Annotated in this window: 93 protein-coding genes and 1 pseudogene (2 of these 94 cut by a window edge); 58 read left to right on the top strand and 36 right to left on the bottom strand. The window is 75.7% G+C overall.

From position 1 onward, the window contains the following. Positions 1-380, top strand: the 3' portion of a protein-coding gene (locus AC3WT4_RS00515; protein WP_400111919.1) for a catalase family protein. Its footprint begins 301 nt before the window's first position; only the last 380 of its 681 coding nucleotides appear in the window; the start codon falls outside the window, past its left edge; it ends in the stop codon at positions 378-380. Between the two features lie 136 nt (positions 381-516). Here AC3WT4_RS00515 and AC3WT4_RS00520 read toward each other — a convergent pair whose 3' ends face one another. Continuing rightward, entirely contained in the window at positions 517-2,778 is a 2,262-nt protein-coding gene (locus AC3WT4_RS00520) for a YhgE/Pip domain-containing protein (RefSeq protein WP_108047771.1), read from the bottom strand. 413 nt (positions 2,779-3,191) lie between these two features. On the opposite strand from AC3WT4_RS00520, the gene AC3WT4_RS00525 reads away from it, so the two are divergent. Continuing rightward, complete coding sequence (locus AC3WT4_RS00525; RefSeq protein WP_492314398.1) at positions 3,192-6,236, top strand: esterase-like activity of phytase family protein; 3,045 nt, start codon at positions 3,192-3,194, stop codon at positions 6,234-6,236. A gap of 39 nt (positions 6,237-6,275) precedes the next feature. Here AC3WT4_RS00525 and AC3WT4_RS00530 read toward each other — a convergent pair whose 3' ends face one another. The 4 genes from AC3WT4_RS00530 to AC3WT4_RS00545 form a co-directional block, all read right to left on the bottom strand. Next, complete coding sequence (locus AC3WT4_RS00530) at positions 6,276-6,494, bottom strand: PspC domain-containing protein (protein ID WP_074803723.1); 219 nt, start codon at positions 6,492-6,494, stop codon at positions 6,276-6,278. A gap of 105 nt (positions 6,495-6,599) precedes the next feature. Further along, the gene (locus AC3WT4_RS00535; RefSeq protein WP_492314399.1) at positions 6,600-7,178 is read right to left on the bottom strand and encodes an O-acetyl-ADP-ribose deacetylase; all 579 of its coding nucleotides are present in this window, start codon (positions 7,176-7,178) and stop codon (positions 6,600-6,602) included. Between the two features lie 25 nt (positions 7,179-7,203). Beyond that, entirely contained in the window at positions 7,204-8,409 is a 1,206-nt protein-coding gene (locus tag AC3WT4_RS00540; RefSeq protein ID WP_074803719.1) for a beta-ketoacyl-[acyl-carrier-protein] synthase family protein, read from the bottom strand. A 242-nt stretch (positions 8,410-8,651) separates the two neighbouring features. Continuing rightward, complete coding sequence (locus tag AC3WT4_RS00545; protein ID WP_492314400.1) at positions 8,652-9,746, bottom strand: amidohydrolase family protein; 1,095 nt, start codon at positions 9,744-9,746, stop codon at positions 8,652-8,654. A 194-nt stretch (positions 9,747-9,940) separates the two neighbouring features. On the opposite strand from AC3WT4_RS00545, the gene AC3WT4_RS00550 reads away from it, so the two are divergent. The 6 genes from AC3WT4_RS00550 to AC3WT4_RS00575 all read left to right on the top strand — a co-directional run bounded on the left by AC3WT4_RS00550 (position 9,941) and on the right by AC3WT4_RS00575 (position 16,050). After that, positions 9,941-10,828, top strand: coding sequence for an SIS domain-containing protein (locus tag AC3WT4_RS00550; protein ID WP_492314401.1), 888 nt, complete (start codon positions 9,941-9,943; stop codon positions 10,826-10,828). 129 nt (positions 10,829-10,957) lie between these two features. Next, the gene (locus AC3WT4_RS00555) at positions 10,958-12,256 is read left to right on the top strand and encodes an ABC transporter substrate-binding protein (protein ID WP_492314402.1); all 1,299 of its coding nucleotides are present in this window, start codon (positions 10,958-10,960) and stop codon (positions 12,254-12,256) included. Further along, a complete protein-coding gene (locus AC3WT4_RS00560; RefSeq protein ID WP_492314403.1) occupies positions 12,253-13,173 on the top strand; it encodes a carbohydrate ABC transporter permease in 921 nt (306 codons plus the stop codon). Before AC3WT4_RS00555 ends, AC3WT4_RS00560 begins: the two co-directional genes overlap by 4 nt. Continuing rightward, positions 13,173-14,114, top strand: coding sequence for a carbohydrate ABC transporter permease (locus tag AC3WT4_RS00565; RefSeq protein WP_492314404.1), 942 nt, complete (start codon positions 13,173-13,175; stop codon positions 14,112-14,114). Before AC3WT4_RS00560 ends, AC3WT4_RS00565 begins: the two co-directional genes overlap by 1 nt. After that, the gene (locus AC3WT4_RS00570) at positions 14,111-15,118 is read left to right on the top strand and encodes a carbohydrate kinase family protein (protein WP_074803711.1); all 1,008 of its coding nucleotides are present in this window, start codon (positions 14,111-14,113) and stop codon (positions 15,116-15,118) included. The genes AC3WT4_RS00565 and AC3WT4_RS00570 overlap by 4 nt, the downstream gene beginning before the upstream one ends. Continuing rightward, positions 15,115-16,050, top strand: coding sequence for a 1-phosphofructokinase family hexose kinase (locus AC3WT4_RS00575; RefSeq protein WP_400111898.1), 936 nt, complete (start codon positions 15,115-15,117; stop codon positions 16,048-16,050). Before AC3WT4_RS00570 ends, AC3WT4_RS00575 begins: the two co-directional genes overlap by 4 nt. A gap of 12 nt (positions 16,051-16,062) precedes the next feature. Here AC3WT4_RS00575 and AC3WT4_RS00580 read toward each other — a convergent pair whose 3' ends face one another. After that, the gene (locus AC3WT4_RS00580; protein WP_400111896.1) at positions 16,063-16,920 is read right to left on the bottom strand and encodes a DeoR/GlpR family DNA-binding transcription regulator; all 858 of its coding nucleotides are present in this window, start codon (positions 16,918-16,920) and stop codon (positions 16,063-16,065) included. 142 nt (positions 16,921-17,062) lie between these two features. Here AC3WT4_RS00580 and AC3WT4_RS00585 point away from each other — a divergent pair, with 142 nt between their 5' ends. From AC3WT4_RS00585 to AC3WT4_RS00595, 3 genes are all read left to right on the top strand, one after another. Continuing rightward, positions 17,063-18,379, top strand: a complete 1,317-nt coding sequence (locus tag AC3WT4_RS00585) for an alpha-glucosidase/alpha-galactosidase (protein ID WP_492314405.1) — start codon at positions 17,063-17,065, stop codon at positions 18,377-18,379. Next, positions 18,376-19,224, top strand: a complete 849-nt coding sequence (locus AC3WT4_RS00590; protein ID WP_061269285.1) for a class II fructose-bisphosphate aldolase — start codon at positions 18,376-18,378, stop codon at positions 19,222-19,224. The genes AC3WT4_RS00585 and AC3WT4_RS00590 overlap by 4 nt, the downstream gene beginning before the upstream one ends. A gap of 82 nt (positions 19,225-19,306) precedes the next feature. Further along, positions 19,307-20,242, top strand: coding sequence for an endo alpha-1,4 polygalactosaminidase (locus AC3WT4_RS00595; protein ID WP_492314406.1), 936 nt, complete (start codon positions 19,307-19,309; stop codon positions 20,240-20,242). Between the two features lie 43 nt (positions 20,243-20,285). Here the strand turns inward: AC3WT4_RS00595 and hrpA are convergent, their stop codons facing one another. Then, positions 20,286-25,058: an ATP-dependent RNA helicase HrpA gene (gene hrpA / locus AC3WT4_RS00600; protein ID WP_492314407.1), complete on the bottom strand. Its 4,773-nt coding sequence runs from the start codon at positions 25,056-25,058 to the stop codon at positions 20,286-20,288. A gap of 172 nt (positions 25,059-25,230) precedes the next feature. Further along, positions 25,231-26,181: a helix-turn-helix transcriptional regulator gene (locus AC3WT4_RS00605; RefSeq protein ID WP_492314408.1), complete on the bottom strand. Its 951-nt coding sequence runs from the start codon at positions 26,179-26,181 to the stop codon at positions 25,231-25,233. 140 nt (positions 26,182-26,321) lie between these two features. Here AC3WT4_RS00605 and AC3WT4_RS00610 point away from each other — a divergent pair, with 140 nt between their 5' ends. Further along, a complete protein-coding gene (locus tag AC3WT4_RS00610; RefSeq protein ID WP_492314409.1) occupies positions 26,322-27,461 on the top strand; it encodes an epoxide hydrolase family protein in 1,140 nt (379 codons plus the stop codon). A 105-nt stretch (positions 27,462-27,566) separates the two neighbouring features. Then, entirely contained in the window at positions 27,567-28,454 is an 888-nt protein-coding gene (locus tag AC3WT4_RS00615) for a siderophore-interacting protein (RefSeq protein WP_492314410.1), read from the top strand. 15 nt (positions 28,455-28,469) lie between these two features. Here AC3WT4_RS00615 and AC3WT4_RS00620 read toward each other — a convergent pair whose 3' ends face one another. Next, the gene (locus AC3WT4_RS00620) at positions 28,470-28,862 is read right to left on the bottom strand and encodes a type II toxin-antitoxin system VapC family toxin (RefSeq protein ID WP_492314411.1); all 393 of its coding nucleotides are present in this window, start codon (positions 28,860-28,862) and stop codon (positions 28,470-28,472) included. Further along, positions 28,859-29,113: a type II toxin-antitoxin system Phd/YefM family antitoxin gene (locus AC3WT4_RS00625; protein ID WP_034651325.1), complete on the bottom strand. Its 255-nt coding sequence runs from the start codon at positions 29,111-29,113 to the stop codon at positions 28,859-28,861. Before AC3WT4_RS00625 ends, AC3WT4_RS00620 begins: the two co-directional genes overlap by 4 nt. A gap of 148 nt (positions 29,114-29,261) precedes the next feature. Between AC3WT4_RS00625 and AC3WT4_RS00630 the strand changes: the two genes are divergently transcribed. Beyond that, positions 29,262-30,317, top strand: a complete 1,056-nt coding sequence (locus AC3WT4_RS00630) for an NAD-dependent epimerase/dehydratase family protein (protein WP_492314412.1) — start codon at positions 29,262-29,264, stop codon at positions 30,315-30,317. Positions 30,318-30,341: 24 nt separating this feature from the next. Here AC3WT4_RS00630 and AC3WT4_RS00635 read toward each other — a convergent pair whose 3' ends face one another. From AC3WT4_RS00635 to AC3WT4_RS00670, 8 genes are all read right to left on the bottom strand, one after another. Next, positions 30,342-31,433 carry an LLM class flavin-dependent oxidoreductase gene (locus AC3WT4_RS00635; RefSeq protein ID WP_492314413.1) on the bottom strand — a complete coding sequence of 364 codons (1,092 nt, stop codon included), beginning with the start codon at positions 31,431-31,433 and terminating at the stop codon, positions 30,342-30,344. 194 nt (positions 31,434-31,627) lie between these two features. Further along, entirely contained in the window at positions 31,628-31,927 is a 300-nt protein-coding gene (locus AC3WT4_RS00640) for a hypothetical protein (protein WP_085387084.1), read from the bottom strand. A 170-nt stretch (positions 31,928-32,097) separates the two neighbouring features. Continuing rightward, complete coding sequence (locus AC3WT4_RS00645; RefSeq protein WP_492314414.1) at positions 32,098-33,756, bottom strand: bifunctional phosphatase PAP2/diacylglycerol kinase family protein; 1,659 nt, start codon at positions 33,754-33,756, stop codon at positions 32,098-32,100. 76 nt (positions 33,757-33,832) lie between these two features. Next, positions 33,833-34,333, bottom strand: a complete 501-nt coding sequence (locus AC3WT4_RS00650) for a hypothetical protein (protein WP_074803690.1) — start codon at positions 34,331-34,333, stop codon at positions 33,833-33,835. A gap of 134 nt (positions 34,334-34,467) precedes the next feature. Beyond that, a complete protein-coding gene (locus AC3WT4_RS00655; RefSeq protein WP_061267940.1) occupies positions 34,468-35,340 on the bottom strand; it encodes a metal ABC transporter permease in 873 nt (290 codons plus the stop codon). After that, the gene (locus tag AC3WT4_RS00660) at positions 35,337-36,101 is read right to left on the bottom strand and encodes a metal ABC transporter ATP-binding protein (protein WP_492314415.1); all 765 of its coding nucleotides are present in this window, start codon (positions 36,099-36,101) and stop codon (positions 35,337-35,339) included. The genes AC3WT4_RS00655 and AC3WT4_RS00660 overlap by 4 nt, the downstream gene beginning before the upstream one ends. Continuing rightward, positions 36,098-37,048 (bottom strand): metal ABC transporter substrate-binding protein, encoded by a 951-nt coding sequence (locus AC3WT4_RS00665; RefSeq protein WP_492314416.1) that lies wholly within the window; start codon positions 37,046-37,048, stop codon positions 36,098-36,100. The genes AC3WT4_RS00660 and AC3WT4_RS00665 overlap by 4 nt, the downstream gene beginning before the upstream one ends. Before the next feature lie 101 nt (positions 37,049-37,149). Further along, on the bottom strand, positions 37,150-37,941 hold the full coding sequence (locus AC3WT4_RS00670; RefSeq protein ID WP_074803684.1) for an IclR family transcriptional regulator: 792 nt from the start codon (positions 37,939-37,941) through the stop codon (positions 37,150-37,152). On the opposite strand from AC3WT4_RS00670, the pseudogene AC3WT4_RS00675 reads away from it, so the two are divergent. The 6 genes and pseudogenes from AC3WT4_RS00675 to hutI form a co-directional block, all read left to right on the top strand. Further along, positions 37,940-38,332: pseudogene (locus tag AC3WT4_RS00675) on the top strand (helix-turn-helix transcriptional regulator); the annotation flags it as partial. The gene AC3WT4_RS00670 and the pseudogene AC3WT4_RS00675 overlap by 2 nt on opposite strands. Before the next feature lie 238 nt (positions 38,333-38,570). After that, positions 38,571-38,981 (top strand): VOC family protein, encoded by a 411-nt coding sequence (locus AC3WT4_RS00680; RefSeq protein ID WP_031316030.1) that lies wholly within the window; start codon positions 38,571-38,573, stop codon positions 38,979-38,981. Between the two features lie 238 nt (positions 38,982-39,219). Continuing rightward, entirely contained in the window at positions 39,220-41,604 is a 2,385-nt protein-coding gene (locus AC3WT4_RS00685; RefSeq protein ID WP_492314417.1) for an ATP-binding cassette domain-containing protein, read from the top strand. 272 nt (positions 41,605-41,876) lie between these two features. Beyond that, positions 41,877-43,490: a histidine ammonia-lyase gene (gene hutH / locus AC3WT4_RS00690; protein ID WP_492314418.1), complete on the top strand. Its 1,614-nt coding sequence runs from the start codon at positions 41,877-41,879 to the stop codon at positions 43,488-43,490. Between the two features lie 31 nt (positions 43,491-43,521). Next, the gene (gene hutU / locus AC3WT4_RS00695) at positions 43,522-45,201 is read left to right on the top strand and encodes a urocanate hydratase (RefSeq protein ID WP_492314419.1); all 1,680 of its coding nucleotides are present in this window, start codon (positions 43,522-43,524) and stop codon (positions 45,199-45,201) included. Continuing rightward, positions 45,198-46,481: an imidazolonepropionase gene (gene hutI / locus AC3WT4_RS00700; RefSeq protein WP_492314420.1), complete on the top strand. Its 1,284-nt coding sequence runs from the start codon at positions 45,198-45,200 to the stop codon at positions 46,479-46,481. Before hutU ends, hutI begins: the two co-directional genes overlap by 4 nt. Positions 46,482-46,602: 121 nt before the next feature. Here hutI and AC3WT4_RS00705 read toward each other — a convergent pair whose 3' ends face one another. Both AC3WT4_RS00705 and AC3WT4_RS00710 read right to left on the bottom strand, forming a co-directional pair. Further along, a complete protein-coding gene (locus AC3WT4_RS00705; RefSeq protein ID WP_492314421.1) occupies positions 46,603-47,619 on the bottom strand; it encodes an arginase family protein in 1,017 nt (338 codons plus the stop codon). A 47-nt stretch (positions 47,620-47,666) separates the two neighbouring features. Further along, positions 47,667-48,566, bottom strand: coding sequence for a universal stress protein (locus tag AC3WT4_RS00710; protein WP_167405749.1), 900 nt, complete (start codon positions 48,564-48,566; stop codon positions 47,667-47,669). 212 nt (positions 48,567-48,778) lie between these two features. Here AC3WT4_RS00710 and AC3WT4_RS00715 point away from each other — a divergent pair, with 212 nt between their 5' ends. From AC3WT4_RS00715 to AC3WT4_RS00725, 3 genes are all read left to right on the top strand, one after another. Beyond that, entirely contained in the window at positions 48,779-49,507 is a 729-nt protein-coding gene (locus tag AC3WT4_RS00715) for a response regulator (protein WP_083384667.1), read from the top strand. 142 nt (positions 49,508-49,649) lie between these two features. Then, positions 49,650-50,123, top strand: a complete 474-nt coding sequence (locus tag AC3WT4_RS00720) for a pyridoxamine 5'-phosphate oxidase family protein (RefSeq protein WP_083384665.1) — start codon at positions 49,650-49,652, stop codon at positions 50,121-50,123. Positions 50,124-50,151: 28 nt separating this feature from the next. Then, a complete protein-coding gene (locus AC3WT4_RS00725) occupies positions 50,152-50,664 on the top strand; it encodes a GNAT family N-acetyltransferase (RefSeq protein ID WP_074803668.1) in 513 nt (170 codons plus the stop codon). A 32-nt stretch (positions 50,665-50,696) separates the two neighbouring features. Here AC3WT4_RS00725 and AC3WT4_RS00730 read toward each other — a convergent pair whose 3' ends face one another. Continuing rightward, positions 50,697-51,872, bottom strand: coding sequence for a GAF domain-containing sensor histidine kinase (locus AC3WT4_RS00730; RefSeq protein ID WP_257418880.1), 1,176 nt, complete (start codon positions 51,870-51,872; stop codon positions 50,697-50,699). Between the two features lie 199 nt (positions 51,873-52,071). Between AC3WT4_RS00730 and AC3WT4_RS00735 the strand changes: the two genes are divergently transcribed. Next, positions 52,072-52,875, top strand: coding sequence for a tetratricopeptide repeat protein (locus AC3WT4_RS00735; RefSeq protein ID WP_492314422.1), 804 nt, complete (start codon positions 52,072-52,074; stop codon positions 52,873-52,875). Between the two features lie 217 nt (positions 52,876-53,092). Here the strand turns inward: AC3WT4_RS00735 and AC3WT4_RS00740 are convergent, their stop codons facing one another. Continuing rightward, positions 53,093-53,665 carry a hypothetical protein gene (locus AC3WT4_RS00740; RefSeq protein ID WP_074803662.1) on the bottom strand — a complete coding sequence of 191 codons (573 nt, stop codon included), beginning with the start codon at positions 53,663-53,665 and terminating at the stop codon, positions 53,093-53,095. A gap of 175 nt (positions 53,666-53,840) precedes the next feature. Continuing rightward, positions 53,841-54,254: a hypothetical protein gene (locus tag AC3WT4_RS00745; RefSeq protein ID WP_492314423.1), complete on the bottom strand. Its 414-nt coding sequence runs from the start codon at positions 54,252-54,254 to the stop codon at positions 53,841-53,843. A gap of 302 nt (positions 54,255-54,556) precedes the next feature. Between AC3WT4_RS00745 and AC3WT4_RS00750 the strand changes: the two genes are divergently transcribed. From AC3WT4_RS00750 to AC3WT4_RS00780, 7 genes are all read left to right on the top strand, one after another. After that, complete coding sequence (locus AC3WT4_RS00750; RefSeq protein ID WP_492314424.1) at positions 54,557-56,653, top strand: D-alanyl-D-alanine carboxypeptidase family protein; 2,097 nt, start codon at positions 54,557-54,559, stop codon at positions 56,651-56,653. A 243-nt stretch (positions 56,654-56,896) separates the two neighbouring features. Beyond that, complete coding sequence (locus AC3WT4_RS00755) at positions 56,897-58,630, top strand: ABC-F family ATP-binding cassette domain-containing protein (RefSeq protein WP_492314425.1); 1,734 nt, start codon at positions 56,897-56,899, stop codon at positions 58,628-58,630. 107 nt (positions 58,631-58,737) lie between these two features. Next, complete coding sequence (locus AC3WT4_RS00760) at positions 58,738-59,271, top strand: DUF2087 domain-containing protein (RefSeq protein ID WP_400111851.1); 534 nt, start codon at positions 58,738-58,740, stop codon at positions 59,269-59,271. Positions 59,272-59,343: 72 nt separating this feature from the next. Beyond that, on the top strand, positions 59,344-59,877 hold the full coding sequence (locus tag AC3WT4_RS00765) for an aminoacyl-tRNA deacylase (RefSeq protein ID WP_074803655.1): 534 nt from the start codon (positions 59,344-59,346) through the stop codon (positions 59,875-59,877). Between the two features lie 358 nt (positions 59,878-60,235). Then, positions 60,236-60,610 carry an STAS domain-containing protein gene (locus AC3WT4_RS00770; protein ID WP_255437347.1) on the top strand — a complete coding sequence of 125 codons (375 nt, stop codon included), beginning with the start codon at positions 60,236-60,238 and terminating at the stop codon, positions 60,608-60,610. 66 nt (positions 60,611-60,676) lie between these two features. Next, entirely contained in the window at positions 60,677-61,951 is a 1,275-nt protein-coding gene (locus AC3WT4_RS00775; RefSeq protein WP_492314426.1) for an exonuclease SbcCD subunit D, read from the top strand. Continuing rightward, positions 61,951-65,202 (top strand): AAA family ATPase, encoded by a 3,252-nt coding sequence (locus AC3WT4_RS00780; protein ID WP_492314427.1) that lies wholly within the window; start codon positions 61,951-61,953, stop codon positions 65,200-65,202. Before AC3WT4_RS00775 ends, AC3WT4_RS00780 begins: the two co-directional genes overlap by 1 nt. Positions 65,203-65,219: 17 nt before the next feature. Here AC3WT4_RS00780 and AC3WT4_RS00785 read toward each other — a convergent pair whose 3' ends face one another. Beyond that, positions 65,220-66,029, bottom strand: a complete 810-nt coding sequence (locus tag AC3WT4_RS00785; protein ID WP_492314428.1) for a helix-turn-helix domain-containing protein — start codon at positions 66,027-66,029, stop codon at positions 65,220-65,222. Between the two features lie 84 nt (positions 66,030-66,113). On the opposite strand from AC3WT4_RS00785, the gene AC3WT4_RS00790 reads away from it, so the two are divergent. Continuing rightward, positions 66,114-66,548, top strand: coding sequence for a VOC family protein (locus AC3WT4_RS00790; protein WP_492314429.1), 435 nt, complete (start codon positions 66,114-66,116; stop codon positions 66,546-66,548). A gap of 188 nt (positions 66,549-66,736) precedes the next feature. Next, positions 66,737-66,901 carry a hypothetical protein gene (locus AC3WT4_RS00795; RefSeq protein ID WP_157446563.1) on the top strand — a complete coding sequence of 55 codons (165 nt, stop codon included), beginning with the start codon at positions 66,737-66,739 and terminating at the stop codon, positions 66,899-66,901. A 167-nt stretch (positions 66,902-67,068) separates the two neighbouring features. On the opposite strand, the gene AC3WT4_RS00800 is transcribed toward AC3WT4_RS00795, so the two are convergent. From AC3WT4_RS00800 to AC3WT4_RS00810, 3 genes are all read right to left on the bottom strand, one after another. Continuing rightward, positions 67,069-67,884 (bottom strand): uracil-DNA glycosylase, encoded by an 816-nt coding sequence (locus AC3WT4_RS00800; RefSeq protein ID WP_492314430.1) that lies wholly within the window; start codon positions 67,882-67,884, stop codon positions 67,069-67,071. Positions 67,885-68,011: 127 nt separating this feature from the next. Then, a complete protein-coding gene (locus tag AC3WT4_RS00805; protein ID WP_492314431.1) occupies positions 68,012-69,460 on the bottom strand; it encodes a multidrug effflux MFS transporter in 1,449 nt (482 codons plus the stop codon). Between the two features lie 78 nt (positions 69,461-69,538). After that, the gene (locus tag AC3WT4_RS00810) at positions 69,539-72,166 is read right to left on the bottom strand and encodes a tetratricopeptide repeat protein (RefSeq protein WP_492314432.1); all 2,628 of its coding nucleotides are present in this window, start codon (positions 72,164-72,166) and stop codon (positions 69,539-69,541) included. A 232-nt stretch (positions 72,167-72,398) separates the two neighbouring features. Here AC3WT4_RS00810 and AC3WT4_RS00815 point away from each other — a divergent pair, with 232 nt between their 5' ends. Together AC3WT4_RS00815 and AC3WT4_RS00820 are read left to right on the top strand one after the other, a co-directional pair. Then, the gene (locus AC3WT4_RS00815) at positions 72,399-73,172 is read left to right on the top strand and encodes a DUF1266 domain-containing protein (protein WP_492314433.1); all 774 of its coding nucleotides are present in this window, start codon (positions 72,399-72,401) and stop codon (positions 73,170-73,172) included. A 34-nt stretch (positions 73,173-73,206) separates the two neighbouring features. Further along, on the top strand, positions 73,207-73,347 hold the full coding sequence (locus AC3WT4_RS00820) for a hypothetical protein (RefSeq protein ID WP_253054616.1): 141 nt from the start codon (positions 73,207-73,209) through the stop codon (positions 73,345-73,347). 102 nt (positions 73,348-73,449) lie between these two features. Here the strand turns inward: AC3WT4_RS00820 and AC3WT4_RS00825 are convergent, their stop codons facing one another. Beyond that, the gene (locus AC3WT4_RS00825) at positions 73,450-74,235 is read right to left on the bottom strand and encodes an LLM class F420-dependent oxidoreductase (RefSeq protein WP_492314434.1); all 786 of its coding nucleotides are present in this window, start codon (positions 74,233-74,235) and stop codon (positions 73,450-73,452) included. A gap of 117 nt (positions 74,236-74,352) precedes the next feature. On the opposite strand from AC3WT4_RS00825, the gene AC3WT4_RS00830 reads away from it, so the two are divergent. The 6 genes from AC3WT4_RS00830 (at position 74,353) to AC3WT4_RS00855 (ending at position 80,858) form a co-directional block, all read left to right on the top strand. Beyond that, positions 74,353-75,042 carry an LmeA family phospholipid-binding protein gene (locus AC3WT4_RS00830; RefSeq protein WP_074803638.1) on the top strand — a complete coding sequence of 230 codons (690 nt, stop codon included), beginning with the start codon at positions 74,353-74,355 and terminating at the stop codon, positions 75,040-75,042. 33 nt (positions 75,043-75,075) lie between these two features. After that, entirely contained in the window at positions 75,076-76,236 is a 1,161-nt protein-coding gene (locus tag AC3WT4_RS00835; protein WP_492314435.1) for a DNA glycosylase AlkZ-like family protein, read from the top strand. 143 nt (positions 76,237-76,379) lie between these two features. Beyond that, positions 76,380-77,672 (top strand): FAD-binding protein, encoded by a 1,293-nt coding sequence (locus AC3WT4_RS00840; RefSeq protein ID WP_492314436.1) that lies wholly within the window; start codon positions 76,380-76,382, stop codon positions 77,670-77,672. Between the two features lie 268 nt (positions 77,673-77,940). Beyond that, positions 77,941-78,891: a transporter substrate-binding domain-containing protein gene (locus AC3WT4_RS00845; RefSeq protein ID WP_175009721.1), complete on the top strand. Its 951-nt coding sequence runs from the start codon at positions 77,941-77,943 to the stop codon at positions 78,889-78,891. A gap of 144 nt (positions 78,892-79,035) precedes the next feature. Next, on the top strand, positions 79,036-80,043 hold the full coding sequence (locus AC3WT4_RS00850; RefSeq protein WP_108051721.1) for an amino acid ABC transporter permease: 1,008 nt from the start codon (positions 79,036-79,038) through the stop codon (positions 80,041-80,043). Positions 80,044-80,093: 50 nt separating this feature from the next. After that, on the top strand, positions 80,094-80,858 hold the full coding sequence (locus tag AC3WT4_RS00855; RefSeq protein WP_074804284.1) for an amino acid ABC transporter ATP-binding protein: 765 nt from the start codon (positions 80,094-80,096) through the stop codon (positions 80,856-80,858). Between the two features lie 95 nt (positions 80,859-80,953). On the opposite strand, the gene AC3WT4_RS00860 is transcribed toward AC3WT4_RS00855, so the two are convergent. After that, positions 80,954-81,166, bottom strand: a complete 213-nt coding sequence (locus tag AC3WT4_RS00860) for a hypothetical protein (protein WP_128082896.1) — start codon at positions 81,164-81,166, stop codon at positions 80,954-80,956. 82 nt (positions 81,167-81,248) lie between these two features. Then, complete coding sequence (locus tag AC3WT4_RS00865) at positions 81,249-82,283, bottom strand: hypothetical protein (protein ID WP_492314437.1); 1,035 nt, start codon at positions 82,281-82,283, stop codon at positions 81,249-81,251. Positions 82,284-82,604: 321 nt separating this feature from the next. On the opposite strand from AC3WT4_RS00865, the gene AC3WT4_RS00870 reads away from it, so the two are divergent. Both AC3WT4_RS00870 and AC3WT4_RS00875 read left to right on the top strand, forming a co-directional pair. Then, complete coding sequence (locus AC3WT4_RS00870; protein WP_492314438.1) at positions 82,605-86,393, top strand: TM0106 family RecB-like putative nuclease; 3,789 nt, start codon at positions 82,605-82,607, stop codon at positions 86,391-86,393. 182 nt (positions 86,394-86,575) lie between these two features. Beyond that, positions 86,576-87,346, top strand: coding sequence for a hypothetical protein (locus AC3WT4_RS00875; RefSeq protein WP_400113299.1), 771 nt, complete (start codon positions 86,576-86,578; stop codon positions 87,344-87,346). A 211-nt stretch (positions 87,347-87,557) separates the two neighbouring features. Here the strand turns inward: AC3WT4_RS00875 and cspE are convergent, their stop codons facing one another. Further along, positions 87,558-87,761 (bottom strand): transcription antiterminator/RNA stability regulator CspE, encoded by a 204-nt coding sequence (cspE, locus tag AC3WT4_RS00880; protein ID WP_009861351.1) that lies wholly within the window; start codon positions 87,759-87,761, stop codon positions 87,558-87,560. 652 nt (positions 87,762-88,413) lie between these two features. On the opposite strand from cspE, the gene AC3WT4_RS00885 reads away from it, so the two are divergent. From AC3WT4_RS00885 to AC3WT4_RS00930, 10 genes are all read left to right on the top strand, one after another. After that, positions 88,414-89,667, top strand: a complete 1,254-nt coding sequence (locus tag AC3WT4_RS00885) for a branched-chain amino acid ABC transporter substrate-binding protein (RefSeq protein ID WP_108051345.1) — start codon at positions 88,414-88,416, stop codon at positions 89,665-89,667. 114 nt (positions 89,668-89,781) lie between these two features. Further along, positions 89,782-90,840, top strand: a complete 1,059-nt coding sequence (locus AC3WT4_RS00890) for a branched-chain amino acid ABC transporter permease (RefSeq protein ID WP_043657230.1) — start codon at positions 89,782-89,784, stop codon at positions 90,838-90,840. Next, complete coding sequence (locus AC3WT4_RS00895) at positions 90,837-92,228, top strand: branched-chain amino acid ABC transporter permease (protein WP_083384658.1); 1,392 nt, start codon at positions 90,837-90,839, stop codon at positions 92,226-92,228. The genes AC3WT4_RS00890 and AC3WT4_RS00895 overlap by 4 nt, the downstream gene beginning before the upstream one ends. Continuing rightward, on the top strand, positions 92,225-93,289 hold the full coding sequence (locus AC3WT4_RS00900) for an ABC transporter ATP-binding protein (protein WP_021483128.1): 1,065 nt from the start codon (positions 92,225-92,227) through the stop codon (positions 93,287-93,289). Before AC3WT4_RS00895 ends, AC3WT4_RS00900 begins: the two co-directional genes overlap by 4 nt. After that, on the top strand, positions 93,276-93,995 hold the full coding sequence (locus AC3WT4_RS00905; RefSeq protein ID WP_074803624.1) for an ABC transporter ATP-binding protein: 720 nt from the start codon (positions 93,276-93,278) through the stop codon (positions 93,993-93,995). The genes AC3WT4_RS00900 and AC3WT4_RS00905 overlap by 14 nt, the downstream gene beginning before the upstream one ends. Positions 93,996-94,056: 61 nt before the next feature. Then, positions 94,057-95,907, top strand: a complete 1,851-nt coding sequence (locus tag AC3WT4_RS00910; RefSeq protein ID WP_492314439.1) for a hypothetical protein — start codon at positions 94,057-94,059, stop codon at positions 95,905-95,907. A gap of 21 nt (positions 95,908-95,928) precedes the next feature. Continuing rightward, the gene (locus tag AC3WT4_RS00915; protein ID WP_492314440.1) at positions 95,929-97,647 is read left to right on the top strand and encodes an outer membrane protein assembly factor BamB family protein; all 1,719 of its coding nucleotides are present in this window, start codon (positions 95,929-95,931) and stop codon (positions 97,645-97,647) included. Positions 97,648-97,814: 167 nt separating this feature from the next. Beyond that, positions 97,815-99,251, top strand: a complete 1,437-nt coding sequence (locus AC3WT4_RS00920) for a DUF1254 domain-containing protein (protein ID WP_492314441.1) — start codon at positions 97,815-97,817, stop codon at positions 99,249-99,251. Between the two features lie 29 nt (positions 99,252-99,280). Next, positions 99,281-101,668, top strand: a complete 2,388-nt coding sequence (locus AC3WT4_RS00925) for a S9 family peptidase (protein WP_492314442.1) — start codon at positions 99,281-99,283, stop codon at positions 101,666-101,668. Positions 101,669-101,707: 39 nt separating this feature from the next. Continuing rightward, positions 101,708-102,670: a hypothetical protein gene (locus AC3WT4_RS00930; RefSeq protein ID WP_492314443.1), complete on the top strand. Its 963-nt coding sequence runs from the start codon at positions 101,708-101,710 to the stop codon at positions 102,668-102,670. A gap of 82 nt (positions 102,671-102,752) precedes the next feature. On the opposite strand, the gene AC3WT4_RS00935 is transcribed toward AC3WT4_RS00930, so the two are convergent. From AC3WT4_RS00935 to AC3WT4_RS00945, 3 genes are all read right to left on the bottom strand, one after another. Beyond that, positions 102,753-103,397 carry a zinc ribbon domain-containing protein gene (locus AC3WT4_RS00935; protein WP_492314444.1) on the bottom strand — a complete coding sequence of 215 codons (645 nt, stop codon included), beginning with the start codon at positions 103,395-103,397 and terminating at the stop codon, positions 102,753-102,755. A 141-nt stretch (positions 103,398-103,538) separates the two neighbouring features. Then, a complete protein-coding gene (locus tag AC3WT4_RS00940) occupies positions 103,539-104,462 on the bottom strand; it encodes a diacylglycerol kinase catalytic domain-containing protein (protein ID WP_492314445.1) in 924 nt (307 codons plus the stop codon). Positions 104,463-104,464: 2 nt separating this feature from the next. Next, positions 104,465-105,508, bottom strand: a complete 1,044-nt coding sequence (locus tag AC3WT4_RS00945; protein ID WP_492314446.1) for an SPFH domain-containing protein — start codon at positions 105,506-105,508, stop codon at positions 104,465-104,467. A gap of 97 nt (positions 105,509-105,605) precedes the next feature. Between AC3WT4_RS00945 and AC3WT4_RS00950 the strand changes: the two genes are divergently transcribed. From AC3WT4_RS00950 to AC3WT4_RS00965, 4 genes are all read left to right on the top strand, one after another. Further along, positions 105,606-106,439 (top strand): NUDIX hydrolase, encoded by an 834-nt coding sequence (locus AC3WT4_RS00950; RefSeq protein ID WP_492314447.1) that lies wholly within the window; start codon positions 105,606-105,608, stop codon positions 106,437-106,439. 113 nt (positions 106,440-106,552) lie between these two features. Continuing rightward, positions 106,553-108,259 carry a hypothetical protein gene (locus AC3WT4_RS00955; RefSeq protein ID WP_492314448.1) on the top strand — a complete coding sequence of 569 codons (1,707 nt, stop codon included), beginning with the start codon at positions 106,553-106,555 and terminating at the stop codon, positions 108,257-108,259. 201 nt (positions 108,260-108,460) lie between these two features. Further along, positions 108,461-109,738 carry an inorganic phosphate transporter gene (locus AC3WT4_RS00960; RefSeq protein WP_108047221.1) on the top strand — a complete coding sequence of 426 codons (1,278 nt, stop codon included), beginning with the start codon at positions 108,461-108,463 and terminating at the stop codon, positions 109,736-109,738. 23 nt (positions 109,739-109,761) lie between these two features. Beyond that, positions 109,762-110,040: a hypothetical protein gene (locus AC3WT4_RS00965; RefSeq protein WP_074803604.1), complete on the top strand. Its 279-nt coding sequence runs from the start codon at positions 109,762-109,764 to the stop codon at positions 110,038-110,040. A gap of 88 nt (positions 110,041-110,128) precedes the next feature. Here the strand turns inward: AC3WT4_RS00965 and AC3WT4_RS00970 are convergent, their stop codons facing one another. Then, entirely contained in the window at positions 110,129-111,181 is a 1,053-nt protein-coding gene (locus AC3WT4_RS00970; protein WP_492314449.1) for a LacI family DNA-binding transcriptional regulator, read from the bottom strand. A 17-nt stretch (positions 111,182-111,198) separates the two neighbouring features. Then, the gene (locus AC3WT4_RS00975) at positions 111,199-112,413 is read right to left on the bottom strand and encodes a glycoside hydrolase family 3 N-terminal domain-containing protein (RefSeq protein WP_400113286.1); all 1,215 of its coding nucleotides are present in this window, start codon (positions 112,411-112,413) and stop codon (positions 111,199-111,201) included. 201 nt (positions 112,414-112,614) lie between these two features. Between AC3WT4_RS00975 and AC3WT4_RS00980 the strand changes: the two genes are divergently transcribed. Beyond that, positions 112,615-115,343, top strand: the 5' portion of a protein-coding gene (locus AC3WT4_RS00980; RefSeq protein ID WP_492314450.1) for a DUF5979 domain-containing protein. The gene runs 874 nt beyond the window's last position; the window shows 2,729 of its 3,603 coding nt (coding positions 1-2,729); it begins with the start codon at positions 112,615-112,617; the stop codon falls past the right edge of the window.

Genomic DNA, 115,343 nt, shown 5'->3' on the forward strand with positions numbered 1-115,343 from the left:
GGAGCGGGCGGCTCACGCGCTTCCTCCTCGTGCCGCGCCGTGCGCTCCTGGGCGGGTGGCTGTCGACGCTCATGCCGCTGCGGTCGCCGCACGGTCCCTCCGTGCTCGCCCTGCGGCCGGACCACGACGCGACGCGGGTCGTCGGCACGCCGGTGCTCGAGGTGCTCGAGGCGACCCCGCTCGGCGTCTGGCACCGGTTCGGCGCGATCGAGCTGCACGGCCCCGAGACGGGTTCCCCGCACGACGGCGACGACCCCGAGGTCCGTTTCGACCCCACCGGTCACGCGCCGCACCACCTCGGCACGTACGGCTGGGAGGACGCGCTGCGCGCTCGCGGCTACGCGGCAGCGCGCCGCGGCGGCGGGCCCGGAACCCGGTAACGAGAGAGAAGGGCGGCGGCCCCGGAGTCCTGTCCACCGGGACCGCCGCCCGCGAGGGCGGCACCGTCGACGTGAGGCCGCCCCCGAGTCGGGGGCCGGGCGGCGAGAGCGCCGCCCGGCCGTGCGCGCCGGTCCGTCAGACCGCCGCGAGCCGACGGCGCAGCCCGAGCCCGACGCCCGCGACGCCCGCGAGCACGGACCCGCCGACCAGCGCCGACATGCCGAGCGACACCCGTCCGACGGGGCTGTTCTCGACGCTGTCCTTGAGCTCCGTCGTGCCGTCGGAGAGGGTGCCCGTGCCGTCCGCGAGCGCGGCCGCGCCGTCGGCGATGCGGGTGCTGCCGTCGTGCAGGTCGGACGCGCCGTCGGCGAGGGTCGTCGTGCCGGCGTGCAGCGTCGCGGAGCCCTCGGCCAGCGCCGCGTTGCCCGCGGCGAGGGTCGTCGCGCCCGTCGAGAGGGTCGTGAGCCCGTTCTGCAGGCGCAGCGTCCCGTCCTCCAGCCGCGTGGTCCCGGCGAACAGGTCGCCCGCGCCCGTGCGCAGCCGCACCGTGCCGGCGGAGAGGTCGCCCGCGCCCGTCGCGGCCTTCGCCGTCCCGGCCTTGAGGTCGGCGGCGCCGGACGCGAGCTCCGACGCGCCTGCGGCGAGCTCGGAGGTCTTGGTGGCGAGCTGGGCGTTGCCGCCCGCGACCCGGGAGGCGCCGTCGGCCAGGCGAGCCGTGCCCTCGGCGAGCGCTGCCGAGGCGGCGGCCGCGTCGGTGTTCCCGGCGGCGAGACGGGCGGCGCCGTCTGCCGACGCCGCGTTCCCGGCGGCCAGGGTCGTCGCGCCGCCCGACACCTTCGCGGCGCCGACGGCGAGGGCGCGGGTCGCCCCGGCGAGCGAGGCGTTGCCGGCCGAGACCGTGCTCGCACCGGCGGCGAGAGCGTCGGCCCCTCCGGAGAGCTGTGCCGTCCCGGCGGCGAGGCTCTGTGCCCCGCCGGAGACCGCGGCGGCGCCGGAGGCGAGCCCGGCCGCACCCTCCGCGAGCCGCGTCGCGCCCGCGTCCGCCTCCTGGGCGCCGGTGGACACCCGTGCGGCTCCGGTGCTGAGGTCCCGAAGACCCGCCTCGAGCCGGGCCGCGCCCGCCGCGGCGCCCGAGTCGCCCGCGAGCCCGTCGCGCAGGGCGGACGCGCCGGTGACGAGCCCTCCGGCCCCGGCGTCGACCCTCGCCGCGCCGTCGCGCACCGAGCCCGCGGCACCCGCGAGGGCGTCGAGCCTCGCCTTGAGAGCCGGGTCGTCGGTCGCCGCGGCCAGCCCCTGGAGCTGTGCCGCGAGGGAGTCCGCTCCCGCGTGGACCTGGTCGGCGCCCTCGGCCACCGAACGCGTCCCGTCGGCCAGGCGGACGGCGCCGTCGCGGGCCGTGGAGAGACCTGCGGCGAGTCCGGACGCGCCGTCCCGGAGCTGGGCGGACGCCGCCGCGACCTGCTGCGCGCCCGGCGCCAGGAGCGCCGTGCCGTTCCGCAGCGAGCCCGCTCCCGCGGACAGCTGCTCGGCGCCCGCCGCGACCGTCGCCGCGCCCGGTGCGAGCGAGCCGGCGCCCCGGGCGGTGGCGGCGACGCCGTCGCGCAGGGTCGAGGCGCCCGCCGAGACGCTGCTCGCCCCGCTCGCCAGGTCGCGCGCGCCGGACGCGGCGCCGGAGAGGCCCGTCGTGACCGTCGACGCGCCGTCCGCGACGGTGCTCGCCCCGACGGCGAGCCGCGCCGTGCCGTCGGCGAGGTCGGACGCGCCGGTGGCGAGCGCCGAGGTGCCGTCGGCGAGCAGCCCGGCACCCTGCGCGGCCGTCGTGTTCCCGGCGGAGAGCTCGGCAGCGCCGTCCTTCAGGGTGCCCGCACCCGTCGCGATCTGGGACGCGCCGTCGGCCGCCCGGGCGTTGCCCGCGGCGAGGCGTGCCGCCCCGGAGTCGAGGTCCTTGCTGCCCGCCGCGAGACGGGCCGCGCCGCTCGCCGCGTCGCCCGTCCCGGCGGCGAGGCGTGCCGCGCCGGCGTTCAGCTCGTCGGCACCGGCGGCGAGCTCGGTCGCGCCGCCGAGCGCGGTGGTGCCGCCCGTGGCGAGCTGGGTGGCGCCGTCGGACGCCTTCCGCGCACCGGCGGAGAGGTCGTTCGCACCCGCCTCGAGGTCGCCCGCGCCGTCGGCGAGACGCTGCGCGCCGGCCTGGGCCTCGGTCGTGCCGTCGGCGAGGGTCGCGGCGCCGGCGTCGAGCGCGGCGGCGCCGTCGTCGAGGCGGGTCGCGCCGTCGGCGACCTTGCCGTTGTACACGAGGAGGAACGCGACCAGGCCGGCGACCGCGAGGGCGAGCACGGCGAGCGCGACGGAGGTGAGGACCGTGTGCGTGCGCGACGGTCGGAGAGCGTGCTGCGTCATCTGTCGTCCTTCCTCACGCCCGGCGTCGTCGCGGGGCGTTCGGCACGAGGGGAGAGGTGCGGGAGAGGCGGGTACCGGTCTGCTCGGCGCGGGAGTGCGCCGGTGCGCCCACCACCGTTGGCGGGACGTGGAGTAGCAGGTAGATCCCCAGCGACGCTAGCAACGCCCCGGACACCACGGACAGCGAGTACTAGGTACTTTCGCCGTCACGATTCGGTCACGGGCCCGAAGTATCAGGTACTCCGCGCGCGAGTCCGTCGCTCGGAGCAACGGACGGCCGTCCGGGCCGTCGCAGACGAGCCCGCGCGCGCCCGCCGAGTGTTCACCCAGCGGTCATCCCACCGCCCGCGGCCCGTCGTCGTCCCGCCACGGCGTCGCACCACCCTCTGCTCGACCCTCGTCGAAGGAGAGACATGCCACCGATCACCGAGCGGACGCCCGCGGGGGCGCCGGAGCGCGCCCTGGCCCGTCGTCCGCGCCTCGCCGCGCTCGTCGCCACCGGCACGACGCTCACCCTGGGCCTGGGCGCGCTGCCCGCGCTCGCGGCCGTGCCCGCCCACGCCCCGAGCGGCACCGCCGCCGCCCCGACGGTCGCCGACGCCTGGCCGACCCCGGCGCCGGCCGAGACGTTCCACCGGCTCGCGACGTACCCCGTCTTCGACAACCGCCCGGCCGGCGAGGACGCCGCCGCGGAGACGGTCGCGGAGATCTCGGCGGTCAGCGAGGACGGGCGGACCCTCGTCCACACCGACGCCCTCGCGCGCCGCATCGGCTTCCTCGACCTCACCGACCCCGGCGCGCCGCAGGGCCTCGGCACGCTGAGCCTCGCCGAGCTCGGGTCGGAGCACGACGAGCCGACGTCGGTCGCGGTCGTCGGCGGGTACGTCCTCGTCGTCGTGGACACGTCCGTGAGCTTCACCGAGCCGAGCGGCCGCCTCGACGTCGTCGACCTCGCGACGCGTGAGCGCGTGCGGTCGCTGGACCTCGGCGGCCAGCCCGACTCGATCGCCGTCACGCCCGACGGCGCGCACGCCGTCGTCGCGATCGAGAACCAGCGCGACGAGGACGCGACGCCGGAGGGCGGCGACGAGGGTGACCTCCCGCAGCTCCCCGCAGGGTTCGTGCAGATCCTCGACCTGCCCGGCGACGACCCGGCCGCCTGGTCGACGCGCGCCGTCCCCTTCGTGGACGAGGCGGGCGCGCCGCTGCCCGTCGTCGCGGCCGCGGGCCTCGACACGCCCGAGGACCCGGAGCCGGAGTACGTCGCGATCAACCCCGCGGGCACCAAGGCCGCGGTGACGCTCCAGGAGAACAACGGCGTCGCCGTCGTCGACGTCGCCTCGGGCGAGGTCGAGAGCGTCTTCTCCGCGGGTGCGGTCGCCGTCTCGGGGATCGACGTGAAGAAGGACGGCACGATCGACCAGACCGGGTCGATCCCCGCGACGCCCCGCGAGCCGGACGCCGTCGGCTGGGTCGACGACGCGCACGTCGCGACCGCCAACGAGGGCGACTGGAAGGGTGGCTCCCGCGGCTGGTCGGTGTTCGACGCCGTCACGGGCGAGGTCGTGTGGGACGCGGGCGCGGAGCTGGAGCGCCTCGCCGTCCGTGTCGGCCTGCACACCGAGGACCGCGCGGCCAAGAAGGGCGTCGAGCCCGAGGGCCTGGCCGTCGCGACGCTCGGCGGGACGCGGTACGCGTTCGTCGGCTCCGAGCGCTCGAACTTCGTCGCCGTCTACGACGTGACCGACGCGTCCGCCCCGCGGTTCGTCCAGGTCCTCGCGACGACGAACGGTCCCGAGGGGCTGCTCGTCGTGCCGCAGCGCGACCTGCTCGTGGTGTCGAGCGAGGAGGACGACGCCGCGGCGGGCGTGCGCTCGGCCGTCACGGTGTTCGGGCGCGGGGACGCGTGGGCCGACGCCGCGGGGTCGCCCCGGTTCCCGAGCGTCGTCTCCGCGGACGCGACCACGGGCCCGCAGGCCGGCGCGCCGATCGGCTGGGGCGCGCTCGGGGCGCTGAGCGCCGACCCGACCGATCCCCAGCGCCTGTGGACGGCGACCGACGCCGCGTACTCCCCGACGCAGCTCCTGTCGCTCGACGTGCGGGGCTACGGCGACGGTGCGCCCGCGGTGATCGACCGCACGGTCACGGTCACGCGCGACGGCGCACCCGTGGGTCTCGACGTCGAAGGGGTCGCGGCGCGCCCCGGGGGCGGGTTCTGGCTCGGTGTCGAGGGCGCGAAGGGCGCGGAGAACGCGATCGTGCACGTCGACGCCGCGGGCGCGGTCGTCGAGTCCGTCGCGCTTCCCGACGCCGTCGTCGCGGGCCTCGGGAAGCAGGGCATCGAGGGCGTCGCGGTCGGTGCGCCGGCCGGTGCGGGCGCACGCGGGCCCGGGGACCAGGCCACGGGCGAGCAGGTGTGGGTCGCCCTCCAGCGCGGCCTGACGACGGACGCGGGCGGCACGGCGGGCACCGCGCGGATCGGGCGCTACGACGTCGCGACGCGCACGTGGGACTGGTTCGCCTACCCGCTCGAGCGCACCACGACGGACGGCGACTGGCTGGGGCTGAGCGAGGTGACCGTCGTCGACCACGACACGCTCGCCGTGATCGAGCGCGACAAGCTCAACGGCCCCGCCGCCGCGGTGAAGCGCGTGTACGCGGTCGACGTCCCGGACGTCGCCGTCGGCGCGGCGTCGACCACCCCGGTCCCCGTGACGAAGACGCTCGCGCACGACGTGCTGCCCGACCTGCGTGCCACGAACGGCTGGACGCAGGAGAAGCTCGAGGGCCTCACGGTCGGCGGCGACGGCACGGTCTGGGCGATCACGGACAACGACGGCCTGGCCGACGCGACCGGCGAGACGGTGCTGCTGGGCCTCGGTGCGGCGTCCGACGTGTTCGACGGCCACCTCGACGAGGAGACGCCGGGCGGCCCGGGTGAGCCCGGCGAGACGCCCGGCGCGGGGGAGCAGCCGCCGTCGGCCCCCCGGCACACCGTGGGGGTGGACGACCTCACCGCGGCGAACCACGGCGGCGTCAGCCTCTCCCCGACGCGCGTGCGCGCGGGCGAGCAGGTCACCGCGACGGCCGACGGCTTCGCGCCCGGGGAGTGGGTCTCCGCGACCCTCTTCTCGACGCCTGCGGACCTCGGCATGGTCCGGGCCGACGCGTCGGGCCGGCTCACGGCGACCGTCACCGTCCCCGCCGACACGGCGGCGGGCGAGCACCGGTTCGCGCTCGTCGGCCAGGTGGACGGCCGCGTGCTGTGGACGGAGCTCGAGGTGCTCGCGACGGACGCCGCGACCGGCGGGCCCGACGGCGCCGCGCCGACGGGGCCGGACGGGCTCGCCACGACCGGGTCGCACGTCGGCGCGCTCGTCGGGCTCGCGATCGTGCTCGTGGCGGGCGGCGTGACGATCGTCGTCGCCCGGCGCCGCCTGCGCGGGCTGCCGCGCTAGGGGAGCCCGTCCCGCTGCCCGGTGCGGCAGCGGGACGGGTCAGTCGCGGTCGTTCGGCATGAGGGCCCACAGGACCAGGTACGCGATGACCTGAGGGCCCGGGAGCAGGATCGAGACCGCGGCGACGATGCGCACGACGGTCGGGTCCCAGCCGAACCGGCGGGCGATCCCGGCGCACACGCCCGCGATCATCCGGCCGTGGCGCGGGCGGGACAGCGTCGGGCGGAACGCGGCTGCGGAGGCGTCTGAGGTGCTCATACCTCGACGGTAGGCACGGCCCGGCCTCGCCGGTATCCGGTGGTCCCCCGACCTGACCCTGATCCTCGGGGCGGCGACCCCGAGGGTCAGGGTCGGGTCGGGGCCTCAGCGGGCGAGGGCGGTCTGGAAGGCCGCGAGCGCGCGCGGCGTCGCGAGGGCGAACGTCACCGCCGCGACGCCCGGCCCGGGGCGCGAGGCGTCCGGGCCCCGGTCCGCCGTCGGTCCCGAGGTCTCGTCGAGCGGGTCGGGTGCGGACCAGCCACGGACGGCGTCCACCGCCACGCGGGCGACCTCCTCGACGTCCCAGCCGTACGCGCCTGCGCTGATCGCGGGGAAGGCGACGGTCGTGGCCCCGAGGTCGTCCGCGACGTCGAGCGAGCGGGCGAAGCACGACGCGAGGAGCGCGGGGTCCGTCTCGCCGCGGTAGCGGTTCGGCCCGACGGTGTGCACGACCCAGCGGGCGGGGAGGTCGTGGGCGTCGGTGGCGACGGCGTCGCCCACGGGCAGGCCGTCGGGGAGGGTCGTGCGCCGGAGCCGGCGGCACTCCTCCAGGAGCCGCGGCCCGGCCGCGGCGTGGATCGCGCCGTCCACCCCGCCGCCGCCCAGCAGCGACGAGTTCGCGGCGTTGACGATCGCGTCGTCGTCGAGCGTCGTGATGTCGGCGAGGCGTGCGTCGAGGTCCATCTCCCCATCGTGCCCGGGGACGGGGTCAGTCGCGCGAGACCACGACGCTCGAGCTGTGCCCGCCGAACCCGAACGCGTCGACGAGCGCGTGGCGGGCCGACGTCGTGGCCGCCTCCCGGACGACGTCGAGGTCGATCGCGGGGTCGAGGGTGTCGACGTTGAGCGTGGGCGGCACGCGGCCGTCGCGCAGGGCGAGGAGCGCGACGAGGACGCCCAGCGCGCCCGACGCGCCGAGGAGGTGGCCCGTCGCGCCCTTCGTGCTCGTGACGGGCGGCGGCATCCCGAGGGCCGCGCGCAGCGCGTCCGCCTCGTTGACGTCCCCGACCGGGGTCGCCGTCGCGTGCGCGTGGACGAGCCCCACGTCCTCGGGGGCGAGGCCCGCCGACCGCAGCGCCATCGTGATGGTGCGGGCCTGGTTCTCCGGGTCGCCGCCGACGATGTCGTACGCGTCCGACGTCAGCGCCGCACCCGAGACGACGCCGTGCACGACCGCCCCGCGGGCGCGCGCGTGGTCCTCGCGCTCCAGCACGAGGAGCGTCGAGCCCTCGCCCATGACGAACCCGTCCCGGTCCACGTCGAAGGGCCGGGACGCGCGCTCCGGCTCGTCGTTGCGCGTCGACATGGCGCGGGCCGCGGCGAAGGCCGCGAGCGAGAACGGCTGGACGCCCGCCTCGACGCCCCCGCACACGACGACGTCCGCCGACCCGGCGAGGATCATCTCTCGACCCATCGTGATCGCCTCCGAGCCCGCCGCGCACGCGCTGATCGGGGCGCGCGCGCCGGCCTTGGCGCCGAGGTCGATCGACAGCCAGGCGGCCGGCCCGTTGGCCATGAGCATCGTGACGGTGTGCGGGGAGACGCGCCGGTGGCCCTGCTCGTGCAGGACGCGCGACTGGTCGAGCGTCGTCGCGATCCCGCCGTTCGCGGAGCCGACGACGACGGCGAGGCGCGTCGGGTCGACGTCGGGCGACCCGGCGGACGCCCACGCCTCCCGGCCCGCGACGAGCGTGAGCTGTTCCGCCCGGTCGGTGCGACGCCGCTCCCGGACGGAGAGCGCCTCGGCGAAGGCGTCGTCGACGCGCGCGGCGATGCGCACGGGCAGCTCGGCCGCCCAGTCGTCGTCGATCGCCCGCACGCCCGGCTCCCCGCGCAGCAGCGCCTCCCACGTGTCGGGGGCGGTGCGCCCGACCGGGGTCACCGCCCCGTACCCGGTGACGACGACTCGTGTCATGGTGTGCCCCTTGCAGCCGAGCCGCCGAGAACGGCGACGGGTGTGGTCGATGGGTCTTATTCCAAGTCATCGCAGCGGTCTTTGTCGCCCTCGCAGGTGTGACGGTGCGCACGCCCACACCCACGCGTACGCCCACGCCCACGTCCGGACCCACGAGATGCCCGCGGTCGACGCCGTGAACCTCTACCCCTCGCCCACGCGGCGCCTCGCCGCGGGAGGCCGCGCTGCCGTGAGGCGGCGGGTCAGTCCGCGTCGAGCCCGAGCACCCGGCACGCGTTCCCCGCGTAGAGCGCCGGCAGGAGGTGCGCCGGGAGGTCGGCTCCCGAGATGGCCCACCGACCCTGCGGCGGCACGGGGTCACCGGGGGAGTAGGCGAAGTGCTCGTCGGCCGTCTCGAGGAACCGGAAGTGCGTCTCGAGCTGCTCACGCGACAACGGGAACGCGTCGGTGCCGAACAGGACCCGGTCCGGGAAGTCCTCGACGAGCCGACGGAAGCGTCGCGGCTGCCGCCCGAGCTCGCCCAGCCTGCCCGCGATGTCGACGACCAGGTTCGGTGCGGCCCGCAGGAGCCGTGAGACGTGATCCAGGTCCTCGGCGACGCAGCCGACGTGCGCGCCGACGTAGGTGGTCCCCGGAGTCGCGGCGAGCAGACGTCCGAACGCGTCGAGCAGGTGCTCGAACGACGGGAAGCGGGAGCGGTCGGCGAACGACCACGACGGCTGCGCGGTGAGCTCGTCGACGCGTTCGTTGTACCGGTCCGGCGGGTCGAAGAACGCCTTCGGGTCGGCGACGTGGATCAGGACGGGCAGCCCGAGCTCGCCCGCGAGCGCGAGCGTCTCGACGACACGAGGGTCGTCGGGCGCGACGAGCGCGCCGTCGGGGCCGGTGACGGTCAGGCCGAGGTTCTTCCACACCTTGAGGCCGCGCGCCCCGCGCGCCGCGGCGTCGCGGAGCTGCCGCTGCACCTCACGCTCGCCCCCCACGCGGGCGAGCGCCGTCCAGTCGACCTGGCAGAAGGTGAGGAACCGACCCGGGTGCGCGCGGTCGTACCGGTCGAGGTTGGCCTCGAGCTCGTCGTCCCACAGGCCGTCGAGGTTCACGACCGCGCGCACGTTCGTGCGGTCCAGCAGGTCGAGCAACGCGGGGACGTCGGGCGCGCACCAGTCGGCGGTGAGCCAGCGGCCCAGGTGGTTGTGGACGTCGACGGCGGGCACCGCGGCCCGGGGGACGTCGGTCCGGGGGAGCCGCACGCGGGCGCGGGGCTCCCAGTCGACGAGCCGCAGGTCGGGTGCGGGCGGCGCCGGGGGCGGGCCGGCGTGGTGGAGGGGATCGATCACGTCACGAGCATCGGTCGTCCACGCCCAGATTTCGCGGATGTTACGCGAATCGATCATCCAGAGTGAGTGAACATGCCATTCTGCGTGACTATCGCGCAGATGCTGAGCAGGATCTCTCGCATCGGGTCCGCACCTCGCGGCACCTGACCACCGCTGGACCGGGGTCACGGCCCCGCCGACGACAGGACAAGCACGTGAGCCCGAGCACCGTCACCGAGCGAGAGATCCACAGCCAGCCCGAGGTGTGGGCCAAGGCCCTCGCGGGCGGGCCCACCACCGGCTCCGTGCTCGGCGCACCCGGCGAGCGCGTCCTCGTGCTCGGGTGCGGGACGAGCGCGTTCGTCGCCGAGGCGATCGCCGTCCTCCGGGAGGACGCCGGCCTCGGCGAGACCGATGCCGCGTACGCGTCGGAGTGGCACCCCACGCGTCCCTACGACCGTGTCGTCGTCATCAGCCGCTCCGGGACCACGAGCGAGTGCCTCGAAGCGCTCGCGGCCGTCCCCTCCGGGACGCGTACCGCCGCGGTCGTCGGTGTCGCCGGAACGCCCGTCGCCCTCGCGGCGGACGACGTGCTCGTGCTCGACATCGCCGACGAGGAGTCGGTGGTCCAGACGCGGTTCCCGACCACCGTGCTCGCCGTCGCCCGCCAGGCGTTCGGGGAGAACCTCTCCGGCCTCGTCGAGCAGGCCGAGCAGGCGCTCGCGGCACCGCTTCCCGTCGAGCCGGGCGCGTTCGAGCACTTCGTGTTCCTCGGCCGTTCGTGGGCCTACGGCCTCGCGCAGGAGGCGGCGCTGAAGATCCGTGAGGCCGCGCAGGCGTGGTCCGAGTCCTACCCGGCGCTCGACTACCGGCACGGGCCGGTCGCCGTCGCGACCGACGCGACGCTCGTGACCCTGCTCGGCGACGACGACCCGGCGCTCGCCGAGGACGTCCGGCGCACCGGCGCGACCGTCGTGCACCTCGACGGGGACCCGCTCGTCCAGCTCGTGCAGTGCCAGCGCCTCGCGGTCGCCCTCGCCACCGACCGCGGCCTCGACGCGGACGCGCCGCGACACCTCACCCGCTCCGTCGTCCTCGGCTGAGGGCGACCCGCGACAGCCCGTCACCGACGGGGACGCAGTACCCGGACACTCGACGAAGAGACCGCCCAAGAGACAAGGCCGACAATGTTCCGTCATCCCACCCGCCGCCGTCCCGACCGTCCTCTCACCGTGGCCCGGGGAGCCGCCGGAGCGGTCGTCGTCTCCGGCGCGCTGCTGCTCGCGGCATGCTCGTCCGGGACGCAGGGCGCCACGACCCTCGACCCCGAGGCCGACGTCACGCTCACGTGGTGGACCGGCCAGGCAGACCAGGCCCAGACCATCCTCACGGGCCTCGCCGAGGAGTTCGAGGAGCTCCACCCCAACGTGACGATCGAGGTGTCCTCGGGCGCGCCGTCGACGGAGGACCTGCTGCAGAAGCTGTCGTCCTCGTTCGCGGGAGGCACCTACCCGGACATCTCCTACGCGTTCGGCTCCTGGGCGAGCGAGCTCGCCGAGTCGGAGCGCACGCTCGACATCACCGACGAGGTGAGTGACCCCGACGTCGGGTGGGACGAGTTCTCCGGGGCCGCCCGCGCCACCGCCCAGCCGGACGGCGAGACGACGATCGGCTTCCCGGCCGTCGTTGACAACCTCTCCCTCCTGTACAACAAGACGGTGTTCGACGCCGCCGGCGTGGACTACCCGACCGAGGACTGGACCTGGGACGACTTCCGCGCCGCGGCGAAGGAGCTCACGGACCCCGCGACGAGCACGTACGGCTACGCCTACGGTGTCTCCGGCTCCGAGGAGACGACGTGGCAGTTCTGGCCGCACCTGTGGCAGCGGGGCGGGGAGATCCTCGACGAGTCCGGCACGACCGCGACGTTCGACTCCGACGCCGGTGTGGACGCGTTGACGTTCCTGCGCGACATGGCGGTCGAGGACGGGTCGGTCTACCTCGACCAGACCGACACCAAGTTCACGCAGATCTTCGCGAGCGACCAGATCGGCATGGTCACGTCAGGGCCGTGGACGCTGTACGACCTCCAGGTCGCGGGCACGCAGTACGGCGTCGTCCCGCTGCCGGCCTACGACGGCGAGCACACGACGATCTCCGGGGCCGACCTCTGGGTCCTGTTCGACCACCAGGACGCGAACCGCGAGCACTGGTCGTACGAGTTCACGAAGTGGCTGACGGACCCCGAGCAGGACGTGCGCTGGAACGTCGTCTACGGCAACCTCCCGCTGCGCGAGAGCGAGATCGGCTCGCCGGAGTTCCAGGCACAGGTCGAGGCGATGCCCGGCCTGGACGTCATGGCGCAGAACAGCGAGAACGCGACGATCCCCCGCCCGACCGTGCCGGGGTACGTCAACCTCTCCGAGGCGGTCGGCACAGCGGTCTCGGAGGTTCTCCAGGGCAAGGGAGAACCGCGCGAGGCGCTCGAGCGGGCCGCCGACCGGTCGGACGAAGCGCTGGCGGACCAGTGACGACGACGATCGCGCCCACCCCCGTCCGGCGGCCCCCGCGGCGCCGCCGGACGGGGGAGGCGCTCGCCGGGTGGGGCTTCGTCGCCCCCGCGACGCTCCTCGTCGTCGGCCTGTCGATCTTCCCCGCGGTCTGGGCGTTCCTGCTGTCGTTGCAGGACTGGAACGGCTTCTCCACGCCGGAGCCGGTGGGCGTGGACAACTACCGCCGCATGCTGACCGACGCCGAGCTGGGCGCCGCCGTCGGGCACACGCTCCTGTACACCGCGCTGTTCGTCCCGGCGTCGCTCTTCCTCGGGCTCGGCCTCGCGGTCGCGCTCAACCGCCGACTCGTCCTGGTCGGGGTCTACCGCACCCTCGTGTTCCTGCCGTTCGTGGTCTCCGCAGCGGCCACCGGCATCCTCACGACCTACCTGTTCAACCCGCAGTTCGGGTTCGTGAACAACGTGCTGCGCGTCCTCGGCCTCCCCCAGCAGGGCTGGCTCGAGAACCCGTCGCAGGCGATGGTCGTCATCACGATCATGTCGTTGTGGGGGCAGGCCGCGTTCACGACCGTCATCTACCTCGCCGCGCTCCAGGACATCCCGGTCGAGCTCGCGGAGGCCGCCCGCGTGGACGGCGCGAACCGGTGGCAGTCGTTCTGGCACGTGACGTTCCCCCAGCTCGCCCCGGTCACGGTGTTCGTCGCCATCTGGCAGACGATCCAGGCGATCCAGCTCTTCGACCTCGTCTACACGACGACGCGCGGCGGCCCGCTCGGCTCGACCGAGACGATCGTGTACTTCCTGTGGAAGGCGGCGTTCAAGGAGCTCGAGTTCGGGTACGCCTCGGCCGTGGCGTACGGGCTGTTCGCCGTGACCCTGCTCATCACCATCGCCGTGACGCTCTACTCCCGCCGCACGAAGGTTGGTGGACTCTGATGCCGACGACCGCTCCCGGCCCTGCCGCTCACGCCGCGGCGCCCGGCGGACCGCAGGCGGCGCCCGCCGGCGCCCCGGATGGTCCGCTCCTGGCCACCACCACCGCCACCCCCGCGCCGCGGCGCCGGCGTCGACGCGCCTGGCTGTGGCACCTGCTGCTCGTGCCCCTCGCCGCGCTGTTCGCGACGCCGTTCGTGCAGATGTTCCTCACGTCGCTCACGCCCGAGGCGGAGATCAACCGTTTCCCTCCGCGGTTCTGGCCCTCGCAGCTCACGCTCGACGGCTACGTCAAGCTCTTCACCGAGACGGACGTGCTGCGCTGGACGACGAACACCGTCCTCGTCTCGGTCGTCGCCGTCGCGTCGCACATCGTCTTGTGCTCGCTCGCCGGGTACGGGTTCGCGCGCCTGAAGTTCCCGGGCCGCACGTTCGGGTTCCTCGCGATCATGGCGACGATCATGATCCCGACCCAGCTCCTCATGGTGCCCACGTACGTCCTCTTCGCGCGCATCGGCATCATCGACACGCTCGCCGCCGCGATGGTCCCGTGGCTCGCGTCGGCGTTCGGGATCTTCCTCATGCGCCAGTTCTTCCTGTCGCTCCCGCCCGAGCTCGAGGAGGCGGCCGTCCTCGACGGGTGCTCGCGGCTCTCCACGTTCTGGCGGATCATCCTCCCGCTCGCGCGGCCCGCGCTCGCGACGCTCGCGATCTTCACGCTGCTCGGCTCGTGGAACGACCTCGTCTGGCCGCTCATCGCGATCAACGACCCGTCGTCCTTCACGCTCCAGCTCGGGATCACGAACTTCCAGGGCGCGCGCCGGACCGACTGGTCGCTGCTCATGGCGAGCAACGTCGTCGCGACCCTCCCGCTGGTGCTGTTCTTCCTGTTCGCCCAGCGCCAGTTCATCGCCACCATGACCTTCACGGGAGTCAAGGGATGACCACGCCCCACGCCCTGCCCGCAGCAGCCGACCGGACCGCTGCACGACCCGTCGTCGTGGTCGGGGACGCGAACGTCGACCTCGTGCTGCGCGGCGACGTGATCCCGCGATTCGGCCAGGCCGAGCAGCTCGCCGACTCCGGCGACCTCGTCGTCGGTGGCTCGGCCAGCATCGCGGCTGCCGGCGTCGCGCGCCTCGGAGTGCCGACTCGGCTCGTCGCGCGCGTCGGTGCGGACGCCTTCGGGACCTTCACCCTCGACGCGCTGCGCGCTGCCGGGGTGGACGTGTCCGCGGTCGAGGTCTCCCACGACGAGCCGACAGGGCTCTCGGTCGTCCTCTCCACGCCGGACGACCGGGCGATCCTCACGGTCGCGGGCACGATCCCGACCCTCACCGGCTCCCACGCGCTCGCCGTGCTCGACGGCTGGGACGGGCCGCCCGGCGTCGTGCACGTCGCGTCGTACTTCCTCCAGCCGCGTCTCGCCGCGGACCTGCCCGCAGTCCTGGCGTCCGCCCGTGCGCGAGGGTGGAGCACGAGCCTCGACACGAACTGGGACCCTGCCGAGCGCTGGGCCGGGCTCGCGGACCTCCTGCCCCACGTGGACGTGCTGCTGCCGAACCGCAACGAGCTGCGCGCAGTCGCGGGCGCGCTCGGCGCGGGTCCGCGGGACGCGCCGAGCACCGGCGACCCCGACGTCGCGCTCGCCCGGGCGGTCGCCGCGCGCGGCCCCCGCGTCGTGGTCAAGGACGGCGCGCGCGGCGGGTGGTCCGTGGGACCGGCGGGAGCCGCCGTGCACGCCCCGGGGCTCGACGTGGACGTGGTCGACACGACGGGCGCAGGGGACAGCTTCGACGCCGGCTACCTCGCGGCCCTCGCGCACGGGATCGAGGACGAGGCCGAGCGGGTGCGCTGGGCGGCCTGCGCCGGCTCGTTGTCGACGCTCGGCCCGGGGGGCACCGGGGCGCAGGCCACGCTGGCCGCGCTGCGGGCCGCGCTCGCATGATCTCCGCGCTCGCCCTCAGCCCGTCGCTCGACGTCACGTACGTCGTCGACGCGCTCGAGGGGATCCAGCGCCCGCGCGAGGTCCGTCGCGTCGGCGGGGGGAAGGCGCTCAACGCGGTCCGCGCCGCGGCGTCGCTCGGTGCCCGCACGACCGCCGTCGCGGTCCTCGCCGGAGGGTCGGGCGAGGACGTCGCGGCGGGGGCGAGAGCCGACGGCGTGGACCTGCGCGTCGTGCCGGGTGAGCACCCGACGCGCACGTGCGTCTCGGTGCTGGCCGCGGCGACCGGTGCGCTCACCGAGATCTACGAGCGTGCCGTCCCGGTGGGGCCGGGCACGCTCGACCGTGCCGTCGGGCTCGCGCTCGACCTCGCCGCGCGCCGGGGCGGGTGGTGGCTGCTGTCCGGCGGGCTCCCCGGCACCATCGCGCCGAGCGTGGTCGGCACCGTCGTCGGTCGGCTGCGGGCGGCGGGTGCCCGCGTCGCTGTGGACAGCCACGGTCCGGCGCTCGCGGGTGCCGTGGGGGAGGGGCCGGACCTGGTCAAGGTGAACCGGGTCGAGGCGGCAGAGCTGCTGGGCGTCCCCGCGGACACCCCGGGTGCGGGGCTCGTCACCGGGCTCCGCGACCGGTCGCGCGGACTCGTGGTCGTCACGGACGGCGCGGAGGGGGCGTGGGCGAGCGACGGCACGAGCGTGCTGCGCGTCCGGCTCGAGGGCCACGTCGGCCGCTTCCCGGTGGGGAGCGGCGACTCCTTCCTGGGCGGGATGCTCGTCGCGCTCGACGGCGGGGCGTCCCTCGCCGAGGCGGTGGCGCTCGGTGCCGCCGCGGGCACGGCCAACGCCCAGGTCCCCGGTGCTGCGGTCCTCGACGCGGGGCTGGCCCGCCGTCTCGTCGGCGAGGTCACGGTCGAGACCGTGGCCCTCCCGGTGCCCTAGGACCCTGCGGGATCAGCGCGGTGCGGCCGGTCCCTCGGCCGGCCGCACCGGGGCGACCGGACCGTCGTCGGCCACGACCTGGACGTCGACGCCGGCAGCCGCGATCGCGTCGAGGGCCGCCGGGTCGGCGGACGAGTCCGTCACGAGCACGTCGATCTCCTCGAGGTCCGCCATCTTGGCGAGCGTCACGCGCCCCACCTTCGACCCGTCCGCGACCACGACGACGCGCTCGGCGTGCGCGACCATCGCGTGGTTGGTGCGCGCCTCGGTCTCGTCGTGCGTCGTCGCACCGCCGCGCACGCTGATGCCGTCGGTGCCCAGGAACGCCGTGCCGACGTTGATCGCGTTGAACGTGTGCTCGGCGAGCACGCCGACGGCCTCCAGCGAGCTCGACCGGACGAACCCACCCGTCATGATGACCTGCAGGTTGCTGCGCGCGGCGAGCTCGGTCGCCGTCGTCAGGGCGTTCGTGGCGATCGCGAGGTCGGGTCGCGTCGCGAGGGCGCGCGCGACGGCGGCCGCCGTCGTGCCGCCGCTGATCGCGACGGAGTAGCGCCCCGGCGGGAGCAGCCCGGCGGCGTGCTGGGCGATGCGCAGCTTCGCCTCGCGGAACCGGGAGTCGCGCAGCAGCACCGGGACCTCCGTCGTGGGGTCGAGGGCACGCACCCCGCCGTGCGTGCGCAGCACCAGGCCCTGCTCCTCCATGTCCGCGAGGTCGCGCCGCATCGTGGCCGAGGAGACGCCGAGCTCACGGACCAGCTCCGTGAGGCGCGCCGTGCCGTGCTCGTTGACGTACGTCAGCGCCCGCATCATGCGGTCGCTGCGCTTGTGGGAGATCGCGCGGGGCGCGGCGTCCGGTGCGACAGGCATGCGCTTCCTTCCGGCGGTTGCTGGGTGAGGTGTGGGTCTCTCTCTCCCGGACGAGGCAAATCGCTCAATAAGAGTGAGTGTTATCGGCGGAATCTGATCGTATTCTTGCACAGTGCGCTCGACGACGCCGAGGATCGTCGACATGGTCAGCATCGCGTTCGTCGGCGCCGGGAGCGTCGTCTTCACCCGCCAGCTCGTCGCCGACATCCTGCGCTACCCGGAGCTCGCCGACGCGCGCCTCGTGCTGCACGACATCGACCCCGAGCGGCTCCGCGTCGCCGAGGGCACCGCGCGTCAGGTGAGCCGCCAGCTCGGGGCGTCGGCCACCGTCGAGGCGTACGCCGACCGTCGCCGGGCTCTCGACGGGGTCGACTTCGTCGTCAACATGATCCAGGTCGGCGGCATCGACGCGACGTTGAAGGACCTCGAGATCCCCGCGCGCCACGGCCTGCGCCAGACCATCGGCGACACGACCGGCGTCGGTGGCGTGTTCCGCGCGCTGCGTACGTTCCCGGTGCTCGAGGGCGTCGCGACCGACATGCGCGAGCTGTGCCCGCAGGCGTGGCTGCTCAACTACACGAACCCGATGGCGATGAACGTGTGGTGGGTCTCCACCGTCGCTCCCGACCTCAAGGTCGCCGGCCTCTGCCACTCCGTCTACTGGACCGCCCACGACCTCGCAGAGCTCGTGGGCGTCCCGGTGGGGGAGACGCGCTACCGGGCCGCGGGCGTCAACCACCAGGCGTGGCTGCTCGAGTGGGAGCACGAGGGCGAGTCGCTGTACCCCCGGCTGCGCGAGACGATCCGCCGCGACCCCGGGCTCGAGCGTCGCGTCCGGGTCGAGATCTTCCGCCGCCTCGGCTACTACCCGACGGAGACGAGCGAGCACTCCTCCGAGTACCTGTCGTGGTTCCTCCGCTCCGACGAGCAGATCGCTCGCTACCGCCTGCAGCCGCTCGAGTACGTGGGCATCAGCCGGGAGAACGTCGCGGAGTTCGAGGCGGCGCGGCGCGCGCTCGCCGCCGGCGAGGACCTCGCGCTCGAGGACGGCGCGAGCGAGTACGCGCCCCAGATCATCCACTCCCTCGTGACCGGCACGCGGCGCGAGGTGCACGTCAACGTCCCCAACCACGGCCTGATCGACAACCTGCCCCAGGGTGCGGTCGTCGAGGTCCCGGCGGAGGTCGACGGCGACGGCCTGCGCCCCGTGCCGATGGGCTCGCTCCCGGCACAGTGCGCGGCGCTCAACCAGCCGTACGTCTCCGTCGGGGCGCTGACCGTCGAGGCGGCGCGAACCGGCGACCCCCGGCTCGTGCGCCAGGCCGTGCTCATGGACCCGAACGCGTCCTCGACCCTGACGCCCGCGCAGATCTGGGCCCTGTGCGACGAGCTCGTCACCGCGCACGGCGACCTGCTCCCCGAGCCGCTGCGCGCCCTCGTGCCGGCGGGTGCGCTGTGACCCTGGCCGCCACGGGCAACCTCGTCGCTGCGGCGGCGCGCGACGGCGGCGCCGTGCTCGCGTTCAACGTCATCACGCTCGAGCACGCCGAGGGCATCGTCGCCGGCCTCGAGGGCGCCGGGGCTCCCGGCATCCTGCAGATCAGCGAGAACGCCGTCCGCTACCACGAGGGCCGCATGACGGCGCTGGTCGCGGCCTGCCGCGAGATCGCCGTCGCGGCACGCGTCCCCGTCTCGCTGCACCTCGACCACGTCCAGGACGTCGACCTCGCGCGCCAGGTCGTCGACCAGGCGTGGCGACTCGGGATCACGTCGATCATGGTCGATGCCGCCCACCTCGACTACGCGGACAACGTCGCCACGACCCGCGACCTCACCCGGTCCGCGCACGACACCACGCTGTGGGTCGAGGCCGAGCTCGGCGAGATCGGCGGCAAGGACGGTGCGCACGCGCCCGGCGTGCGCACCGACCCCCACGAGGCCGTGTCGTTCGTCGCCGCGACCGGCGTCGACGGTCTCGCCGTCGCCGTCGGCAGCTCCCACGCGATGACGAGCGCGACCGCGGAGCTCGACCTCGACCTCGTCGAGCGGATCGCCGCCGAGGTGCCCGTCCCGCTGGTGCTGCACGGGTCGTCCGGTGTCCCTGCCGCGATGCTGCGCGACGCCGTCGCACGCGGGATCCGCAAGATCAACGTCGGGACCGCGCTCAACGTCGGCTACACGCGTCAGGTGCGAGACTTCCTCGACGCGCACGACGCCGTCACCGACCCCCGCACGTACCTCGCCCCGGCGCGGGGGGCCGTGCGCGACGCCGTCGACCGGCTCTGCACGCAGGTGTTCGCCTGACACCTCGAATCGTCCGGCATCTCCTGATCGGCACCCCCACCATGGCGCGCGGGCAGCGTGTCACGACGAGAGGAACGAGCACATGAGACGAACGACGACCGGCCTGGCACTCGGCTCGGCGCTGGTGCTGGCCGCGTGCGCGGGCAGCCCTGCCGTCGGTGGCACGAGCCCCGTCCCGGACACGTCCGGCGCGGCCGGGACCGACGCGACGGCCGCGGCCGCGGTCGATCTGCCGCCCACGAGCGGGATCCTCGACTACCAGCTCGGTGGTGCGTACGACGAGGTCGACGCCGGTTCCGGTCCGGTGACCCCCGACGTCGTGGTGCGCGACGCGACGGCGACGCCGCTCTCCGGCGCGTACAACGTCTGCTACGTGAACGGCTTCCAGACGCAGCCCGACGACGCCGCCCTGTGGCTCGCGCACGAGGACCTGCTGCTGCACGACGCCGACGGCGTGCTCGTCGTCGACCCGGACTGGCCGGACGAGTTCGTGCTCGACCCGTCGTCCGCGGCGCAGCGCGAGGGGATCCTCGACATCCTGGGTCCGGTGGTCACCGGCTGCGCGGACGACGGGTTCGACGCGGTCGAGATCGACAACCTCGACACCTGGACCCGTTTCGCCGAGATCGACAAGGCCGGCGCGCACGCGCTCGCCACGGCGTACGTGGACCTCGCTCACGACGCCGGGCTCGCGATCGCGCAGAAGAACGCCGCGGAGATCACGCAGGTCGCGCATGACGACCTCGGGTTCGACTTCGCCGTCACGGAGGAGTGCGCCGTCTGGGACGAGTGCGCCGCGTACACCGACGTGTACGGGGACCACGTGCTGCAGGTCGAGTACCCCGGCCCGCTCGCGGGCGAGGGCCTCACGTTCGCCGACGTCTGCGCTCTCGGCGACCGCGCACCCCTGACCGTGCTGCGCGACCTCTACCTCGTCACGCCCGACACAGACGTGAGCGGGTTCGACCCCGTCGAGGAGACGGGCGAGCCGTACTCGTACGTGTTCGAGACCTGCTGACCGCGGGGCGGGGGGCGGCGCCCACGCCGTGCGCCGCCCCGTGTCACCAGCCGTCGGGCGCGAGGAGCTTGCGGATGCGCTTCTCGCTCACCGGGCCGTCGGTGCCGAGCTGCTGCGCGAACAGCGACACGCGCAGCTCCTCGATGAGCCACCGCACCTCGGCCAGGTCGGCCGCGCGGACCGGGTCTGCGGGCCCCTGCGCGGAGGCGGCGCGGGCACGCTGGTACGCGTCCTCGACGTCGTGCACGCGCCACGCGAGCTCGGCGTCGCGGTGGGGGTTCGACTGCGCCTTCTCCAGCCGGTACGACGCCGCCCGCAGGTAGCGCGTGAGGTGCGGCAGGCGCCGCGGCGGGGTCTGCGAGACGAAGCCGTCGTGGATCAGGCCCGCCGCCTGGTCGCGCAGGTCCGTGAGCGTGTTGAGCAGCGCGAGGCTGTTCGACGCGCGGATCTCCGCGTCGAGGTTCCGCGACGCGGTGAGGGCGGCGACCACGTGCCCGACCACCTGGTGCACGTGCTCCTCCAGGTGCGCCCGGACGAACGTGCGCGCGGCCGCGTAGGCCTCGGCGTCGCGGATCGTCGCGGCGTCCGGCTGCGCGCCGTAGGGCCCGCTGCCTCCGCTCGTCAGCGCGATCACCGCGGCGAGCTGCAGGTCCGCGACGAGCGCGTCCGTGTTCCGGTACGGGCCGGCGGCCAACGTGAGGGACTGCGTCCCGTTCCACCGGCTCGTGATGCGCCCCGTCTGGAGCGCCGTCTCGGCCAGCAGCAGCCGCCGCACGCCCCGCGCGTGCTCGCGCGCCTGAGCGGTCGCGTCGGCCAGCACGCGCAGCGCGACGACCGGCTTCCCCTTCGCGTCCTGCTCCTCGACGACCGCCGGGTACCCGCGCACCACGACCCCGCCCCCGAGGTCGGTCGACACCGTCGCGGGCAACTCGCCGTTCGGCAGGCCTTCGGGCCACGTGGTGAGCCCGCTCTGCTCGGTGACGAGCACGCTCGTGGTCGGGCCCGCAGCGCGCTCTCCATGTCGCTCCGGCGAGCCGGTGGCCGAGGCCGACCCCTCGCCGTCGGGCGCCGCGGTCCGGCCCTCGGCGCCGGGTGAGCCGGACGCGGAGGCGGGGGAGGGGGCGTCGGATGCGAAGGGCGTGGCGGGCCTGGCGGGAGCGCCGTGAGGAACGAGCGGCGCGGATGGTAGCCCGAGCACCGACGCCCCCTCCGCCGGCGGACCCGACCCCGAGACCGACGCACCCGACCCCGAGACCGACGCACCCGACCCGGGAACCGATCCCGAAGCGGCCTCACGAAGAGCAGCACCCACCGCTCCCTTGACCGCCGCGCGGACCGCGGCCTGGTTCTGGGCGGCGAGACGGCGCTGGAGAGCGAGGAGGTCCTTCGACTCGTCGAGCACGACGGAACCGCCGCGGCCTCGGGTGTCCTCGACCCGGAACGTCATGCGCAGGTGCGCGGGCAGGCGTGCTTCCTGCTCGGGGCCCCACGCGTCGTCGGGGATGACGACGTCGCGCAGCGCCCGCACGGCGCGCGTGAACGCGACGTGGAACGGCTCGGCCATGTCGCCCGCGCGGGCCATGTCCTCCCAGGCGGGCGTGTGCTCGCGGAGCCAGGCGACGACGTCGCGCGCGACGTCCGGCGCCGGCACGAGCTGGACGCGGACCGGCTTGGGCAGCGAGCGGATCGTCGCGGTGGCGAGCTCGTCGAGGAGTCCGGGCACCATCCAGTCGAACCCGTCGGGGACGACGCGGTTGAGCACGGAGATCGGGACGTGCACGGTCACGCCGTCGGCCTCGGTCCCGGGCTGGAACTGGTAGGTGAGCGGGAGCGTGAGCTCGCCCTGGGGCCAGGTCTCCGGGAACTGCGACGTGTCGACCTGCTCGGCGTCGGGCACGAGCTGTTCGAGCGTGAAGGTGAGCAGGTCGGGGTCGCGGCGCTGCGCCGTCTTCCACCAGCGGTCGAAGTGCGCGGCGGAGACGACGTCGTCGGGCACGCGCTCGTCGTAGAAGTCGAACAGCACGTCGTCGTCGACGACGAGCCCGCGCTGGCGCGAGCGCGCCTCCAGCTCCTCCGCCTCGGCGAGGAGCTTGCGGTTGTCGTGGAAGAACCGGTGGTGCGTCGTCCACTCGCCCTGTACGAGCGCGTGCCGCACGAACATCTCGCGCGCGGCCTCGGGGTCGACCTTCGCGTACAGGACCTTGCGGTCCGCGACGATCGGCACGCCGTACAGCAGCACCTTCTCGGTCGCGATCGCGGCGCCGCGCTTGGTCGACCAGTGCGGCTCGGAGTACGTGCGCCGCGCGAGGTCGCCGGCGAGGTCCTCGGCCCACTCGGGCTGGACGCGGGCGACGTCGCGCGCCCACAGCCGCGACGTCTCGACGAGCTCGCCCGCCATGATCCACGCCGGCGGCTTCTTGCTGAGCGGCGAGCCGGGGAAGATCGCGAACCGCGCGCCGCGCGCGCCGGTGTACTCGTTGCGGGCCTGCTTCTGCGCGCGCCGCAGCGCCTTGGCGCGGGCCTCGCCCTTGAGGTGCGCGACCGACGACGCCTTCACCTCGCCCGTGTCCTGCATCCCGATCTGCGACAGCAGACCGGACAGCAGCGCCTTGTGGATCGTGTCGCCGTCCCAGGCGCGATTGTAGGCCTGGGTGTCGGGGGTTGCGTCGGGAGCGGTGGTAGGGTCCGCGGCGGCTGCCCCCGAGGTGCTCGGGCTACCATCCGCGCCGCTCGTTCCTCGCGTCGCTCCCGCCAGGCCCGCCACGCCCTTCGCATCCTCGGGCGCAGCCGCCGCTCGTCCTGGACCTCGCCGCGGGGCGTCACCGGCCGCGCCGCGTGCGCGCGGCGTGTAGGACATGTCGATGCCGAGGGGCTTGGACATCTCGCGGAGCTGGGCGACGACGTCCTGCCACTCGCGGATGCGCAGGAAGTTGAGGTACTCGGCCTTGCACAGGCGGCGGAAGGCCGACGACGAGAGCTCGTGCTGCTGCTCGCGGACGTACTCCCAGACGTTGAGGTAGGTGAGGAAGTCGGAGTGCGGGTCGGTGAAGCGCGCGTGCGCCTGGTCGGCCTGCGCGCGGACCTCGGCGGGGCGCTCGCGCGGGTCCTGGATCGACATGACGGCGGCGATGATCGCGACCTCGCGCGCGACGCCGAGCCTCGAGCCCTCCCAGATCATGCGGGCGAGGCGGGGGTCCATGGGGAGCTGCGCGAGGACGCGCCCGACCTCGGTGAGGCGCGTGACGCCGTCGGACGTGGCGAGGGCGCCGAGCTCGGTGAGGAGCTGGACGCCGTCGCGCACGGCGCGGGTGTCCGGGGGCTCGACGAACGGGAAGCGCGCGACCTCGTCGGGGGTCTCGACGACGCCGACGGAGATCATCTGGAGCAGCACCGACGCGAGGGAGGTGCGCAGGATCTCCGGCTCGGTGAACTCGGGCCGGGAGAGGAAGTCGTCCTCGGAGTAGAGGCGCACCGCGATGCCGTCGGCGACGCGGCCGGAGCGGCCGGAGCGCTGGTTCGCGCTCGCCTGCGAGACGGGCTCGATGGGCAGGCGCTGGACCTTCGTCGCCTTGGAGTAGCGCGAGATGCGGGCCGTGCCGGGGTCGACGACGTAGTGGATGCCCGGCACCGTGAGCGACGTCTCGGCGACGTTCGTCGCGAGCACGATGCGCCGCGAGGAGTGCGCCTGGAACACGCGGTGCTGCTCGGCCGACGACAGCCGCGCGTACAGCGGCAGGATCTCGACGCGCTGCGGGTGCTTCGGGTCGGTGACGCGGTCCTTGAGGTGCCCGGTGAGCGCGTCGGCGGCGTCGTGGATCTCGCGCTCGCCGGAGAGGAACACGAGGATGTCGCCCGGTCCCTCGCGCATGAGCTCGTCGCACGCGTCGACGATGCCGGTCACGAGGTCCTTCTCCTCGGCGCCGGAACGACCCTTCGCCTTCCCGGAGCCGGGGTCGACGTCGGGGGACAGCGGCCGGTACCGGATCTCGACCGGGTAGGTGCGGCCGGACACCTCGACGACGGGCGCGGCGTCGGGCAGCGCGTCGACCACGTACTCCGGCGCGCCGCCGAGCTGGGCGAGGTGCGCGGGGGAGAAGTGCTGCGCGAAGCGCGCGGAGTCGATCGTCGCCGACGTGATGATCAGCTTGAGGTCGGGCCGGCGCGGCAGGAGCCGCGCGAGGTAGCCGAGCAGGAAGTCGATGTTGAGGGACCGCTCGTGCGCCTCGTCGACGATGATCGTGTCGTACGCGAGCAGCTCCGGGTCGCGCTGGATCTGCGCGAGCAGGATGCCGTCCGTCATGACCTTGACGAGCGTGTCCTCGCTGGAGGTGTCGGTGAACCGCACCTGGTACCCGACGACGCCGCCCAGCTCCGTGCCGAGCTCCTCCGCGATCCGCTCGGCGACCGTGCGCGCGGCGATGCGGCGAGGCTGCGTGTGCCCGACCTGACCCGTGCGGCCACGGCCCAGCTCGAGCGCGATCTTGGGGAGCTGCGTCGTCTTCCCGGAGCCCGTCTCGCCCGCGACGATGACGACCTGGTGGTCACGGATCGCGGCGGCGATGTCCGCGCGTCGGGCGCTGACCGGGAGCTGCTCGGGGTAGGTGATGGGCGGGACCGTCACGTTTTCGCGCGCCTGCGCGGCCCGGTCGAGCTGCGCGCGGCTCACCTGCCGCGGGCCCGACGCCGCCCGCTCGCCCCGGCCACGACCGCGGCGGTTCCCGCGGCGTCGGCGACCCTCGCGCGGGGTGCCCTCGGCGGCACCCTCCCGCTGGGGAGGGCGCGCGTCAGGCTGGTTCGCTGCGGGCTCGGTACTCACGACGGTCCATTCTCTCAACTCGCCGCAACTTCATTGCTCCCGGTCCTGACCGTCGCCCTCGACCGGCGCCGAGCACGGGATCAGCGACCGTTTTCGTCGAGAAGAGGTCGCCAGCCCCGTGTTCGACGGCGCCCGGGGGGGGGCGTGGGGGGCGGCGGGGGCGGGGGGTGGGTCACGGCGGGGTTGCGCGGGCGTAGCGGGTGGCCAGGGTGCGCACGTGGTCGACCAGGGCCGGCGGCTCCGTCACGTGGAAGTCCAGGCCGAGCATCCCGACCCACACCGCGACGACCTCGACGCTGTCGCCGCCGGTGACGAGGACGCAGCGGTCGTCGGCGAGCGGCTCGACCGTGCCGACCGTCGGGTTGATGCGCCGCAGGACCTCGTCGGCGGGCGCGTCCACGACGATCCGGGCGTGCACGGCCCAGCCCGCGCGCGCGACCTCCCGGACGACGAGCTCGGTCAGGTCTCCGGGAAAGTCCACCGGCGCGAACCGCCGCCCGCCCGGCACGCGCAGCACGAGCCAGTCGACCCGGTAGGGGTCCCACCCGCCGGTCGCCGGGTCGCGCGCGACGAGGAACCAGCGGCGCTGCCACGCGACGAGGCGGTACGGCTCCAGCTCGAGCGGCTCGTCGCGGTAGAAGCAGCGCAGGCTCTGGTGGTCGCGCACGGCGTCGGCCAGGGCGGTCAGGGTGTCCGGGTCGACGACCGGGTCCTCGACGTTCGAGTCCGTGTTCGCGGGGCCGGCGGTGCTCGCGGACCGGAGCGCGGCGAGCCGACGGCGCAGGCGGTCCGGCATGACCTGCTCCAGCTTCGCGAGCGCGGACGCCCCGGACTCCTCGAAGCCCGCCGTGCCGGTCGCGGCCCGCAGCCCGACGGCGACCGCGACGGCCTCGGCGTCGTCGAGCAGGAGCGGGGGCAGCCGGGCCCCGGCGCCGAGCCGGTACCGGCCGCCCGGGCCGCGCACCGCGTCGACGGGGTAGCCGAGCTCGCGCAGGCGGGCGACGTCGTTGCGGACCGTGCGGTCGCTGACGTCGAGGCGCTCGGCGAGCTCGGCGCCCGACCAGTCGGGGCGCGACTGGAGCAGGCCGAGCAGCGCGAGCATGCGGGCCGAGGTGGAGGCCATGGGCCCCTCCTGAGGTCGACGGACGACGCGGGAGAACTCCTCAGAGCACAGCCAGAATAACGGAAGGAAGCGTTCCTGAACCCTTCCTAGAGTCGGGAGCAGAGCAGGGCACGAGGCCCCGCCCGACCGAGGAGACCACCATGACCGCGTCCCACCTCTCCCCGTCCCTCGAGCACCGCCCGTTCTCCGTCGCCGTCCCGCAGGCCGACCTCGACGACCTCCGGTCCCGGCTCGAGCGGACCCGGTTCGCGCCCGCGGCTCCCGGCGACTCCTGGGACTACGGGACGCCCGAGTCCTACCTGCGCGACATGGTCGGGCGCTGGACCGCGTTCGACTGGAGGGCCGTTGAGGACCGGGTGAACGCGTACCCGGGCTTCCGCACCGAGATCGACGGCCAGCCGATCCACTACCTCCACGTGCGCTCCCGGCACGACGACGCGACGCCGCTGCTGCTCGCGCACACCTACCCGGGCTCGTTCCTCGACTTCCTCGACATGATCGACCCGCTCGTCGACCCGGTCGCCCACGGCGGCCGGCCCGAGGACGCGTTCCACCTCGTCATCCCCTCCATGCCGGGCTTCGGCTTCTCCACCCCGGTCGTCGGTGACACGGACTGGACGATGGCGCGCGTCGCCCGCGCGTACGACGTCCTCATGCGCGACCTCGGGTACGCGTCGTACGGGATCCACGGCAGCGACGGCGGCGCGATGGTCGGGCGCGAGCTCGCGGTGCTCGACCCGGAGGGCTTCCTCGGCGCCCACGTGCTCCAGCTCTTCTCCTTCCCGTCCGGTGCTCCCGGCGAGATGGACGGCTTCGGCGAGAAGGAGCTCGCCGCGCTCGGGCACCTCCAGTGGTTCCAGTCCGTGGGCGCGTACAACACGATGAACGCGTCGCGGCCGCAGACGATGGCCGCGGGCCTCGCCGACTCGCCCGTCGCCGTCCTCGCGTACCACGAGCTGTTCGAGAGCTTCGGCAACGGGACGAGCCTCGTGACCGCCGGCCAGGTGCTCGCGCAGGCGACGCTCTACTGGCTGACCAACTCCTACGCGACCGCCGCGCGCTACCACTACGCGGAGCAGCGCTCGGGCGCCGAGCCGGAGGTGAGCCGGGGCCGGATCGGCGTGGCCGTCTTCGCCGACGACTTCCAGACGATCCGCGCGTTCGCCGAGCGCGACAACGCCCGGATCGAGCACTGGACCGAGCACCCGCGCGGCGGTCACTACGCGGCGCTCGAGGTCCCGCTCGACGTCGTCGCCGACCTCCGGGTCTTCTTCGCCTGACGCCCGCGACCGTCGAGAACGGGGTACCGCGCGCTCGACCACGACGTCGCCGTCGTCATCCGGCCGATGACGACGGCGGCGTCGTGCTCGGCGCAGAATGGGGCCGTGTTCTCCCGACCCGTGACCCGCCTCGACCTCGTCCCGCGCCGCGTCCGCGTGCACGCCGTCCGGGAGACGTCCGGCGCGCTGCGCCGCCTCACGTTCCGCGACGCCGCCCCGGCCGCGCCCGACGACGGACGGCCGAGCGAGGCCTCGCTCGCGACGCTGCGCGTGCCCGGCCCCGACGACCACGTCAAGGTGTTCCTCCCGGACCCGGCCACCGGCGTCCTGCACGCCCCGACGCTCACCGACGACGGTGCCCTCCAGCGCCCGACGGGCGCCGTGTCGATCTCGCGCGAGCTGACCGTCCGGGCGACGCGGACCGTCGACGGGGTTCCCGAGGTCGACGTCGACTGGGTGCTCCACGGCGGCACCGGCCCGGGTGCGCCGCCCACCGGCGAGGGTGGCCCGGCGTCGGCGTGGGCCGCAGGGGCGGCGGTGGGCGACGAGGTCGTGCTCGCCGGCCCGACGACGAGCCGCGCCGTGCCGGACGGCGTCGGGCGGCTCCTGCTCGTGGGGGACGAGTCGGGCCTCCCGGCGCTCGCGCGCTGGGTGGAGGCGATCGGGGCCGACGTGCCGGTGACCGCGATCGTGGAGATCGGCGACGACGTCGACGAGGCGTTCGTCGAGGACGAGCTCGGGCGCGCGACGACCGAGCTCCTCTACCGCACCGACGGGCCGGGGCAGCTCGCCGAGGCCGTCCGCGCGCTGGGCCCGCTCGACGCCGACGAGTACGTGTTCGCCGCGGGCGAGGCGACCGACCTCGTCGCGGTCCGCCGCGCGCTGCGCGGCTCCGGGGCGCGGCCCGACCAGCTCGCCGTCCACGGCTACTGGCGCCGCGGCGTCGTCAACCTCGACCCCGAGGCACCCCTGGACCCGACCGACCCGGACTGACCGCTCGCCCCTGGGTCAGTCGCCGTGCAGGACGTCGACGGCGAGCCCTCGCCCGGCGACGGCGAGCCGCGAGTCGTTCGTCCACAAGGCTGTGCACCCGTGGACCTGCGCGGCAGCGAGGTGCAGCGCGTCGGGCGTCCGGAGCGACGAGGAGGCGCGTAGGCGTGCAGCCCGCTCGAAGGCCGTGGCATCGAGAGGAAGCTCGACGAACAGGTCGAGCGCGCCCCGGTACCGGTCCTCGAGCTCCGGGTCCCGGGACCCCAGCGGTCCCACGAGGCACTCGAGCCGGACGAGCGGGCTGATCGCGAACTCCTCGTGCCCGTGCCGGGCCAGCAGCTCACGCACGTGCGGACCACGCTCGGCGTCCTCCACCAGGTAGATGACGAGGCACGTGTCGAGGTAGATCACTCCCAGCCCTCGCGCGCGGCCTCGATGTCGGCGTCGATCTGGCTCGCCGAGCGGGCGGTCCGTCGCGACGGCGGGTGGTCGTCGAGCCACTCGACGATCGCCGCCCCGGTCCCGTGCGCGAGGTCGGCCCGGACCGGCACGAGTCGCACGAGCGGGACGCCACGCCGCGCGATGACCACGTCCTCGCCGGCCGCGGCACGGCTGACGAGCTGAGAGAGGTTGTTCTTGGCCTCGAGCACGTTGACCTGCATCGCCGCTCCTCGGGTGGGGTGTCCTGGCCAGGATACCTGGCCAGTGTGCTCTGCGGAAGGCTCGCGAGGTCGTGAGGTCCCCTCCCGCGGCCGTCTGCGGGCGGCGTAACGGGCTGCAAGCGGACCGACGGCGCGCCACAGTGGGCCCATGACCCGACTCCTCGTGCTCGGCGGCTCCGACTTCGTGGGGCGCGCCGTCGTCGACGACGCCCTCGCCCGCGGCTGGGACGTCACCGTCCTCAACCGGGGCACCACGCCCGTGCCCGACGGCGTCCGGCAGCTCGTGGGCGACCGCACCCGGCCCGACGGCCTGGACGCGCTGCGCGCGGACGACGTCCCGCAGAAGTGGGACGTCGTCGTCGACACGTGGTCCTGGGCGCCCGGGGCGGCGCGCGACGCCGCCCGGCTCCTCGCCGGTCGGGTGCCGGGCGACGACCGGTACGTCTACGTGTCGTCGCGCTCGGTGTACCCGTTCCCGCGGCCGCGCGGAGCCGACGAGACGTCGGAGCTGGTCGACGGCGACCCGGACGACACGACGTCCGACGACTACGCGCGCGCCAAGCGCGGCGCCGAGATCGCCGTGACCGACGCGCTCGGCGACCGGGCGATCCTGCTGCGCGCGGGCCTGATCCTCGGGGCGCGCGAGAACGTGGGCCGCCTGCCGTGGTGGCTGCGGCGCGTCGCGCGCGGCGGCCCGGTGCTCGCCCCCGGGCCCGCCGACCTGCCGCTGCAGTACGTCGACGCGCGCGACCTCGCCGCGTTCGCGCTCGACGCGGCGCTCGCAGGCGCGTCCGGGCCGGTCGACGTCGTCAGCGCGCCCGGCCACACGACCATGGGCGAGCTGCTCGCGGCGTGCGTCGACGCGACCGCCGCCGACGCGGCGGCGGCAGGCAACCCGCCCGCCGAGCTCGTGTGGGTCGACCCGGAGGTCGTCCTCGAGGCCGGGATCGAGCCGTGGACCCAGCTCCCGGTCTGGCTGCCTCCGGGCGAGCTGCACGACGCGCTGCACGGTTCCGACACGTCGCGCGCGGCGGCGCTCGGCCTGCACCCGCGCGACGTGCGCGAGACGGTGCGCGACACGTGGGCGTGGCTCCGCGCCCTCGACGCCGCGGGAGAGGCGACGCCGCAGCGCGCGGACCGCCCCGCCGTCGGGCTCCCGCCGGACCTCGAGGCCGCCGCGCTGCGCGCCGCCGGCCGCGGCTGACCGGCTGGCCGGGCCGGGTGGGGGTCAGCTCTCCGCGAGGAGCTCGCGGACGCGCGGGATCACCTGGGTGCCGTAGAGCTCGATGCTGCGCAGCATCGTCGAGTGGGGGAGCGTGCCGGTCGAGTACTTGAGGTCGAACCGGCCCGCGCCGAGGAGGCGGACGGTGCGGGCGATCTTGCGGGCCACGGTCTCGGGCGAGCCGACGTAGAGCGAGCCGTCGCGCACGTCGTGGGCGAACCGACCGCGGTGGTAGGCGGGCCAGCCGCGCTCGCGCCCGATGCGGTTGTTCATCGCCGCGAAGTGCTCGTAGACCTCCTCCTGGGCCTGCTCGTCGGTCTCGGCGACATGGCCGGGCGAGTGCACGCCGATCGGCAGCACGGGCGTGCCGAGCTCCTCGACCGCGCGGTGGTAGAGGTCCACGTAGGGGCGGAACCGCTCGGGCTCGCCGCCGATGATCGCGAGCATGAGCCCCAGCCCGTGCCGCGCGGTCCGCACGACCGACTCGGGCGAGCCGCCGACACCGACCCACGTGCGCAGGCGCCCGCTCTCGGTCTTGGGCCAGACCTCCTGGTCGGCGAGCCCGGCGCGCGTCGTGCCCGACCACGTGACCGGGCCCTCGTCGAGCAGGTGGACGAACAGGTCGAGCTTCTCCTCGAACAGCACCTCGTAGTCGGCGAGGTCGTAGCCGAACAGCGGGAACGACTCGATGAACGACCCGCGCCCCAGGATGACCTCCGCGCGCCCGCCGGACAGCGCGTCGAGCGTCGAGAACCGCTCGAAGACGCGCACCGGGTCGTCGGAGCTGAGCACGGTCACCGCGGAGCCGAGGCGGATGCGCGACGTCCGCGTCGCGATCCCGGCGAGCACCACCTCGGGCGCGCTGATGGCGAAGTCCGCGCGGTGGTGCTCCCCGACGCCGAAGAAGTCGACGCCGACCTGGTCCGCGAGCTCCGCCTCCTCGACGACGTCGCGGATGGTGCGCGCGCCGCTGAGGAGCACGCCGTCCGCCCCGGCGGTCACGTCGCCGAAGGTGTCGAGCCCGAGCTCGACCGTCGTGGGGTCCGGTGCTGCTGTCCCGCGCTCGGCGGGGATCGAGGAGGTCGTCTCGTCGGTCATCGTCTGCTCCTGCGGTCGGGCGACCGTCGGGGGACCGGTGCTCTCACCGGCGGCGCGGTCGTGCGCCGTCTCAACCGTGCCCGGCCCGCGGATCTTCCGCGACCCGTGCGCGAGCGGCCCCGGCGGGGACGACGACGGCCGCCGCCCCGGGTGGGACGACGGCCGTCGGTGCCGCCGGCGGACCGGCGGGGACGTCAGTACGTCGCGACGTCGCCGCTCGCGACGAGCGCCGCGATGGCGACGATGTAGATGATGAAGCCGATGGCGCCGAGCACGGTGAAGACGATGCTGAGGATGAGGCCCCACTTGGCGAGCTGGTTGTCGAAGCCCGCCTCCTTGCTCTTCTTGCGCGCGATCGCGCTGACGACGATGCCCGCGATCGCGAAGACGAACGCGAGGACGAAGCCGACGATGCCGAGGGTCTTGCCCGGGTCCTCGATCGGGGCCGAGTAGCCGGCGGGGGCCTGCGGAGCGGCGGGGTACTGCTGGGCCATGGTTCTTCTGCTTTCTGGTGGGGCCGACGTGGTCGAGTCCGGACGGGGCGCGGACGGGGTGCCGTCCGCGCGACTGCGGGGCTCATTGTGGGGCATGGCGCATGTGCCTGAACAGGGGGAGTTCTCCCCGGCTGCCGTGAACACAGGACATACCGGACAGGGCGGACGGATCAACCCGCCGTCGGGTCGCTCGGGGCGTACAGGCGCAGCGCCCCGCGCCGCATAGTGAGACGCACCGTGACCGGCCCGCCGGGCGTGACGTCGTCGAGGGAGAGCGTCTCGCCGTCGTGCGCGAGCACCACGGGCGGCGACCCGGGGCGCCCGTGCTCGGCGTCGGGGGAGCGGTCCGTCGTGACGGCCTCGCCGTCGGGCCCGACGACCGCGCCGCGCGCGGGGAAGCGGAGCTCGAGGGCCGGGACGGACGTCGCGTCGACCACGAGGTGCCCGCGCACCCCGGGCACGCGCCGCGCGACGCGCGTCCCCGCGTCGCCCGCGGCGACCTCGAGGAACGTGCGCAGCCGGCTCGCGCGCCGCTCGGCCCGGGCCGTGCGGACGTCGAGCACGCCGTCGTCGAGGCGGTGCCGCTCGACCGGCGCGAGGCTCTGCGGGTAGTAGCGGTTCACCCCGGCGAACAGCGACCAGTACTCGCCCTCGTGCCCGTCGACGGTCATGCGCACGCGGTGCGCGCGCCGCAGCACGCGTGCCGCCGCGAGGACGGCGGCCGGCCACTTGCCCAGCCGGTGCTCGTGCTTCTCGCGCTCGGTGACGAGCTCCGGGTACACGCCGGCCGAGAACGTGTTGAGCACCGTGCGGGGCGGCCCCTCGACCCCGTCGACCTCGAGGTCCGCGACGTCGATCGTCACGCCCGAGCCGGTGCGGACCGCCTCGATCGTCGCGCGCATCGACGTGAGGTCGGCCGCGCGCGCGAAGTGGTTGAGGGTGCCGCCGGGGAGCACGGCGAGCGGGAGGTCGTGCGCGCGCGCCGCCGCGGCCGCGGTCGACACCGTGCCGTCCCCGCCGCTGATGCCGAACGCGCGGGCGCCCTGCGCGGCGGCGTCGTCGTACAGGCGACGGAGGTCGTCGCCCTCGGCGAGCACGTGGACGTCGGCGCGCGGGAGCCCGTCGCGGACCGCCGCGAGCGGGTCCTCCTTGAGGATCCGGCCCGAACCCGCCGCCGGGTTGACGACGACGAAGAGGCCCGCGCCGTCGTCGAGCGCGGGGACGTCCGCGGGCGGACCCGCCGGGACGTCGGGGCGCTGCTCGGCACGGCCGGGGATGAGCACACGACCCGCGAGCGCGACCCCGACGCCCAGCGCCGCGCCCGCGGCGACGTCCGAGAACCAGTGCGAGCCCGTGTGCAGGCGCGAGTACAGGACGGCCCCGGCGAGCGGCGTGAGCGCCAGCCCGACCGTCGGCCACTCGATCGCGACGCCCGTGACGAACGCGGCGGCCGACGCCGAGTGGCCCGACGGGAACGACGGCGAGGTCGGCGGGTCCGCCACACGGCGCCACAGCGGGAGGCCGTCGAGCGACGGACGCACGCCCCCGAACACGGTCTTGCCGACGACGTTCGCGAGGACGCTCGACACGAGCAGCGAGCCGTAGCCGCGCAGGGCGGCGTCGCGCCCGCGCCGCCCGGTGGCGGCGATCCCGACGGCGGCCCCGGCCCACAGCACGCTGTGGTCGGCCCACGTCGAGAGGCGGGAGAGCGCGGTGTCGGCGGCGGGCCCCAGCGCGCGGCGGTTCGTCCAGCGGTTCACGGCGCGGTCGAGGCGGGCGACGCCGGGGAGCGCCTCGTGCGGCTTGACGATCCCGGTGACACGAGGCATCTCGCCATCGTAGGAAGGGTGGTCGAGGACCGCGCGGCGACGGCGCTCCGGTGCCGCGGCGGCCGGGTGGTCGGGCTCAGGCCCCCGCGCGGCTCGTCTCGCCGCGGAGCGTGTCGATGTGCGCCTGCAGGCGCTCCAGCGCGACGGCCACGCCCTCGCCCGCGTCGTGCGCGAGGTCCGTCACGTGGCGGAGCTGGGCGGACGCCGCGTCGAGCGCGACCTGGGCGTCGGCGAGCGCGACGGCCGCGCGACCGTCGGCCGCCTCGTCGTCGTCGGTCGCGCGCTCGAGCGCGGAGCGGGCCTCGTCCGTCGCCGCCTGGACCGACTCCACGGCGTCGAGCACGTCGTTGCGGAGCACGGGGTGCAGGGCGGGGAGCTGGGCGTGCACGCGGTCGAGGTCGTTCCCGATGGTCTCCGTCTGGACCTGCGCGTCGGCGATGAGCTGCTGGACCTCGGCGGCGCTCGCCGTCGAGCACATCGGCAGCATCATGGACAGCGCGAGCAGGCTCGCCGCGGCGAACCGGGCAGACGTGCGCGTGCGCTGCGGCGTCGTGGGCTCGCTCGTCCTCGCTGACATGGCCACAAGTCTCCCGGGCGAACCTGAGAAGCACCAGGGAATCGAGGGCGAATTCATGGAGATTTCGCACACAGCGCACGCAGGAGACGTGGTCCGGCGGCCCGGACCGGGTCCGGGCCGCCGGGCCCGGCCGCTCAGACGCGCGCGAGCCGACGGCGTCGGGCCGCCGCGACCCGCGTCCCGACGAGCCCGTGCCGCGGGCTGAACAGGTACGCGAGCGCGAACGCCACGCCCAGCGCGACGACGACCGTCCCGCCCGACGCCGTGTCGAGGTAGTAGCTGACGTAGATGCCCACGACCCCGCACACCGCCGCGACGAGCGGCGAGATCCACAGCATCCGCGAGAAGCGGTCGGTGAGGAGGTACGCCGTCGCGCCGGGCGTGATGAGCAGCGCGACCACGAGGACCACGCCGACGGCCTGGAGCGCGACCACGACCGTGAGCGCGAGCAGGCCGAGCAGCAGCGCGCCGAGCCGTCGGGGCGAGAGCCCGATCGCGTGCGCGTGCGTCGGGTCGAACGCGTAGAGCGTGAGGTCGCGCCGCTTGAGCACGACGACCGCGAGCGTCACCGCACCCAGCGCCAGCACCTGGAGCAGGTCCGCGCGCGACACCCCGAGCAGGTTGCCGAACAGGATGTGGTTGAGGTCCGTCTGGCTCGGCGTCACGGAGATGAGGACGAGCCCGAGCGCGAACAGCGTCGTGAACACGACCCCGATCGCGGCGTCCTCCTTCACACGGGACGTGTCGCGCACCGCGCCGATGAGGAGCACCGCGAGCAGCCCGAAGACGAGCGCGCCGAGCGCGAACGGCGCCCCCACCACGTACGCGAGCACGACGCCCGGCAGCACGGCGTGCGAGACGGCGTCGCCCATGAGGGACCAGCCCACGAGCACGAGCCAGCACGACAGCACGCCGCACACGATCCCGGCAGTCACCGTGACGGCGAGCGCGGTGCGCAGGAACTCGAACGACAGGGGCTCCAGGAGGGTGGCGAGGAGGTCGGTCACGGGGCCACCTCCACGCCGAACGCGAGCGCGAGGTTCTCGGGCCGCAGGACCTCCGCGGGCGTCGAGCGCAGCAGGACGCGGCGATGGAGCAGCACCGCCTCGTCGGCGAGCTCGGGCAGCGCGTGCAGGTCGTGCGTCGAGACGAGGACGGTCGCCCCGCCGGCCGCGAGCTCGCGCAGCAGCGCGGTGATCGTCGCCTCCGTGCGCTTGTCCACGCCGGCGAACGGCTCGTCGAGCAGGAGGATCGTCGCGCCCTGCGCGAGCCCCCGGGCGACGAACGCGCGCTTGCGCTGCCCGCCCGAGAGCGCGCCGATCTGCCGGTCGGCCAGGTCGGTGAGCTCGACGCGCTCCAGCGCGTGCGCGACGGCGTCACGGTCCGCGGGCCGCGTGCGCCGCGTGAAGCCCTGGTAGCCGTAGCGGCCCGTCATGACGACGTCGCGCACGCTCAGCGGGAACGCCCAGTCGACGTCCTCGCTCTGCGGCACGTACCCCACGGCCTGGGCGCGCCGGGCGCGCGCGGGGGGTGCGCCGTCGACCAGGACGGTGCCGCGGTCCGGCCGGACCATGCCCATGACCGCCTTGAACAGCGTCGACTTGCCCGAGCCGTTCATGCCGACGAGCCCGCACACCGTCCCGCGCCCGCTCGACGCCCCGAGCGTGAGCGTCGCGCCGTCGAGCGCGAGGACGTCGCCGTAGTGGACGGTGAGGTCGCGCACGTCGATCGCGGGCGTGCCCGACGGCGCGCGCCCGCCCGCGCTCACGCGTCACCGCCCGCGGTGGTGCCGGTGAGGCCCGCGACGATGGTCTCGGTGTCGTGGCGCAGGAGGTCGAGATAGGTCGGCACGGGGCCGTCGGGCGCGGAGAGGGAGTCGACGTAGAGCGTCCCGCCGAACGCCGCGCCGGACTCGCGCGCGACCTGCTGCATCGCGTCGTCGGAGACGGTGGACTCGCAGAACACGGCCGGGACGTCGTGCTGCTCGACGAACTCGATGGCGCCGACGACCGACTGCGGCGTCGCCTGCTGCTCGGCGTTGACCGCCCACAGGTACTTCTCCGCGAGCCCGGCGTCGCGCGCGAGGTACGGGAACGCGCCCTCGCACGTGACGAGCGCGCGGTGGCCCTCGGGCAGCGCGTCGAGCGCCGTCGTGAGCTCGTCGTGCACGGCGGCGAGCTCGGCGGAGTAGGCCGCGGCGTTCGCCGCGTAGTCGTCGGCGTGGGCCGGGTCCAGCTCCGCGAACGCGTCGGCCATGTTCTGCACGTAGACCTGCGCGTTGACCGGCGACATCCAGGCGTGCGGGTTCTCCTTGCCCTGGTACTCCTCGGCGGTGTCGTCGCCGAGTGCGATGGGCTCGACGCCCTCGCTCACGACGACGTGCGGCACGTCCAGCCCGTCGACGAACCGCCCGAACCACGCCTCGAGCCCCATGCCGTTGTCGAGGATGAGGTCGGCGTCCGCCGCTTTGCGGACGTCGCCGGGCGTCGGCTCGTAGCCGTGGATCTCCGCCCCGACCTTGGTGATCGACTCGACGCGCAGGTGGTCGCCCGCCACGTTCTCTGCCATGTCGGCGAGCACGGTGAAGGTCGTGAGCACGACGGGCCGGCCGTCGTCGGGCGGGGTCGCCCCCGCGTCCGTGGCGCTCGAGCAGCCGCTCAGCGTCGCTGCGGCGAGGACCGCGACGGCGGCTGCGGCAGCACGGGATACGGACATCCGCGTGAGAAAGTTCGGCACACCGAAAAATCTAGCCCGCGCGCGGGTCCCTCGCAACGCCCCTCCCACCGACCACGGCTCTACCTCGGCGGACCGGGGCTCTACCTCGGGGAGGTCGGGCGGGTCGGGGCGGCCCGGGCGCCCAGGCGGCGACTCACCTCGGCGGCGGCGTGCCCGACGGCGGCGGCCAGCTCCGCGCGGCGGGCCGGCGGGGCGTCGTCGGACCAGAAGGTGAGGGCGATCCCGGCGACGGGGAGGCCGGTGTGGTCGACGGCCGCGTGCGCGACGGACGCGAGGCCGGGGGTGACCTCGCCGTCCTCCTCGGCCCAGCCGCGCCGTCGGACGCCGCGCAGCACCTCGCGCAGGGCGCCGAGGGACTGCGGCCCGACGCCGGTGCGGTCGGCGAACGCCGCGGCGCCGGGGAAGAGGGCGCGGACCTGGGCCGCGGGGAGCCCGGCGAGGACGGCGCGCCCGCTCGCGGTGAGGTGGGCGGGGAGGCGGACGTCGACGTCGGTCACGAGCGTGGGGCGGCGCGGCGCGCGCTGCTCGACGAGGTAGAGGACCTCGCGCCCGTTCAGCACGGCGAGGTGCGCGCTCTCGCCCGTGGACTCGACGAGGCGCGCGACGACGGGCCGGGCGAGCCGCGCGAGCGGCGCCTGCCGCGCGTAGGCCGACCCGAGGGCGAGCGAGGCCGTCCCGAGCCCGTACCGGTGCTCCTCGGGCAGGTGCGTCACGAAGCCCTCGTCGACGAGGACGGACAGCAGGTGGTAGACGGTCGAGCGGGGCAGCCCGAGGCCCTGCGCGACGGCGGCCGCGGGCGACGGGCCCGCCTGCGCGGCGAGGAACGTGAGCACGCGCACGGCCTGGCGCGCGGCGGGGACGTCGCTCGGCATGGAGGCCACGGTAGGCCCGTGGCACGATCGAGGCGTGACGACGACGCCCGACGACCAGCGCCTGCGCGACCTCGCGCGCCTGCGGCGCGTGCGCGACCGGATCGACCGGGAGTACGCGCAGCCGCTCGACGTCGCGGCGCTCGCGTCCGGCGTGCACGTGTCTGCCGGGCACCTGAGCCGCGAGTTCAAGGCCGCCTACGGGGAGTCGGTGTACGCGTACCTCATGACGCGGCGCATCGAGCGCGCCAAGGCGCTGCTGCGCCGCGGCGACCTGAGCGTCACGGACGTGTGCTTCGCGGTGGGGTGCTCGTCCCTGGGGACGTTCAGCACGCGCTTCACCGAGCTCGTCGGCGTGCCGCCGAGCGTGTACCGACGGCGTGCGGCCGAGTCCGACGCCGGCTCCCCGGCTGCCGCGGAGTCGCGGGCGGCCGCGGCGGCGGGCACCGCGCGCGGCGCTGCGCCGGGCACTTCGCCCGGCACTCCGCCGGAGGCCACGGCAGGCACCGACCCGGGCGCCGTCCCCGGCGCGGAGCGGCTGGACGGGATGCCGGCGTGCGTCGCCCGGCGCGTCACGCGACCGGTCAGGAATCGAGAAGCGCAGGCCGGACGGCGGTCCTAGCGTCGTTCTCATGAACCTCACCATCAACTCCAGCTTCCTGCCCCAGACCGACCCCGACGCGTCGCTCGCGTTCTACCGCGACGTGCTCGGCTTCGAGGTCCGCAACGACGTCGGCTACGAAGGGATGCGGTGGATCACCGTGGGCCCGGCCGACCAGCCGGACACCGCGATCGTGCTGCACCCGCCGGCCGCGACGCCGGGCCTCAACGACGACGACAAGCGCGCCCTCCTGGAGATCGTGGCCAAGGGCGCGTACTTCGGCGTCAACCTCGCGACGCCCGACGTCGACGAGACGTTCGCCCGGATCGAGGCCGCGGGGGCGGAGGTCGTGCAGGAGCCGATCGACCAGCCCTACGGCGTGCGCGACTGCGCGTTCCGCGACCCGGCGGGCAACGAGATCCGCATCCAGCAGCGCTCCTGACCCCAGCACGCCGCGAGTCCGCCCTGACCACCCGGTGTCGCGCCGCCGTCGTGCACGACGCGATGAGTCCCGACCGCGCGGCCGGTCCTCACCCCCGGGACGCCCACGCACCGCACCCATCCACGCGCCGACCGTCCGGCTCTCCGGCAGACTCTCCCCGGGCTGCCGGGAGCGGGCGGTCGGCGCCGTCGACCGGTCGCCCGACCGCGCGACGAGGCTCGACGACGAGGAGACACGCATGAGCACGGCCACGACGACGGGAACGTCGACCTCGGAGCGCCAGGACCCCGACGCGCACGACGTCATCCGGGTCCAGGGGGCGCGGGCGAACAACCTCCAGGACGTGAGCGTCGAGATCCCCAAGCGGCGCCTCACGGTGTTCACGGGCGTCTCCGGGTCGGGCAAGAGCTCGCTCGTGTTCGACACCGTCGCGGCCGAGTCGCAGCGCCTCATCAACGAGACGTACCCGGCGTTCCTCCAGGGCTTCATGCCCACGCTGGACCGCCCCGACGTCGACGTCCTCGAGGGGCTCACGACGGCGATCGTCGTGGACCAGGAGCGCCTGGGCGCCAACCCGCGGTCCACGGTGGGCACGGTGACCGACGCGAACGCGATCCTGCGGGTGCTGTTCAGCCGCTTCGGCGAGCCGCAGGTGGGGCCGCCCACGGCGTTCTCGTTCAACATCCCGGCGCGCAAGGCGAGCGGCATCATGACGTCCGCGACGGGCGAGAAGACGATCGTCCGCAACGCGATCTACCACGGCGGCATGTGCCCGCGGTGCGAGGGGCGCGGCGCGGTCTCGGACCTCGACCTCACCGAGATCTTCGACGACTCGAAGTCCCTGCTCGACGGCGCGATCAAGGTCCCGGGGTACACCGCCGACGGGTGGATGGTGCGCGGGTTCGCCGAGTCGGGGTTCTTCCCGGCCGATCGGCCGATCCGGGAGTTCACGGAGCAGCAGCTCGAGGACTTCCTCTACAAGGAGCCCACCAAGATCAAGGCGATGGGGATCAACGTCACCTACGAGGGGCTCATCCCCAAGATCCAGAAGTCGATGTTCTCCAAGGACGTCGACTCGCTCCAGCCGCACGTCCGCGCGTTCGTCGAGCGCGCGGCGACGTTCGCGCCGTGCCCCGACTGCGGCGGCACGCGCCTGTCCGAGTCGGCGCGCTCGTCGAAGATCCGCGGGGTCAACATCGCCGACCTGTGCGCGATGCAGATCACCGACCTCGCCGCGTGGATCCGCGACCTCGACGACCCGCACATGGCGCCCGTCGTCAACGCCCTCGGTGAGAACCTCGCGTCGTTCGTCGAGCTCGGGCTGGGCTACCTCAGCCTCGACCGGCCGTCGGGCACGCTGTCGGGTGGCGAGTCGCAGCGCATCAAGATGCTGCGGCACCTCGGGTCGTCGCTCACCGACGTCACGTACGTGTTCGACGAGCCGACCATCGGCCTGCACCCGCACGACATCGACCGCATGAACGGCCTCCTGCTCCAGCTGCGCGACAAGGGCAACACCGTCCTCGTCGTCGAGCACAAGCCGGAGACGATCGTCGTCGCGGACCACGTCGTCGACCTCGGCCCGGGTGCGGGCACGGCCGGCGGCCGGGTGACGTTCGAGGGCACGGTCGACGGACTGCGCGCGAGCGACACCGTCACCGGCCGCCACCTCGACGACCGCGCGACGCTCAAGGAGGAGGTGCGCTCGCCGTCGGGCGCGCTGGAGATTCGCGGCGCGGACGCGCACAACCTCCAGGACGTGGACGTCGACGTCCCGCTCGGGGTGCTCGTCGTCCTGACCGGGGTGGCCGGGTCGGGCAAGAGCTCGCTCGTCGAGGGGTCGGTGTCGCGGCGCGAGGGCGTCGTGACGATCGACCAGAGCGCGGTCCGAGGCTCGCGCCGCAGCAACCCCGCGACGTACACGGGCCTGCTGGAGCCGATCCGCAAGGCGTTCGCCAAGGCCAACGGCGTCAAGCCCGCCCTGTTCAGCGCGAACTCCGAGGGCGCGTGCCCCGAGTGCAAGGGCGCGGGCGTCATCTACACCGAGCTCGGCTTCATGGAGACCGTCTCGACCCCGTGCGAGGACTGCGGCGGACGCCGGTTCCAGGCCGCGGTGCTCGACTACACGTTCGGCGGGCTGAACATCGCCGACGTGCTCGACCTGCCGGTCGCCAAGGCGCGCGCGTTCTTCTCGTCGGGCGAGGGCAAGGTGCCGGCCGCCGCGGCGATCCTCGAGCGTCTCGACGACGTCGGCCTCGGGTACGTGAGCCTCGGCCAGCCGCTCACGACGCTGTCCGGCGGCGAGCGCCAGCGCCTCAAGCTCGCGACCCACCTCGGCGACAAGGGCGGCGTGATCGTGCTCGACGAGCCGACGACCGGCCTCCACCTCGCCGACGTGCAGAACCTCCTCGGGCTCCTCGACCGGATCGTCGACGCGGGCAAGTCCGTCATCGTCATCGAGCACCACCAGGCGGTCATGGCGCACGCGGACTGGATCATCGACCTCGGCCCCGGCGCCGGGCACGACGGCGGTCGCGTCGTCTTCGAGGGCACCCCGGCCGACCTCGTCGCGGCCCGCTCCACGCTCACGGCGGAGCACCTAGCGACCTACGTGAACGCCTGACCCGCCGCCGCCCCGCCGCCGCCCGACCCTCCCGCCCCCCCGCCCGGTGCCCAACAGGTGATCGTGGCGCGTCCAGAGCGGCTGACGCGCCACGACCGCCTGCTCGGCTCGCCGGGGTGGCCTGGTCGGCGTCGGCGGCGTCGGCGTCGGTAGCTGCGGTAGAGGGCCGGCTTCTGCGGTCGGGGAGGGAACAAGGGACCCTGTCTGGGATCCCAGACTGAATCGGTCCCAGCGGGCTCCCGGCGCGTCGGGCCGCGGTGTGTCCTGAGTGCATGACAGCGACGACGCACTCCCCGGCCGTCTCCGACCCGGCCCGCGCCGCGCGCGTCGTCGTCGTGGGCGACGGCCCGCTGACGATCGACGACGTGGTCGACGTCGCGCGGCACGGCGCGCGCGTCCGGCTCGCCGACGCGGCGGTCGAGGCGATGGCGGCGAGCCGCGCCGTCGTCGAGGGGCTCGCGGACGACGACCGCCCGCACTACGGCGTCTCGACCGGGTTCGGTGCGCTCGCCCGCCGCCACATCCCGGTCGAGCGGCGCGCGCAGCTCCAGCTCAGCCTCGTGCGGTCGCACGCGGCGGGGTCGGGGCCGGAGGTCGAGCGCGAGGTCGTGCGGGCGCTCCAGCTCCTGCGGCTCGGGACCCTGGCGACCGGGCGGACCGGGGCGCGCCCCGTCGTCGCGCAGACGTACGCCGCGATGCTCGACGCCGGGATCACGCCGGTGGTGCGGGAGTTCGGTTCGCTGGGCTGCTCGGGCGACCTCGCGCCGCTCGCGCACGTGGCGCTCGCCGCGCTCGGCGAGGGCGAGGTCCGGGACGCGACGGGAGCCGTCGTGCCCGCTGCCGACGCGCTCGCTGCGGCCGGGATCGTGCCGCTCGCGCTGCGCGAGAAGGAAGGCCTCGCGCTCATCAACGGCACCGACGGCATGCTCGGGATGCTCGCGCTCGCGCTGCACGACCTGCGGTCCCTGCTCACGACGGCCGACGTCGCGGCCGCGGCGAGCGTCGAGGCGCTGCTCGGCTCGGACGCGCCGTTCGCGGCCGACCTCGTGGCGATGCGGCCGCACCCCGGCCAGGCGGCGTCGGCCGCGAACCTGCGCGCGCTGCTCGACGGCTCGCCCGTCGTGGCGAGCCACCGCACGCTCGACGCCGACGGCCGGCCCGAGTGCACCCGGGTGCAGGACGCGTACTCGCTGCGGTGCGCGCCCCAGGTGCACGGCGCCGCGCGCGACACGCTCGACCACGCGGCCGCCGTCGCGCGCCGGGAGCTCGCGGCGGCGATCGACAACCCGGTCGTCACCGTGGACGGGCGCGTCGAGTCGAACGGCAACTTCCACGGGGCCCCGGTCGCGTACGTGCTCGACTTCCTCGCGATCGCCGCGGCCGACGTCGCGAGCATGAGCGAGCGCCGCACGGACCGGTTCCTCGACAAGGCCCGCAACGAGGGCCTGCCGCCGTTCCTCGCCGACGACCCGGGCGTCGACTCCGGGCTGATGATCGCGCAGTACACGGCGGCGGGGATCGTCTCGGAGCTCAAGCGGCTCGCGGTGCCGTCGAGCGTCGACTCGATCCCGTCGTCGGCCATGCAGGAGGACCACGTGTCCATGGGCTGGGCCGGGGCGCGCAAGCTCCGCCGCGCCGTCGACGGGCTGGGCCGCGTCCTCGCGATCGAGCTGCTCACCGCGTCGCGCGCCCTCGACCTCCGCTGCGACGCCGGGTCCCTGCACCCCGCGCGGGGGACCGGCGCCGTGCGCGACCTCGTGCGCACGGCCGCCGCGGGACCCGGACCGGACCGCTACCTCGCGCCCGAGATCGAGGCCGTGACCCACCTCGTCGCGACGGGTGCCGTGACCGCGGCGGCGAGCGCCGCCGTCGGGCACCTGGCCTGAGACCCACCCGACCCGAAGGAGCGAGACGACCATGGCCCACGAGCCGACCCACCGCCTCGGCACGCCCGTCCCCGTCCGCGCCCCGCGCGGCACGACCCTCACCGCGCGGTCGTGGCAGACCGAGGCGCCGCTGCGGATGCTCATGAACAACCTCGACCCGGAGGTCGCGGAGCGGCCCGACGACCTCGTCGTCTACGGCGGCACGGGCCGGGCGGCGCGCGACTGGCCGAGCTACCACGCGATCGTCCGCACCCTCACGACGCTCGCGGACGACGAGACGCTCCTCGTGCAGTCGGGCAAGCCGGTCGGGGTGCTGCGGACGCACGAGTGGGCGCCGCGCGTGCTGCTCGCGAACTCGAACCTCGTGGGGGACTGGGCGACGTGGCCCGAGTTCCGGCGGCTCGAGGCGATGGGCCTGACGATGTACGGGCAGATGACGGCGGGGTCGTGGATCTACATCGGCGCGCAGGGCATCCTCCAGGGCACGTACGAGACGCTCGCCGCGGTCGCCGCGAAGCGGTTCGGCGGGACGCTCGCCGGGACGCTGACCCTCACCGGCGGGTGCGGCGGCATGGGCGGCGCGCAGCCGCTCGCGGTGACGCTCAACGGCGGGGCGTGCCTCGTGGTCGACGTCGACCGGTCGCGCCTCGACCGGCGCGTCCGGGAGCGGTACCTCGACCTGGTCGCGGACGACCTCGACGCCGCGGTCCGGCTCGTCGAGGACGCGCGGCGCGAGCGCCGGGCGCTGTCGGTGGGGGTCGAGGGGAACAGCGCGACGGTCGTGCCGGAGCTGCTGCGGCGCGGGGTCGAGGTCGACGTCGTCACGGACCAGACGTCGGCGCACGACCCGCTGTCGTACCTGCCGGTCGGGGTCGACCTCGCGGACTGGGCCGACTACGCCGCCGCGAAGCCCGACGAGCTCACCGACCGCGCGCGCGAGTCCATGGCCCGGCACGTCGAGGGCATGGTCGGGTTCCTCGACGCGGGCGCCGAGGTCTTCGACTACGGCAACTCGATCCGCGACGAGGCGCGCCGCGGCGGCTACGACCGGGCGTTCGACTTTCCCGGGTTCGTGCCCGCGTACATCCGGCCGCTGTTCGCGCAGGGCAAGGGCCCGTTCCGGTGGGCCGCGCTCTCGGGCGACCCGCGCGACATCGCCGCGACCGACGCCGCCGTGCTCGACCTGTTCGACGACGACCACCTTCACCGCTGGATCCGCGCCGCCCAGGAGCGCGTCGCGTTCCAGGGCCTGCCCGCGCGCATCTGCTGGCTCGGGCACGGCGAGCGCGACCGCGCGGGCCTCGCGTTCAACGACCTCGTCGCGTCGGGCGCGGTGCGCGCGCCGGTCGTCATCGGCCGCGACCATCTCGACGCCGGGTCGGTCGCGTCCCCGTACCGCGAGACGGAGGCCATGGCCGACGGCTCCGACGCGATCGCCGACTGGCCGCTGCTCAACGCGCTCACGGCCGCGTCGTCGGGCGCGACGTGGGTCTCGATCCACCAGGGCGGCGGCGTCGGCATGGGCCGCTCGATCCACGCGGGCCAGGTGTCCGTCGCGGACGGCACGCCGCTCGCCGCGGCCAAGCTCGCGCGCGTGCTGTCGAACGACCCGGGCCTCGGGGTGCTGCGCCACGTCGACGCCGGGTACGACGACGCGGTCGCCGCCGCCGAGCGCGGCGGGCTTCGCGTCCCCGCGCGGGAGACGCCGTGACGGGTCGCCGCGCGGCGGGCACGTCGTCGGTGCCCGGGTCGACGCTCGTCACCGGCATCGGCGAGCTGACGACCAACGCCCCGGGCGGCCCCGGCACGCGCGACGGCGACCCGACCGGCCTGGTGACGGACGCCGTCGTGCTGCTCGACGGCGGCCGGGTCGCCTGGGCGGGCCCCGCCCGGGAGGCACGGGACGCCGTCGGGCCTGCATTGGACGGACGGGAGCCGGACGCGACGGTCGACGCGGGCGGGCGCGCGGTGCTCCCGGGGTTCGTCGACTCGCACACCCACCTCGTGTTCGCGGGCGACCGTGCCGCCGAGTTCGAGGCGCGCATGGCGGGGCGCCCGTACGAGGCGGGCGGCATCCGGGCGACCGTCGCCGCGACGCGCGCCACGTCCGACGACGTCCTCCGCTCCGGGCTCGCCCGGCACCTCGACGAGGCGGCCCGGCAGGGCACGACCACGGTCGAGGTGAAGAGCGGCTACGGCCTCACCGTCGTGGACGAGGAGCGGTCCGTGCGGCTCGCGCGCGAGGCGACGTCCGAGGTGACGTTCCTCGGCGCGCACGTCGTGCCGGTGGAGTACGCGGGCCGGGCCGACGCGTACGTCGACCTCGTGTGCGGGGAGATGCTCGCCGCGTGCGCGCCGCACTCCCGGTGGGTCGACGTGTTCTGCGAGACCGGCGCGTTCACGCCCGAGCAGTCGCGCCGCGTCCTCGAGGCCGGGGCCGCCGCGGGCCTCGGCGTGCGCGTGCACGCGAACCAGCTCGGGCCGGGGCAGGGGGTGCGCCTCGCCGTCGGGCTCGGCGCCGCCGCGGTGGACCACTGCACGTACCTCACCGACGACGACGTCGCGGCGCTCGCGGGCTCGTGGACCGGCGGCGGGGCCCTTTCGAGCGGCGCCCCCGGCACCGTCACGACCCTGCTCCCGGGCGTCGAGTTCTCCACCCGCCAGCCCTACCCCGACGCGCGACGGCTGCTCGACGCGGGCGCCGTCGTCGCGCTCGCGAGCGACTGCAACCCCGGGTCGAGCTACACGTCGTCGATGCCGCTGTGCGTCGCGCTCGCGGTCCGCGAGATGCGGATGACCGTCGCCGAGGCCGTGTGGTCCGCGACCGCGGGCGGTGCGCTCGCGCTGCGGCGGGACGACGTCGGGCACCTCGCCCCCGGCGCCCGGGCCGACGTCGTCCTGCTCGACGCCCCGAGCCGCACCCACCTCGCCTACCGCCCCGGCGTCCCGCTGATCGCGAAGACCTGGAGAGCCGGCCACCCCCACCCCTGACCCAACCCCCACCCCGACCCCCGACCTCTCGGCCGAGCAGGTGGTCCTGGCGCGTCCGGGTCGCGTGTCGTGCCGGGACCACCTGATGGGCCGGCCTGTATCGCCTGCTCGGCGGAGGCGCCTACGCCCGCACCGGTTCCGGGGTCCGCGGGTGGAGGGCTCGGCCCGCCGCGAGCTCCAGGACGCAGAGCGCGGCGAGGCGGACGGTGCGGCCGTCGGGGGCGTCGGCGGTCGCGTCGACCTCGACGACGTCGGCGGAGCGGAGCCGGTCGTCGCGCGCCGCGGCGCGGACGAGGGCGCGCAGCTCCCACGCCGCGATCCCGCCGGGGACGCTCGCGGGGCAGCCCGGGGCGACGGAGCGGTCGCACACGTCGACGTCCACGTCGAGGTGCACCGGGCCGCCCGCGGCGCCCGCGACCTCCATGGCCGCACGCATCACGTCCTCGGGCCCGCGCCGGCGCAGCTCGTCGACGTGCACGACGGTGATCCCCAGCTCGACGGCGCGGCGTGCGTACTCGGCGGAGTTCGCGAAGTCCGCGATGCCGACCTGCACGACCCGCCGCGGGTCGAGCCCCGCCTCGACCAGCCGCCGCACCGGGGACCCGTTGGACACGCCGTCGCGCAGGTCGTGGTGGGCGTCGAGCGTGACGAGACCGGCGGTGGTGAGGTCGTCGCCCCACGCGCCGAGCGCGGTCGCGACGGTCACGGAGTTGTCGCCGCCCAGCGCGACGAGCAGCCGTGCGCGCTCCAGCGCGGCGCGGACCGCCGCGCGCGTGCGGGCCTCGCCCTCCGCGCCGTCGGGCTCGTCGACGTCGCCGAGGTCGGCGAACGTGAGCTCCGCGAGGTCGACGGGATCGGCCCGCCCTCCCAGGCCTCGAGCGCCGACGACGGCGGGCCGGACGCGGGCGGCGGGGCCGCCGTCGGGCAGGGGGCGGTCGGGGACGAGCGCGGGGCTGAACCGGCGCAGCGCGGCGCGCACCGCAGCGGGCGTCGCGTGCGCGCCGGTCGGCGAGAGCGACGTGCGCCAGGCCGGGACGCCGAGCACCGCGACGTCGACGGCGTCGCCCGTCGGCCCGGGCCAGTCGCCCGCCCGGGGCCACGACGGGTCGTGCGGGAGGGGCTGCGCGTCGTCGCTCACGGTCCCGACGCTAGCGGCCCGACGGCCGCCCCGCCCCGCGCGCGGCCCTAGTCCCGCGCCGCGTGCACGACAGCGACGGGGTGCGTCGCGTGGTGCAGCACCTCCTGGCTCACGGAGCCGAGGAGCATGCCGCGCAGGTCGCCGCGGCCGCGCGACCCGACGACGGTCAGCGCGGCCCCCGCCGCGGCCTCCCGGAGGGCGACGGACGGCTCGCGGTCGACGACGAACGTCTCGACGAGGACGTCGTCGTGCTCCGCGGTGCGCACGCGCCCGAGCGCGGCCTCCACGGTGCGCGACGCCTCGGCGCGCGCGTCCCGCTCGGCGGCGGTGTAGAACGCGGGGTTCTCCTCCCACAGCGGCCCGGCGGGCAGCCGCCAGGCGCACACCGCGACGACGCGGGCGCGGGTGCGCGCGGCCTCGTCGAGGGCGAACCGGAGCGCGGCGTCGCCGTGCACGGACCCGTCGACGCCGACCACGACGTCGGTGGTGCGCTCGACGTGCTCGACGGACGGCGGCACGACCACGACCGGCACGGGCGCGCGGGCGGCGAGCCGGGTCCCGACGGACCCGAAGAACATCGACCCGACGGACCCGAGCCCGCGCGACCCCACGACGACGAGGTCGGCGTCCTTGGCCTCGTCGAGCAGCGCCTCCGAGGGCGGGCCGGAGCGCAGCAGAGTCCGCACGGGCACCGACGCGTCCACGCGTGCGGCGCGCTCGGCGGCGGCCGAGAGGATGGGGCCGGCGATCTCGCCGAGCTCCTCGACGCTCGGGTAGTACGCGCCGCCGACGAACGGCGTCGCGACGACGGGCACGTACGCGACGTGCAGCACGCGCAGCTCGGCGCCCCGGCGGGCCGCCTCGTGCACCGCCCAGTCCAGGGCCTTGCCGCTCGTCGTGCTGCCGTCCACACCGACCAGCACGACCTGCTGCGTCGATCCGCTCACCATGACCACCTCGGTCCTCGATCCCCTTCGTGGCGGTCGTCCCGCCACCTGCCACACCTCCTGGATACCTCGGACGGGCGGTCCGCCGCACCCGGCGACCGCCCCGGACGCGCGGGTCGCACGGCACGACGCACCGGGACGAAGGTCCCGCACCTGCGGCACGACGGGCTCGCGCGCGCGAGAATCCCCCTGCGACCGGCTACGTTGAGGGCATGGGCTCTCCCCACCCGATCCGCGTGTTCCTGCTCGACGACCACGAGGTGGTCCGCCGCGGCGTCGCCGCTCTCCTCGAGGCCGCCGGTGACATCACCGTCGTCGGCGAGGCCGGCACCGCCGCCTCCGCGCTCGCCCGCATCAAGGCGACGCGCCCCGACGTCGCGATCCTCGACGTGCGCCTGCCCGACGGCTCGGGCGTCGAGGTGTGCCGCGAGGTGCGCTCCGAGCTGCCCGAGGTCGGCTGCCTCATGCTCACGTCCTTCGCCGACGACGAGGCGCTGTTCCAGGCCGTCCTCGCCGGGGCGTCGGGGTACGTGCTCAAGCAGATCCACGGGTCCGACCTCGTCGGCGCGGTCCGCACGGTCGCGGCGGGCGGGTCGCTCCTCGACCCGGCGAGCACCGCGCGCGTCCTGGAGCGCCTGCGCCACGCCGCGGACGAGACGCCGGACCGCCTCGAGGGCCTCTCGCAGCAGGAGCGCCAGATCGTCGCGCTCATCGGCGAGGGTCTGACGAACCGCGAGATCGGCAAGCGCCTCTACCTCGCGGAGAAGACGGTCAAGAACTACGTCTCGCACGTCCTCGCGACGCTCGGCCTGCAGCGCCGCACGCAGGTCGCGGTCCTCGCGACCGAGATGCGCCAGGAGGAGTCGTCCCGCCAGGGCGCCCCGGGTGCGGGCGGCGCGGCCGGGGACCGGCAGCACGGTGGCCCGGCGCAGCGTCCCTGACGGGCCCGGCCCGCGGGACGGGGCGGGGCCCGAGGGCTCGCCCGCGCACGGACCGGGGACCGGCGCCCCGGGACCGGGCGACCGCGCGGCGTCGGGACCTTCGGCACTCCCGGATCTGACACCGCGGCGCGACGATGTGGAGATGGACACAGTCGAGCGGACCGGGACAGGGGCACCGGTGGGGAGCGGGGGGCTCGCGACGGCCGAGCGCCCGCGCGCCTCGGCAGGGCTCGCGGAGCTCACGCCGGAGGAGAGCTACGCGCTCCTCGCGACCGTCCCCGTGGGCAGGATCGTCTACACCGACCACGCGCTGCCGGCGATCCAGCCGGTGAACTTCGTGCTCGACGGCCCGGACGTCGTGTTCCGGACCGCGGAGGGCTCGAAGCTCGCGGTGGCCGCGAGCCGCGCCGTCGTCGCGTTCGAGGTCGACTCGTTCGACGCCGACGCCCGCTCGGGGTGGTCCGTCGTGCTCGTCGGCCGCACGTTCGAGGTCACGGAGCCGGTGGAGCGCGCGCGGCTCCTCGCGCTCCCGCTCGTGACCTTCGTGCCGGGCACGCGCGACCGCGTCATCAAGGTCGTGCCGCGCATCGTCACGGGGCGGCGGATACTGCGCTGAGCCGCGGGCCGCGCACTACGCTCGCCGGGTGACTGCGACGATCGAGGTGCGCACCGCGACGCCGGCGGACTGGCCGGGCATCTGGCGGGCGCTCGAGCCCGTCTTCCGCGCGGGGGAGACGTACACGTACCCGCGCGACATCACCGAGGCCGACGCCCGGACCGCGTGGCTCGACGCCCCGGGGGCACGCGTCCTCGTGGCGGTCCCGGCGGAGGACGGTGCCGCGGGCACGGTGCTCGGCACCGCGAAGTACCTCCCCAACCATCCCGGGGCGGGCTCCCACGTCGCGAACGCGAGCTTCGTCGTCGGGCCCGACGGCGCGGGGCGCGGCGTCGGACGCGCGCTCGCCCGGGCCGTGCTCGACGGTGCGCGCGCCGACGGCTACCGGGCGATGCAGTTCAACGCGGTCGTGGAGACGAACGAGCGCGCGGTCCGGCTCTGGGAGTCGCTGGGGTTCACGATCCTCGCGACCGTCCCCGAGGCGTTCGACCACCCGGTGCACGGGCTCGTCGGCCTGCACGTCATGCACCGGACGCTCTGAGCACCCGGCCGGCGAGCCGCACGACGGGCGCGTCAGCCGAGCGGCACCCACCACTCGAGGCGCGTGCCGCCGTCGGGCTGGGCGGTCGCGGTGCTCGACCCGCCGAGCGCGGCGGCGCGCGCCTGCATGTTCCGCAGGCCGGAGCGCCGGCCGCCGGGCTGGATGCCCACGCCGTCGTCGGTGACCGTGAGGCGCGCCTCGTGCGCGGTCACGGCCAGGTGCACGACGACGCGGCTCGCCTGCGCGTGCCGGGCGACGTTGGTCAGGGCCTCGCCGAGCACGACGACGAGCTGGTCGGCGACCTCGGCCGGCAGGCTGGGGCCGCCGTCGGTCACGCCCGCGCCGGACCCCTCGGACGCCACCTCGACGTCGACCTCGGGCGCGAACCCGAGGACGGTCGTCGCCGCCTCGGCCTGCGCCCGGAACCGGTCCTCTATCGAGGGCGCGTCCGGGTCCGTGGCCGTGTGCAGCGCGAAGATGGTGGAGCGGATCTGCCGGATCGTCTCGTCGAGGTCGGAGACGGTCTCCTCGATGCGCGTGCGCGCGTCCGGGTCGCTGACGAGCGGCTGCACGCTCATGAGCGTCATCGCCGACGCGAAGAGGCGCTGGATGACGACGTCGTGCAGGTCGCGCGCGATGCGGTCGCGGTCCTCCAGGACGCCCACCTGCTTCGCGCGGCCGTAGAGCCGCGCGTTCTCGATCGCGACGCCCGCGGCGGCGGCGAGCGCGATCACGGCCGCCTCGTCCTCCGGGGAGAACTCCTCGCACCCGCCCCCGGGGACCTGCTTGTCGGTGAGGTAGAGGTTGCCGAACACCGTGTCGCGCACCCGGACCGGGACGCCGAGGAACGTGTGCATGGGCGGGTGGCCCTCGGGGAACCCCGCCGAGCGGACGTCGTCGGCGATCTCCGGGACGCGGATGGGCGCCGGGTGGTCGATGAGCTCGCCCAGCAGCCCCTCGCCGTGCGGCCAGTGGTCGATCGCGGCGACCTCGTCGTCCGAGAGGCCCAGGGGGATGAACTGCGCGAGGCGCTCGCGCCCCGACGCGTCGAGCACCCCGAGCGCGCCGTACCGCGCGCCCGTGAGCTCCATCGCCGCGTCGACGATGCGCCGCAGCACCTGCGGCAGGTCGAGGTCGCTCGTCACCGCCACGACGGCGTCCAGCACACGTTGCCCGGCGCTGCCCGGCAGGTCGGTCGTTCCGCTCACCTGATGCAGTCTCCCAGACGCCGGCGGTCGGGGGGCACCCGGTCCGCCCCGGGGGTGTGACGTGGGCGACACCGCCGCGCTACTGTGCGTCCACATCTCGGGACGTCCGACGCCGTCCTGCCGCCGGCCGCACGTCGCCGTCGCGCAGGTCCGGACCACCGGGCCGTCGACGCAGGGGGCCGAAGGGACGCGGTGCCGCATGCCGACCACCGACCAGGGCGCGGACGTCGCCCCGCGCTCCGGAGCGCCCGCCGAGGCCGCGGCGCTCGCCGACCTGCGGTCCGCCGTCGGGCACCTGCACCCCGACGACCCGGCCGAGCTCGTCGCGATCGCCGACGACCTGCGCGCGCTCGGCAGCCCGGCTGCCGCGGTCCCGTTCTACGAGGCGGCCGTCGAGCAGGGCGTGCCGGGGGCGGTGTACCGGCTGGGCGTCGCGCACCACGAGGCGGGCGACGCCGCGGAGGCGTTCCGCTGTTTCGAGCTCGCCGGTCTCGCGGGCGACGCGCTCGGGGCGTTCATGGCGGCGCAGGTCGCCACGGAACGCGGGGACCTGCACGCGGCCCGCCGCTGGTACGAGCTGGCGCAGGGCGTCGAGGGCGCGGCCGTGCGGCTCGCGCAGGTGCTCGCCGAGCTGGGGGAGCGCGACGCCGCCGACGGCCTCCTCGCGGCGACGTCGGGCGAGAGCTGGGAGGCGGCGGTCGAGCTCGTGCGCAGCGGCGCCCTGAGCCCGGACGACGCCGTCGCGCTGCTCGAGGGGTGGGCCGGGACGGGCGAGGCGCGCGTCGCCGCGACGCTCGCGGACCTCTACGTGCGCGCGGGGCGCGGGCCCGACGCCGAGGACCTGCTCGAGCAGGCGGCGCTCGCCGGCGAGCCGACCGCGCGCACGAACCTCGGGGTGCTCCGGCTCCGGGCGGGCCGCGTGGCCGAGGCGATGGCCCTGTGGCACGAGGCCGCCGCCCAGGGCGACGCCCAGGCGGCGGAGCTGCTGGCCCGCTTCGGCTGACGCCGCGCCGCGCACGCAGAAAGGCGCCCGGCGGGCGACCGGCTCCGTCGAGCTGTCGGTCGCCCTGCCGGGCGCGGAGGGCGGGACGTGCGGGTGGTCTCCCCACCGCCCGCACGCCCCTCTTCCCCCGGGAGCGACTCCCTGCAGCGACGGCCTCAGATCGTCGCGCGGTATCGGTCGCCCCGTGGCCCGCCGCACACGGCGGGCGGTCGAACCGTCAGACCAGCCAGGCGTTGCGCTGGACGAACGGGATCTTCTTCCACGTCTTGCCGAGCCCGACCACGCTGCCCGCCCCGAGGAGGGTGAGAGCGATGATCGTGAGCGACATCGTGATGTGGTCGTCGATGATCGGGTTGGTCACGAGCGGGAGCTCGGCCAGGTACATGAGCAGGAGCAGGAGCGTGCCGCTCACCGCGGCGATCCGCATCCCGATGCCCAGGATCAGGGCGAGCCCGATGCCGAGCAGGCCGACCATGAAGAGCACGTCGATGAACGCGTTCCCGGCGAGGCCGCTGAAGAAGCCCGAGAACGTGCCCTCGAGGTTCGACAGGAAGCCGGTGGTCGGGCTGTTCCCGTTGATCCACGACCGCTCGGCGGGGGTGGCGAACCCGAGCCCGAACGTCTTGTCGAGGAAGGCCCAGAGGAAGTAGAACCCGATCGTGATCCGCAGGACGCCGAGGACCACCTGGGTGGGCCGCGTGGCGCGCTCCGCGAGGCTGAGGGTCTCCGGCTCGGTGCCTTCGACCGTGGGGAGCGGCGCGTTGGCGTTCCGCTCGATCGTCCCCTTCATCACTGTCCCCTCTCATCGACCCGTCCGGTGCGGTCGGGCTCCTGAGACCAAGCAAACCCCTGTGAAGGAAGGGTGGACGTCAGGCAAAAGTCGCCGGGCCCGGGGACCTAGGTCCCCGGTGCGGACGAGGGCCCGGGGGTACCGGGCGCGTGCCGATCGCGCGCGGCCCGCCCGGTCAGGAGCCCGAGGCGTCCTCGAGGTCGGTGCGGAGCTCGTCGACCCGGGTGCGCAGGCTCTCGATCCCGTCGCGCACCGCGGCGTCGGCACCGGAGAGGGAGCCCGCGACGTCGCCCAGCTCGGTGGACGCGTCGTCGAGCGCGGCCTCGGCGTCGGCCAGGCGCTGCTCGGCCTGCGCGCGCGTCTCGTCCGTGGCGGACGCCGCCTCGTCCGCCGCGGCGCGGGCCTCGTCGGCGGCCTCCTGCGCGGACGCGACGGCCTCCTCGGCGCGGGCGCGCGTGTCGTCCGGGAGGGTGCCCAGGTCGTCGGTGAGCGACCGGACGTCCTCGCCGATCGTCTCGACCTGGGAGCGCGCGTCGTCGAGGAACTGCTGGACCCCGTCGCCCGTCAGGGTGAATTCCGGCACGCTCACCGAGCCGTCCTCGGCGCACCCGCCCAGCGCGACGGTCGCGGCGACGGCTGCCCCGAGCGCGAGCGCGCGAGACGTTGACCTGCGGTGACGTGTCGGTGAACTCATGGGGCGATTGTCCACCGCGAACATGAGACGGGGGTGAGAGCCTCGTGGAGGCGGTGTACGGTAGGCGGACGAGGGCACTGTGGCGTGCAGCACACCGATCGTGGGCGCGCGCAGCCGTGACGTCGGGCGCGACGACGCGCACATCCGGCGTGCGGGACCGCAGGTCCGTGGCAGGGCACGAAGCACGGGAGTGAGCGGTGAGCACCACGGCGGAGCACGAGGGCGCGGACGACGCGCCCGTGACGCCCGAGCCCGCGCCCGCCGCCGGTGCGGTGGGCCCGGAGCCGTTCGGACGGCGCGCACGCGCCGTCTCGCACGTCCTCATCTCCTCGGCGCTCGCCATCACGCTCGCCGCGGCCCTCTCCGGCAGCGTCCAGCCGCGCCCGGGCGCGTCGTTCTTCGCGCAGGAGGCCGCCACGGCGACCCAGGTCGCGGCGCTCTCGAGCACCCTCGGGGCGGGCCTCGACGAGAACCAGCAGCTCGACGGCGCGATCGAGGTCCTCGCGACGGCCAACGCGCTCGACGACGGCCACGTCTCCCCGACCGTCGAGCAGGCCCGCGCCGAGCTCGGCATGCTCCTCGCCACCTATCTCGCGCAGCAGGACGCGGCCCGCCGCGTCCCGGCTCCGCTCGTGCCCGACGGCGACCTCGACCTGGACGAGTCGCTCGACGACGCGCAGGTCCCCGAGCTCCCGGAGCCGCTCGGCCCGGGTACCGGTGCGGGCCCGGGCGCCGGTGCGGGCACGGAGACGGGCACGGGCGCCGACGACACCACGACGGGCCCGGACGGCGAGGCACAGGACCCCGCGACCGGTGGCCCGGCGCAGCAGCCCGCGACGATCGACGCCGCCGGGGACGCCGTGGCGGACGCGGTCCGGACCGCGGCGGAGCGGACGGCGCCCTCGCCGAGCCCGACGAGCAGCCCGTCCCCGAGCGCGTCCACCAGCCCCGCGCCGGGCGACACCCCGAGCCCCGGCGGCACACCGAGCCCGGCACCCGGCGCGAGCACGCCCGTGGACCCGTCCGCCCCCGGCGGCGCAGGGTCCCCGGGCGACGCGGGAGGACCGGGCGACCGGACGCTGCCCGAGGACGAGGTGCCCGCGCCCGACGGGGTCGCCCCCGGCGAGCTGGACGGGTCCCAGGACCCGGCCGACGGCTCGGCTGACAGCGGTGACGGCGACCACGCCGAGGGCGACGACCACGCGCACGGTGACGTGACGCTCGAGGACGTCCTCGCCTCCGCGACGACGCTCGCCGAGCTGCTCGGCACCGACCTCGTGCCGGTCGGCGTCGTCCCGGCCGCCGGGGCGACGGCGCTCGCGGGCACGACCCTCGCGGAGCGGCTCGCCGAGGTCGTCGAGCGGTACGCCGGCTCGACGGCGCAGTACCAGAACGGCCGCATCCCGCCGGAGGCGCTGTGCGCGCTCGACTTCGCGCCGGGCAAGACCCTGCGCTGCGACGCCGCGGAGCAGCTCGAGGCCCTCGCCGCGGAGTTCGAGACGGAGTTCGGGTACGCGCTGAAGATCACCGACGCGTACCGGCCGTACGACGAGCAGGTGCGCCTCAAGGCGGTCAAGCCGTACCTCGCGGCCGTGCCCGGCACGTCGCAGCACGGGTGGGGCCTCGCGATCGACGTCGGCGGGAACGTGCCGTCGGGGACGTCGCTCGAGTACGTCTGGCTCCGCACGCACGGCCCGGACTACGGCTGGGACAACCCCGCGTGGGCGCGGCCCAACGGGTCCAAGCCGGAGCCGTGGCACTTCGAGTTCTTCGCGGCGGGCAAGATGCCGACGCGGTACACGCCTGCCGAGGGCAGCGCGCCGTCCACGCCGCAGAAGCCGACGGCACCGAGCGCGCCCGCGCCGAAGCCCACCCCGACGACCCCGCCGGCGCCGCAGCCCCCGGCACCGACTCCGACCCCGACCCCGACGCCGACGGACCCCCCGCCGACGAAGCCCACGACCGTCGCCGTCCCGGCGAACCTCGTCGGCAAGCAGCAGGCCGCGGTCGAGGCAGCGCTCCAGGGTGCCGGGCTCAAGGTCAGCGTCACGACGAAGACCGACCCCGCCGCAGCCGGGACGGTGCTCTCCGTCGCGCCGGGCTCCGGCACCCAGGTCGCTCCGGGGAGCACGGTCGCGATCGTCGTCTCGTCCGGCCCGGCGCCGGACCCGGAGCCAGAGCCGGAGCCGACCGAGCCCGAGCCGTCACCCGAGCCGACGGACCCGGCGCCCGAGCCCACGACCGCGCCGACCCAGGCCCCGACGGCCCCCGGGACGGAGCCGACCGCTCCCTGAGGCGGGGGACGCCGTCAGGCGTGGGGCGGAGCCGCGGTGGTGCCCGGTTCGCGGGCGCCACCGGGACCGGTCTCGTGGCGCCGCCGGAAAAAGCCGTGCGCCTCCGGTCCCGGCGGCGTAGCGTCGGGCGCGATGTGATCCTCACCCGCCCCGGCCGCTCCGTCCCGTCGAGCCCGTCGCCGTGGCCCCCGCCGCCGTCCGCGGCGAGCGCGCGCCGCCCGGGCACCTGGTAGGTGATCACCCATGGCACGTCTCACCCCTGTCCTGCGCGCGTCCGACGTCCGCGTCTCCTTCGCGGGCCGCGCGGTCCTGCGCGGCGTCGACCTCGCCGTCGACCCCGGCCACCGCACGGGTCTCGTCGGCGAGAACGGCGTCGGCAAGTCCACGCTCCTGCGGGTGCTCGCGGGCACGCTCGCGCCCGACGACGGCAGGGTCAGCCGGCCCGCGGACCTCGGGTTCCTGCACCAGGAGTTCCCGTACCCGCCGACGACGACGGTCCGCGCGGTCGTCGACGACGCGCTCGTGCGCGTGCGCGGGATCGAGCGTGAGCTCGAGGAGGCGGCGCTCGCCCTCGCCGGCGACCCGGGAGGCGAACCCGTCCCCGGTGCCGAGGAGGCGTACGCGCGCGCCCTCGCGCGCGCCGAGCTCGCCGACGTCTGGGACGCCGACGCGCGGGCCGCGCGCACGCTCGCGGGTCTCGGGCTCGACGTCGACGGGGTCGCCGGCCGCGAGGTCGGGTCCCTGTCCGGCGGCCAGCGCACCCGGCTCGGCCTCGCCGCCCTCCTCGTGCGCCAGCCCGGCGCGATGCTGCTCGACGAGCCGACGAACCACCTCGACGACGCCGCGGCGGAGTTCCTCGCCGCGGCGCTGCGGGCCCTCCCGGGCGCCGTCGTGCTCGCGAGCCACGACCGCGTGTTCCTCGACGAGGTGTGCACCGAGATCCTCGACCTCGACCCGGTCGCGGAGCTGCTCCGAGGCGCGGGCGACGCGGCGCGCGCCGGGGGAGCGGGGACCCTCTACGGCGGCACGTACGGCGACTACCTCGAGGCCAAGCGCGTCGAGCGCGAGCGCTGGGAGCAGCGCTTCGAGGCGGAGCAGGCCGAGCTCGCGGAGCTGCGGCGCGGCGTCGCGGTGACGGCGCGGGACGTCTCGAAGAACCGCGAGCGGGGCAACCAGGCGAAGATCCTCTACGACTTCAAGGGCGAGCGGGTCCAGAGCCAGGTCGCGCGGCGCGTGCGCAACGCGCAGCAGCGGCTCGACGCGCTCGAGCGCGACCAGGTGCGCAAGCCGCCCCCGCCCCTGCGCTTTGCGCCGCCGAGCGGGGGGACCGGCGTCGCCCCGGGCGGCGGCGACGTGGTCGCGTGGGCGCGAGGCGTCGTCGTGCACCGGCCCGGGCGCGGCGGGCCCGGGACCGCCCCGGGCGAGCGTCCGGACCGGCTCGACATGGCGGCGTCGGGCGTCCCGTCGGTCGAGGTCGCCCGGGGGAGCCGGCTGCTCGTCACCGGGGCCAACGGCGCCGGGAAGTCCACGCTGCTGCACGTGCTCGCGGGCGACCTCGTGCCCGACGCCGGCACCGTGGGCCGGGCGCGCGGGGTCCGGGTGGGGCTGCTCGAGCAGGACGTGCACCTGCACGACGACGACCGCACCCCGCGCGAGCTGCTCGCCCTCGCGCAGGGCGTGGACCCGGCGGACGCGCGCGACGCGGCCGTGGACGCGCACGGCCTCCTCGCGCCGCGCGACCTGGGGCGGCGGCTCGCGGAGCTCTCCGTGGGGCAGCGCCGGCGCGTGGTGCTCGCGATGCTCGTCACGCAGGCGCCCGACGTGCTGCTCCTCGACGAGCCGACGAACCACGTCTCGCTCACGCTCGCGGGCGAGCTCATGGAGGCCGTGGAGGAGTGGCCGGGCGCCGTGGTCGTGGCGTCGCACGACCGGTGGCTGCGGCGTCGCTGGCAGGGCGACGCCGTGCACCTCGACTGACGTCCCCACCGCGCCCGCGGGGTCCGGGCGCGGGGCGGGGCACCGAGGCGCGAGGGGTCCCGGGGACGCGGTGGCCGCGCGCGGCGCGGCGTGCGTAGGGTCGGGCGGTGGACGAAGACCGGACGGGTACCCCGGTGCCCGACAACGCGTGGAAGCAGGTGGTCGCGTCGCTCGCCGACGCGGGGCGCCTCGAGGTGCTCGCGCGCGTCGTGCGCGAGGGCCCCGCGGAGGCCGTGCTGTCGGCCGACGAGCGCCGTCGGCTCGCGCCGCTCCTCGCCGCGGGCGTCGTCGTGCGGGAGGAGACGGGGTTCCTGCGGGCGGCGCCCGAGCGGTTCGCGGAGCTGCTCACGACCGTCCCCACGCCGCGCCCCACGGGACCCGACCGCTTCCTCACGGACGGACGCCTGCTGCGCATGCCGAAGCGGCTGCGCGACCGCGAGCTCGTCGTGCGGTACCTCGCGGCGCAGGTGCTCCCGCTGGAGGACCCCGTCACCGAGCTCACGCTGACCAGGCGGCTCGCGGCGCGCGCGGCGGACCCGGTGTCGCTGCGGCGCGCGATGGTCGACGCGGGCCTCGTGCACCGCACGCGCGACGGCGCGGAGTACTGGCGCACCGTCGTGACGGAGTTCGACGACGTCTGAGACGACGTCCGGCGGGCGGCGGTCCCGCTACGGCAGCCCGTGCGTCGGGGGCGAGGGCTAGGGTCGGTTCTCATGAGCAGCGAGCGCGCCGTGGCGGCGCTGGAGGCGTCGGGCATCGACTTCACCCTCACCCGGCACGGCCGGGTGGGGTCGCTGGAGGAGGCGGCCGCCGCACGCGGCGTGGACCCGGCGCGCGTCCTCAAGACGATCGTCGTGCGGCGCGCGGAGGACGACTACCTGTTCGTGCTCGTGCCGGGCGACCGGCAGATCTCGTGGCCCAAGCTGCGCGCGCTGCTCGGGGTGTCGCGCCTGTCCATGCCGGACAAGGAGGTCGCGCGCGACGTCACGGGGTACGAGCGCGGCACGATCACGCCGTTCGGCGCCACGCACCCGTGGCCCGTCGTGGCGGACGTGCGCGTGGTCGCCGTGCGCGGCGAGGACGAGGTGGACGTCGCGGGCGACCTGGCCGCCCAGGAGGCCCCGGGCGGCGGGGACCACCTCGTCTCGATCGGGGCGGGCGAGCACGGCGTGGCCGCGACGGTCGACGGGCAGGCCCTCGTGGCGGCCCTCGGGGCCCAGGTCGCCGACGTCACGGACCCGCTGTAGCGGGTCCTGCGGCGAGCCCTGTGGCGATCCCTGCGGCGAGCCCTGCGACGGTCCGGGGCGCGTGCGCTCGCGGTGCGCGCGGGCGCGCGGGAGGTGCGCGCGGGCGCCCGCGCGGTCCGGGTTGTGTGGGTTCGGAGGAAGGTCGCGGACGACCCCCGCGCGGGCTGGTGTGCGCCCCGCGCCGGGTGCAGACTCTGGGGTGCTCCGGTCACGGTCGCCGGTCCGAGCCACCGCCCGACGGCGACGGCGAGCGGCCGGACGGAGCCGATGAGGTGCGCAGGGAACAGGTCACCTCCCCCGGACGTTGTCCGGAGGGGCGGCCGACAGCAGGCAGGACGACTCGAGAGAAGCGGGAACCGTGGACACAGGCAGCGCGATCGACCGGACGAGCGGGATCGTCTACGCCCCGGCGGACGGCGGCGTGGTCGTGACGATGTGGGGAGAGGTCGACGCGGCGCTGCGCGACCGTGCGAGCGAGGCCATGTCCTACGTGCTCGACACCCGCGGACGCGTCGTCGTGGACGTCGCCGACGTCACCTTCATCGACTCCTCGGGCATCGCGTTCATCATCCAGCTCTACATGCTGGGCGAGGAGGACGGCCGCGAGGTCGTGCTGCGGGACCCGTCCCCGAGCATCGTCGAGCTGCTCGACATGATCGGCATGGGCGGGCGCATCCCCGTCGAGCGCAGCGGCGCGTCGACCGGCCCGATCCAGGTCGTCAGCGCCGTCTGACACCCGCGCGCCCGCCCGCCGCGTCGGGTCCCCGAGGGTGTGGGAACCGGCCGGTACGGTGCGGGCATGCGCATCCTGCACACCTCCGACTGGCACCTCGGGCGCACGCTGCACGGGGTCGACCTGCTGGAGCACCAGGCCGCGCACCTCGACCACCTCGTCGAGCTGACCCGCTCCGAGGCGGTCGACGCGGTCGTCGTCGCGGGCGACGTCTACGACCGCGCGATCCCGCCGGTGGACGCCGTCTCCCTCCTCTCGGACGCGGTGACGCGGCTCGCCGAGCACGCGCACGTCGTCGTCACGCCGGGCAACCACGACTCCGCCGTCCGGCTGGGGTTCGCCGACCGTCTCCTGCGCCCGGGCGTCCACGTGCGGGCGCGCCTGGCCAACGTCGGCGCTCCCGTCGTCCTGGGGCCGCGCCCGGGTGCGGCGGGCGGCGACGGCTCCCCGCTGCTCGTCTACGCGCTCCCGTACCTCGACCCGGACACGGCCCGGCACGTCCTCGCGGACGCCGCGGACGCGTCGGACGCTCCGGGCACCGAGGGGGTGGGCGGTGCCCCGGTGAGGCAGCGGCCGCTCGCGCGGTCCCACGAGGCCGTCATGGGGGCGGCCCTGCGCCGGGTGGCCGCCGACCTCGCGCGGCGCCGCGCCGCGGACCCGGAGGTGCGGGCGGTCGTCGTCGGGCACGCGTTCGTCGTGGGCGGGCTGGCGTCGGACTCCGAGCGCGACATCCGCGTGGGCGGCGTGGACGCCGTCCCGGCCGCCGCGTTCGCGGGCCGCGGGGTGGACTACGTGGCGCTCGGCCACCTGCACGGGCCGCAGCGCGTCACCGTCCCGGACGTCGGCGGCGGCGCGTCGACCGTCGCTCGCTACTCGGGCTCGCCCCTCGCGTTCTCCTTCTCGGAGCTGCACCAGCGCAAGTCCACCGCGCTCGTCGACGTCGACCGGCTCCGCGCGGACGCGAACGCGGCGGTCGAGCTGGTCCCCGCTCCCGTCCCGCGCCGCCTCGCGGAGGTCACCGGCACGCTCGACGAGCTGCTCGGGGAGGCGGGCGAGCCGCACGTCGACGACTGGCTGCGCGTCGTGGTGACGGACGCGGTCCGGCCCGCCGAGCTGTACGCCCGCGTCCGGTCCCGGTTCCCGCACGCGCTCCAGGTGACGCACCGCCCCCCGCGCCTCGCCGAGCGCGAGGTCGTGGCCGCCGTCGGGCCGGGGCACGACCCGCTGGACGTCGCCCGCGACTTCGTCGAGCACGTCTCCGGGCACGCGCCCAGCGAGGCCGAGGTCGTCGTGCTGCGCGAGGCGTTCGAGCTCGCCCTCGCCGAGGAGCGCAGCGCCTGATGCACCTGCACTCCCTCACCTTCCAGGCGATCGGGCCGTTCGCGGGCCGTCACCACATCGACCTCGCGGCGCTCGGCGCGTCCGGGATATACCTCCTCGAGGGGCCGACGGGCGCCGGCAAGTCCACGATCATCGACGCGATCGTGTTCGCGCTCTACGGGAAGGTCGCCTCGGACGCCGCGAGCGACGACCGCCTCCGCTCCGCGTTCGCGGGACCGGACGTCGAGTCGTACGTCGACCTCGTGCTCGAGGTCCCGGCAGGGGTGTTCCGGGTCCGGCGCACGCCCGAGTACCGCCGGCCCAAGAAGCGCGGCACCGGCACCACGACGCAGCAGGCCTCCGTGCGGCTCTGGCGGCTCGCCGAGGTGCCGCCCACGGACGCGCCGGGCGCGGTCGAGGACGCCGCGGGGGAGCTCCTCTCCGCGCGGCTCGACGAGGCGGGGGACGAGATCCGCCGGCTCGTCGGGCTCGACCGGCGCCAGCTCGTCCAAACGGTCGTGCTGCCGCAGGGCGAGTTCGCGACGTTCCTGCGTGCGAAGCCCGAGGACCGGGCCGTGCTGCTGCAGAAGGTGTTCGGCACGGAGCTCTACCAGCGCGCCGCGGCGCGCCTGGCCGAGCTCGCGCGCGCGGCGCGCTCGCGGACGGACGCCGCGCGGCAGGGCGTCGTGGGCGCGGTGGAGCGGTTCGCGGGAGCCGCCGGGCTCGCGTCCGACGACGCACGACGGCTGCGCGAGGCCGCGGACGACGACGACCGGCTGCGGCGAGCCGACGAGGACGATGTCGCCCGGGCGCTCGCCGGGGCGTCGGTCCCGCTCGGGGTGGACGAGCCGTCGGTCTCGCTCGCGGTCCCGGCCGCGGAGGGGGAGGCGGCGGTCCTGCCGGAGGTGGACGAGCCGGTGGCCCCGGCCGCTGCGGAGGCGGTGCCGGGCGTGCAGGCGCTCGCCGTCGCGCACGTCGCGCGCCTCGACGCCGAGGCCACGGCGCTGGCAGAGCGTGCGGCGGGTGCCGACGCGACGCTCGCCGCCGCGCGCGACCAGTTCGAGGGTGAGCGCGCGCGCCACGACGCGCTCGAGCGGCGTGCCCGGCTGCGGCTCGAGGCGGCCCGGCTCGACGAGGCGGAGCCCGCGGTGGCCGAGGACCGCCGTCGGGCGGAGGCGGCGGCGCGCGCCGCGGTCGTCGCCCCGGCGGCCCAGGGCCTCGCGCGGGCCGAGCAGACCCTGCGCGCCGCGCTCGACCGGCTCGCGCTCGCGCGCACCGGGGCGCCCGCCGTCCTCGCGGACGCCGACCCGTCGACGCTCGAGGCGCTGCGTGCCGACGTCGCGACGGCGGCCGTGCGCGTCACGCGGCTCGTCCCGGTGGGCGAGTCCCTGCCCGGGCGCGAGCGCGAGCTCGCCGACGGCCGCAAGGAGATCGCGCGGGCGACGGAGGAGCGCGGTCGCGTGCTGGCGGAGCTCGACGGGCGCCCGGCGCGCCGGGAGGCGGTGCGAGCGCGCGTCGCGTCCCTCGCGGAGGCCGCGGGCGCGCTCGGGGTGCTGCGCGAGCGCGCGGACCGCGCCCGGGTGGTCGAGGAGGCGGCACGCCAGGCGGCGGCGCTCGAGACCGAGGTGGCCGCCGCGCACGCCGAGCGGTCACGGGTCGCGGCGCGCGCGCACGAGGCGCTGGAGCGTGAGACCCGGCTCCGGGGCGCGCGCATCGCGGGTCTCGCCGGAGAGCTGGCCGCGGGGCTCGCGGCAGGTGAGCCGTGCCCGGTGTGCGGCGGGGCCGAGCACCCGCACCCGGCGCCGCTCGCCGAGGACCACCCGACGGCCGAGGACGTCGAGCGCGCCGAGCGGGCGCGCGCGGACGCCGAGCGCCTGCTGCACGACGTCGCGGCCCGTGCCGAGGTGCTCGCCGAGCGTTGCGCGGCCCGCCGTCGGGACGCCGACGGCCTGACCCCGCGGTCGGCCGCCGAGCAGGTCGCGCAGGCGGAGGAGCTCGTGGCCGCCGCGCGCGACGCGGAGCACGGGCGGGCCGAGGCCGAGCGGGAGCTCGAGGAGCTCGACGCGCAGACGCGCGCGCTGCAGGCCCGGGCGGCGGAGCTCGCCGAGGCGGTCGCGGGCACGACCGCGCGGCTCGAGGAGGTCGAGGCGGCGCTCGCGCGCGACCGCGCCGAGATCCGCGCGGAGCTCGACGCGGCCGGTCCGCTCGTGGAGCTCGTCGACCTTCCCGACCCGCTCGCCGACGAGGGCGGTCCGCGCAACCCCGTCGCCGTCCTCGCGGCCGCGCTGGAGGACCGGGTGCGCACGATCGACGCGCTCGCGGACGCCGGCAGCGGGGTTGCCGCGGCACAGCGGTCGGCCGAGGAGCGCGCGGCCGAGGTCGCCGCGCTCGTCGCCCGGTCGGGGTTCGCGGACGCGGCCGAGGCGCTCGCCGCCGTGCTCGACGACGCCGAGCGGCACGCGCTCGCCCGGCGCGTCGCGGAGCACGACGCCGCGCGCACCGCGACGGCGACCGGCCTCGCGGACCCGGCGCTCGCCGACCTGCCCGAAGACGCGCGGGCCGACGTCGCGGCCGCGCGTGCCGCCGTCGCCGAGGCAGAGGCGGTGGCCGGTGCTGCGGCGCGGCAGCACGAGCTCGTGGCCCGGCGGGCCGAGGAGGCCAGGACGGCGGCCGAGGCCGTCGGGGCGGCGGTCGACGGCTGGACCGCGGCACGGGACGCGGCGGGGCCGGTCGCGCGCATGGCGGCGCTCGCGTCGGGCACGGGAGACAACGCGCACGCGCTCTCGCTCGCGACGTTCGTGCTCGTGCAACGGTTCGAGGACGTGGTCGCGGCGGCGAACGAGCGTCTCGCCGAGATGTCGTCCGGCCGGTACGAGCTCGTGCGCAGCGCGACGCGCGAGGACGTGCGGGCGCACAAGCGCGGCCTCGCGATGAAGGTCCTCGACCACGTGACCGAGCGCGAGCGCGACCCCCGCACACTGTCCGGCGGGGAGACGTTCTACGTGTCGCTGTGCCTCGCCCTCGGCCTCGCGGACGTCGTCACGGCCGAGGCGGGCGGCATCGAGCTCGGCACGCTGTTCGTCGACGAGGGCTTCGGCAGCCTGGACCCCGAGACGCTGGAGGCCGTCCTCGCGGCGCTCGGCCGGCTCCGGGCGGGCGGGCGCGTCGTGGGCGTCGTGTCTCACGTCGAGGCGCTCAAGCAGTCCGTCGCGGAGCGCGTCGAGGTCCGTCGCCTCCCCGGAGGCGGCAGCACGCTCACCGTGCGCGCCTGACGGGGCCGTGCCGTCCGTCAGGACCGAGGACGAGGCTCCGAGGCGGGTGCGCACACACGGTCGACGAGCTCGGTCACGGCCGCGCGCACGGGCCCGGGCGCCGCGCCCGCGTCGAGCGCGAGGGCGGCCCGGTCGAACGCCGCGGACAGCAGCAGCGTCAGCGCGTCGAGACGCTGCTCGTCCGCGAGGTCGCGCGCGACGGCGTCGTGCACGCCCTGGTCGACGGCGGACCCGTCGCCCGGACCGCGTGCGGTGCCCGGACCGGGGACGACGTCGTCGCCCGCGCCCGAGCCGTGGCTCGTGCTGCCCCCGCCGGGGTGGGCACCGAGCGCCGCGCCGAGCCCTTCACGCAGCGTGCGGCGCGCGTGGCGGGCGTCGAGCGCGTCGGCCTCCGCGGGGCCGAGCACGGCGGGCGCGTCGACGAGGAGGAGCCGCGTCCGGCCGGGTTCACCCATCGCGTCGAGGTAGGCGCGCGCGCCCTCCACGAGCATCGCACGGGCGTCCGGGGCGTCCGGGGCGTCCGGGGCGTCCGAGATGTCGGGGGCGTCCGGTCGTTCCGCGGCTGCCGTGCCGGGATCCGCGGCGGTGCGCTCCTCGATCTCCCGGGCGACCGCCTCCGCCTCGGCCTCGGCGACGGCGCGGAAGAGGTCCTGCTTGTCGGCGTAGTGGTGGTACAGCGCGCCGCGCGTGACGTTGGCAGCGGCGGCGATCTGCGGCGTCGAGGTCGCGGCGTAGCCGGCGCGCACGAAGAGGTCGCGCGCGGCCGCGACAAGGGCGGCACGGGTCGCGTGGGTGCGTTCGGCGTTGGTCCGGCGGCGCTCTTGCATACCGACAGACTGTAGGCCATCCTCAATACATACAGCCTGTTTGTTTCTGCGACCCCTGCGGTCGCCGACTGCGAGGAGAAGACCGTGCGCATCACGAGCTGGTACCCGGTGCTCATGACCGGCGACGTCGTCGGGACCGTCGCGTTCTACCGCGACCACCTGGACTTCCGGCCGCTCTTCACGAGCGACTGGTACGTCCACCTCCAGTCCGCGCACGACCCGTCGGTGAACCTCGCCGTGCTCGACGGCGACCACGAGACGATCCCGGAGAGCGGCCGAGGTCGTGCGGGCGGGCTACTGCTCAACCTCGAGGTCGAGGTCGAGGACGTCGACGCCGTGCACGCCCGTCTCGTCGCCGCCGGCCTGCCGATCCTGCGCTCGCTGCGCGACGAGGCGTTCGGGCAGCGGCACTTCATCACGGCCGACCCGAACGGGGTGCTCCTGGACGTGATCACCCCGATCCCGCCGACGGGGGAGTTCGTCGAGCAGTACGAGGAGTCCGCCCGCCCGACGGCGTAGCGGGCGCGCGCCCGCGAGGCTTGCTCGGGGCTCGGGGCTCGGGGTCCGGACCGGCCGGGGCGGGATGTCACGAACTCGCCCCGCGTCCGTCCCTCCTCGGGGAGGAGAGCGACGTCCGCGGGCGTCGCGCCGTCCCGGAACGGCCGCGACCGGCGGTGTCGTCCGGGAGCCGTCGAAGGAGAGCAGCAATGTCAGCAGCATCGTCCCCGCTCGAGCGCGAGCTGCGGCGCATGGAGGTCATCGCGCGCCGCGAGCAGCTCCGGCTCGTCGGCCGCGTCGCCCCGCGCGTGGCGGAGCGCCGCCGCTGGGCCGACGCACCGCGCCGCCAGTCCCCGGCCACCGCCGCCCGGTAGCGCGGCGCGCCGCCCGCGCGCGTCCGCCGCATCGCCACCGTCCGCCGTGAGCCCGGCAACCACCCCAGCGACGTCCGGCCTCTTTGCCACCGTGCGCCGCGGGCCTGGCGACCGCACTCCGAGAGCGTCCGGCGGCTCGCCACCGTGCGCGGCGGCGTGCGCGAACGTCAGGCCGGCGCGCCGAGGCCCGCGAGCTCGCGCGCCCGCAGCAGCACGTCGTCGAGCATCTGCGGCGTGAGCCGGCCGGTGAAGGTGTTCTGCTGGCTGACGTGGAAGCACCCGAGCAGGGTGAGGGCCTGCTCCGGGGGCGGGGGGCCGCCGTCGGGCACGTCGCCGGGGAGCGGCGCCTCCGGGGTGGGGCGAGGGCCGGCCCGTCGCAGCGTCACCTCCGCGCCGTGCGCGAACCGGGGCCGCGGACGCGGCACGTCCCAGCCCTGCTCGGCGAGCGTCGAGAGCAGCGCCTGCCACCCGAACCCGCCGAGCACCACGGCGACGCGCACCGTCGCGCCCAGCAGCTCGACCTCGCGCGCGAGGTACGGGCCGCAGCGGCGCCGTTCCTCCGGGGTCGGCTTGTTGTCCGGCGGCGCGCACCGCACCGGCGCGGTGACGCGGATCCCGGTGAGGCGGAGGCCGTCGTCGGCGGAGACCGACGTCGCCTGGTTGGCCAGGCCCGTGCGGTGCATGGCGGCGAAGAGGAAGTCACCGCTGCGGTCGCCCGTGAACATGCGGCCGGTGCGGTTGGCCCCGTGCGCGGCGGGCGCGAGCCCGACGACGACGATCCCCGCGAGCTCGTCGCCGAACCCGGGGACGGGGCGGGCCCAGTAGTCGTCGTCGCGGAACGACGCCCGCTTGACCTCCGCGACGTGCTCGCGCCACGCCACGAGTCGCGGGCACGCCCGGCACTCGACGAGGTGGGCGTCCAGCGCCGCGAGCGTCGGCGCCGTCCGGGCCGCGAGCGGGTAGTCGGGGTCGTCGGGCGTCACCCGCCCATCCTGCCCGCGCCCCCACCTCTCCGCGCCCCCGCCCGCCGAGCACGGGGTCCGCGACCGGAATCGGAGCGATCCGGTCGCCGACCCCGTGCTCGGCGGGCGGCAGGGGCGTGGTCGGCCCTCAGGCCCGGCGGTTCGTCGGCGCCGTCGCGCCGGCGAGCGCCGTGGCGTCGTGGGGCTCGACGGCGGCCGGGACGGTGGCCCCGGCGGGCGCGTCCGGGAGGTCCGTGGCCGGGGCGGGGATGCCGACGGCGGGGTCGGGAGCGCCGAGGGAGCCCGCGGCGTCGGCCGGGAGCGGCGCGCCGAACGTGTGCCGCAGGCCGAGCAGCACCGCGCCCGCGACCACGACGACGCCGAACATCACTGCGGCCATCGTCACCGGCGGAGACCCGCCGAGCAGGCCCGTCACGGGCGCGACGACCGCCCCGACGCCGAACTGGAACGCGCCGATGAGCGCCGCGGCGCTGCCGGCGCGGTGCGCGTTGCGCTCGAGCGCGATGGCCGGCACGGACGGCATGACGAAGCCCGCGGTGCCGAGCGTGAGCACGATGAGCGGGACGAGCCACGCGAGGCCGCCACCGGCGAGCGCGGCGACGAGCAGCCCGCCCGAGAGGACGAACCCGGCCGCGACCGCACCCTGGAGGATGCGCTCGGGTGTGACGCGCCCGACGAGCGCGCCGTTGATCTGGCTGCCCGCCGTCACGGAGACCGCGCCCACGCCGAACACGATGGCGTACTGCTGCGCGGACATCCCGTAGAAGTCCTGGAACACGAACGTCGACGCGGAGATGTACGTGAACATCGCGGCCATGTAGAAGCCGGCGATGAGCGCGAGGCCGATGAACGACCAGTCCCCGAGGAGCGAGCCGTACGAGCGCAGCGCGGCGACGGTCCCGCCGCTGCGACGACGTTCGACGGGCAGCGTCTCGCGCAGCCGCAGGAGCACGAGCACGAAGAGCACGGCCCCCACGACGGCGAGCGCGACGAACATGCCGCGCCACGACCCGAGCCGCAGGAACTGCGCGCCGATGGTCGGCGCGAGGATGGGCGCGACGCCCACGACGAGCATGAGCCGCGCGATGACCTTGCCGATCTGGTAGCCCTCGAACGAGTCGCGCACGATCGCCATGGACAGCACCATCCCGGCGGCCGCGGAGAGGCCCTGCACGAACCGGAGCCCCGTGAGCGCGGCGACCGAACCGGCGAAGACGATCCCGGCCGACGCCGCGACGTACACCGCGAGCGACACCAGGAGCGGAGCGCGGCGCCCGACCGCGTCGGAGACCGACCCGATGAGGAGCTGCCCGAGGGCGAGGCCGGCGAGCGTCGCGGTGAGCGTGAGCTGGACGCGGGACTCGGTCGTGCCGAGCTCGTCGACGATGCGCGGGAACGCGGAGAGGTAGAGGTCGATCGTCAGCGGCCCGATCGCGGTGAGCGCGGAGAGCAGGAGGACGAGCCCCGCGCTGATGCGCCCGGGTCGGGAGGGAGCGGCGAGGGTCGTGGAGCCGGTGCCCGACGGGGCGGCGACGGGCGCGGTCGGCGCCGGGGTCGCGGGGGGAGTGGAGGCCATGACAGCGGCAACCCCGCGCGGGGTCCCGCATGTTCCCGGACGCCGTACGTGATCGGATGCTGAGACGGCGGAGCGGTCTCAGCCGCTGCCGCGCGCCTCGCCGTCATGCTCGCCGTCGCCGTCGCCGTCGCCGTCGCCGTCGCCGCCGCCGAGCCCGTGCCTCGCGGCTGCGAGACCGCGCCGCGCACGGGCTTCCTCGGCGACGTCGTCGATCTCGACGGCGAGCACCTGGGCCGCATGGTGCAGGCGCGCCGCGCGGGAGGTGTCGCCCGCGGCGAGCACGGCCTCCCCGAGCGCGTTCAGCGCCTCCGTCTCGACGAGACGTGCGCGCACGCGGCGCGCCAGGTCGACGGCGGCCTCGCCCGCGGACACCGCCTCGGCGATGGAGCCCGCGGCGAGCAGCGCGGTCGTGAGGGCGCTGCGGGCCTCGGCCTCCGCGTCGGGGTCGCCGAGCCCGACGGCCGCGTCGACCGCGGCACGCAGCTCCAGGACCCCGGCCCCCGCCGCGTCGGAGCGTGCGAGGAGCCGACCCACGTGCACCCGTGCCCGTGTCGCCAGCCCCGCGTCCCCCAGGGAGGTCGCGCTCGCGAGCGCGTCGCGGTGGAGCGCGAGCGCACGGTCGAGCGCGCCCTCCGCCTCCGAGAGGATCGCCGCGTTGCTCGACACGATCGCGACGTTGAGGGCGTCGCCGACCCGGTGCGACAGCGCGAGGGCGCGGTCGTAGCCGGCGCGCGCGTCGTCGTGCCGGCCGAGGATGCGGTGCACGTCTGCCAGGTTCCCGACGGCGCGACCCTCGCTCACCGGGTCGCCCGCGGTCCGCGCCCCGGCCGCTGCGTCGCGGTACGCGGTCTCGGCCTCGTCGAAGCGCCCGAGGCGCTTGTACACGTTGCCGACGCGGTTGAGCGTCTGCCCGGGCCGGGGGTCGTCGCCGCGCTCGAGCGAGCGGACGAGCTGGGCGAGCGCCTCGTCGTACCGGCCGAGCCTCTCGAGCGCGCGCCCGAGGTCGCGCCCGGCCTGGGACCGCCCGGAGGGCCTCCCGTGCTCGACCGCCGCCGTGTGCACCGCGACAGCGTCGTTCCAGCGCCCCGCCGAGTCGAGGTACGGCGCGAGGACGGCGGAGAGGTCGGTCACCGGGTCGGCGAGCTCGTGCTCCGCGGCGAGCGCCGACGTCGCGACGAGCAGGGCGCGGTGCGCGTCGAGCCACGCGACGGCGGCGTCCGCCGTGCGGCCGGGATGCGCCTCGCCCGCCCCTCCGCCCGCCGCTGTGCCGGTCCCTGTGCTCACCCCGACGCCCGGCGCGGCCGCGTCGTGGTGGGGCGATGTCGCGCGCACGGCCGGCCGGGCGTCGTCGAGCAGCCGCGCGGCGAGCCGCCCGACGGCGGACGCCCGTGCCGAGAACGGGTCGTCCGTGCGGGCGAGGTCGGCGGCGAGGGTGCGCACGGCGTCGGGCACGACGACCTCCCCGCGCGGCCCGGCCGCGACGAGGTGCGCGCGGCCCAGGGCGGCGAGCGCGTCGCGGCTCTCGCTCGTCGAGACGCCGAGGAGCACGGGGACCTCGGTGGCGTCGAGCGGTACCGGGACGAGGGCGAGCAGGCGCAGGGCGCGGGCGTGGTCGGCGGGCAGACGGCGGTGCACGGTGGCGAGCGCGGGGTGGAGGGCCGGCCCCGGGAGGTCCTCGACCCGGCGGACGTGGTCGGCGAGCGACCAGCCGGGTCGCGCGCGGACGTCGTCGGCGATCTGCGCCAGCGCCGCAGGGAGCCCTCCGGACGCGCGCACGAGGCGGGCGGTGGCCTCGGGCTCCGCGGCGGTGCGGTCCTGGCCGACGCGCGCCGCGAGCAGCGCGCGGGCGTCGTCCGCGCCGAGCGGCGCGAGGGTCGTCGCGGTCTCCCCGGGGAGCCCGACGACGCGGTGCGCCGCCACCACCACGCGCGCGGTGCCGGGCAGGTGCGCGACGACGTCGTCGGCCAGGGCGGGCTCGGTCACGTCGTCGAGGACGATCGTCGCGCGCCGCCCGTCGAGCGCGGTCGCGAGCGCGGCGGCGAGGGCGGGGAGGTCGCGCGCCTGTGCGTCGGGCGGCGGTGCGCCGAGCGCCTGGAGCAGCGCGTCGAGCACGACGGCGGCCGGGCCCGGGCCGTCCGCCTCCCCGTGCAGGTCGACGAGCGCGACGACGTCGGCCGGGACCTCGCGGGCCGCGGCGAGCGCGACGCTCGTCGTGCCCGACCCGGGCAGGCCCGTGACCGTCACGACGCGCGGCCGCACGTGCGAGGGCTCAGGAGGCGGGGCGGTGAGCGCCGCCGCGAGCCGCGCGACCTCGTCGGCCCGACCGACGAGCGGCCCGTCGGGCCCGAAGGGTCCCAGCCGGACGGTCGGCGGGAGAGCAGGCTCCGGAACGGCCGCGGGGACAGTCGCCGTCCGGTACGCGGCGCGCCACGCGGCGGGCCGGCGGTCGCCGAGGACGTGCGCGACGTCCGCGAGCAGGTCGACGTCGAGCCGGGAGCGACCCGCCCGGAAGACGTCGTAGACGGTGACGCGCCCCGGGCGCGCCTCCGCAACGGGGACGCCCCGGGCGGTGCGGAGCGCGCCGACGCGCCGCGCGATCTCGGTGTACGAGGGGTCGCCGGCCCACGCACGCAGCGCGCGCAGCCGGGCGGCGAGCTCGTCCACCGACCCGGCCCCCACGGGGGACGGCGGCGGGTCGGGGGGCACGGCGCCAGGCTAGCGACGGCCGCCCGCCGCTGCGCGGCGTGCTCGCCCGGCGACGTGACCGTGGCGTGCGGGGCCGCCGGGCGACGAGCCCGGGCGGGTCGGACGAGCGCCCGCCGTTCGGGATCGTTCGGGATGCGTGCCGCGGGCGTGCGCCGTCGTCAGGCTCTCCGCAGGCCGCGACGTCCGCGGCGCGAAGGTCCGCGCGGGGCGCGGCGGGACGAAGGAGCGACCGGTGGGGCTGTTCGACAAGCTCAAGGAGATGTTCTCGACGACGGCGGACCTCTACGCGAAGGAGGACGCCCCGGCGCTCACGCCGGCGCAGCAGCGCGGGCTCGCGCTCGGTGCGGTCTACGCGGTCGAGGGCGTGCTGCCGATCAACGCGCTGACCGTGGAGGCCGACGCGCGCACGGCCGCGAAGCCGCTCGCAGCCGGGTGGGACGTGCGGGGCGCCGACGACGTCGAGCGCACGTACGAGTTCCTCCTCACCCAGGGGCACCGGGGCTACTACGCGATCGCGATGCCGAAGGTCGAGGAGCTGTACTCGGGCCGCCTGAGCCGTCGCGACGCGAAGGGCGCGGCGGACCAGCACGTCGCCCAGGCGCGGCAGGAGGCGACGGCGCGGGGCCTCGACCCCGAGCGCGCGGCGACGTTCTACCAGGGCTGGAGCGCGTCGGCGCAGATGGGCGGGCACGGGGAGCTGGCCGACCCGCTGCCGCCGTCGATCGCGGCGTGGGACGCGGCGCGGGTCGTGCACGTCAGCCGCCTCGCGGTGGACGCCGGGTTCGTCAGCCCGGAGCGGGCGTGGGCCGCGATCGAGGAGGCCGTCGCGATGTCGCGCCCCGCGTACGCGTCGTGGGAGCAGTTCGGCGACGGGTTCCTCGCCGGGCGCGCGTTCTGGTCTGCGGGCAACCGCACCCCGGTCGACCAGGACCTGCCCGACTTCAAGCGCGCGGTCCGACGGCTGCTCGACACCGAGTCGTCGCCCTGGCGCACGCTGTCGTACTGACGGCGGGGGACGAGAACGATGGGAGGGCCGGACGGTGCACCGGTCGCCGTGGTGGTGGCGCGCAGGGCTCCTGCTCGTCGTGGTCGGCGTCGGCGTGGCGGTCGTCGTGGCCGACGACGGTCTGCGCTCGGAGGTCCACGCAGCCCTGTCGAACCTGGCGCGAGCCCTGTTCTGACCGCACCGCCACGCCGAGCACGGGGTTGCTGTCGTGCCGGGGGTCAGAACGACGGCAACCCCGTGCTCGGCGCCGGGGTCAGCGCTGGGGTCAGCGGCGTGGTCAGCCCTGGGCGTCGCGCCAGGCGACCCACTCGCGCACGAGCGACAGGTCGTAGTCGGGCCCGCTCGTGCCGACGGTGAACAGGGTCGCGCCCGCGGCGACGAGCGCGTCCGCGGACTCCGCCGGCGGCCGGGACACGGCGACCGACCGCTCGACGAGCGCGGCGGTGTCGCGTCCCACGGCCTCGCCGTGCTCGTCGAGGATCCCGCTCTTGCGTGCGAGCGTCTCCGCGTCGCCGAACGAGTGCCAGACGTCCGCGTGCTCCGCGACGACGCGCAGCGTCTTGCGCTCCCCGCCTCCGCCGACGAGCACCGGGATGTCCCGGGTCGGCGCGGGGTTCGACGCCGCCCAGCGGGCCTTGATGCGCGGGAGCGCGTCGGCGAGGTCGGCGATGCGCCCGCCCGCGGTGCCGAACTCGTACCCGAACCGGTCGTAGTCCTTCTCGAACCAGCCCGCGCCGATCCCGAGGATCAGACGACCGCCGCTGATGTGGTCGACCGTCCGCGCCATGTCGGCGAGGAGGTCCGGGTTGCGGTAGCTGTTGCACGTGACGAGGGCGCCGATCTCGACGCGCTCGGTCTGCTCGGCCCACGCCCCGAGCATGGTCCAGCACTCGAAGTGCTTGCCGTCGGGGTCGCCCGTGAGCGGGAAGAAGTGGTCCCAGTTGAAGATGACGTCGACGCCCAGGTCCTCCGCGCGCAGCACGGCATCGCGGATCTGGGCGTAGTCGGCGTGCTGCGGCTGGAGCTGGACGCCGATGCGGAAGGGGTGCCGAGGAGAGGTCATGCTCGGAATCTACGTCCGGGCCGAGCACGACGACACCCCGCGTCGAGCACGAGGTCACCGGCGCCACGAGCGCCGGAACGACGGCAAGGTCGTGGTCCGCGGACCTAGGGTGGGCGCATGAAGCGACTGGTGGGCCTGCTCGTGACGCTCGTGGTGCTCGTGGCGGTCGCCGTCGTGGCGGACCGGGTGGCGGTGCGCGCCACCGAGCGCGGGGCGGTCACGGCGTTCGAGCAGCAGGCCGACGACGTGTCCGGCGCGCAGATCGACATCACCGGCTTCCCGTTCCTCACGCAGCTCGTGCGCGGGTCGCTGACGCACGTCACGGGCTCCGCGGACTCCGCGTCGTTCGGCGGCTACGCGATCTCCGACCTCCAGGTCGAGGCCGACGGCGTGAGCACGTCGGAGCCGTACCGGATCGCGTCCGGGACGGCGTCGGGCGTCATCGCGGCGGAGTCGTTGCAGCAGGTCGTCGCCGAGCAGAGCGGTCTCGACGTCGACGTCGCGGCGACCGGCGGCGTGCTGTCCCTGGGCTTCGAGGTCCTGGGCACCACGATCACGGTCGACGTGACGCCGCGCGTGTCCGGTCCGGCCGAGCTCGCGGTCGACGTCGTCGCGGTCCGCACCGGCCTCGGCACGGTCTCGGTCGACGACCTGCCGTCCGGGCTCTCGGGCGCGCTGTCCGACCTGCGCGTCCCGCTCGACCTGCCCGACGGCGTCGCGCTCGACTCGGTGTCCGCGGTCGAGGGTGGCGTGCGCGTCGCGGTGACGGGGACCGACGTCGTCGCCGCGGACCTGGTGGCCTCGTGACCCGGGCCGGGTGACCGCCGTGACCGGAGCGGGGTGGGTGCCCTGAGCGCCGAGGCCGTCGACGGACGTCGCGTCCTCGCGGCGCGCCTCGCCGCGCACCGGCTCCGCGCGCCCGACCTGCCCGACGTGCCGACCGCCGTCGGACATCTCGTCGCGGTGCAGGGACAGGAGTTCCACCCCGCGCTGTGGGGCCTCACGCGGCGGCTGCGGCCGGACGCGCGGCCGGGCGCGGCGGGCGCGGTCGCCGCGTGCGACCGCGGGGAGGTGCTGCGCACGCACGTGCTGCGGCCCACGTGGCACCTCGTCCGGCCCGACGACGCACGCTGGCTCCTCGAGCTCAGCGCGCCCCGCGTGCACCAGGCCAACGGGACGCTGTACCGGCAGGTGGGGACCGCGGGGCACGGGCCGGAGACCGACCTCGTCGTCGCGGCCGTGCAGGAGCGCCCCCGCACGCGCCGCGAGCTGGCCGCGCTGCTCGCCGCCCACGGCCGCCCGCTGGAGGGCATCGCGCTCGGCTACGTGCTCATGCGCGCCGAGCTCGACCGGCTGCTGGTCAGCGGCCCTCTCGACGGCAAGCAGCAGACGTACGCCGCGTTCGACGACCGCGTCCCGCCCGGCTACGGGCCGCTCGGCGAGCGGTTCGACCGGGACGCCGCGCTCGTCGAGCTGCTGCGCCGCTACCTCGCGAGCCGCGCGTACGCGACGGTCAAGGACGTCGCGCAGTGGTCGGGCTTCACGCTCACCGACGTGCGGCACGCGCTCGACCTCCTCGACGGCGAGGTCGTGGCGGTGCCCGGGTCGGGTGCGCTCGACGGGCTGACGCTGTGGCGGCTCGCGGACCCCGGCGACCGGGTGCTCGACCCCGCGCCGTTCGTCGGTGCGCTCGCGCCCGACGGCGACCCGTCCCGACCGGTCGTCGACCTGCTGCAGAGCTACGACGAGCTCTTCGTGTCCTCCGGCGAGACGCGCGGGGTCGTCGTCGCCGACGGCGTCGACCTCGGCGACCGGCTCGGGTCCTTCATCCACGCCGTCGCGGTCGACGGCGTCGTCGTCGGGCGGTGGCGCTGGGTCGTCGGGACGCGCGACGTCGTCGTCGAGCCGCAGTGGCGCCGCGCGCCGTCGCCCGCGGAGGAGGTCGCGCTCGCGGCCCAGGCGGACGCGATCCGCACCCACTGGTCCACGCTGCTCGCCTGACGAGCCCGCCGAGCACGGGATCCCCGACCGGAACGGCGCCCATCCGGTCGCCCACCCCGTGCTCGACGGGGTGGGCGGGGTGGGGTGGGAGGCCGGGGGGTCGGGGGGTCGGGGGGTCGGGCGAAGGGTGGCAGGGTGGGGGCGTGACGAACACCGACGCTCCGCGTCTCGCCAACTGGGCCGGGAACCTCACCTACGCGTCCGCCGGGGTCGCGCACCCCGCGCACCCGGAGGAGCTCGCCGACGTCGTGCGGCGGTCGGCGCGCGTCAAGGCCCTGGGGTCGCGGCACTCGTTCGGGGACGTCGCGGACACGACGGGCACGCACGTCGTCCTCGACCGGTACGACGACGGCCGCGCTCCCGTGGAGATCGACCCGGCATCGGGCGTGGTGTCGGTCGCGGCGGGCTTGCGGTACGGCGACGTGACGCGGCACGTCCAGGCGGCGGGCCGGGCGCTCGCGAACCTCGCGTCGCTCCCGCACATCTCGGTCGCGGGGTCGGTCGCGACGGCCACCCACGGCTCGGGCGACGCTGTCGGCTCGCTGGCGAGCGCCGTCGTCGGGCTGGAGCTCGTCACGGGCGAGGGCGAGCGCCGGACGCTGCGGCGCGGCGACGCGGACCTTCCCGGCGCGGTCGTCGCGCTGGGGGCGCTGGGCGTCGTGACGCGCGTCGAGCTGGAGACGGTCCCGACGTTCGACGTGCGCCAGGACGTGCACGTCGGGCTGCCGTGGGACGCGGTGACGGCGCACTACGACGAGATCACCGCGTCGGCGTACTCGGTGAGCCTCTTCACGGACTGGGGGCCCGACGGCGTCCAGCAGGTCTGGCGCAAGTCCCGCCTCGCGCCGGGGGAGCGAGGCTCGACGCGGGCGGACCTCTTCGGGGCGACGCCCGCGACGACGATGCTGCACCCCCTGCCCGGCATCGACCCCGTGCACTGCACGCCCCAGCTCGGCGAGCCCGGCCCGTGGAACGAGCGGCTGCCGCACTTCCGGCTCGACTTCACGCCGAGCAACGGTGCCGAGCTGCAGTCGGAGTACCTCGTGCCGCGCGCCCGGGCCCAGGAGGCGTTCGCCGCGATGCGCGACCTCGGCCCGCGCGTCACCCCGCTGCTCCAGGTGGGGGAGATCCGCACGGTCGCGCCCGACCCCGAGCCGCTGTGGCTCAGCCCGTTCGACGGCCCGGCCGTCGGCGTGCACCTCACATGGAAGCCCCTGCCCGACGACGTCGCGCGCGTCCTGCCCGACGTCGAGGCCGCGCTCCTCCCGCTCGGCTCGCGACCGCACTGGGGCAAGCTCTCGCACGCGCTCGTCCACGACCCGGGCTCGGTCGCGGCGCTCTACCCGCGCGTCGACGACTTCGGCGCGCTCGCGCAGCGGTACGACCCGGAGGGCCGCTTCCTCGGCGGGTACGTCGAGCGCCTGCTCGCGGGCTGAGCGCGGCCGCCGGCTCGCACGGCGTCCGCGCGATCGCTCGACCGACACGAAGCGCGGGTGCGGTTCGTCACGGTTCGGCGTCGATGTCCCCGCCGGTTTGGTGAGCGGGGCCGAACGGCCCCACACTCGTGCGCAGGTGCCGCGCACCGCCGGGTCCTCTGTTCCCCGTACGTTCCTCTGCCCTCACGGGCCGGGTGCTGACGTAACACGACGGAGACGATCGGTGTCTACGCTGCCCCTGCCCGGCCCCACACCGATCGGAGACACCATGCGTACGACCTCGCGCAAGCTCCCCCTCACCGGTCTCGTCGCGCTCGCCGCGACGAGCACCCTCCTGCTCGCCGCGTGCACCGACGCGTCCCAGACCGGGACGGACGGCAGCGCCTCGGGTTCCGGTGACGAGACGTCGGCGGCGCCGTCGTTCGACCCGTCGACGATCGAGGTGGACGACGCGGCCGCCGCGCTCCTGCCCGAGGACGTCGCCTCCGCGGGGACGCTCGTCGTCGGCTCGAACACCGAGTACGCGCCCGCCGAGTTCATCGACGCCGACGGCAAGACCCCGATCGGGTTCGACATCGACGTCATCAAGGCGGTCGGCGCGACGCTCGGGCTCGACGTGGAGGTCCAGTCGGCCGACTTCCCCGCGATCATCCCCGCGCTCGGCACCAAGTACGACGCCGGGATCTCCTCGTTCACCATCACCGAGGAGCGCATGCAGGAGGCGAACATGATCGCCTTCCTCAACGCGGGGTCGGCCTACGCGGTCGCGTCGGGCAACCCGGACGACATCGACCCCGAGAGCCTGTGCGGCGTGACCGTCGCCGTGCAGACGGGCACGGTCCAGGACGAGGACATCGCCGTCCAGAGCCAGGCGTGCACCGACGCCGGCGAGGAGAAGATCGACATCCTCCAGTACGACTCGCAGTCCGACGCCACGACGAACGTCGCGGGCGGCAAGGCGCAGGTCCTGTACGCCGACTCGCCGGTCATCGGCTACGCCGTCGAGCAGACGGGCGGCCAGCTCGAGCAGCTCGGCGACGTGTTCGACAGCGCGCCGCAGGGCGTCGTCGTCGCGAAGGACGACACCGAGCTCGCCGCCGCGATCCAGGCGGCGCTGCAGTCCCTCATGGACAGCGGCCAGCTCGAGGAGATCCTCGGGGCGTGGGGCAGCGGCGACGCGGCCCTGGAGACCGCCGAGCTCAACCCGTCCGTCGGCTGACGACTCTCTCGCCAGCCCCGTCCGTCCCGCCGTGCCGCGGGCGCCCACCCGGCGCCCGCGGCCGGCGGGCGGGAACGACCGCGCGGACGACGACGACCGTGCGGCCCGGCTCGCCCGCCGAGCCCCGACCCCCCGAGGTGCACCATGACGACCGGTAGCTCCCCCCGCGGCGCCGCCGCCGGACCGGGCGACGACCCGGTCCCCGACCGCATCCACGCCGTCCCCGTCCCCCGGCCCGGCCGGTGGGTCTCCGCCGCCCTGCTGCTCGTGCTCGCCGCGATGGCGGCCAACGCCCTGCTGACGAACGAGAAGTTCCGGTGGGACGTCGTCTGGCTGTACTTCCGCGACGTGACGGTCGTGCGCGGCGTCGGCTGGACGCTCGTGCTGACCTTCGGCTCGATGCTCATCGCGATCGTCCTCGCCGTGCTCCTCGCGATCATGCGGCGCTCGGACAACCCCGTCATGCGGTCGGTGAGCTGGGGCTACATCTGGTTCTTCCGCGGCACCCCGATCTACACGCAGCTCGTGTTCTGGGGCCTCATCTCGGTGCTCTACCCGCGCCTGAGCCTCGGCATCCCGTTCGGGCCGGAGTTCTTCGAGTTCCGCACGGCGGACCTGTTCACCGCGTTCGTGTGCGCGCTCATCGGGCTCTCGCTCAACGAGGCGGCGTACCTCGCGGAGATCGTGCGCGCGGGCCTGGGGTCGGTCGACCCGGGCCAGACCGAGGCGGCGAAGGCGCTCGGCATGAAGGACGGCAAGATCCTCACGCGCATCGTGCTGCCGCAGGCCATGCGCGTCATCGTGCCGCCCACGGGGAACGAGACGATCTCCATGCTCAAGACGACGTCGCTCGTCCTCGCGGTGCCGTTCACGCTCGACCTGCAGTACTCGACGAACGCGATCGGCAACCGCCTGTTCCTGCCGATCCCGCTGCTCATGGTCGCCGCCATCTGGTACCTGCTCATCACGAGCGTCCTCATGGTCGGCCAGCACTACGTCGAGCGGTACTACGGCCGCGGGTTCGGCACCCAGACCGCGACCCGGCGTCGCGGGCGCGGCCCGGGCGGCCGCGGGCGGAAGCCGAGCCGGCAGGACCTCATCGCCGCGTCCGGCACGACCAAGGACGACCCCTTCCTGGAGGTGACCCCGTGAGCGGGACGCACGACACGCCGTCGGGCACGACGACCACGGACGCCACGCCGATGGTGCAGGTCGAGGGCCTGCACAAGATGTTCGGCGACCTGCACGTCCTCAAGGGCGTGGACCTCGAGGTCCCGCGGGGCTCGGTGTGCGTCGTGCTCGGGCCGTCGGGGTCGGGCAAGTCGACGCTGCTGCGCTGCGTCAACGAGCTCGAGGAGATCACGGGCGGTCGCGTCCGGGTCGACGGCGAGCTCATGGGCTACCGCGAGGTCACCAAGGACGGCCGCACGCGCCTGCACCGCCTGCACCCGAAGGTCGTGGCGCGGCAGCGCTCGCGCATCGGCATGGTGTTCCAGCGCTTCAACCTGTTCCCGCACATGACGGCGCTCGAGAACGTCGCGGAGGCGCCCGTCCAGGTGCGCGGGCTGAGCAAGGCGCAGGCGCGGGCTCGCGCGTCGGAGCTCCTGGACCGCGTGGGCCTCGCGGACCGCGCCGACCACTACCCGGCGCAGCTCTCCGGCGGCCAGCAGCAGCGCGTGGCCATCGCGCGGGCGCTCGCCATGGATCCCGAGCTCATGCTGTTCGACGAGCCGACGTCGGCCCTCGACCCCGAGCTCGTCGGCGAGGTGCTGGCCGTCATGCGCGACCTCGCGCGGTCCGGCATGACGATGATGGTCGTGACGCACGAGATCGGTTTCGCGCGAGAGGTCGCCGACACCGTCGTCTTCATGGACGAGGGCGTCATCGTCGAGCAGGGGACCCCGGAGCAGGTGCTCGGGGACCCGCAGCACGAGCGCACGCGGTCGTTCCTCGCCCACGTGCTGTAGGCGGCGTCGCCCCGGCGCGGGGCGCGAGATCGGCCCGGGCGTCCGAGGTCGACCCTCCGTGGGTCGACCGGGGGGCGGTCGGGTCGATCCGGCGCTCAGCCGGCGCGGCGGCGGCGCGGGAGCGCGGGAGCGCCGTGCGCAGGCGCGAGGCGGGGCGAGAGCCCCGTGGGCCGGGCGACCGTGACCATCTCCCCGCTGAGCGCCCGGCCGAGGTGCACGAGCGGCAGCATGTTCTCGTGCTCGACCACGAGGGCGTCGTAGATCGGGGTCTCGCTGTCGGGGGTGGGGGAGGAAGATCGCGTCAGCACGCCTCCCACTGTCGGTGAGGGACGTGTGTTCCGCGACCGGAAGCGGTGACGTGTCCGTGAGGCGTTCGTGGAGACCGCCGGGTCACCAGCCCCAGCCGCCCCAGTCCCAGCCGCCCCCGCCGCCGTCCCCGTCGCCGCCGTCGTTCCCGTTCCCGCCGCCGTTCCCGGGGCCGTTCCCCGGACGGTCCTCCTCCTCGCGCTCGTCCTGCTCCTTCTGGCGGTCGTCGAGCTCCTGCGAGCGCTTCGACGCGTCCTCCTCGGCCTGCGCGACGGCCTCCTCGCGCTCCGTGAGCTGGGCCGTCGCGGCGTCGAGCTCGGCGCGCTGCGACTCGAGGTCGGCCCGCTCGGACTCGAGCTGCTCGCGCTCCGCCGCGACCTCGCTCTGCACGCGCTGCGCCTCGGCCTGCTCGCGCTGCGCCTCGCCCTGCGCCGAGAGCGTGAGGCCGATGCCCACGAGCAGGCCGACCGCGACCCCCGCGAGACCGACCGCCGTCGGGACGACCCACCGCCGCCCCCGGTCCGGCGCGTGGTCGCCGTCGTCGTCGGCCGCGGGCAGGGCGAGCGGCCCCACCGGGACGACGCCGGAGCGCCCGGCCCGGGCGGCGCCCGCCGGAGCCGCGGCTGCCGTGGCGACGGGCGTCGCGCGTCCGACCGGGACGGGCGTCGGGCGCGCGGCGGGGTCAAGGCCGGACGACGTCGGGCGCGCGGCCGGGCCGTCGAGAATCCCGCCGAGCGCGGGGAGGATCATCGTGGAGCTCACCACGGGGTGGTCGTCCGCGGCGCCCGGGACCGGCGGGCCTGCCGGGACGGCGGCCGCGACGCGCGTCGCGTCGGCGTCGGGGCCGGTGCCGACGCCGACCCCCGGGGTCGCGCCCGACGAGCGGGCGCGCAGCGACCGGCGGGTCGGCGTGCCGGCCCCGGCGGGCAGCGGCTCGGTGGTGCGCAGGACGGGTGCCTCCGGGGCCGGCACGGGCCCGGGGGGCGGGGCGGCGTCGTCCGCCCAGAACACCCACCCGGGCGGGGGCGGCGGCCAGGACGGGTCCGGGTGCCACTCGGTCGTCGGGGTGAAGCCCTCGGGCACGGGCCACCCCGGCGGCGGCACGAAGCGCACGGCCATGGGTCCTCCTTCGGTGGCGCCCGCCGCGCGGGGGCGGGACGCCGGGAGCCACGGGGCTCCCGGTCCGGCGTGGACGTGCCGCGGCGACGTCCGACGACGACGCCCGGGCGGGACGTCCGACGGGAACAGTAGGGGAGCCCTGCCCGTCGGCACGAATCGCCCCATCCCGGGCACGGGCCGGTCCGGGGGCGACGGGGCGGGGACGAGGGGGACGGCGGGCGGACGGCGCGGACGCGTGGGTGGCCGCTGGTAGAACGGACGCAGACCGACGGACGGTCGGCGGCGACGGCCGTCGGCGGCCGTCCCGAACCGGAGGTGTGCGTGTTCCTCGTCGACGAGCCGGTGCTGCGGGCCGCGACCGTGGCCGACCGGGCCGGTGCCCGCGTGGCGCCACCCCGCGAGCAGGCGCTCGTGCTGTCGGCGAGCGACCTCGTCGTGGCCGCCGACTGCGAGTACCGGCTCCTGGTCCGGCTCGACGAGCAGCTCGGGCGCGCACCCCGCCGTGACGCGGGCAAGGACGCGATGCTCGCCCGCACCGCCGAGCTCGGCGCCCGGCACGAGCGCGCGGTGCTGGCGGGCTACGAGGCCGAGCACGGCCCGTTCGACCCGGCGACGGGCCGCGGCGTCGTGCACGTCGAGCCGCCGCGCGGCACGTCGTGGGACGAGCTCGTCGCCGCCCAGGCGCGCACGCTCGCCGCGGTCGAGGCGGGGGCGGACGTCGTGCACCAGGCCGTGTTCTTCGACGGCGCGTTCCACGGGCGGGCCGACTTCCTCGTGCGCACGGGCACGGACGACGCGGGCGCTGCGCGCTACGCCGTCGTGGACGCCAAGCTCGCGCGCCGCGCGAAGGTCCCCGCGCTGCTCCAGCTCGCCGCGTACGCCGACCAGCTCGTCGGCGCGGGCGTCCCGGTGGACCCGGACGTCTCGCTCGTGCTCGGCACGCGCGAGCGCACGTCGCACCGCCTGGCCGACCTGCTGCCCGTCTACCGGGACCGGCGCGAGCGGCTCGTGCGGCTCACGGCCGAGCACGTCGCGCGCGAGGGCCGCGCCCCGTGGGACGACCCGGCGGTCCGCGCGTGCGGGCGCTGCGCCGACTGCCGTGCCCAGGTGGAGGCGCGCCGGGACGTGCTCCTCGTGGGCGGCGTGTACGAGTCGCAGCGCGCGGCCCTGCACGCGGCGGGGATCCTCACGATCGACGAGCTCGCCGCCGCGACCGACGAGACGCCGGTCCCGGCGGGGATGAGCCGGTCGAGCTTCGCGCGCGTGCGGCGGCAGGCCGCGCTCCAGCTCGGCACCGGCCCGTCCGACGGCACGGTCGTGTGGGCCGACGCGTCCGGGCCGCACGAGCTGTCGTGGCGTATCGACGACCCGGCGCCGGTGCTCGCCCTGCCGGAGCCGAGCCCCGGCGACCTCTTCTTCGACTTCGAGGGGGACCCGCTGTGGACGGACGCGGGCGGCACGAGCTGGGGGATCGACTACCTGTTCGGGTGGGTCGAGCGCCCGGCGACGCCCGAGGACCGGCCGCCGTTCCACGCCCTGTGGGCGCACGACCTCGCGGCGGAGCGTGACGCGCTCGTCGCGTTCGTCGACCACGTCAACGCGCGCCGCCGCGTCCACCCCGACCTGCACGTCTACCACTACGCCGACTACGAGCGCGCGCACCTGCTCGCGATCGCCGCGCGGCACGGCGTCTACGAGGAGGAGGTCGACGACCTCCTGCGCGACGGCGTCCTCGTCGACCTGTACGCCGTCGTGCGGCAGGCGCTGCACGTGTCCGACCGCTCGCGGTCCATCAAGAAGCTCGAGCCGCTCTACATGGGCGACGAGCTGCGCACCGGCGACGTGACCACGGGCGCCGCGTCCGTCGTCGCGTACGCCGAGTACACCGCCCTGCGCGACGCAGGCCGCAGCGAGGAGGCGACGGAGCTCCTGCAGGGGATCGCGGACTACAACCGGTACGACTGCGTGTCGACGCTGCGCCTCGCCGCGTGGCTGCGCGAGGCGGCCGCGGCGGTGGCCGGGGCAGCGGAGCGAGACACCGGCTCCGCGGCCGCGACGACCGATACGGCGGCCGCGAGCGTCGCGGCTGCCACCACCAGCGCGGCTGCCGCGCCCGGCGCGGGCGAGCGGGAGCGGTCGTCCGCGGTGCTGCTGGAGGAGGAGATCCGGCAGGCCGTCGGCGAGGACCGCGCGCGGCGCACGGCGGACGAGCAGGCGCTCGCGATGTACGGGGCGGCGGCCGGCTACCACCGGCGCGAGGCCAAGCCGTTCTGGCACGAGCACTACTCCCGGCTCGCGCTCCCGCCGGACGAGTGGCTGGGGCGGCGGAACGCGTTCCTCGTCGAGCAGGCGGAGGTCGTCTCGGGGTGGGAGGTCGAGCCGGGCCGGCGCACGTGGTCCCGGCGCCTCGAGCTCGTCGGGCGGCTGCCCGAGGGCAGCGACCTGCGCGTGGGCGTCGCCCCGTTCGTGCTCTACGACCCTCCCTTGCCGCCGTGCTCCCGGACGGCGGTCGACGGCGTGCGGGGCTGGCTCGGCGGCGGGTCGATCCTCGACGTCGGGCGCCGCGCGACGCCGGCGGGCGAGCGCGACGTGCTCGTCGTGCGCGAGCAGCTCCCGACGGGCGCGGAGCCGTTCGACGCGACCCCGGTCGCGCTCACCCCGTCGCCCGGGCCCGGCACGAAGCCGCTCGAGGCCGCGACCGAGGAGGCGGCGCGCCGCGCCCTCGCCACGTGGCGGGCCACGGGCTCGCTCCCGCAGGACGCCGCGACCGACGTCCTCCTGCGGAGGCCGCCGCGCCTCGTGCCGTCCGCTGTCGACGCCGCCGCAGCCGACGCCGCCGCAGCCGACGGCGCCGCAGCCCGCGCAGCCGACGGCGTCGTCGCCGACCGAGCGGGGGGCGGTGCGCTGCCTCCGGCCGAGGACGACGTCGTCGACGCGGTGACGGCCGCCGTCGAGCGCCTCGACGACTCGTACCTCGCGGTGCAGGGACCGCCCGGGACGGGCAAGACGTACGTCGGCGCGCGGGTCGTGGCACGGCTCGTCGCGCAGGGGTGGCGCGTCGGGGTCGTGGCGCAGTCCCACGCCGTGGTCGAGAACCTCCTGCGCGCGGTCGTGCTCGGCGCAGGCGTGCCCCGCGAGCTCGTCGCGAAGAAGCTCGCGGCGGACGGCCCGTCGTCGCGCGCCGTGTACGCCGAGCTCGACGGCGCCCACCTCGCCGCGTTCGCGACCGAGCCGGGGCCGCGCGTCGTCGGGGGCACCGCGTGGGACTTCGCCGCCGAGCGGCTGCCCGCCGGCACGCTCGACCTGCTCGTCGTCGACGAGGCGGGTCAGTTCTCGCTCGCGAGCACGGTCGCGGTCGCGCGGTCGGCCCGCCGGCTGCTCCTGCTCGGCGACCCGCAGCAGCTCCCGCAGGTCAGCCAGGGCCGCCACCCCGAGCCGGTCGACCGCTCGGCCCTCGCCTGGCTCGCCGACGGCCACGGGGTCCTGCCGCCGGAGCGCGGCTACTTCCTCGCCACCACGTGGCGCATGCACCCGGACCTCGCCGCCGCGGTCTCGACGCTCTCCTACGAGGACCGGCTGCGGGCGCACCCGAGCGCCGCGGCCCGCCGCCTCGACGGCGTCGCCCCCGGCGTGCGGCAGGTGCTCGTGGAGCACGCGGGCAGCACCGTGCGCTCCACGGAGGAGGCCGCCGAGGTCGTGCGCCAGGTCGCGGACGTCCTCGGCCGGTCCTGGACCACGACGGTCGACGGCGTCGCGCACGAGCGTCCGCTCGGGCAGGGCGACGTGCTCGTCGTCGCCCCCTACAACGCGCAGGTGTGGGCGGTGCGCGACGCCCTCCGGGACGCGGGCTACCCGGACGTCGAGGTCGGGACGGTCGACCGGTTCCAGGGCAAGGAGGCACCGGTCGTCATCCTCACGCTCGCGGCGTCGTCCGGGCACGAGGCGTCGCGCGGGCTCGGGTTCCTGCTCTCGCGGAACCGCCTCAACGTCGCGGTGTCGCGCGCGCAGTGGAGCGCGGTCGTCGTGCGCTCGCCCGGTCTCACCGAGGCGCTGCCCCGGTCGGCGCGCGGTCTGGAGGAGCTCGGCGCGTTCCTGGCCCTCACGACCTGACGGGCGACGCCCCGGCGTCGGGGCCGCCGGGACCGCCCACCGGAACGACCGTCGGAACGACCGCCGGGACGGCCGCCGGAACCGCGGGCCGGCGCGCGTCGTTGGTCGGGGAGTGAGCCGTACCCGGCCACGACCTCGGCGCGAGCGCACGGCGCAGCGCCCCCACCCTCGGAGGACGACCCATGGGATTCCTGGACCGGCTCCTCGGCCGCGAGCCGCGAGACCACGGCGGCGCGCCGCAGCACACGGGCCCCTACGGCGCCCAGCCCCCGACGCAGGCCGTGAACCCCTACCCGACCCAGTACCCGGCCCAGCAGCCCGCGTACGGCAGCGCCCCGCAGGACGCCCGGCCCGCGGCCGGGCAACGCACGCCGGACCAGGTCGCGATCGACCGGTACCGCTATCTGCTGCGCACCGCCCCGCCGGACGCCGTCGAGCAGGCGCACGCCGAGGCCTTCGCGCGGCTCACGCCCGAGCAGCGCCGACAGGTGCTCGCCGAGCTCGGCGAGCAGGTCCCGGCGGGGGAGCGGGCGACGTCGGACGCCCCGCAGGACCTCGCGCGCATGGCGACGCGGGCGGAGATGCGGCAGCCCGGGACGCTGGAGCGCACCTTCGCGGGCCGGGGCCAGGCGGGCCCCGGCTTCGGCGCGATGGTCGGCTCCAGCCTGCTCGGCACGATCGCGGGCGTCGTCATCGGGTCCGCGGTCGCGAACGCCCTCTTCGGGCCGGCGTTCGCCGACCCGAGCCAGCCCGTGGCCGAGGACTCCGCAGCGGGCGCCGGCGAGGACCCGGCTGCCGCCGAGGACCCGGGTGCCGCCGAGGGCGGCGGTGACGGCGGTGCCGTCGAGGCGTCGGGCGGGGACCCCGCTGGCGGCGCCGACGATGGCGGGTTCGACGGTGGAGGCTTCGACGGCGGCGGGTTCGACGACTTCGGCGGCTTCGGCGAGTTCTGAGGGCGTCTTCGCGCCCGGCGGAGCCTGACCCCGCCCCGCGCTGAGTGCAGGAAACAGTCGCCCTCGAATCGGTGCGGGCGCGACTGTTTCCTGCACTCAGCGACTGACGCCGCCGGGGCGCCCGGAAACGCACGAGTGCCCCCGACCGGACGGTCGGGGGCACTCGGTGAACGATCGATCGGTGCGGCGAGCCGCTACCGAGGAGATCGGGTCAGACCGGGCGGATGTTCTCCGCCTGCGGGCCCTTCGGGCCCTGCGTCACGTCGAACTCGACGCGCTGGTTCTCCTCCAGCGTGCGGAAGCCCTGCGACTGGATCGCGGAGTAGTGCGCGAACACGTCGGCGGAGCCGTCCTCGGGGGCGATGAAGCCGTAGCCCTTCTCGCTGTTGAACCACTTCACGGTTCCGGTAGCCATTGTTACTCCTTCAAGAGTGTGGAAACACCCCCCGCGGGCGCAGGGGAGTACATCACGGTGTTCGTCGTCAACTCTTGGGTAACAAGGTCCGCCGGGCACCCGCCGGGTGGCGGTCACGTCGACGCGAGGACAAGCGAGGCACTGCAATCTCGGAGACAACCGTACATGGTAGGCCCCCTCTTGGCCATGGGTTGCCGAGAGCTGTCGTGCAGACGCTCGCGGCGGCCACGACGGCGGGCGCAGGGAGCGCGCCCGGAGGCGCCCGGACGTTCCCCGGGAGGTCCCCGCGAGGTGCGAGGAGAGCGCCGCCGAGGAGGGCGTCGAGGACTCAGAACGGGACGTTCGTACCGTTCACGGAACGAAACGAGACCCTTGCGTTACGAGTCGGTAACAACTCCCTGCGTCTCACGAAACCCGATCCGCCTACGTTCGCGTCACCCAGGAACGCGGAGGCGCCCCCTCCCGCGGATTCGTGGGTCCGGAGCCCTCCGAGATGCCGCGGAGGGCTCCGGACGGCGCGACCGCGGGGAGGTTTCGTCCCCGGGTGACCTGTGTCACTATTCAGCACGCAATTCAGTGTTGAATTCAGCGATCGACCGCGGAGAGAGGCGGCTTGGCTGCCTCCGCGGGGATCAGGACCACGGAGGTTGGCATGCATCGCACAGCACGACGGGCGAGCGGGGGTGCCGCCCTGCTCCTCGCGGCCACCCTCGTCCTCACCGCCTGCGGTCCCCAGTCCCAGGGCGGCGGCGACGAGACGACCGGGACGTCGACCGAGACCGACGACGGCGGCGGCTCGGCCGACCTGAGCATCGTCCCGTCGGTCCAGATCGACATCGACGGTGCCGAGGTCGAGGCGACCGCGGCCGGCAACCCGGTGGACCCCGCCGGTGACGGCAGCGCCGAGTGCGCCGACGGCACCTCGATCGCGGTGGCCGGAGCCCTCACGGGCCCGAACGCCGCGCTCGGCCTCAACATCCAGTACGGCGCCCAGGTCGCGGTGGACGCGTTCAACGAGGCGAACCCGGGCTGCCAGGTCACGCTGAAGCCGTTCGACACCGAGGGCGACCCGCAGAAGGCGACCCAGGTCGCGCCGCAGATCGTCGGCGACGCGAGCGTGCTCGGCCTGCTCGGCCCCGCGTTCTCGGGCGAGACGGCCGCCACGGGCGACGTGTTCAACCAGGCGGGCCTGCTGTCGCTCACGGCGTCGGCGACCAACCCCGACCTGACGAAGAACGGCTGGACGAACTTCTTCCGCGGTCTCGCCAACGACGCCGTCCAGGGGCCGTCGGTCGCGAAGTACCTCGTGAACACGAAGGACTTCGGCAGCGTCTGCGTCGTCTCCGACAACTCGGACTACGGCATCGGCCTCGCCCAGCAGATCACCGAGGGCCTGGGCGACGCGGCGAACGAGGACTGCGCCGCCGAGGTCAAGACCGGCGACAAGGACTTCTCCGCCGCCGTGCAGATCATCTCCGGCGCCGACGCGGACGCCGTCTTCTACGCCGGCTACTACGCGGAGGCCGCGCCGTTCGTGCAGGGCCTGCGCGACGGCGGCGTCGACATCCCGTTCGTCTCGGCGGACGGCACGAACGACCCGCAGTTCGTCTCGCAGGCGGGCGCCGCGTCGAAGGGCGCGATCCTCTCCTGCCCGTGCGGCCCGGCCCCGGACGACTTCGCGGCCACCTACGAGGAGACGAACGGCCAGGCGCCGGGCGTGTACTCGGTCGAGGGCTACGACCTCGCGACGATCATGCTCACGGGCATCGCCTCCGGCGTGACCGACCGTGCGGGCCTGATCGACTACGTGGCGAACTACTCCGGTGAGGGCCTGGCCCGCGCCTACGAGTGGGACGACACGGGCGAGCTCGCCTCGGCGCTCATCTGGATCTACGAGGTCCAGTAGTCCGACGACGACGGGCGCCCCGCCCCGACGTCCCCGCCCCGCGCGGGGACCGGTCGGCGGGGCGCCCGTCGTGGACCACGACCTCGTACCCCAGAGAACGAACCAGGGAGCGTCATGCCCGCTCTTGCTGACGCGCTGATGCACAGCGCGACCGCCGGCCCCCTCGTCCACCAGTCCCTCATCGACTTCAACATCGCCGGCCTCGCCCGGAACTTCTGGGGCCTCACCATCGAGGGCCTCACCTACGGCGCGATCTACGCGCTCGTCGCCGTCGGCTACACGCTCGTCTACGGCGTGCTGCGGCTCATCAACTTCGCCCACTCCGAGGTCTTCATGCTCGGCATGTTCGGGCAGTACGCGACGCTCATGCTCCTCGGCTTCTACCCGAGCGGGAACGCGTACGACAAGGGCATCGCGCTGACGGTGCTCTACCTCGGCATCGCGATGCTCGGCGGGATGCTCGTCGCGGGCGGGGCCGCCGTCGGCCTGGAACGCGTGGCGTACCGGCCGCTGCGACGGCGCGGCGCACCGGCGCTCGTCTTCCTCATCACCGCGATCGGGATGTCGTTCATCATCCAGGAGTTCGTGCACTTCGTGCTGCCGAAGCTCACGGGCGGCACGCTCGGCGGTGTCAACGCGCAGCAGCCGATCCGGCTGGTCCAGCCCGAGGTGCAGTTCACGATCGGCGGCGCGCCGGTCACGAACATCACGCTCGTCATCATCCTGTCGGCGCTGGTCCTCGCGCTCGCGACGGACATGTTCATCAACCGGACGAAGTTCGGCCGCGGCATCCGCGCCGTCGCGCAGGACCCGGTGACCGCGACCCTCATGGGCGTCTCGCGCGAGCGCGTCATCATGCTGACGTTCCTCATCGGCGGCATCCTCGCCGGTGCGGCCGCGCTGCTCTACACGCTGCGCGTGCCGAACGGGATCATCTACTCCGGCGGCTTCATCCTCGGCATCAAGGCGTTCTGCGCCGCGGTGCTGGGTGGCATCGGCAACCTGCGCGGCGCGCTGCTCGGTGGTCTGCTGCTCGGCGTCATGGAGAACTACGGCCAGGTCGTGTTCGGCACGGAGTGGCGCGACGTGGTCGCGTTCGCGCTCCTCATCATCGTCCTGATGTTCCGCCCGACGGGCATCCTCGGGGAGTCGCTGGGGAGGGCCCGCGCATGAGCACCTCGACACCCGCACCTTCACCCGGCCCCGCGCCCGACGGCGGTCGCCCCACCGCGATGCCGCCCGCCGGCCGCGTCGCGACGAAGGACCGGCCGCACAGCGGCGTCGGCGACCGGCTGCGCCTGTGGTGGGACGCCCAGGCCCGGCCCACCCAGTGGGCGATCGGCGTGCCGTTCCTGCTCTTCCTGGCGCTCGTGCCGATCCTCAACATCCCGGTGCTCACCACGGTGGGCACCAACTTCGGCGGCGTCATGGCGCAGTTCGGCATGATCGCGCTCATCGCCATCGGCCTCAACGTGGTCGTGGGCCAGGCGGGCCTGCTCGACCTGGGCTACGTCGGCTTCTACGCCATCGGCGCGTACACGGTCGCGATCCTCACGAGCCCCGACAGCCCGTGGAACCAGACCGACGAGTGGCTGTCGAAGGACTGGGCGTGGCTCGCGGCGCTGCCGATCGCGGTCGCGATCACCTCGTTGTCCGGGCTGATCCTCGGCTCGCCGACGCTGCGCCTGCGCGGCGACTACCTCGCCATCGTCACGCTCGGCTTCGGCGAGATCGTCCGCCTCCTCGCGGACAACCTCGACGAGCTGACGGGCGGCGGCCAGGGCCTGCGCGGCGTCGCCTACCCCCGGGTGGGCGTCACGGAGGAGCTGCCCAACGGCGTCTTCTCCGCGGGCAACGCCGCGGGCACGCTCAACTCGGGCGTGTGGTGGTACTGGCTGAGCCTCGTGTTCATCGTCATCTCGCTGCTGCTCGTGGGGAACCTGGAGCGCTCGCGCGTCGGGCGCGCCTGGGTCGCGATCCGCGAGGACGAGGACGCGGCCGAGATCATGGGCGTCCCGACGTTCCGCTTCAAGCTGTGGGCGTTCGTCATCGGCGCGTCGATCGGCGGCGTCGCGGGCGCGCTCTACGCCGGGCAGGTCCAGTTCGTCATCCCGACGAACTTCAACGTCATCAACTCCGTGCTCTTCCTGTGCGCCGTCGTGCTCGGCGGCCAGGGGAACAAGCTCGGGGTGATCCTCGGCGCGTTCATCATCGTGTACCTGCCGAACTTCTTCCTCGGCCGCACGGAGCTGTTCGGCATCCCGATCAACGGCAACGAGATCGCGAGCTACCGGTACCTGTTCTTCGGGATCGCGCTGGTCGTGCTCATGATCTTCCGTCCGCAGGGGCTCCTCCCCGTCCGGCAGAAGCTCCTCGCCTACGGGCGCGAGCTCTACGTCGCCGCGCGCCGCGCGGCGCAGGCCGTCACGCGCGGCGGGTCCGACGACGGCGCCCGGCCGGGCTCCCCGGCCGTCGCGACGGCGTCGGGCGGCTCCCGCGCGGCGGGCACGACGACCGGGACCGGCGCAGACGGCACGACGACCGGGGAGGAGACCCGATGAGCACCCACGACCCCGGCGGCATCGGCGCGGGCGGCGAGCACGGCGACGAGCACCTCGCGTCGTCGGGCCGCGCCGACTCGTCGCGTGCCGACCTGTACATGCCCGGAGCCGTCCTCGAGGAGCCGGCGGTCGTCGACGTCGCGGACGTGCGCCCCGAGCTCGCGAACCCCGAGCTCGTCGACGCGATGGTCGCGCCGGACCGCACGGTCCACGCGCGCGTCGGCGAGCCGCTGCTCCAGATGCAGAACGTCACGGTCCAGTTCGGCGGCCTCGTGGCGCTCGACGACGTGACGTTCGACATCCGGCGCGGCGAGATCCTCGGGCTCATCGGCCCGAACGGCGCGGGCAAGACGACCGCGTTCAACGCCATGACGGGCGTCTACCGGCCCACCCAGGGGCAGGTCGTCTTCGACGGCTCCCCGGTGGGCAAGCTCAAGCGCTACCGGATCACGCAGCGCGGCATCGCGCGCACGTTCCAGAACATCCGCCTGTTCAACGAGATGACGGCGCTGGAGAACGTCGTCGTCGGGTCGGACGCGCGGCACCGCACGTCGGTCCCCGGGGCGCTGCTGCGCACGCCGCGGCACCGGCGCGAGGAGCGCGACGCGATCGACCGGGCGCTCGCGCTGCTCGAGTTCGTCGGCGTCGGCGGGCGGGCGACGGAGAAGGCGCGCAACCTCTCGTACGGCGACCAGCGCCGGCTCGAGATCGCGCGGGCCCTGGCGACCGAGCCGAAGCTGTTGTGCCTCGACGAGCCGGCGGCGGGCTTCAACCCGGCGGAGAAGGAGTCCCTCATGGACCTCATCCGCCACATCCGCGACGACGGGTACACCGTCCTGCTCATCGAGCACGACATGCGCCTCGTGCGCGGGGTGACCGACCGGATCGTCGTGCTCGAGTTCGGGCGCGTCATCGCGGACGGCACGCCGGACGAGGTCACGAACGACCCCAAGGTCGTCGCGGCGTACCTCGGCGTCCCGGACGAGGAGCTGGCCGGCCCGGACGGCGTCGGGCCCGCGGCCCCCACCACCGAAGGAGGCAGCGGCCATGCCCCTGCTTGAGCTGCAGGACATGACGGTCGCCTACGGGCGGATCGAGGCCGTGCGCGGCATCTCGATCACCGTCGACGAGGGTGAGCTCGTCACCCTCATCGGGGCCAACGGCGCCGGGAAGACCACGACGATGCGCGCCATCTCGGGCATCCGCCCGGTGGCGCGCGGCAAGGTGCTCTTCGACGGCAAGGACATCACGAAGATGAAGGCGCACCTGCGCGTGCTCGAGGGCATCGTGCAGGCACCCGAGGGTCGCGGCATCTTCCCGGGCATGACGGTCGTCGAGAACCTGGAGATGGGCGCGTACGCGCGCACGTTCGCGTCGAAGGCCGAGCACGACGAGACGGTCGAGCGCGTCTTCGACCTCTTCCCGCGGCTCGCGGAGCGCAAGGAGCAGGTGGGCGGCACCATGTCGGGCGGCGAGCAGCAGATGCTCGCGATCGGGCGCGCGCTCATGGCCCGGCCGCGCCTCCTGCTCCTCGACGAGCCGTCGATGGGCCTCGCGCCCATGGTCATCCAGCAGATCTTCCGCATCGTGTCGGAGATCAACGCGCAGGGGACGACGGTGCTGCTCGTCGAGCAGAACGCCCAGCAGGCACTGTCGCGCTCGCACCGCGCGTACGTGCTCGAGACGGGCGAGGTCGTGCGCAGCGGCGGCGGCCGGGAGCTGCTCGCGGACTCGAGCATCAAGGAGGCGTACCTCGGGGTCGCGTAACGGGCGGACCCGCCCGTGCCAGGCGGGTCCGCCGCCCGACGGGCTGCCCTAGGCTGGCCGCGTGCCGCTCCGACGACGTGACGCCCGGGACCGACTGACCTTCGAGCTGGTCGAGTCCGAGGGCGTCGACGCGGACGACGAGCTCGGCGCGGACGGCCCGGGCGCGGGCCCCACCGGCGCGTCGGGTGGCGCCCGGTGGATGCCGTCCGGTGCGCCGCAGGGCCCGATGTCGGGCACGACGTCGGGCGTCCGAGCGTCGTTCGAGGCCCCGGACGACCCGGCGGGGCCGGGCGGACGGCGCGGGAGCGAGCCGGCCGGGAGCGGCCCGGCCGAGGACGGATCGCCCGGGAACAGGTCCACCGAGGGCGGGCCGACCGAGCGCGGGTCGGGCCGCCGTGGCCGACGCACCGTCGTCGTCGCCGCGGCCGGTGTCGCCCTCGTGCTCGGCGGGATGCTCGCGGTCGACGCGTGGCAGGGGCGGGCCGACGTCGAGCGGCTGCGGGCCGCTCCCGGCGGGCTCGAGCCGCTGCCGGACGCGCCCGTCGAGCGCTGGTCGGCCGACGTCGAGGTCTCCGGCGGGCTCGCGTTCCTGCCCGGTGCGGTCGTCACGGTCGAGGACGGGACCGCCGTGGGCCGGTCGCTCGACGACGGGGTGGAGCGCTGGCGCGCCGACGTCGGCGCCCACGCGTCGTGCGGCGGCCAGCTGCTGTGGTCGCTGCCCTTCGGCGAGCCCGCCTCGACGCTCGTGTGCGTGGCGCCGGTGTCGGACGCCGTCGGCCTCGGCGGCGTGACCGACCTGCAGCTCGACCCCGCGACCGGCCGCGTCCTCGCGTCCGACTGGGCGGTCACGGTGCTCGCCGCCGACGGCGAGGTGCTCGGACGCCGCGACACGACGTCCGTCGGAGGTGTGCCCGTCCCCGGAGCGGACGGCACGCTCCTCCGGGCCCAGCGCGTCGGCGAGGTCCCCGCGGGCGACGGCGCCGTCGTCGAGCAGGACGTGGCCACCGGGGAGGTCGCCGACCTCCCTGTGGGACGCGGCGCCGTCGTCCGCGTCGAGGACGCGCTCACGGGGGACGCGCGGTGGGAGGCCGACGTGCCGTTCGTCGCGGGGGCCGGGCAGTGCATCGGCTGGACCGAGGTGGACGGGACGGAGACGATCCGGGCGGAGCTCGAGAACCTGTGGGCGGCGACCGAGACGCACCTCGTCCGTGTCGAGGGCTGCGGCGTCACGGCGTGGTTCACGCCGGGCGGCGAGCGCCTCGACGACCCCGACGACCCGCTGGACTCGGTGGTGGCGCTCCCGGACGGGACGTACTACCGCGACCCGGCGGGGTACGGCTCCGCCTGGGGCTCGTCGTCGGCCGCTCCGAGCGACGCGGCGCCCGCCGTCCTCGGGGCCGACGGCAGCGTGCGCTGGGAGCCGCCCGGCCCGGTCCTCGTGCCCCGTTCGACCGACGGCTCGGACGCACCGCTCCTCGCCCGGTACGAGGGGGAGCTCGTCGCGCTCGACGGCGACGGCCGCGAGCAGTGGCGCTCGTCCGAGGTGGTGGCGCCCGAGACGGTGCTCGTCGCCACGCACGACACGGTGGTCGTGTCCGGGGGTTCCAGCACCGGCTGGATGACCGGGCTCGACGCGACCACGGGGCGGGTGCGCTGGTCCCTCGACCGCGAGACGGTCGAGGCCGCGGCCGGCGGGGGCGTCGGCTGGACGGAGACCGCCTACACGGACGGGCGGCGCGCGATCCTGCTCGCCTACCAGGACGACGGCAGGACGGACCTTCTCGCTCTCGACCTCGCCGACGGGCACGTCGCGTGGTCCGCCGAGGGCGGTTCGGACGACGGCTCCTGGCCCGTCCCTCTCCAGGGCCGGCTCCTGCGGGTCGGGCCGTCGGAGGTCGTCCGGCTCGGTTGACGACCGGCCTACGCTGAGGGAGTGCCGCTCCGACGGGGAGACGGCGGTGACGACCGCCGGACGTTCGAGCTCGTCGACACGGTCGGGGTCGACGACGACCTCGACCTCCTCGACGCGCCGCACCCGGTGCTGCTCGGCGGCTCGTACGCCGTGCCCCGCGGCGCGGCCTCTCTCCTGCCGCCCGGAGCGCCGCCGCCCGGTGCGTCCGGTCCTGGACCACGGCCGGCCGGGGCACCCCCCGAGGTGCCGGAGGTGCCCCCCGGTCCCGGCCGCCGCCGGGTCGTGGCCGCCGCGGTCGCGGCGGGCGTGGTGGTGCTCGTCGTCGGCGGGATGCTCGTCGTCGACGCCGTGACCAGCCGGGACGCGCAGGAGCGGCTGGAGACGGCGCGCGGCGCGGTCCGCGCGCTCGACGCCGCCCCGACCGAGCGCTGGCGCGCTCCCGCCGCCGCAGACCGCGGGACGGCCTTCCTCCCCGGCCTCCTCGTCACCGTGGACGGCGACGAGGCGGTCGCGCTCGACCTCGACAGCGGCGCCGAGGCGTGGCGCGTGCCGGTCGGCGGCGACGAGGCCGTGTGCGGGTCGTGGAGCCCGTGGGAGCGGTCGGGGGTGCCGTCGCGCACGGTGGTGTGCGTCGCCGGGTCGGGGGTCACGCCGTCCTGGTACGACGTCAGCCCGCCGCCCCGACCGGGCGCGGGCACCGCGACCGTCACGGTGATCGACGGCCGCGGGCGGGTCCTGGGGCAGCGGCAGGCGGAGATCGCGGGGGCGCTGCTCGTCCCCGGCCCGGACGGCGGCCTCGTGCGGGCCGAGCGCGTGGGCGAGCCGGGCGCGCCGAGCGGCGCGCCGGTCGCCGTCGACCCCGGCGCGGGCGAGTCCGTCGACGGCGTCGCGGGGCGGGACGTCGTCGTGACGGTCGAGGACGCCGCGACGGGGGCGGTGCGCTGGCGGCACGAGCTGCCGTTCCAGGACGTCCCGTGGTCGTGCACGTCGTGGGACGCCGAGACCGGCGGCGAGGAGGTCGACCCGGAGCGACTGCTGGTCGTCGCGACGGAGACGCTGGTCGACGTGGGCGGCTGCGGCGTCGCGGCCTCGTTCCTGCCGGACGGCGAGCGCCTCGACGACCCGGACGTCCCGACCGACGGCGCGGTCCCGCTCGCGGGCGGACGGTTCCTCGTGGATGCGGACCGGCAGGGGTCGGACGGCGCCCTGCGCGCCGACCGCGTGCTCGACCCGGACGGGACGCCGCTCCTCGACGTGCCCGGCGAGGTGCTCGACCCCCAGGCGACCGACGACCCCGCTCCGGGCGTCCTCCTCGTGCGCGACGGCATCGCCCTGCGCGCCTACGACGAGCACGGCGCGCGCCTGTGGACGTTCGACGGCGCGCGCGTGCCCGAGGCCGTGTACGTCGTCGCGGAGGGCACGGCCGTCGTCGGGACGGCCAGCACGGTCCTGGGGCTGGACGCGTTGTCGGGCGAGCAGACGTGGTCGCGGTTCGTGGACGACCTCGCGGGCGAGCGCGGTCACGGCGCCGTGGTGACGCAGGCGTTCACCGACGGGCGGTGCGCGTTCCTCGTGCTGGTCGACCCCGCGACGGGGGCGAGCTCGCGCGTCGTGGCGCTCGAGCTGTCGTCGGGGTCGGTCGTCTGGTCGGAGGACCTCGACGGCGGCTGGGGCGGGCTCCTCCCGGTGCAGGGCCGGCTCCTGCGCTGGGACGGGCAGTCGGTCGCCCTCCTCGGCTGACGCGCCCGCGCGCCCGCACCCCGCACGCCCGCGCCCGCACGCCCGGACCCCCGCCCGCCCGCGGGCTCGCGGTCGCGCGACCGCCCGGCGCGTCCTACGGTCGGCTCAGCCGCTCGACGTCGAGCGTGCGCGTCCCGCCTCCGCACCCGCGACGAAGGGCCTGAGCGATGACCGAGCCGAGCACCGACCCGCTGGCCGCCGCCGTCGCGGCCGTGAGCACCCCCTCCCCGCTGGACACCCCGTTCGGTCCGGTCGAGCTCGTCGACGGCGTCCCGCTGCCAGGGTCCCTCGACCGGCTCTACGGGTCGCTGGACTTCGTCCGCGGGGTCACGGCGTTCCTCGACGCGATGCCGGGCGCCTCGCTCGTCGCCATGCGGCGCGGGTTCCGCAGCCTCGGCCTGCTCCGCTCGAACCAGGTGGGGTACACGGACCCGCGGGCGGACTCGAACGGCATCTTCCTCACCGCGAACACCGAGACGACGTACGGGTCGCTCTTCGTCGACCTGCGCGAGACGGGGCCGCTCGTGATCGAGCCGCCCCGGCAGTCGCTGTGCGTCGTGGACGACTTCTGGTTCCGCTACGTCGCGGACATGGGCATCGCCGGGCCGGACCGGGGCGAGGGCGGCCGGTACCTGTTCCTCCCGCCGGGCTACGACGGCGAGGTGCCGGACGGCTACTTCGTGTACCGGACGCCCACGTTCACCAACTGGGTCGTGCTGCGCGCGCTCGGCGGCGTGCCCGCGATGAAGGAGACCCGGATCTACCCGCTCGCCGACGCGGCGGACCCGTCGCCGACGGAGTTCGTCAACATCGCGGGCGCCCGGATCAACACCGTGCACGCGAGCGACGTGTCGTTCTTCGACGAGGTCGCCGAGCTGGTGGCGGAGGAGCCGCCGGGCGCGCTCGACCCCGAGCGGGCGGGTGCGCTCCGTGCGCTCGGCATCGTCCACGGCCGGCCGTTCGAGCCCGACCCGGAGCGCCGGGCGACGCTCGACGCGGCCGCGCGGACGGCCGCGGCGATCAGCCGGGCCCTCGTCTACTCGCCGCGCGACCCGGCGGCGCGGATCGCCCCCGGGTCGCGCTGGCTCGACGCGTTCATCGGCGGGTCGTACGAGTTCCTGGCGGACGGCGCGCGCCTGCTCGACGCGCGCACGCAGTTCCACTTCTTCGCGACGGTCATCACGCCCGCGATGGCGCACGCCCAGGTCGGCGCCGGGTCGGCCTACGCGTACACGGCGCACGACGCGCGGGGCGACGTCCTCGACGGCGGCCGCACGTACCGGCTCGTGCTGCCGCCGAACCCGCCCGCGAAGAACTTCTGGTCCGTCGACCTCTACGACACCCAGACCCGCTCCCTCCTGCGCACCGCGGACCCGCAGCCCAGCCTCATGAGCATCGGCGGCACGGTCGCGACGGAGGACGACGGGAGCACCGTCCTCTGGTTCGGGCCGGAGCTGCCCGCGGGGCGCGAGCACAACTGGGTCGGGACGGTCCCGGGGAAGTCCTGGTTCCCCATGCTGCGCCTGTACGGGCCGCTCGAGCCCTGGTTCGACCGCACGTGGCTGCCGGGCGACCTGGAGCCGGTCGACGCCCCGGACGCCTGAGGCCCGCGTCCCGGCACTACCCTGGCGAGATGCCCGACGACCTCACGCAGCCCGCCACGCCGTCTCCTCCCGAGCCCGAGGTGGCCGAGGTGGCCGAGACGCCGCAGGCGCCCGTCGCCCCCCGTCGTCCCGCGGCGCGCACGCACCACGGCGAGACGGTCGACGACGACTACGAGTGGCTGCGGGACAAGGAGTCGCCCGAGGTCGTCGCGCACCTCGAGGCAGAGAACGCGTTCACCGAGGCGCGCCTCGCGCACCTCGAGCCGCTGCGCGAGCGCATCTTCGAGGAGATCCGGGCGCGCACGCTCGAGACGGACCTGTCCGTCCCGGTGCGTCAGGGCGCGTACTGGTACTACGCGCGCACGGTCGAGGGGTCGCAGTACCCGATCCGGGCCCGCGCGCCGATCGACGCGAGCCTCGGCAGCGACGCGCCGTCGGCCTGGGTGCCGCCCGTGCTGGAGCCGGGCGTGCCCGTGCCGGGCGAGCAGGTGCTCCTCGACGACAACGTCGAGGCCGAGGGCCACGAGTTCTTCTCGCTCGGCTCGTTCGACGTCTCGGTCGACGGGACGCGGCTCGCGTACGCGGTCGACGTCGTCGGCGACGAGCGGTTCACGCTGCGGATCCGCGACCTGGAGTCCGGCACCGACCTCGTGGACGAGGTCCCGGGCACGTTCCCGGGCGCCGTCTTCTCCCCGGACGGGCGGTACGTGTTCTACCCGACGGTCGACGACGCGTGGCGGCCCTGGCGCGTGTGGCGCCACGAGGTGGGCACGCCCGCGACGCAGGACGTCGTCGTCTTCGAGGAGCCCGACGAGCGGTTCTGGGTCGGGGTCGGCGTCTCGCGCTCGCAGCGGTTCGTGCAGATCGACGTGGGCTCGAAGATCACGTCCGAGACGTGGCTGATCGACGCCGACGACCCGACCGGTGAGGCGCGCGTGGTCTGGCCGCGCCGTGAGGGCGTCGAGTACACGGTCGAGCACGCCGTCCTGCCGAACACGTGGTTCCCGACCGCCGAGCACGGGGTCGGCGACCGTCCCGACGAGAATCCGGTCGCCGATCCCGTGCTCGGCGGGGCGGGGGATCAGCGGGACGTCCTGCTCGTCCTGCACAACGACGGTGCGGAGAACTTCGAGCTCGTCGTCACCGGCCTTCCCGGCGTCGCCGGTGTCTCGGTCGGGCCGGGCGACGCGACCGTCGTCGTGCCGCACGACCCTGCGACACGGCTCGAGGCTGTGGACGCGTTTGCCGGGCACCTCGTTCTCTCCTACCGGCGCGACGCGCTGTCGCGGGTCGGCGTGATCGACCTCGCGAGCCCGGAGCCGCCGCGGCCCGCGGGCCTGCCCACCCCGATCCGCACGGGCGACACCCCGGCGCCCACCGCCGACCTCTGGCACGTGCACGAGGTCGCGTTCGACGAGCCGCTCTACACCGCGGCGCTCGGTGCCAACCCCGAGTGGGACCAGCCGAACGTCCGGCTGAGCTACACGAGCTTCGTCACGCCGTCGACCGTCTACGACCTGCGCGTCGAGACCGACGAGCTCACGCTCCTCAAGCAGCAGCCCGTGCTCGGCGGCTACGACGCCGCGGACTACGTGCAGCGCCGCGAGTGGGCCACGGCCGAGGACGGCACGCAGGTGCCGGTGTCGCTCGTGTGGCGGCGCGACGCCGTCGGGCTCGACGCGACGGGCACGGGCGCCGAGCCGGCGCCGCTCCTGCTGTACGGCTACGGGTCGTACGAGATCAGCATCGACCCGGGGTTCTCGATCTCGCGCCTGTCGCTGCTCGACCGGGGGGTCGTGTTCGCCGTCGCGCACGTGCGGGGCGGCGGCGAGATGGGGCGCCGCTGGTACGACGAGGGCAAGACGCTCGCCAAGCGCACCACGTTCACGGACTTCGTCGCGGTCGCGCGGCACCTCGTCGACGCGGGCTGGACGAGCCCGGAGCGGCTCGTCGCGCAGGGCGGCTCGGCGGGCGGCCTGCTCATGGGCGCGGTGACGAACCTCGCGCCCGAGCTCTTCGCGGGCGTGCTCGCGCAGGTGCCGTTCGTCGACGCGCTCACCTCGATCCTCGACCCGTCGCTCCCGCTCACGGTCGTCGAGTGGGACGAGTGGGGCGACCCGCTGCACGACCCCGACGTCTACCGGTACATGCGCACGTACACGCCGTACGAGAACGTGCCCGACGACGCGTCGCACTACCCGCGGATCCTCGCCGTGACGTCGTTCCACGACACGCGCGTGCTCTACGTCGAGCCCGCGAAGTGGGTCGCGCGGCTGCGCGCCGCGGGGGCACCGGCGCTGCTGAAGATCGAGATGCACGCCGGGCACGGCGGGGTCTCGGGCCGCTACGAGGGCTGGCGCGAGGTCGCGTACGAGGACGCGTGGGTGCTCGACGTGCTCGGGCTGGCCGACCGGTGACGTGCGCGCAGGCGTGAGGCCGCGGGCGGAGGGGGAGCGATGACCGACGAGACCGTGCCGCCCGACCCGCGGACGGCGCGCGACGCGACGCCGCCCGGGAGGGCCGCGCTGCTGCTGCGCCCGGTCGGGTACCTCGCCGTCGGGCTCGCGGGGACGGCCGTCGGGCTCGCCCTCCTGGGCCTGTACCTCGCGCCCGCGGCGTACGGGCTGCTCGCGCCGCCGCAGGACCAGGAGCCCTGGGCCGAGCTCGTCGCGTCGCCGGGTGCCGTGCTCGGGCGGCTCGCGGTCGTCGCGCCGGTCGCCGTGGCGCTCGCCGGCCCGGTCGCGTGGTACCTGTCGTGCGCCGTCTGGCCGCTCGCCGCGCTGTCGTTCGTGCACGCCGGGCGGGCGCTGCGACCGTCGTCCCGGGGCGACCGGCTGTCGTTCACGAGCCGGGTCGCGCCGGGCACGACGCTCGGGCCGCCCGTGCCCGGGCCGCTCCCCGTGCCCCTCCAGCCGCAGCGGCGCTCGCGGCTCACGGACCCGCTCGTGCGCCTCGCCGTCTGCGGCTGGCACCCCGACCGCCGCGAGGCCGGGGCCGCGGTCCCGGCCGGCGTCGCGTGGGTGCTCGTGAGCACGGGGGCGTCGACGGCGCTGCCGCCCGGCTGGCGGGTCGCGCTGCTGGTGGCCGCGGTGCCGTTCGCCGCGTGGTCCGTGGTGGCCCTGCGGCGCCGGTGGGACTGGCGGTTCCACCGCGAGCGCGTGCGCGCGGCGCGGCGCGAGCGGTGGCTCGAGCGGCACGCCGACGGGTACGTGATGCGCGACGGCCCGCGCGTCGTCCGGTCTCGCCCGCAGTCGGCCGAGCACCGGGCGCGCGTCGAGGTGGAGCGCGCCGAGGCGCGCGCCGCGCAGGACCGCCTCACGAGCCTGACGAGCGACGCGATCGGCGAGCGCCGCGAGGCGGTGCTCCGCGCCCGCCGCCGGCGCGAGCAGGACCAGAACGACCCCCGACACGGAGACTGACCCCGTACCAGGCCACGAGCATGGGGTGACTGCCCGTCCGGGGTCCGGGACGGGCGGTGGCCGCATGCTCGGCGGCTGGGGGTCAGACGGTCTGGGGGCTGCCGCACTCCGCGCAGAAGCGCGCGCCCGCGGCGTTCGAGGTGCCGCACTCGCGGCACGCGGCGACCTGCGCCAGGCGCTCGCCGCACTCGGGGCAGAACTTCCCGCCGTCGACCTTCGCGCCGCACGACGGGCACCGCGTGACGGCGGCCGTCCGCAGGTCCGCGCCGCCGACGAGGTCGGTCGTGCGGAGCTGCTCCTGGACCTGGTACCGGCGCGCCTCGGCCTGGAGCTGGGCGAGCTCCTCCACCTGCTTGGGCGAGCAGCGCACGCACTGCCCCACGGCGTCGTTCCAGCAGACCTCGTGGCACATCCAGTCGCCGCACCCGTGGCACTGGCGGAACGCGTCGCGCACCTCGCCGACGGCGGCGTCGAGCGCCTTGTCCTTCGCCTGCGAGTTGGTCTGGCGGTCCGCGGCCCACGACCCCGCCGCGTAGGAGAGGTCGGCGACCTTGCCCCCGAAGAACCGGCCCGCCGCCTGGACGAGGCTGCTGCCCTTCGCGACGACGTCCGTCCGGTAGGCGGAGCGGTAGCCGTTGCCGCAGCGCTCGCACCGGAACTCGAACTGGTAGCCCCCGGCGTTCGACAGGTCGCGGACGTTGTCGGTGAAGGCGATGGGCGTGCTCATGGCGGGGACCTCGGTGGGCTCGTGGGGTCGGCGTCCCCGCAGGCCAGGCCCGCGGGAGGGGGGAGTCATGGGGATCCCGTGACCGCTGCGATGCTACCCATCGACCCTCGCCGTCCCGACGGATCACCCGGGTGAAATCGGTCAGGGGCGGACGAGGCGGAGCGGGGCGTCGGCGGTGCGGACGGTGACCGTCTGGCCCCACGACGCGACGAGGCGGTCGTCCTCCACGCCGTCGCCGAACACGACGAGCCGGTCCGAGGCGACGGTGAGCGCGACGTCGGCCCCCTCCTCGACGACGCCCTCGGTGAGCGAGACGCCCGTCGCGGGCGACGGCCACGCCTCGCGGACGAACCAGCCGAGCCGGTGCTCGGTGCGCCCCGGGGCCCGCCGCCCACCGCGGTCGTGCGCGAGCGACGCCCACCAGCCCGTCGCGCCCGTGCCCGTCGCGACGAGCACGCCCGACGACGACTGGCGCTCCTCGCCCGCGCCGCAGCGCAGCGTGTAGCGCGCGCTCTGGTGGCTGGGGTGCCCGACGAACACCTCGTTGAGCGCGGTGAGGTGCTGGCCGTCGTCGAGGTCGGCGCGGACCATGGTCAGGGCGTCGACGGGCAGCACCGCCACCCGGTCGGGCGCGCCGCCCGGCGCCTCGGCGTCGGTCCCGAGCCCGCGCAGGAGGGCCGTCGCCGCCGCGACCGGGTGCCGCACGAGCACGCCCGCGTTCACGCCGGGCTCCGGGTCGACGCCGAGGACCGGCTGGCCCCGCAGGTACTTCGCGACGTTCGCGACGAGGCCGTCCTGCCCCACGACCACCACCACGTCCTCGGGCGCGACGAGGAACCGCGACAGGTCCGCGCGCTCGACGTCGGCGCGCGCCCAGCCCGCGGGCAGGGCGGCCACGACGGCGTCGCGCGCGGCGGTGAGGGCGTCGTGCCGCGCCTGCACCTCGGCCAGCGACCGGCCGCGCGACCGGAGGAAGAACTCCGCCTGGCCGCGCGTCCCGTGCCGGTCCAGCAGGTCGTCGAGCTCGGTGCGCCGGTGCACGACGACGGCGCGTCGCCGGAGCATCGTCAGGCCGCCTTCCCGGGCGCCGCGGCGGGCGACCCGCCGTCCGGGCCGAGCCCGCGTGCCAGGGTCGACAGCACCCCGGTGAGCAGGTCGGGCGTGATGGTGAGGTTCTGCACGTCGGGCAACGACCCGGCCGCCTCGCGCAGCGCGAGCGCGAGGAGCGTGCCCTGCCCGGCGCTCGCGTACACGTCCATGCGAGCCTGCTCGGCGGCGGCCTCGGCCGCGCCGACGACGCGCACCTGCTCCGCCTTGGCGTCGGTCGCGAGCTGGGCGCGCTCGGCGGTCGCGCGGGCGTCGACGAGGGCGGCGGCCGCCTTCTCCTCGGCCTCGCGCCGCGCGTTCGCGCCCTCCTGGGCGACGAGGCGCTCGCGCCGGGTCGCGAGCTCGATCCTGCTCGCGAGCTCGTTCTCCGCGATCGCCCGCTCGCGCTCGACGGCGAGGGCCCGGCGCTCGTAGGTCGCGCGGTCGGCCTCGGCCTGCACGTGCTCGCGCGCGGGCGTCTGGAGCGCGCGCTCGACGTCCTTCTCCGGCCGCACGGCGAGCACCTGGACGCCGATGACGACGATGCCCGTCGTGGTGAGGCGCGGGTCGGTGGTCAGCGCCTCGGCGAGGACGTCGCGCACGCGCGGCACGCCGGTCGTCAGGGCGTCGGCGAGGGGCATCGCGGCGAGCGCGTCGGTGGCCCGGCTCTGCGCGAGGCGCCCGACGATGCTCGTCACCTGGTCGCGCCCGGCGGTGCTCGTCTCGCCGCTGCCCGGGTCGACCGCGAAGTCGAGGCGCTGCGAGACGGTCACCGGGTCGGCGAACCGGTACGTCACGCCGGCCTGCACGGTGACGTCCTGGTGGTCGGCGGTCACGGCGTGGAAGAAGACGGGGAGCTCCTGGTCGTCGACGGGGACCTCGGAGAGGACCGACGTCGTGGGCCGGAACCAGAACGCCTGGCCGACGCCCTCGTGGGCGACGCGCCCGCGGCGCAGGTGCACGACGTGCCCGGTGGGGCTCCCGAGGAAGTGCCGCGTCCACGGGTAGGTGCGGATGGTGGCCATGGTCGTCTCCGATCTGTTTTCGTCAACCTGACGATAACGAGCGTAGGCCGACAGACGGGTTCTCGTCAACCTGACACGAATGTGCGACGATGGACCCATGACCCCTCCCGCCGCCCCGGCGCCTGACGTCCCGCCCGGCGCGGCCCTGCTGCCCGTCACGGTCGACGTCGTCGCGCTCACCGTGCGCCACGACGCGCTGCACGTGCTCCTCGTCGAGCGCGGCGTCGAGCCCTTCCGCGGCGCGCTCGCGCTCCCCGGCGGGTTCGTGCTGCCGGGCGAGCGGCTCTCCCGGGCGGCGCGCCGCGAGCTCGCGGAGGAGACGGGCGTCCGTCCGCCCGGGCACCTCGAGCAGCTCCGCACGTACGGCCCGCTCGACCGCGACCCGCGCGGCCCGGTCCTCTCGGTCGCGTACCTCCTGCTCGCGCCCGAGTTCGGCGTCGTGCACGCCGGGTCCGACGCCGGGGGAGCCGCCTGGCACCCCGTCGAGCCCCTGCTCGAGGACGGGCCGGGGCCCGGCCTCGCGTTCGACCACGCGCGGATCCTCGCCGACGGCGTCGAGCGGGCCCGCGCCAAGCTCGAGTACTCCGCGCTCGCGACGGCGTTCTGCCCGCCCGAGTTCACCGTCGCCGACCTGCGGCGCGTCTACGAGGCCGTCTGGGGCGTGCGGCTCGACCCCCGGAACTTCTCCCGCAAGGCCACGACGACCGCGGGGTTCCTCGAGGACACGGGCCGCACGACGTCGGGCGGGACCGGGCGACCCGCGGCGCTCTACCGGGCGGCGCGCCCGGCGCCGGGCCCGCTGCCGGGCACCGCGCCCGACGTCATCGCGCCCGACGTCACCGCGCCCGACGCCGGCGCGCCCGACCCGGACGACGCCCCCGCGAGCGTGCCCGCGGTGCTCGACCCGCCCCTCATGCGCCCGCGTCGCTGACGGCGCGGTTGCGCCCCGCGCCATCGGCCCACCCCGGTGCCCCGCACCGACGGGCCCGCGCCGGGGGAGTTCTCCCCCTCGACAGCGCCGACCCGCTGAGTACGCTCGCGCGCATGTCGACGTACAGCTCCTGGCGCAGCGACCAGGGCAACATGCGGGCCCTGTCCGACGAGCTCGCCGCCCAGGCCGCGATGGCGCGGTCCCGCGAGGCGTCGCTCCACCGGCGCCTGCGGTCGCTCGAGGGCGACCTGTCGAGCCGCGTCGAGGTGCTGACGCGCCTCGTCAACGCGCTCATCGAGCTCGGCGAGGTCCGCGAGGAGCTCGCGCTCTTCACGCCCGCGCGCCGTGCCCGCGACGCGGCGCGCGCCCTGACGAGCGCCGTCGTCACGGGGGAGGGCGACGTGTCGCACCTGCGGCGCTCCCCGGACCTCGTGGACGTGCCCGGCTACTGGCTCGTGCCCGCCGCGCTCGCGGTCGCCGAGCTCCCCGCCGGGCGGCTCGACCGCGAGGCGGCCGAGGAGGCCCTGCTGCGCGACCGCCGTCGTGCCGCGACGTACCTCGTCGCGGTGTGCGCGCTCGTTGGGCAGCCGGGCCTCGCGCGCGAGTGGATGGCGTGGGTGCTCGACGCGCCCGCCCTGCCGGCCGCGGGCTGGGGCAGCGCCGACGGCGCCCCCGAGCCGTCGCCCGGCGCGGGCGAGGCACCGGACGAGGCACCGGACGAGGTGGGCGTCACCGGGGCCGAGCGTGCGCTGTGGGTCGCGGCCGCGGCCGGTCACCTCGGCGGCGACGGGGTGGAGGTCGTGCGCCGCGCCCTCGCGGAGCGGGTCGCGCTGCTCGACGACGACGCGCGCGCCCGCTGGCGCGCCCGGCTCCTGGAGGACGCGCCGTCGCTGCCCGCGCTGCCCGCCGACGGCGCGGCCTGGGGCAGCCCCGAGTCCGCGGGGGACGCGGCCGGGGCGCGCCGTCGGACCGCCGCCCCCGACGCGCTCCCGCTCCTGCGGTCGTGGACGGCGTGGTCGCGCGCGCTCGTGGCGGGCGAGGTCGCGGTGCCCGCGCCGGACCCCGGACCCCTCCCGGCCGGGACCCCCGAGGCGCCCGGCGCGGCGCTGCTCCGCGTCGTCGCGTCGCTCGTGGACGAGGGAGCGCCCGTGGAGCGCGGGCTCCTGGACCGGGCGGCGCTGCTCGACGAGCGCGTCGGCCGCGCGCCCCGCGAGGACGGGCCCGGGTGGGACGCCCCGGCGGGGACGCTCGTCGACCTGCTCGTCGAGGACGCCCGCGGGACCGACCCCGGGCGCGCGGCGCTCGCGGGCCCCCTCGTCGTCGAGGAGCTGCGGGCCGCGACCCACGCGCGGGCCGCGGAGCTCGCGGCGGCGCCCGCGCCGTCGCGCGAGCTGCGCCTCGGGGGCCGCACCGTGACGGTCACGCCGACCGAGGACGGCGCGGCACCCGCCGCGACGGCCCGGGCGGAGCTCCTCGCGCGACCCGTGGACGGGGCCTCCTGGGGCGTCGTCGGCGCGACGGGCACGGTCGCCCTGCTCGGGGTCGTGCTCGGGATCGCCGCCTCGCCCGCGTGGTTCACGGTGGCCGTCGTCGCGGCCGGTCTCGCCGCCTGGCAGTGGTTCGCAGGGGAGCGCCGCGCGCGCGACCAGCGTGCCGACGCGCAGTCCCGCGCCCAGCGGTTCGACGCCGACCTCGCCGAGGCCCGCACCGCCGTGGCGGCGTCCGCGGAGCGCGCGCGGACGCAGCGCGAGGCCGTCGCGACCGTCGTCGCCGACCTCGACGACACCCTCGCCGAGCTCGCGGCCCGCACCCCCGTCTGACGCGGTCGGGCGGTCGCCGCGTGCCCGTCCGCCGTGGCCGCGCCAGGGTCCGTCCGCCCCTCGCTCCCGGGCCGTCCGCCCCGGGTGCCGACGAGCCTCTCCGGCGTTCGAACGAGGGCTTCGAACGCCGGATGAACTGTCGGTGAACAGTGGCAGAAGAATCCACAGGATGGTCGAGCGCGCGGCGGTCGTGACCGCACCATGGACGACGTGACCGAGACGCTCCTGCTGGTGCTCGTCGTCGTGACCGCACTGGCCTTCGACTTCACCAACGGCTTCCACGACACGGGCAACGCGATGGCCACGTCCATCGCCACCAAGGCCCTCAAGCCCAAGACCGCCGTCGCCCTCTCCGCCGTCCTCAACATGGTCGGGGCGTTCCTCTCCCTGGCCGTCGCGGCGACCATCGCGAAGGGTCTGGTCGACGCGAACGTCATCACCCTCGAGGTCGTCCTCGCGGGACTGGTGGGCGGCATCACCTGGAACCTCCTGACCTGGTTGCTCGGCATCCCGTCGAGCTCGTCGCACGCCCTCATCGGAGGCGTCGTCGGCTCCGTGCTCGCCGCCGTCGGCACGCAGGGCGTCATCTGGAGCGGCGTCGCCGCGAAGGTGCTCATCCCCGCGCTGCTCGCCCCGCTCATCGCGGTCGGCGTCGCGAGCGTCGGCACGTGGGCCGTGGCCCGCCTCACGCGCGACGTCCCCGAGGACGTCTCCACCCGGGCGTTCCGCTGGGGCCAGGTCGGCTCCGCGTCGCTCGTCTCGCTCGCGCACGGCACCAACGACGCGCAGAAGTCGATGGGCATCATCCTGCTCGCGCTCATCGCGGCGGGCGCCGTCCCGGCCGACTCGAGCGTGCCGTTCTGGGTCATCCTGTCGTGCGCGTTCTTCATGGCCCTCGGCACCTACCTGGGCGGCTGGCGGATCATCCGCACGCTCGGCAAGGGCCTCGTCGAGATCGACACCCGCCAGGGCATGGCGGCCGAGACGTCGTCCGCCGCGGTCATCCTCATGTCGGGCCTCTTCGGCTACTCGCTCTCGACGACGCACGTCGCCACCGGCTCGATCCTCGGCTCGGGCGTCGGGATGCCCGGCGCGAAGGTCCGCTGGGGCGTCGCGGGCCGCATGCTCGCCGCCTGGGGCCTCACGCTCCCGGCCGCCGGGCTCGTCGGCGCGGCCTGCTACGGCATCCAGCACGGCATCGGGGGCGCCGCCGGGACGGTCGTCGTGTTCGCGATCCTCGTCGGGTCGTCGCTGGCCATCTGGATCGCCTCGCGCCGCAAGCCCGTCGACCACACGAACGTCAACGACGCCTGGGAGGAGGGCGCGGTGGACGCCGGGCTCGAGTCCGAGGTCGTCGAGGCGCGCGAGGCCGCGCTCGAGCGTCGCCTCGACGTCGCCGACCCGTTCGCCGACGCCGCGCCCGCCCCGGCGCCCGCCACCCCGACCACGCCCGCCTCGCGCCAGCGCGCGGGCGTCTGACCGGCAGCCCGGAGGAGAGAACCGTGTTCGTCGAGATCGACTCGCTGCTCAAGGTCGTCGTCGCCGGCCTCGTCGTCGGCGCGGGCCTGCCCGCCCTGTTCGCCCTGGGAGTCCGGCTCGCGGCCGGGCGCGCCGTGCCCGTCGAGGTCGGCACCCCGGACGGCCGCTTCACGTCCGACGGCCGGACCGTGCGCGTCGAGCGCGCGACCCGCCCCCGCCAGGTCGGTGCGATCGTGTGCTTCGCCGTCGTGGTCGTCGCGATCGCCGTCGGCATCGCGTTCGTCGCGGGCGGGGGCCACTGACCCGGGACGCCACCCCCAGCTGAGTGCAGGAAAGAGTCGCGGTCGGACGTCCTGACCGCGACTCTTTCCTGCACTCACCGGGAGGGGGTCAGGCGGAGTCGCGGACCACGAGGTGCGGCTCGAACAGGACCGAGCGCGCGTCGGCGTCCGGGTCGTCGATCGCGGCGAGCAGGAGGCGCGCCATCTCCGCCGCCATCTCCTCGACCGGCTGCCGGACCGTCGTGAGCGGCGGGTGCGCCTGGCGCGCGACCGTCGAGTCGTCGAACCCGACGACGGCCACGTCCTGCGGGACGCGGCGGCCCGCCTCCTGCAGGACGAGCGACGCGCCGTCGGCCATGAGGTCGCTCGCGCCGAACACACCGTCGACGTCCGGTCGCGCGGCGAGCAGCGCGCGCGCCGCGGCCTCCCCGCCCGCGCGCGTGAAGTCGCCCTCCACGACGAACGGCTCCGCGAGCCCGGCGGCCCGCACCGCCTCGAGGAAGCCGTCGCGGCGTCCCCGCGCGAACGGCACGTCCGACGGGCCGGCGACGGTCGCGAGCCGCGTGCGCCCGTCCGCGATCAGACGCTCGGCCGCGATCCGGCCGCCGGCGGCCTGGTCGAGGTCCACCCAGCTCACCCCGGCCGCCTCGTCGACCCCGTCGAGGTGCGTCGACAGCACGACCGGGACCGTGAGCGCGGCGATCCGCGCCGACAGCGGGTCGCTCGCGCTCGACGTGATGAGCAGGACGCCGTCGACGTGCCCCTGCCGCACGTAGCGCACGACCTGGTCGTGCGCGGGCGGGTCCGCGGGCAGGATCGCGAGGTGGATGTCGCGCGGGCGCAGCACCTGCTGCGCCCCCGCGGTCACGCGCCCGATGTACGGGTCGGTGAACAGCCGTTCGAGGAACGGGCTCGGGGAGCGCTGCTCCGACGGCTCGGAGACGACGAGAGCGACCGACCCCGTGCGGCGCGTGACGAGCGTCCGGGCGGCGAGGTTGGGGACGTAGCCCGTCTCGTCGATCGCCTTCTCGACGACCGCCACGATCGCCGGGTCCACCGTCGGCACGCCGTTGATCACGCGGGACACCGTGGCGCGGGAGACGCCCGCGATGGCCGCGACGGCTTCGAGCGTCGGGCGGGGAGCGGGGCGACGGGCAGCCATGCGGTCAGTTATACCGCTCAGCGCAGCCGCTCCTTCGCCGCGAGCACGCGCAGCACCGCCGCGTCGACCTGGGCGGCGAACGCGTCGTCGCTCGACGCCCGCTCGACGACGGCCGCCACCATCGGCTCGACGACGCTCGGGTCCGCGGACGCGAGCACCATGTCGCCGCCGGCGGCGATCGTCAGGACAGCACGGTCGGCGGGGGACCAGGCCTGCACCTGCCGCGCCGCCGACACGTCGTCGGTGACGACGACGCCCTCGAACCCGAGGTCGCCGCGGAGCATCCCGTCCACGACGACGGGCGAGAAGGCCGCGGGGAGCGTCCCGTCGATCTGCGGGTAGACGGCCGTGGAGGTCATGACGAACGCCGCGCCCGCCTCGATGCCCGACGCGAACACGGCGACCGACGCGTCGTCGCGCGTCGTCACGTCGTCGGTGACACCGGCGTCGGTGTCCGTGTTCTCGGTGACACGGCCGAGCCCGGGGAAGTGCTTGATCGCCACGTCCACGCCGGACGCCTCCATCCCGGCGCTGAACGCGTTCGCGTGGGAGGTCACCGTCTCGGGCGTCGAGCCGTAGTTGCGCTGGAACGACCCGATCGGCGGGTTCTGCGCGGCCGTCCCCTCGGGCACGAGGTCCATCACGGGCGCCAGGTTGAGGTTCACGCCCGCCGCGGCGAGCTCGGCGCCCCACGTGGTCGCGTCCGCCTGGAGCGTCGCCGGGTCGAGGCGGGCCTGGTCGGTCGCCGCCGGGACCTGCGAGAACCCGGGCCCGCGCAGCACCTGGACCTTCCCGCCCTCCTGGTCGGTCGCGACGAACAGGGGGGTGCCGTTCGTGGTCTCCGGGGAGACGAGCGCCGTGAAGCCCGCGACGAGGTCCGCCGTCGGGCCGGTGCCCGCCTGCGAGCGGCCCGCGAGGAACACGTTGCCCACGTGCAGGCGCGAGACCGCGTCGTAGCTCACCTGCTGCGGGTCCCTCACGTCGACCCCGACCATGAAGAGCTGCCCCACCTTCTGCTCGAGCGTCCACCCGGCGAGAGGGTCCGCGGGCGGGGTGGACGGCGTCGGCGACGTGCCCGACGGCGACGGGTCGGCCGGGGTGGACGGCGAGCCCGTCGGCGGGGTCTGCGGCGCGGGGGCGGGCCGCGTGAGGTACCACGCGACGGCCGCCACGGCACCGAGCGCGGTCACGACGGCCACGACGATCCAGGTGGTCCGGGCACGAGCGGTCACAGGCGACACCTCCGACGCCACGGTAGCCCGGCGGCCGCGGAGGGGGCGTCGTCCCGGGCGCCCCGACGCCGCCCGGCGGCGGTATGACCGACGTCACCGCCGGTCTCACGTCATGAGACGCGTCCCGGCGCGTCTCCTGGGTGTCATGGCGTCCTGGCCGCACGGCCCGTGCGACGCCGTCTTGCGAACCTGGAGCCTGGCATGACCCCTCGTCCACCCGTCCCCCGCGTCGCCCCCGGACGCCTCCGCAGAGCGGTCGCGGCGCTCGTCGCCGCGGTGCTGGCGCTGGCGGGCGCGGTCGTCCTCGTCTCGGGGCCGCAGGCCCGCCCGGCGTCTGCCGCGGTCGGGTTCTGCCCCGCACCGGGTGACATGCCGAACGTCGGGCAGACGCCCCCGCTGTTCACGGACACGAACGTCACGGTGTGGACCGGGGGCGACTACCTCGCCACGGCGAGCGCCGCGGAGTCGGAGGGGCTGCTCGTCGTCACGGGGGAGGCGACGATCGACGGCCCCGGGAACTTCAGCATCGGCGCGGTCGGCGCGGGGTCGCAGATCACGCCGCCGGACGGCGCGGTGATGCTCGCCGTCGGGGGCGGCCTGGACATCGGGGCGGAGACGAGCGTCACGGTCGGCTCGACGCTGCCGACCGGCGGCGCGGTGGACGTCGGCGCCGCGGTCACGGGCGGCGGCTCGCTCTCCACGGCGGGGACGACGCCGGGCGCGGACGCCCCGGTCACGCAGGGCATGGGCGCAGCGGCCCTCGGCGAGTGGGCCGGCTACGGCGCCGTCGTCGCGGACGCGTCGGCGACGATCGCCGGGTGGCCGGCGACCGCGGCGGGCGTCGTCTCGGGGAACCGGGTGACCTTCACCAGAGTCGGCACCGCCGACCCGCAGGTGTTCACGGTCGACGCCGCGCAGCTCGCGGGCGTCCGGGAGATCGTCTTCGCGAACGTGCCGGACGACGTCGCGATCGCGATCAACGTGACCGGCGACGCCCCGGTGAGCATGAGCCCCAACTACTGGGAGGGCAACGGCTCGCCGTTCATCAACGACTTCAACTCGAACCCCGGCTTCGGCAGCTGGGCCGCGCGCACCCTGTGGAACTTCGCGTCCACGCCGGAGCTCGCGCTCGGCCGAGCCGACCAGTTCCTCGGCACGATCGTGGCGCCGGTCGCGGACGCGACGATCACGACGAGCACGAACGGCCGCGTCCTCGTGGGCGGGAACCTCACGTTCGGCGACCCGAGCGTGACCGGCGGGCTCGAGATGCACAGCTACCCGTGGATCGGGCCCGGGCCGTTCGACTGCACCGGGGGCGGGAGCTTCGCCGTGCAGAAGACCGTCACGGGAGAGGCGGCCGCGGACGTGCCCGCGGGCACGACGTTCGCGGTGGAGTACACCTACGAGCAGCCCGACGGCGTCACCGGCGGCGGCACGCTCACGGTCCCGGTCAGCGGGGCCCTGGTGCACGGGCCGACCCTGCCGGAGGGCACGGTCGTCACGGTCCGCGAGACGAACCTGCCGTCGGTGGCGGGCGTCGAGTGGGGCACGCCGGTGGTCCGCGTGGACGACGAGCCGCTCGGCGACCCGGCGCAGTTCACCGTCGCCGCGGGCCGGACCGTCTCGGTCACCGTGGTGAACACGGCGAGCACCGGCGGCGGGACCGCCGTGGGTGGCTTCACCGTGGCGAAGGTCCTCGCCGGGGACGCCCTCGGCCTCGTCCCGGCGGACACCGCGTTCCTCGTCGACTGGGAGGCCACCCTGCCGCAGGGCGCCACCTACGACGGCGACCTCACCGGCACCCTGACCGTGCGCGCGGACGGCGCCGTGGTGGACGGCCCCGCCGACCTGCCGGTCGGTACGACGGTCACGTTCGCCGAGCGGTTGCCGCTCCCGGCGGTCGACGGCGTCGTGTGGGGCGACCCGGTCGTGAGCCCGGCGGGCCCCGTGACGGTCGTCGAGGGCGCGACGGGCGTCGCGGTGACGGTCACCAACGTCGCGGACCCCGTCGTGGGCGGGTTCGCCGTCCGCAAGGCCGTCGAGGGCTCCGCCGCGGGCGACGTCCCGGCGAGCACCGCGTTCCTCGTCGACTGGCGCGGGACCGTCCCCGCGGGCGTCGCCTACGACGGCCCGACCTCCGGCACGCTCACCGTGCGCGCCGACGGCACGCTCGTGAGCGGCCCGGCGGACCTGCCGGTCGGCACGACCGTGACGCTCGCGGAGCAGCAGCCGCTGCCCGCGGTCGACGGCGTCGTGTGGGGCGTCCCGTCCTTCGACCCGGGGCCGTCGGTCACCGTGGTCGAGGGCGCGACCGGTGTCGAGGTCACGCTGACGAACACCGCGGAAGCGGTGGAGGAGGTCGGCGGGTTCGCCGTCCAGAAGACCGTCGCGGGCGGCGCGGCCGGCGCCGTCCCCGGGGGCACGGAGTTCCTCGTCGACTGGACGGCGGAGCTCCCCGTGGGGGCCGAGCACGCGGGGGACACGCAGGGCACGCTCACCGTCCGCGCCGACGGCACGGTCGACGCGGGGCCGCAGGACCTCCCGGCGGGCACCGTCGTGCGGTTCGCCGAGCGGCAGCCGCTGCCCACGGTCCCCGGGGTCGCGTGGGGCGAGCCGGTGTTCTCGCCCGCGACGGTGACCATCGGCGACGGCGACGCCGTCGCGGGCGTCGCGCTGACCAACCAGGCCGACGCGCTCGTCGGGGGCTTCTCCGTCGCGAAGACCGTCACGGGCGACCTCGCCGGGAGCGTGCCCCCGGGCACGGAGTTCTCGGTCGCGTGGTCCGCGGTGCTGCCCGCCGGGTTCGCCCACGACGGCCCGCTTGCCGGGACGCTCACGGTGCGCGCCGACGGGACGACGGTCGACGGCCCGCAGGACCTCCCGGTCGGGACGGTCGTGAGGTTCACGGAGGTCGACCTGCCCGAGGTGGG

The organism is Cellulosimicrobium sp. EB106-03-01-XG111 (assembly GCF_058792115.1).

Bases quoted from the DNA above. Each gene is read 5' to 3' on its own strand.
- AC3WT4_RS00605 (WP_492314408.1), bottom strand. From the start codon at position 26,181: ATGGCCTCCACCTCGGCCCGCATGCTCGCGCTGCTCGGCCTGCTCCAG.
- AC3WT4_RS00855 (WP_074804284.1), top strand. From the start codon at position 80,094: ATGGTGCAGGTCGAGGGCCTGCACAAGATGTTCGGCGACCTGCACGTC.
- AC3WT4_RS00740 (WP_074803662.1), bottom strand. From the start codon at position 53,665: ATGAAGGGGACGATCGAGCGGAACGCCAACGCGCCGCTCCCCACGGTC.
- AC3WT4_RS00580 (WP_400111896.1), bottom strand. From the start codon at position 16,920: ATGCCTGTCGCACCGGACGCCGCGCCCCGCGCGATCTCCCACAAGCGC.
- AC3WT4_RS00935 (WP_492314444.1), bottom strand. From the start codon at position 103,397: ATGAGCACGCCCATCGCCTTCACCGACAACGTCCGCGACCTGTCGAAC.
- AC3WT4_RS00575 (WP_400111898.1), top strand. From the start codon at position 15,115: ATGATCTCCGCGCTCGCCCTCAGCCCGTCGCTCGACGTCACGTACGTC.
- AC3WT4_RS00950 (WP_492314447.1), top strand. From the start codon at position 105,606: ATGACCCCTCCCGCCGCCCCGGCGCCTGACGTCCCGCCCGGCGCGGCC.
- AC3WT4_RS00625 (WP_034651325.1), bottom strand. From the start codon at position 29,113: ATGCAGGTCAACGTGCTCGAGGCCAAGAACAACCTCTCTCAGCTCGTC.
- AC3WT4_RS00565 (WP_492314404.1), top strand. From the start codon at position 13,173: ATGCCGACGACCGCTCCCGGCCCTGCCGCTCACGCCGCGGCGCCCGGC.
- AC3WT4_RS00720 (WP_083384665.1), top strand. From the start codon at position 49,650: ATGGACACAGTCGAGCGGACCGGGACAGGGGCACCGGTGGGGAGCGGG.
- AC3WT4_RS00780 (WP_492314427.1), top strand. From the start codon at position 61,951: ATGCACCTGCACTCCCTCACCTTCCAGGCGATCGGGCCGTTCGCGGGC.
- hutU (WP_492314419.1), top strand. From the start codon at position 43,522: ATGGCCCACGAGCCGACCCACCGCCTCGGCACGCCCGTCCCCGTCCGC.
- hutH (WP_492314418.1), top strand. From the start codon at position 41,877: ATGACAGCGACGACGCACTCCCCGGCCGTCTCCGACCCGGCCCGCGCC.
- AC3WT4_RS00570 (WP_074803711.1), top strand. From the start codon at position 14,111: ATGACCACGCCCCACGCCCTGCCCGCAGCAGCCGACCGGACCGCTGCA.
- AC3WT4_RS00955 (WP_492314448.1), top strand. From the start codon at position 106,553: ATGTCGACGTACAGCTCCTGGCGCAGCGACCAGGGCAACATGCGGGCC.
- AC3WT4_RS00670 (WP_074803684.1), bottom strand. From the start codon at position 37,941: ATGCCGAGCGACGTCCCCGCCGCGCGCCAGGCCGTGCGCGTGCTCACG.
- AC3WT4_RS00595 (WP_492314406.1), top strand. From the start codon at position 19,307: ATGAGACGAACGACGACCGGCCTGGCACTCGGCTCGGCGCTGGTGCTG.
- AC3WT4_RS00650 (WP_074803690.1), bottom strand. From the start codon at position 34,333: ATGTCAGCGAGGACGAGCGAGCCCACGACGCCGCAGCGCACGCGCACG.
- AC3WT4_RS00930 (WP_492314443.1), top strand. From the start codon at position 101,708: ATGACCGACGAGACCGTGCCGCCCGACCCGCGGACGGCGCGCGACGCG.
- AC3WT4_RS00845 (WP_175009721.1), top strand. From the start codon at position 77,941: ATGCGTACGACCTCGCGCAAGCTCCCCCTCACCGGTCTCGTCGCGCTC.
- AC3WT4_RS00785 (WP_492314428.1), bottom strand. From the start codon at position 66,029: ATGCAAGAGCGCCGCCGGACCAACGCCGAACGCACCCACGCGACCCGT.
- AC3WT4_RS00925 (WP_492314442.1), top strand. From the start codon at position 99,281: ATGCCCGACGACCTCACGCAGCCCGCCACGCCGTCTCCTCCCGAGCCC.
- cspE (WP_009861351.1), bottom strand. From the start codon at position 87,761: ATGGCTACCGGAACCGTGAAGTGGTTCAACAGCGAGAAGGGCTACGGC.
- AC3WT4_RS00585 (WP_492314405.1), top strand. From the start codon at position 17,063: ATGGTCAGCATCGCGTTCGTCGGCGCCGGGAGCGTCGTCTTCACCCGC.
- AC3WT4_RS00885 (WP_108051345.1), top strand. From the start codon at position 88,414: ATGCATCGCACAGCACGACGGGCGAGCGGGGGTGCCGCCCTGCTCCTC.
- AC3WT4_RS00940 (WP_492314445.1), bottom strand. From the start codon at position 104,462: ATGCTCCGGCGACGCGCCGTCGTCGTGCACCGGCGCACCGAGCTCGAC.
- AC3WT4_RS00795 (WP_157446563.1), top strand. From the start codon at position 66,737: ATGTCAGCAGCATCGTCCCCGCTCGAGCGCGAGCTGCGGCGCATGGAG.
- AC3WT4_RS00645 (WP_492314414.1), bottom strand. From the start codon at position 33,756: ATGCCTCGTGTCACCGGGATCGTCAAGCCGCACGAGGCGCTCCCCGGC.
- AC3WT4_RS00825 (WP_492314434.1), bottom strand. From the start codon at position 74,235: ATGACCTCTCCTCGGCACCCCTTCCGCATCGGCGTCCAGCTCCAGCCG.
- AC3WT4_RS00900 (WP_021483128.1), top strand. From the start codon at position 92,225: ATGAGCACCCACGACCCCGGCGGCATCGGCGCGGGCGGCGAGCACGGC.
- AC3WT4_RS00540 (WP_074803719.1), bottom strand. From the start codon at position 8,409: ATGACACGAGTCGTCGTCACCGGGTACGGGGCGGTGACCCCGGTCGGG.
- AC3WT4_RS00755 (WP_492314425.1), top strand. From the start codon at position 56,897: ATGGCACGTCTCACCCCTGTCCTGCGCGCGTCCGACGTCCGCGTCTCC.
- AC3WT4_RS00630 (WP_492314412.1), top strand. From the start codon at position 29,262: ATGACCCGACTCCTCGTGCTCGGCGGCTCCGACTTCGTGGGGCGCGCC.
- AC3WT4_RS00665 (WP_492314416.1), bottom strand. From the start codon at position 37,048: ATGTCCGTATCCCGTGCTGCCGCAGCCGCCGTCGCGGTCCTCGCCGCA.
- AC3WT4_RS00865 (WP_492314437.1), bottom strand. From the start codon at position 82,283: ATGGCCGTGCGCTTCGTGCCGCCGCCGGGGTGGCCCGTGCCCGAGGGC.
- AC3WT4_RS00875 (WP_400113299.1), top strand. From the start codon at position 86,576: ATGGGATTCCTGGACCGGCTCCTCGGCCGCGAGCCGCGAGACCACGGC.
- AC3WT4_RS00530 (WP_074803723.1), bottom strand. From the start codon at position 6,494: ATGAGCACCTCAGACGCCTCCGCAGCCGCGTTCCGCCCGACGCTGTCC.
- AC3WT4_RS00960 (WP_108047221.1), top strand. From the start codon at position 108,461: ATGGACGACGTGACCGAGACGCTCCTGCTGGTGCTCGTCGTCGTGACC.
- AC3WT4_RS00850 (WP_108051721.1), top strand. From the start codon at position 79,036: ATGACGACCGGTAGCTCCCCCCGCGGCGCCGCCGCCGGACCGGGCGAC.
- AC3WT4_RS00640 (WP_085387084.1), bottom strand. From the start codon at position 31,927: ATGGCCCAGCAGTACCCCGCCGCTCCGCAGGCCCCCGCCGGCTACTCG.
- AC3WT4_RS00525 (WP_492314398.1), top strand. From the start codon at position 3,192: ATGCCACCGATCACCGAGCGGACGCCCGCGGGGGCGCCGGAGCGCGCC.
- AC3WT4_RS00735 (WP_492314422.1), top strand. From the start codon at position 52,072: ATGCCGACCACCGACCAGGGCGCGGACGTCGCCCCGCGCTCCGGAGCG.
- AC3WT4_RS00890 (WP_043657230.1), top strand. From the start codon at position 89,782: ATGCCCGCTCTTGCTGACGCGCTGATGCACAGCGCGACCGCCGGCCCC.
- AC3WT4_RS00715 (WP_083384667.1), top strand. From the start codon at position 48,779: ATGGGCTCTCCCCACCCGATCCGCGTGTTCCTGCTCGACGACCACGAG.
- AC3WT4_RS00805 (WP_492314431.1), bottom strand. From the start codon at position 69,460: ATGGCCTCCACTCCCCCCGCGACCCCGGCGCCGACCGCGCCCGTCGCC.
- AC3WT4_RS00945 (WP_492314446.1), bottom strand. From the start codon at position 105,508: ATGGCCACCATCCGCACCTACCCGTGGACGCGGCACTTCCTCGGGAGC.
- AC3WT4_RS00920 (WP_492314441.1), top strand. From the start codon at position 97,815: ATGACCGAGCCGAGCACCGACCCGCTGGCCGCCGCCGTCGCGGCCGTG.
- AC3WT4_RS00535 (WP_492314399.1), bottom strand. From the start codon at position 7,178: ATGGACCTCGACGCACGCCTCGCCGACATCACGACGCTCGACGACGAC.
- AC3WT4_RS00905 (WP_074803624.1), top strand. From the start codon at position 93,276: ATGCCCCTGCTTGAGCTGCAGGACATGACGGTCGCCTACGGGCGGATC.
- AC3WT4_RS00610 (WP_492314409.1), top strand. From the start codon at position 26,322: ATGACCGCGTCCCACCTCTCCCCGTCCCTCGAGCACCGCCCGTTCTCC.
- AC3WT4_RS00970 (WP_492314449.1), bottom strand. From the start codon at position 111,181: ATGGCTGCCCGTCGCCCCGCTCCCCGCCCGACGCTCGAAGCCGTCGCG.
- AC3WT4_RS00635 (WP_492314413.1), bottom strand. From the start codon at position 31,433: ATGACCGACGAGACGACCTCCTCGATCCCCGCCGAGCGCGGGACAGCA.
- AC3WT4_RS00830 (WP_074803638.1), top strand. From the start codon at position 74,353: ATGAAGCGACTGGTGGGCCTGCTCGTGACGCTCGTGGTGCTCGTGGCG.
- AC3WT4_RS00765 (WP_074803655.1), top strand. From the start codon at position 59,344: ATGAGCAGCGAGCGCGCCGTGGCGGCGCTGGAGGCGTCGGGCATCGAC.
- AC3WT4_RS00520 (WP_108047771.1), bottom strand. From the start codon at position 2,778: ATGACGCAGCACGCTCTCCGACCGTCGCGCACGCACACGGTCCTCACC.
- AC3WT4_RS00685 (WP_492314417.1), top strand. From the start codon at position 39,220: ATGAGCACGGCCACGACGACGGGAACGTCGACCTCGGAGCGCCAGGAC.
- AC3WT4_RS00895 (WP_083384658.1), top strand. From the start codon at position 90,837: ATGAGCACCTCGACACCCGCACCTTCACCCGGCCCCGCGCCCGACGGC.
- AC3WT4_RS00775 (WP_492314426.1), top strand. From the start codon at position 60,677: ATGCGCATCCTGCACACCTCCGACTGGCACCTCGGGCGCACGCTGCAC.
- AC3WT4_RS00680 (WP_031316030.1), top strand. From the start codon at position 38,571: ATGAACCTCACCATCAACTCCAGCTTCCTGCCCCAGACCGACCCCGAC.